General features: G+C 59.2%; 116 protein-coding genes, 1 tRNA gene and 7 pseudogenes (2 of these 124 running past the window's edge). 51 read left to right on the forward strand and 73 right to left on the reverse strand.

Annotation, left to right across the window (positions count from 1 at the left end; genetic code table 11):
• From IPI80_RS02805 to IPI80_RS02830, 6 genes are all read left to right on the forward strand, one after another.
• Positions 1–277 carry the 3' portion of a cyclophilin-like fold protein gene (locus IPI80_RS02805; RefSeq protein ID WP_413856931.1) on the forward strand. The gene continues 200 nt to the left of window position 1, outside the view, so 277 of the gene's 477 nt are visible here — the last part of the coding sequence; its start codon lies off the left edge, out of view; it ends in the stop codon at positions 275–277.
• 29 nt (positions 278–306) lie between these two features.
• Positions 307–1,359 carry an NAD(P)-dependent alcohol dehydrogenase gene (locus IPI80_RS02810; RefSeq protein ID WP_413856933.1) on the forward strand — a complete coding sequence of 351 codons (1,053 nt, stop codon included), beginning with the start codon at positions 307–309 and terminating at the stop codon, positions 1,357–1,359.
• Positions 1,360–1,530: 171 nt separating this feature from the next.
• Positions 1,531–2,136, forward strand: coding sequence for a TetR/AcrR family transcriptional regulator (locus IPI80_RS02815; protein ID WP_413856935.1), 606 nt, complete (start codon positions 1,531–1,533; stop codon positions 2,134–2,136).
• Between the two features lie 118 nt (positions 2,137–2,254).
• Positions 2,255–3,256 (forward strand): NADP-dependent oxidoreductase, encoded by a 1,002-nt coding sequence (locus tag IPI80_RS02820; RefSeq protein WP_413856937.1) that lies wholly within the window; start codon positions 2,255–2,257, stop codon positions 3,254–3,256.
• Positions 3,257–3,345: 89 nt separating this feature from the next.
• A complete protein-coding gene (locus IPI80_RS02825) occupies positions 3,346–4,047 on the forward strand; it encodes an SDR family oxidoreductase (protein WP_413856939.1) in 702 nt (233 codons plus the stop codon).
• Between the two features lie 31 nt (positions 4,048–4,078).
• Positions 4,079–4,891: an oxidoreductase gene (locus IPI80_RS02830; protein WP_413856941.1), complete on the forward strand. Its 813-nt coding sequence runs from the start codon at positions 4,079–4,081 to the stop codon at positions 4,889–4,891.
• 68 nt (positions 4,892–4,959) lie between these two features.
• On the opposite strand, the gene IPI80_RS02835 is transcribed toward IPI80_RS02830, so the two are convergent.
• Both IPI80_RS02835 and IPI80_RS02840 read right to left on the reverse strand, forming a co-directional pair.
• Complete coding sequence (locus tag IPI80_RS02835) at positions 4,960–6,159, reverse strand: MFS transporter (protein WP_413856943.1); 1,200 nt, start codon at positions 6,157–6,159, stop codon at positions 4,960–4,962.
• A 355-nt stretch (positions 6,160–6,514) separates the two neighbouring features.
• A pseudogene (locus tag IPI80_RS02840) lies at positions 6,515–6,671 on the reverse strand (NIPSNAP family protein); the annotation flags it as partial.
• A 968-nt stretch (positions 6,672–7,639) separates the two neighbouring features.
• Here IPI80_RS02840 and IPI80_RS02845 point away from each other — a divergent pair.
• Complete coding sequence (locus IPI80_RS02845; protein WP_413856945.1) at positions 7,640–7,969, forward strand: reverse transcriptase domain-containing protein; 330 nt, start codon at positions 7,640–7,642, stop codon at positions 7,967–7,969.
• 122 nt (positions 7,970–8,091) lie between these two features.
• Positions 8,092–8,568 carry a hypothetical protein gene (locus tag IPI80_RS02850; RefSeq protein WP_413856947.1) on the forward strand — a complete coding sequence of 159 codons (477 nt, stop codon included), beginning with the start codon at positions 8,092–8,094 and terminating at the stop codon, positions 8,566–8,568.
• Positions 8,569–8,614: 46 nt separating this feature from the next.
• Here the strand turns inward: IPI80_RS02850 and IPI80_RS02855 are convergent, their stop codons facing one another.
• Positions 8,615–9,052, reverse strand: coding sequence for an FAD-dependent oxidoreductase (locus tag IPI80_RS02855; protein ID WP_413856949.1), 438 nt, complete (start codon positions 9,050–9,052; stop codon positions 8,615–8,617).
• 90 nt (positions 9,053–9,142) lie between these two features.
• Between IPI80_RS02855 and IPI80_RS02860 the strand changes: the two genes are divergently transcribed.
• Positions 9,143–9,433, forward strand: a complete 291-nt coding sequence (locus tag IPI80_RS02860; RefSeq protein ID WP_413856951.1) for a hypothetical protein — start codon at positions 9,143–9,145, stop codon at positions 9,431–9,433.
• Positions 9,430–10,245 carry a phytanoyl-CoA dioxygenase family protein gene (locus IPI80_RS02865; protein ID WP_413856953.1) on the forward strand — a complete coding sequence of 272 codons (816 nt, stop codon included), beginning with the start codon at positions 9,430–9,432 and terminating at the stop codon, positions 10,243–10,245. Before IPI80_RS02860 ends, IPI80_RS02865 begins: the two co-directional genes overlap by 4 nt.
• A gap of 81 nt (positions 10,246–10,326) precedes the next feature.
• Here IPI80_RS02865 and IPI80_RS02870 read toward each other — a convergent pair whose 3' ends face one another.
• Positions 10,327–10,551 (reverse strand): hypothetical protein, encoded by a 225-nt coding sequence (locus IPI80_RS02870; RefSeq protein WP_413856955.1) that lies wholly within the window; start codon positions 10,549–10,551, stop codon positions 10,327–10,329.
• A gap of 241 nt (positions 10,552–10,792) precedes the next feature.
• Here IPI80_RS02870 and IPI80_RS02875 point away from each other — a divergent pair, with 241 nt between their 5' ends.
• On the forward strand, positions 10,793–12,067 hold the full coding sequence (locus IPI80_RS02875; protein WP_413856957.1) for an OmpA family protein: 1,275 nt from the start codon (positions 10,793–10,795) through the stop codon (positions 12,065–12,067).
• Between the two features lie 254 nt (positions 12,068–12,321).
• Here IPI80_RS02875 and IPI80_RS02880 read toward each other — a convergent pair.
• From IPI80_RS02880 to rplN, 18 genes are all read right to left on the reverse strand, one after another.
• A tRNA-Met gene (locus IPI80_RS02880) sits at positions 12,322–12,398 on the reverse strand.
• A gap of 18 nt (positions 12,399–12,416) precedes the next feature.
• Positions 12,417–12,815, reverse strand: coding sequence for a 50S ribosomal protein L17 (gene rplQ, locus IPI80_RS02885; protein ID WP_413856959.1), 399 nt, complete (start codon positions 12,813–12,815; stop codon positions 12,417–12,419).
• 78 nt (positions 12,816–12,893) lie between these two features.
• The gene (locus IPI80_RS02890; RefSeq protein WP_413856961.1) at positions 12,894–13,883 is read right to left on the reverse strand and encodes a DNA-directed RNA polymerase subunit alpha; all 990 of its coding nucleotides are present in this window, start codon (positions 13,881–13,883) and stop codon (positions 12,894–12,896) included.
• A 106-nt stretch (positions 13,884–13,989) separates the two neighbouring features.
• Entirely contained in the window at positions 13,990–14,613 is a 624-nt protein-coding gene (gene rpsD, locus IPI80_RS02895; RefSeq protein WP_413856963.1) for a 30S ribosomal protein S4, read from the reverse strand.
• A 112-nt stretch (positions 14,614–14,725) separates the two neighbouring features.
• Positions 14,726–15,130: a 30S ribosomal protein S11 gene (gene rpsK, locus IPI80_RS02900; RefSeq protein ID WP_413856965.1), complete on the reverse strand. Its 405-nt coding sequence runs from the start codon at positions 15,128–15,130 to the stop codon at positions 14,726–14,728.
• Positions 15,131–15,145: 15 nt separating this feature from the next.
• On the reverse strand, positions 15,146–15,511 hold the full coding sequence (gene rpsM, locus IPI80_RS02905) for a 30S ribosomal protein S13 (protein WP_413856967.1): 366 nt from the start codon (positions 15,509–15,511) through the stop codon (positions 15,146–15,148).
• Between the two features lie 24 nt (positions 15,512–15,535).
• Positions 15,536–15,649, reverse strand: coding sequence for a 50S ribosomal protein L36 (rpmJ, locus tag IPI80_RS02910; RefSeq protein ID WP_012348927.1), 114 nt, complete (start codon positions 15,647–15,649; stop codon positions 15,536–15,538).
• Between the two features lie 161 nt (positions 15,650–15,810).
• Entirely contained in the window at positions 15,811–17,121 is a 1,311-nt protein-coding gene (secY, locus tag IPI80_RS02915; RefSeq protein ID WP_413856970.1) for a preprotein translocase subunit SecY, read from the reverse strand.
• 24 nt (positions 17,122–17,145) lie between these two features.
• Positions 17,146–17,577: a 50S ribosomal protein L15 gene (gene rplO / locus IPI80_RS02920; protein ID WP_413856972.1), complete on the reverse strand. Its 432-nt coding sequence runs from the start codon at positions 17,575–17,577 to the stop codon at positions 17,146–17,148.
• A gap of 10 nt (positions 17,578–17,587) precedes the next feature.
• Entirely contained in the window at positions 17,588–17,770 is a 183-nt protein-coding gene (gene rpmD / locus IPI80_RS02925; RefSeq protein ID WP_413856974.1) for a 50S ribosomal protein L30, read from the reverse strand.
• Positions 17,771–17,784: 14 nt separating this feature from the next.
• Positions 17,785–18,309 carry a 30S ribosomal protein S5 gene (rpsE, locus tag IPI80_RS02930; protein WP_413856976.1) on the reverse strand — a complete coding sequence of 175 codons (525 nt, stop codon included), beginning with the start codon at positions 18,307–18,309 and terminating at the stop codon, positions 17,785–17,787.
• A gap of 17 nt (positions 18,310–18,326) precedes the next feature.
• On the reverse strand, positions 18,327–18,692 hold the full coding sequence (gene rplR / locus IPI80_RS02935) for a 50S ribosomal protein L18 (protein ID WP_413856978.1): 366 nt from the start codon (positions 18,690–18,692) through the stop codon (positions 18,327–18,329).
• An 11-nt stretch (positions 18,693–18,703) separates the two neighbouring features.
• Positions 18,704–19,237: a 50S ribosomal protein L6 gene (rplF, locus tag IPI80_RS02940; protein ID WP_413856980.1), complete on the reverse strand. Its 534-nt coding sequence runs from the start codon at positions 19,235–19,237 to the stop codon at positions 18,704–18,706.
• 24 nt (positions 19,238–19,261) lie between these two features.
• A complete protein-coding gene (rpsH, locus tag IPI80_RS02945; RefSeq protein WP_413856982.1) occupies positions 19,262–19,657 on the reverse strand; it encodes a 30S ribosomal protein S8 in 396 nt (131 codons plus the stop codon).
• 18 nt (positions 19,658–19,675) lie between these two features.
• On the reverse strand, positions 19,676–19,981 hold the full coding sequence (rpsN, locus tag IPI80_RS02950; protein WP_413856984.1) for a 30S ribosomal protein S14: 306 nt from the start codon (positions 19,979–19,981) through the stop codon (positions 19,676–19,678).
• 8 nt (positions 19,982–19,989) lie between these two features.
• Positions 19,990–20,529: a 50S ribosomal protein L5 gene (gene rplE, locus IPI80_RS02955; protein ID WP_413856986.1), complete on the reverse strand. Its 540-nt coding sequence runs from the start codon at positions 20,527–20,529 to the stop codon at positions 19,990–19,992.
• 2 nt (positions 20,530–20,531) lie between these two features.
• Positions 20,532–20,852, reverse strand: a complete 321-nt coding sequence (rplX, locus tag IPI80_RS02960; protein ID WP_413856988.1) for a 50S ribosomal protein L24 — start codon at positions 20,850–20,852, stop codon at positions 20,532–20,534.
• A 9-nt stretch (positions 20,853–20,861) separates the two neighbouring features.
• Entirely contained in the window at positions 20,862–21,230 is a 369-nt protein-coding gene (gene rplN, locus IPI80_RS02965; protein WP_413856990.1) for a 50S ribosomal protein L14, read from the reverse strand.
• Positions 21,231–21,481: 251 nt separating this feature from the next.
• Between rplN and proC the strand changes: the two genes are divergently transcribed.
• Positions 21,482–22,297: a pyrroline-5-carboxylate reductase gene (gene proC, locus IPI80_RS02970; RefSeq protein WP_413856992.1), complete on the forward strand. Its 816-nt coding sequence runs from the start codon at positions 21,482–21,484 to the stop codon at positions 22,295–22,297.
• 52 nt (positions 22,298–22,349) lie between these two features.
• Here the strand turns inward: proC and IPI80_RS02975 are convergent, their stop codons facing one another.
• The gene (locus IPI80_RS02975; protein ID WP_413856994.1) at positions 22,350–23,279 is read right to left on the reverse strand and encodes a LysR family transcriptional regulator; all 930 of its coding nucleotides are present in this window, start codon (positions 23,277–23,279) and stop codon (positions 22,350–22,352) included.
• A 141-nt stretch (positions 23,280–23,420) separates the two neighbouring features.
• Positions 23,421–24,634: pseudogene (locus IPI80_RS02980) on the reverse strand (CaiB/BaiF CoA transferase family protein).
• Between the two features lie 79 nt (positions 24,635–24,713).
• Between IPI80_RS02980 and IPI80_RS02985 the strand changes: the two are divergent.
• The 7 genes and pseudogenes from IPI80_RS02985 to IPI80_RS03015 form a co-directional block, all read left to right on the forward strand.
• Positions 24,714–25,456: pseudogene (locus IPI80_RS02985) on the forward strand (haloacid dehalogenase type II); the annotation flags it as partial.
• A 128-nt stretch (positions 25,457–25,584) separates the two neighbouring features.
• Positions 25,585–25,803: pseudogene (locus tag IPI80_RS02990) on the forward strand (sulfite exporter TauE/SafE family protein); the annotation flags it as partial.
• A 43-nt stretch (positions 25,804–25,846) separates the two neighbouring features.
• On the forward strand, positions 25,847–26,257 hold the full coding sequence (locus IPI80_RS02995) for a sulfite exporter TauE/SafE family protein (protein ID WP_413856996.1): 411 nt from the start codon (positions 25,847–25,849) through the stop codon (positions 26,255–26,257).
• Positions 26,258–26,309: 52 nt separating this feature from the next.
• A pseudogene (locus tag IPI80_RS03000) lies at positions 26,310–28,578 on the forward strand (malate synthase G).
• Between the two features lie 333 nt (positions 28,579–28,911).
• A complete protein-coding gene (gene nadC, locus IPI80_RS03005) occupies positions 28,912–29,799 on the forward strand; it encodes a carboxylating nicotinate-nucleotide diphosphorylase (protein WP_413856998.1) in 888 nt (295 codons plus the stop codon).
• On the forward strand, positions 29,796–30,929 hold the full coding sequence (gene nadA / locus IPI80_RS03010) for a quinolinate synthase NadA (RefSeq protein WP_413857000.1): 1,134 nt from the start codon (positions 29,796–29,798) through the stop codon (positions 30,927–30,929). Before nadC ends, nadA begins: the two co-directional genes overlap by 4 nt.
• 17 nt (positions 30,930–30,946) lie before the next feature.
• Positions 30,947–31,423: a DUF3124 domain-containing protein gene (locus tag IPI80_RS03015; RefSeq protein ID WP_413857001.1), complete on the forward strand. Its 477-nt coding sequence runs from the start codon at positions 30,947–30,949 to the stop codon at positions 31,421–31,423.
• Between the two features lie 31 nt (positions 31,424–31,454).
• Here IPI80_RS03015 and nadB read toward each other — a convergent pair whose 3' ends face one another.
• The 3 genes from nadB to IPI80_RS03030 all read right to left on the reverse strand — a co-directional run bounded on the left by nadB (position 31,455) and on the right by IPI80_RS03030 (position 34,650).
• Entirely contained in the window at positions 31,455–33,062 is a 1,608-nt protein-coding gene (gene nadB / locus IPI80_RS03020) for an L-aspartate oxidase (RefSeq protein WP_413857003.1), read from the reverse strand.
• A gap of 84 nt (positions 33,063–33,146) precedes the next feature.
• Complete coding sequence (locus IPI80_RS03025; RefSeq protein WP_413857005.1) at positions 33,147–34,310, reverse strand: dipeptidase; 1,164 nt, start codon at positions 34,308–34,310, stop codon at positions 33,147–33,149.
• A gap of 16 nt (positions 34,311–34,326) precedes the next feature.
• Complete coding sequence (locus IPI80_RS03030; protein ID WP_413857007.1) at positions 34,327–34,650, reverse strand: hypothetical protein; 324 nt, start codon at positions 34,648–34,650, stop codon at positions 34,327–34,329.
• An 88-nt stretch (positions 34,651–34,738) separates the two neighbouring features.
• Here IPI80_RS03030 and IPI80_RS03035 point away from each other — a divergent pair, with 88 nt between their 5' ends.
• From IPI80_RS03035 to IPI80_RS03045, 3 genes are all read left to right on the forward strand, one after another.
• Positions 34,739–36,232: an AMP nucleosidase gene (locus IPI80_RS03035; RefSeq protein WP_413857009.1), complete on the forward strand. Its 1,494-nt coding sequence runs from the start codon at positions 34,739–34,741 to the stop codon at positions 36,230–36,232.
• Between the two features lie 361 nt (positions 36,233–36,593).
• The gene (locus IPI80_RS03040) at positions 36,594–37,727 is read left to right on the forward strand and encodes a PilT/PilU family type 4a pilus ATPase (protein WP_413857011.1); all 1,134 of its coding nucleotides are present in this window, start codon (positions 36,594–36,596) and stop codon (positions 37,725–37,727) included.
• Positions 37,728–37,738: 11 nt separating this feature from the next.
• Positions 37,739–40,135, forward strand: coding sequence for a GspE/PulE family protein (locus IPI80_RS03045; RefSeq protein WP_413857013.1), 2,397 nt, complete (start codon positions 37,739–37,741; stop codon positions 40,133–40,135).
• 65 nt (positions 40,136–40,200) lie between these two features.
• Here IPI80_RS03045 and IPI80_RS03050 read toward each other — a convergent pair whose 3' ends face one another.
• From IPI80_RS03050 to IPI80_RS03080, 7 genes and pseudogenes are all read right to left on the reverse strand, one after another.
• Positions 40,201–40,542, reverse strand: a complete 342-nt coding sequence (locus tag IPI80_RS03050; protein WP_413857015.1) for an HD-GYP domain-containing protein — start codon at positions 40,540–40,542, stop codon at positions 40,201–40,203.
• A gap of 4 nt (positions 40,543–40,546) precedes the next feature.
• Positions 40,547–41,080 (reverse strand): HD-GYP domain-containing protein, encoded by a 534-nt coding sequence (locus tag IPI80_RS03055; RefSeq protein ID WP_413857017.1) that lies wholly within the window; start codon positions 41,078–41,080, stop codon positions 40,547–40,549.
• Complete coding sequence (locus IPI80_RS03060; RefSeq protein ID WP_413857019.1) at positions 41,062–41,823, reverse strand: PAS domain-containing protein; 762 nt, start codon at positions 41,821–41,823, stop codon at positions 41,062–41,064. The genes IPI80_RS03055 and IPI80_RS03060 overlap by 19 nt, the downstream gene beginning before the upstream one ends.
• Positions 41,804–42,124 (reverse strand): hypothetical protein, encoded by a 321-nt coding sequence (locus tag IPI80_RS03065; protein WP_413857021.1) that lies wholly within the window; start codon positions 42,122–42,124, stop codon positions 41,804–41,806. Before IPI80_RS03065 ends, IPI80_RS03060 begins: the two co-directional genes overlap by 20 nt.
• A 1-nt stretch (position 42,125) precedes the next feature.
• Positions 42,126–42,557, reverse strand: coding sequence for a response regulator (locus IPI80_RS03070; protein ID WP_413857023.1), 432 nt, complete (start codon positions 42,555–42,557; stop codon positions 42,126–42,128).
• Entirely contained in the window at positions 42,554–43,711 is a 1,158-nt protein-coding gene (locus IPI80_RS03075; RefSeq protein WP_413857025.1) for a sensor histidine kinase, read from the reverse strand. The genes IPI80_RS03070 and IPI80_RS03075 overlap by 4 nt, the downstream gene beginning before the upstream one ends.
• Before the next feature lie 937 nt (positions 43,712–44,648).
• Positions 44,649–44,960, reverse strand: a pseudogene (locus tag IPI80_RS03080) (GMC family oxidoreductase N-terminal domain-containing protein); the annotation flags it as partial.
• Positions 44,961–45,091: 131 nt separating this feature from the next.
• On the opposite strand from IPI80_RS03080, the gene IPI80_RS03085 reads away from it, so the two are divergent.
• The 9 genes and pseudogenes from IPI80_RS03085 to IPI80_RS03125 all read left to right on the forward strand — a co-directional run bounded on the left by IPI80_RS03085 (position 45,092) and on the right by IPI80_RS03125 (position 52,570).
• Complete coding sequence (locus IPI80_RS03085; RefSeq protein ID WP_413857027.1) at positions 45,092–45,556, forward strand: MarR family winged helix-turn-helix transcriptional regulator; 465 nt, start codon at positions 45,092–45,094, stop codon at positions 45,554–45,556.
• 42 nt (positions 45,557–45,598) lie between these two features.
• The gene (locus IPI80_RS03090; protein WP_413857029.1) at positions 45,599–46,231 is read left to right on the forward strand and encodes a hypothetical protein; all 633 of its coding nucleotides are present in this window, start codon (positions 45,599–45,601) and stop codon (positions 46,229–46,231) included.
• Positions 46,232–46,292: 61 nt separating this feature from the next.
• Positions 46,293–46,722: pseudogene (locus IPI80_RS03095) on the forward strand (organic hydroperoxide resistance protein).
• Positions 46,723–46,904: 182 nt separating this feature from the next.
• Positions 46,905–48,029, forward strand: coding sequence for a DUF2855 family protein (locus tag IPI80_RS03100; RefSeq protein WP_413857031.1), 1,125 nt, complete (start codon positions 46,905–46,907; stop codon positions 48,027–48,029).
• 39 nt (positions 48,030–48,068) lie between these two features.
• Complete coding sequence (locus tag IPI80_RS03105; protein WP_413857033.1) at positions 48,069–48,821, forward strand: metallophosphoesterase family protein; 753 nt, start codon at positions 48,069–48,071, stop codon at positions 48,819–48,821.
• Positions 48,818–50,347: a protein kinase domain-containing protein gene (locus IPI80_RS03110; RefSeq protein WP_413857035.1), complete on the forward strand. Its 1,530-nt coding sequence runs from the start codon at positions 48,818–48,820 to the stop codon at positions 50,345–50,347. The genes IPI80_RS03105 and IPI80_RS03110 overlap by 4 nt, the downstream gene beginning before the upstream one ends.
• 92 nt (positions 50,348–50,439) lie before the next feature.
• The gene (locus IPI80_RS03115; protein WP_413857037.1) at positions 50,440–50,631 is read left to right on the forward strand and encodes a LiaI-LiaF-like domain-containing protein; all 192 of its coding nucleotides are present in this window, start codon (positions 50,440–50,442) and stop codon (positions 50,629–50,631) included.
• Positions 50,631–51,677: a serine/threonine protein kinase gene (locus tag IPI80_RS03120; protein WP_413857039.1), complete on the forward strand. Its 1,047-nt coding sequence runs from the start codon at positions 50,631–50,633 to the stop codon at positions 51,675–51,677. Before IPI80_RS03115 ends, IPI80_RS03120 begins: the two co-directional genes overlap by 1 nt.
• Before the next feature lie 14 nt (positions 51,678–51,691).
• A complete protein-coding gene (locus IPI80_RS03125) occupies positions 51,692–52,570 on the forward strand; it encodes a Rossmann-like and DUF2520 domain-containing protein (protein ID WP_413857041.1) in 879 nt (292 codons plus the stop codon).
• A gap of 40 nt (positions 52,571–52,610) precedes the next feature.
• Here IPI80_RS03125 and IPI80_RS03130 read toward each other — a convergent pair whose 3' ends face one another.
• From IPI80_RS03130 to IPI80_RS03165, 8 genes are all read right to left on the reverse strand, one after another.
• Positions 52,611–53,408, reverse strand: coding sequence for a phosphatase PAP2 family protein (locus IPI80_RS03130; protein ID WP_413857043.1), 798 nt, complete (start codon positions 53,406–53,408; stop codon positions 52,611–52,613).
• 17 nt (positions 53,409–53,425) lie between these two features.
• Positions 53,426–54,937 (reverse strand): ArnT family glycosyltransferase, encoded by a 1,512-nt coding sequence (locus tag IPI80_RS03135; RefSeq protein WP_413857045.1) that lies wholly within the window; start codon positions 54,935–54,937, stop codon positions 53,426–53,428.
• A gap of 99 nt (positions 54,938–55,036) precedes the next feature.
• Entirely contained in the window at positions 55,037–55,981 is a 945-nt protein-coding gene (locus tag IPI80_RS03140) for a branched-chain amino acid ABC transporter permease (RefSeq protein WP_413857047.1), read from the reverse strand.
• Positions 55,981–56,865 carry a branched-chain amino acid ABC transporter permease gene (locus IPI80_RS03145; RefSeq protein ID WP_413857049.1) on the reverse strand — a complete coding sequence of 295 codons (885 nt, stop codon included), beginning with the start codon at positions 56,863–56,865 and terminating at the stop codon, positions 55,981–55,983. Before IPI80_RS03145 ends, IPI80_RS03140 begins: the two co-directional genes overlap by 1 nt.
• A gap of 15 nt (positions 56,866–56,880) precedes the next feature.
• Positions 56,881–58,095 (reverse strand): ABC transporter substrate-binding protein, encoded by a 1,215-nt coding sequence (locus tag IPI80_RS03150; protein ID WP_413857051.1) that lies wholly within the window; start codon positions 58,093–58,095, stop codon positions 56,881–56,883.
• 37 nt (positions 58,096–58,132) lie between these two features.
• Complete coding sequence (locus IPI80_RS03155) at positions 58,133–58,837, reverse strand: ABC transporter ATP-binding protein (protein WP_413857053.1); 705 nt, start codon at positions 58,835–58,837, stop codon at positions 58,133–58,135.
• Between the two features lie 2 nt (positions 58,838–58,839).
• Positions 58,840–59,613, reverse strand: a complete 774-nt coding sequence (locus tag IPI80_RS03160) for an ABC transporter ATP-binding protein (RefSeq protein ID WP_413857584.1) — start codon at positions 59,611–59,613, stop codon at positions 58,840–58,842.
• 103 nt (positions 59,614–59,716) lie between these two features.
• On the reverse strand, positions 59,717–61,180 hold the full coding sequence (locus tag IPI80_RS03165) for a diguanylate cyclase domain-containing protein (RefSeq protein ID WP_413857055.1): 1,464 nt from the start codon (positions 61,178–61,180) through the stop codon (positions 59,717–59,719).
• A gap of 87 nt (positions 61,181–61,267) precedes the next feature.
• Between IPI80_RS03165 and IPI80_RS03170 the strand changes: the two genes are divergently transcribed.
• Together IPI80_RS03170 and IPI80_RS03175 are read left to right on the forward strand one after the other, a co-directional pair.
• On the forward strand, positions 61,268–61,696 hold the full coding sequence (locus IPI80_RS03170; protein WP_413857057.1) for a YbaN family protein: 429 nt from the start codon (positions 61,268–61,270) through the stop codon (positions 61,694–61,696).
• 21 nt (positions 61,697–61,717) lie between these two features.
• Positions 61,718–62,500: a class II glutamine amidotransferase gene (locus IPI80_RS03175; RefSeq protein WP_413857059.1), complete on the forward strand. Its 783-nt coding sequence runs from the start codon at positions 61,718–61,720 to the stop codon at positions 62,498–62,500.
• Here IPI80_RS03175 and IPI80_RS03180 read toward each other — a convergent pair.
• The 9 genes from IPI80_RS03180 to IPI80_RS03220 all read right to left on the reverse strand — a co-directional run bounded on the left by IPI80_RS03180 (position 62,497) and on the right by IPI80_RS03220 (position 73,101).
• Positions 62,497–63,285, reverse strand: coding sequence for a metal ABC transporter permease (locus IPI80_RS03180; protein ID WP_413857061.1), 789 nt, complete (start codon positions 63,283–63,285; stop codon positions 62,497–62,499). The genes IPI80_RS03175 and IPI80_RS03180 overlap by 4 nt on opposite strands.
• Positions 63,282–64,190, reverse strand: coding sequence for a metal ABC transporter substrate-binding protein (locus IPI80_RS03185; protein WP_413857063.1), 909 nt, complete (start codon positions 64,188–64,190; stop codon positions 63,282–63,284). Before IPI80_RS03185 ends, IPI80_RS03180 begins: the two co-directional genes overlap by 4 nt.
• Positions 64,191–64,217: 27 nt before the next feature.
• Positions 64,218–65,612, reverse strand: coding sequence for a hypothetical protein (locus IPI80_RS03190; RefSeq protein ID WP_413857065.1), 1,395 nt, complete (start codon positions 65,610–65,612; stop codon positions 64,218–64,220).
• A 74-nt stretch (positions 65,613–65,686) separates the two neighbouring features.
• Positions 65,687–66,031, reverse strand: a complete 345-nt coding sequence (locus IPI80_RS03195) for a hypothetical protein (RefSeq protein WP_413857067.1) — start codon at positions 66,029–66,031, stop codon at positions 65,687–65,689.
• 61 nt (positions 66,032–66,092) lie between these two features.
• Positions 66,093–67,046, reverse strand: a complete 954-nt coding sequence (gshB, locus tag IPI80_RS03200) for a glutathione synthase (protein ID WP_413857069.1) — start codon at positions 67,044–67,046, stop codon at positions 66,093–66,095.
• A 69-nt stretch (positions 67,047–67,115) separates the two neighbouring features.
• Positions 67,116–68,339, reverse strand: a complete 1,224-nt coding sequence (locus IPI80_RS03205) for a benzoate/H(+) symporter BenE family transporter (protein WP_413857071.1) — start codon at positions 68,337–68,339, stop codon at positions 67,116–67,118.
• 22 nt (positions 68,340–68,361) lie between these two features.
• Complete coding sequence (locus IPI80_RS03210) at positions 68,362–70,230, reverse strand: potassium transporter Kup (RefSeq protein WP_413857073.1); 1,869 nt, start codon at positions 70,228–70,230, stop codon at positions 68,362–68,364.
• A gap of 166 nt (positions 70,231–70,396) precedes the next feature.
• Entirely contained in the window at positions 70,397–71,692 is a 1,296-nt protein-coding gene (gene gshA / locus IPI80_RS03215; protein WP_413857075.1) for a glutamate--cysteine ligase, read from the reverse strand.
• A 68-nt stretch (positions 71,693–71,760) separates the two neighbouring features.
• On the reverse strand, positions 71,761–73,101 hold the full coding sequence (locus tag IPI80_RS03220; RefSeq protein ID WP_413857077.1) for a glutamate-5-semialdehyde dehydrogenase: 1,341 nt from the start codon (positions 73,099–73,101) through the stop codon (positions 71,761–71,763).
• Positions 73,102–73,229: 128 nt separating this feature from the next.
• Between IPI80_RS03220 and IPI80_RS03225 the strand changes: the two genes are divergently transcribed.
• Together IPI80_RS03225 and IPI80_RS03230 are read left to right on the forward strand one after the other, a co-directional pair.
• The gene (locus IPI80_RS03225) at positions 73,230–74,012 is read left to right on the forward strand and encodes a substrate-binding periplasmic protein (protein WP_413857079.1); all 783 of its coding nucleotides are present in this window, start codon (positions 73,230–73,232) and stop codon (positions 74,010–74,012) included.
• 9 nt (positions 74,013–74,021) lie between these two features.
• A complete protein-coding gene (locus tag IPI80_RS03230; RefSeq protein ID WP_413857081.1) occupies positions 74,022–75,476 on the forward strand; it encodes a diguanylate cyclase domain-containing protein in 1,455 nt (484 codons plus the stop codon).
• A gap of 58 nt (positions 75,477–75,534) precedes the next feature.
• Here the strand turns inward: IPI80_RS03230 and IPI80_RS03235 are convergent, their stop codons facing one another.
• From IPI80_RS03235 to IPI80_RS03270, 8 genes are all read right to left on the reverse strand, one after another.
• Positions 75,535–77,193 carry a CorA family divalent cation transporter gene (locus IPI80_RS03235; RefSeq protein ID WP_413857083.1) on the reverse strand — a complete coding sequence of 553 codons (1,659 nt, stop codon included), beginning with the start codon at positions 77,191–77,193 and terminating at the stop codon, positions 75,535–75,537.
• Positions 77,190–78,266 (reverse strand): DNA polymerase III subunit delta, encoded by a 1,077-nt coding sequence (holA, locus tag IPI80_RS03240; RefSeq protein ID WP_413857085.1) that lies wholly within the window; start codon positions 78,264–78,266, stop codon positions 77,190–77,192. Before holA ends, IPI80_RS03235 begins: the two co-directional genes overlap by 4 nt.
• A 1-nt stretch (position 78,267) precedes the next feature.
• On the reverse strand, positions 78,268–78,771 hold the full coding sequence (gene lptE / locus IPI80_RS03245) for an LPS assembly lipoprotein LptE (protein ID WP_413857087.1): 504 nt from the start codon (positions 78,769–78,771) through the stop codon (positions 78,268–78,270).
• A gap of 4 nt (positions 78,772–78,775) precedes the next feature.
• Positions 78,776–81,487 (reverse strand): leucine--tRNA ligase, encoded by a 2,712-nt coding sequence (leuS, locus tag IPI80_RS03250; RefSeq protein ID WP_413857089.1) that lies wholly within the window; start codon positions 81,485–81,487, stop codon positions 78,776–78,778.
• A 65-nt stretch (positions 81,488–81,552) separates the two neighbouring features.
• Positions 81,553–81,978 (reverse strand): ExbD/TolR family protein, encoded by a 426-nt coding sequence (locus IPI80_RS03255; protein ID WP_413857091.1) that lies wholly within the window; start codon positions 81,976–81,978, stop codon positions 81,553–81,555.
• A 2-nt stretch (positions 81,979–81,980) separates the two neighbouring features.
• The gene (locus IPI80_RS03260) at positions 81,981–82,622 is read right to left on the reverse strand and encodes a MotA/TolQ/ExbB proton channel family protein (RefSeq protein ID WP_413857093.1); all 642 of its coding nucleotides are present in this window, start codon (positions 82,620–82,622) and stop codon (positions 81,981–81,983) included.
• Complete coding sequence (dapB, locus tag IPI80_RS03265; RefSeq protein ID WP_413857095.1) at positions 82,619–83,422, reverse strand: 4-hydroxy-tetrahydrodipicolinate reductase; 804 nt, start codon at positions 83,420–83,422, stop codon at positions 82,619–82,621. Before dapB ends, IPI80_RS03260 begins: the two co-directional genes overlap by 4 nt.
• Positions 83,423–83,449: 27 nt before the next feature.
• Positions 83,450–83,992 carry an outer membrane protein assembly factor BamE gene (locus IPI80_RS03270; RefSeq protein WP_413857097.1) on the reverse strand — a complete coding sequence of 181 codons (543 nt, stop codon included), beginning with the start codon at positions 83,990–83,992 and terminating at the stop codon, positions 83,450–83,452.
• Positions 83,993–84,076: 84 nt separating this feature from the next.
• Between IPI80_RS03270 and fur the strand changes: the two genes are divergently transcribed.
• Positions 84,077–84,544, forward strand: a complete 468-nt coding sequence (gene fur / locus IPI80_RS03275) for a ferric iron uptake transcriptional regulator (RefSeq protein ID WP_413857586.1) — start codon at positions 84,077–84,079, stop codon at positions 84,542–84,544.
• On the opposite strand, the gene hprK is transcribed toward fur, so the two are convergent.
• From hprK to hpf, 3 genes are all read right to left on the reverse strand, one after another.
• Positions 84,541–85,491, reverse strand: coding sequence for an HPr(Ser) kinase/phosphatase (gene hprK / locus IPI80_RS03280; protein WP_413857099.1), 951 nt, complete (start codon positions 85,489–85,491; stop codon positions 84,541–84,543). The genes fur and hprK overlap by 4 nt on opposite strands.
• Positions 85,492–85,517: 26 nt before the next feature.
• Positions 85,518–85,985 (reverse strand): PTS sugar transporter subunit IIA, encoded by a 468-nt coding sequence (locus IPI80_RS03285; RefSeq protein WP_413857101.1) that lies wholly within the window; start codon positions 85,983–85,985, stop codon positions 85,518–85,520.
• Between the two features lie 75 nt (positions 85,986–86,060).
• Positions 86,061–86,390 (reverse strand): ribosome hibernation-promoting factor, HPF/YfiA family, encoded by a 330-nt coding sequence (gene hpf / locus IPI80_RS03290; RefSeq protein ID WP_413857103.1) that lies wholly within the window; start codon positions 86,388–86,390, stop codon positions 86,061–86,063.
• Between the two features lie 274 nt (positions 86,391–86,664).
• On the opposite strand from hpf, the gene corA reads away from it, so the two are divergent.
• From corA to mtnP, 4 genes are read left to right on the forward strand one after another with little or no spacing between them, the layout of a single operon-like run.
• Entirely contained in the window at positions 86,665–87,651 is a 987-nt protein-coding gene (gene corA / locus IPI80_RS03295) for a magnesium/cobalt transporter CorA (protein ID WP_413857105.1), read from the forward strand.
• A 17-nt stretch (positions 87,652–87,668) separates the two neighbouring features.
• On the forward strand, positions 87,669–88,775 hold the full coding sequence (gene mtnA, locus IPI80_RS03300) for an S-methyl-5-thioribose-1-phosphate isomerase (protein ID WP_413857107.1): 1,107 nt from the start codon (positions 87,669–87,671) through the stop codon (positions 88,773–88,775).
• Positions 88,776–89,381, forward strand: a complete 606-nt coding sequence (locus IPI80_RS03305) for a class II aldolase/adducin family protein (RefSeq protein WP_413857109.1) — start codon at positions 88,776–88,778, stop codon at positions 89,379–89,381.
• Positions 89,378–90,139, forward strand: coding sequence for an S-methyl-5'-thioadenosine phosphorylase (mtnP, locus tag IPI80_RS03310; RefSeq protein WP_413857111.1), 762 nt, complete (start codon positions 89,378–89,380; stop codon positions 90,137–90,139). The genes IPI80_RS03305 and mtnP overlap by 4 nt, the downstream gene beginning before the upstream one ends.
• Positions 90,140–90,154: 15 nt before the next feature.
• Here mtnP and IPI80_RS03315 read toward each other — a convergent pair whose 3' ends face one another.
• The 3 genes from IPI80_RS03315 to IPI80_RS03325 all read right to left on the reverse strand — a co-directional run bounded on the left by IPI80_RS03315 (position 90,155) and on the right by IPI80_RS03325 (position 94,973).
• Positions 90,155–91,828 carry a long-chain-fatty-acid--CoA ligase gene (locus IPI80_RS03315; RefSeq protein WP_413857113.1) on the reverse strand — a complete coding sequence of 558 codons (1,674 nt, stop codon included), beginning with the start codon at positions 91,826–91,828 and terminating at the stop codon, positions 90,155–90,157.
• A gap of 100 nt (positions 91,829–91,928) precedes the next feature.
• Complete coding sequence (gene pntB / locus IPI80_RS03320) at positions 91,929–93,347, reverse strand: Re/Si-specific NAD(P)(+) transhydrogenase subunit beta (protein WP_413857115.1); 1,419 nt, start codon at positions 93,345–93,347, stop codon at positions 91,929–91,931.
• A gap of 15 nt (positions 93,348–93,362) precedes the next feature.
• A complete protein-coding gene (locus IPI80_RS03325; RefSeq protein WP_413857117.1) occupies positions 93,363–94,973 on the reverse strand; it encodes a Re/Si-specific NAD(P)(+) transhydrogenase subunit alpha in 1,611 nt (536 codons plus the stop codon).
• A 174-nt stretch (positions 94,974–95,147) separates the two neighbouring features.
• On the opposite strand from IPI80_RS03325, the gene IPI80_RS03330 reads away from it, so the two are divergent.
• On the forward strand, positions 95,148–95,621 hold the full coding sequence (locus IPI80_RS03330) for an NUDIX hydrolase (protein ID WP_413857119.1): 474 nt from the start codon (positions 95,148–95,150) through the stop codon (positions 95,619–95,621).
• 105 nt (positions 95,622–95,726) lie between these two features.
• Entirely contained in the window at positions 95,727–96,845 is a 1,119-nt protein-coding gene (mnmA, locus tag IPI80_RS03335) for a tRNA 2-thiouridine(34) synthase MnmA (protein WP_413857121.1), read from the forward strand.
• Here the strand turns inward: mnmA and IPI80_RS03340 are convergent.
• The 8 genes from IPI80_RS03340 to IPI80_RS03375 form a co-directional block, all read right to left on the reverse strand.
• Positions 96,825–97,115, reverse strand: a complete 291-nt coding sequence (locus IPI80_RS03340) for a metal-sensing transcriptional repressor (RefSeq protein WP_413857123.1) — start codon at positions 97,113–97,115, stop codon at positions 96,825–96,827. The two genes, mnmA and IPI80_RS03340, sit on opposite strands and share 21 nt — an antisense overlap.
• A gap of 81 nt (positions 97,116–97,196) precedes the next feature.
• Entirely contained in the window at positions 97,197–97,643 is a 447-nt protein-coding gene (locus IPI80_RS03345) for an OsmC family protein (RefSeq protein ID WP_413857125.1), read from the reverse strand.
• A 13-nt stretch (positions 97,644–97,656) separates the two neighbouring features.
• A complete protein-coding gene (locus IPI80_RS03350; RefSeq protein WP_413857127.1) occupies positions 97,657–97,881 on the reverse strand; it encodes a DUF2892 domain-containing protein in 225 nt (74 codons plus the stop codon).
• Positions 97,882–97,945: 64 nt separating this feature from the next.
• A complete protein-coding gene (locus IPI80_RS03355; protein WP_413857129.1) occupies positions 97,946–99,238 on the reverse strand; it encodes an NAD(P)/FAD-dependent oxidoreductase in 1,293 nt (430 codons plus the stop codon).
• 19 nt (positions 99,239–99,257) lie between these two features.
• Positions 99,258–102,566: an efflux RND transporter permease subunit gene (locus IPI80_RS03360; RefSeq protein ID WP_413857131.1), complete on the reverse strand. Its 3,309-nt coding sequence runs from the start codon at positions 102,564–102,566 to the stop codon at positions 99,258–99,260.
• Between the two features lie 7 nt (positions 102,567–102,573).
• A complete protein-coding gene (locus IPI80_RS03365) occupies positions 102,574–103,686 on the reverse strand; it encodes an efflux RND transporter periplasmic adaptor subunit (RefSeq protein WP_413857133.1) in 1,113 nt (370 codons plus the stop codon).
• Between the two features lie 74 nt (positions 103,687–103,760).
• Entirely contained in the window at positions 103,761–104,495 is a 735-nt protein-coding gene (locus IPI80_RS03370) for a heparan-alpha-glucosaminide N-acetyltransferase (RefSeq protein ID WP_413857135.1), read from the reverse strand.
• 20 nt (positions 104,496–104,515) lie between these two features.
• Positions 104,516–104,971, reverse strand: coding sequence for a type II secretion system protein N (locus IPI80_RS03375; protein ID WP_413857137.1), 456 nt, complete (start codon positions 104,969–104,971; stop codon positions 104,516–104,518).
• A gap of 23 nt (positions 104,972–104,994) precedes the next feature.
• On the opposite strand from IPI80_RS03375, the gene gspG reads away from it, so the two are divergent.
• The 9 genes in view from gspG to gspD are tightly spaced (at most 18 nt apart) and all read left to right on the forward strand, a layout consistent with a single transcriptional unit that may run on beyond the window.
• On the forward strand, positions 104,995–105,456 hold the full coding sequence (gene gspG / locus IPI80_RS03380) for a type II secretion system major pseudopilin GspG (RefSeq protein WP_413857139.1): 462 nt from the start codon (positions 104,995–104,997) through the stop codon (positions 105,454–105,456).
• Entirely contained in the window at positions 105,383–105,886 is a 504-nt protein-coding gene (locus IPI80_RS03385) for a prepilin-type N-terminal cleavage/methylation domain-containing protein (protein WP_413857141.1), read from the forward strand. The genes gspG and IPI80_RS03385 overlap by 74 nt, the downstream gene beginning before the upstream one ends.
• Complete coding sequence (gene gspI, locus IPI80_RS03390) at positions 105,883–106,260, forward strand: type II secretion system minor pseudopilin GspI (protein WP_413857143.1); 378 nt, start codon at positions 105,883–105,885, stop codon at positions 106,258–106,260. The genes IPI80_RS03385 and gspI overlap by 4 nt, the downstream gene beginning before the upstream one ends.
• A complete protein-coding gene (locus IPI80_RS03395; protein ID WP_413857145.1) occupies positions 106,260–106,940 on the forward strand; it encodes a type II secretion system protein J in 681 nt (226 codons plus the stop codon). Before gspI ends, IPI80_RS03395 begins: the two co-directional genes overlap by 1 nt.
• Positions 106,937–107,911, forward strand: a complete 975-nt coding sequence (gspK, locus tag IPI80_RS03400) for a type II secretion system minor pseudopilin GspK (protein ID WP_413857147.1) — start codon at positions 106,937–106,939, stop codon at positions 107,909–107,911. The genes IPI80_RS03395 and gspK overlap by 4 nt, the downstream gene beginning before the upstream one ends.
• A gap of 18 nt (positions 107,912–107,929) precedes the next feature.
• The gene (gspL, locus tag IPI80_RS03405) at positions 107,930–109,192 is read left to right on the forward strand and encodes a type II secretion system protein GspL (RefSeq protein ID WP_413857149.1); all 1,263 of its coding nucleotides are present in this window, start codon (positions 107,930–107,932) and stop codon (positions 109,190–109,192) included.
• The gene (gspM, locus tag IPI80_RS03410; protein WP_413857151.1) at positions 109,189–109,701 is read left to right on the forward strand and encodes a type II secretion system protein GspM; all 513 of its coding nucleotides are present in this window, start codon (positions 109,189–109,191) and stop codon (positions 109,699–109,701) included. The genes gspL and gspM overlap by 4 nt, the downstream gene beginning before the upstream one ends.
• On the forward strand, positions 109,701–110,504 hold the full coding sequence (gspN, locus tag IPI80_RS03415; RefSeq protein ID WP_413857153.1) for a type II secretion system protein N: 804 nt from the start codon (positions 109,701–109,703) through the stop codon (positions 110,502–110,504). The genes gspM and gspN overlap by 1 nt, the downstream gene beginning before the upstream one ends.
• A 17-nt stretch (positions 110,505–110,521) precedes the next feature.
• Positions 110,522–112,489: the 5' portion of a type II secretion system secretin GspD gene (gene gspD, locus IPI80_RS03420; RefSeq protein ID WP_413857155.1), read on the forward strand. Its footprint extends 129 nt past the window's final position; 1,968 of the gene's 2,097 nt are visible here — the first part of the coding sequence; it begins with the start codon at positions 110,522–110,524; its stop codon lies off the right edge, out of view.

Consider the following 112,489-nt stretch of genomic DNA (forward strand, 5'->3'; position numbering starts at 1 on the left):
GTTCGCTGCGCAGTTGCCGATGACGCTGGACATGGAGGAACTCAACGGCAACGAAAAGATGTTCGACCTACCGACCGCGCTGCCTCAGAACCCCAGCCGTCCGGGTACGATCCGCAATGGAGACCTCATGCTGTACGGTGCCAGAACCTTGGTGCTTTTTTATATGACGTTTGACTCGTCCTATTCGTACACCCGTCTTGGCCGCGTGGACGACCCCACAGGTTTGGAGCAGGCTTTGGGTCAGCGCGGCGTGCGCGTCATTTTTTCCAAAGATTAGTTTTCTCAATTGATACAGGAGTACACCCCATGAACATCAAAGCCTTCGGCGCCCACGCAAGTGACAGCCCCCTCGAATCCATGGACATCACCCGGCGTGCGCCGGGCGCGCATGACGTGCAAATCGACATTGCCTACTGCGGTGTCTGCCATTCCGACCTCCACCAAGTACGCGCAGAGTGGGCGGGCACGCGCTACCCCTGCGTTCCAGGGCATGAAATTGTGGGGCGCGTGTCGGCCCTGGGTGCCCACGTGTCGGGTGTCAAAGTCGGCGATCTGGTGGGCGTTGGCTGCATCGTTGACAGCTGCAAGCACTGCGCCGATTGCGACGATGGTTTGGAAAACTACTGCGACCATATGGTCGGCACCTACAACGGCCCCACACCTGACGCGCCCGGCCACACGCTGGGCGGCTACTCGCAACAAATCGTGGTGCACGAGCGCTATGTGCTGCACATTCGCCATCCAGAAGCCCAGCTGGCTGCCGTCGCGCCCTTGCTGTGCGCGGGCATCACCACGTACTCGCCACTGCGGCATTGGAAGGTGGGGCCCGGCCATAAAGTAGGCGTGGTTGGCATCGGTGGCCTGGGCCACATGGGCATCAAGCTGGCGCACGCAATGGGCGCCCACGTGGTGGCGTTCACCACGTCGGAATCCAAGCGCGCAGCCGCCATCGCCCTGGGTGCGGATGAGGTCGTTGTCTCGCGCAATGCCGATGAAATGTCCGCGCACACCAAGAGCTTTGACTTCATTCTCAACACGGTCGCGGCACCGCATGATCTGGATGCGTTTCTGGCCTTGCTCAAGCGCGACGGCACGATGACGCTGGTCGGTGCACCGGCCACGCCGCACCCATCGCCCAACGTGTTCAACCTGATCATGAAACGCCGCAGCCTGGCGGGTTCGATGATTGGCGGTATTCCTGAAACGCAGGAGATGCTGGATTTTTGTGCCGAGCACGGCATCGTGTCCGATATTGAGATGATCCGGGCCGACGAGGTCAATGAAGCGTACGAGCGCATGCTCAAGGGTGATGTGAAGTACCGATTCGTCATCGACTGCGCCACATTGGCGGCACCCTGACGCGTGTTGTAGATAGGGCAGGCTGCTATCAAAAGAGAAGCTTCTCACGCATATTCCACGAGGGCTACTGGTGCTTTTTCTTTCGTAAGTTGTTAACCAACGCCAGCAAGCCCCAGGTACCGCGCTTGGAGCTTCTTTCATGGGCATTTGCGCGATCGGATTTAATTTAGTATGATACACGTCATGCGAAAAACATCCGCCAATATCCGTACCGCCACCAAAGAAGCCTCGCACGAGCGCATCGTGGATGCTGCTGCGCGCGCGATCCGGCGCAGTGGGTACAACGGAACCGGTGTTGCCGACATCATGAAAGAGGCCGGCCTGACGCATGGTGCTTTTTATGCTCACTTTGAATCCCGCGAAGCCATGCTGGCCGAGGCCGCTGACCGCGCGGGTGCGGACGCGAATGCATTGGCCGCCAACATCACCGCCACCGTGCCGCCGGAGCAAGCTTTGCAGGCGTTGGTGCAGGTTTATCTCTCCAAAGAGCATCTAGCGGCCATCGAAACAGGCTGCCCCATCTCGGCCCTAGGTTCTGAAATGCCCCGCCAATCGCCCGAAGTGCGCAGTGCGGCCACGCGGCGCATCAAAGAGATGATCGACCTCATCGCCCGCCAAATGCCGGACTGGGGCCAACCCAGCGCGCACGAACGCGCGCTGGTAACCGTGGCGACGATGGTGGGCACGTTGACGCTGGCACGTGCGGTGAACGACGCCGCGTTGTCCGATGCACTGTGTGCGGCCACGCTAAACCAACTGACTTCCCCAAAAGTTTGATCGCCATGCATGGTGCATTTTTTGGCTCATAAATATGACGATCATCATGCCAAATACAGACCCGATCAACACCTCAACTTCGACTACGCCACGGACCACATTTGAATCGAGAACCACCATGAAAGCCCTGACCTTTAAACGCTATGGCAAGTCACCCGACATCGACTTTGCCGACCTGCCCCGCCCCACGTTGCAGCCCGACGAAATGCTGGTTGAAGTGCATGCGGTGGGCCTCAACCCCATCGACAACATGATCACCACCGGTGTGTTCAAACCGGTGCTGAAACTGCAACTGCCCGCCACCATGGGCAGTGACCTGGCGGGCGTGGTCAAAGAGGTCGGCAACCGCGTCACGCGTTTCAAGCCCGGTGATGCTGTCTTTGCCAGCCTGTTTGATCTGGGTACCGGCTCACTGGCCGAATTTGCGGTGGTACCTGAACATGCTGCCGCGCCCAAGCCGGCCAATCTGGATTTTGTGCAAGCTGCCTCGGTGCCCATGGTTGGGTTGACCGCGTGGCAGGCGCTCAAAGAGCGTGCCCAGGTCAAGCGTGGGCAGAAGGTGTTTATCCCGGCGGGCTCCGGCGGCATCGGCACGTTTGCCATCCAGTTGGCCAAGCACTTCGGTGCCAAAGTGGGCACCACCACCAGCACGGGCAATGTTGCGCTGGTGAGTCGCCTGGGCGCAGACGAGGTGGTGGACTACAAGAAGCAAGCTTTTGAGAAAGTGCTGCGCGGCTACGACATGGTGCTGGGCACGCTCAAGGGAGATGAGTTGGAGAAAAGCTTAGCCATCCTCAAGCCGGGCGGCAAAATTGTTTCGCTCATCGGACCGCTGGATGCCGCGTTTGCCCGCGCGCGCAAACTCAACTTTGTGCTCCAGTTCGTCTTCAGCTTGATGAGCCGCAAGATCATGCGCATGGCCAAGCGCCGCGATGCCTCCTATTCCTTTCTGTTTGTACGGTCTGATGGGGCGCAACTCCAGCAAATCGGAGACCTGCTCAAGGCAGAGCAGCTTAAGCCCGTGATCGACAAAGTGTTTCCTTTTGAGCAGGCCAAAGAAGCGCTGGAATACCTGGCCCAAGGACGCGCCAAAGGCAAAGTCGTCGTGCAAATTCGCTAAACACTGGGCCCTACCAAGGCCCAGGGTTTTGCCACGTCCATTCATATGACAACCATCATCCCAACCTATTTTTACCCTAGGAGCTACCCATGAAAATCGAAAATTCTGTCGTCCTCGTGACCGGTGCCAATCGCGGCATCGGCTTGGCGTTTGCCCGCGCATTGCTCGCCCGTGGCGCCCGCAAGGTCTACGCCGCTACGCGCAATACAGCATCGGTGACGCTACCCGGCGTGCAGGCCTTGCAGTTGGACGTGACCAAGCCCGACGAGATCGCTGCTGCGGTCCAGCAAGCCGGCGACGTGACACTGGTCATCAACAACGCCGGCATTGCCCAGCCCGGCGGCTTTCTCGCGCCCGATAGCGACGCCGTGTCGCGCCGCATCTTTGAGACCAACTTCTTCGGCGTGCTGAACATGAGCAAAGCCTTTGCGCCGGTGCTCAAAGCCAACGGTGGTGGAGCGCTGCTCAATGTGTTGTCTGTTGCGTCGTGGGTCAACGGTGGCGAGCTGGCGGCCTATTCGGCCAGCAAGTCGGCCGCGTGGTCGCTCACCAATGCACTGCGCCACGAGCTGGTCGCGCAAAAAACCCAGGTGCTGGGCTTGCACATGGCCTATGTGGACACCGACCTGACCCGTGGCTTTGAAGTCCCCAAGACCAGCGCGGAAGATATCGTGCAGCGCGCGCTGGACGCTCTGGAGGCGGGTGCGGATGAAGTGCTGGCCGATACGCTGACCGAGCAGGTCCGGCAAGGGCTGACGGCCCCGCGCCCGTCCTACCTGCCGCAAGCCTAACGAAATCAAAGCCAACACTTTAGGAAATGACATGAACGCCGCACGTAAAGGTATCGCACTCGTAACAGGTGCATCGTCGGGCATTGGTCTCGTGACCGCGCAGGCATTGGCCCAGGCGGGCTACCGCGTCTTTGGCACCAGCCGCAAGGTGGTTCCTAGCCCTGCCGGCATCACCATGCTGGTCTGCGACGTGACGGACGAGGCGTCGGTGAAAAGCCTGGTGGATGAAGTCGTCAGGCAGGCGGGCCGCATCGACCTGGTTGTCAACAATGCAGGCGTCGGCCTGCTTGGCGGTGCCGAGGAGTCGTCCATCAGCCAGGTGCAGCGCCTGTTTGACGTGAACGTGTTTGGCGTGGCGCGTGTCGTCAACGCGGTGCTGCCCATCATGCGTGCCCAGAAGGGCGGCCGCATCATCAATATGAGCTCCATCCTGGGCCTGATCCCTTCGCCGTTCAACGCCTTTTATGCGTCCACCAAACACGCGATCGAGGGCTACACCGAATCGCTCGACCATGAAGTGCGCGGTTCTGGCATTCGCGTGGTGTTGGTGCAACCCGGCGTGACACGCACCGCCTTTGAAGAAAACCTGACGCGCGCTGATAGCCCCATGGCGACCTATGCAGACGGCCGCGCGCGCAGCGAAGGCCTGATGCGCAAGTGGGTAGAAGCCGGGGATGACCCGCAAGTCGTCGCCGACACCGTGGTCCGAGCCGCAACGGCCACTAAGCCGAACTTGCGCTACCCAGCGGGCAAGCAGTCCAGCCAAGTCAGCATGTTGCGCCGTTACTTGCCCAGAGGCGTTTTCGACAAGATCATGCGCAAGTTCAACGAATTCCCGGCGTGAAGCTATGAACGGGTGCCATCCACAGTGCCCCGTATTTGCTATCAAAACAGAAGCTGCCTGCGCATACTTCATGGGGGCTTGCGGTGTGGGGGAATCCAATACGCCAGCGCCCCCGCCGCCGCGAAGGCAATGAGCCCGGTGGCAGCGATGCCTGCGCCCAGCGACAGGCTGGCCGCCAGCAACGACAGCAGCGCAGGCCCGCACGACCCACCGATGTCCGACATCAAGCGCCACACGCCGAGGAAGTGCGCACGCCCATGCCGGGGCGAATGGTCGGCGCCCAGTGTCATGATCAGCCCCGATCCAATACCGTTGCCAAAGCCAATGGCCAGAGAGGCCAGCAGCAATGTGGTAAAGCCCGTGGTGAGCGGCATCAACAACATCGCCAGACCCATGATGAGCATCGATGGCACGGCCACCCATTGCCGGCCCTTGTGGTCCATCACCTTGCCAGCCGGGTAGAACACCAGCATGTCGATCCCACCCGCCAGACCATACAGCAGCGATGCCACAGCCGGTGCCAGCCCAATGTGGTCCGCCCACAGCGGGATCACAACCTGACGCGACGCCCGCACGGCACTGACCAGCAACACACCCACACCGAGCGTCAGAAACACGCGCTTGTGGTGGCGCAAGGTCGAGGCGATGGTGGCGGCCGCAGGCGGCTGCTGCCCAGGCACGATGGGGGGTAACTCCAGATCCGGCAAACGCGCGCCGACGGCCGCAGCGGCAAGTACCCCGGCGATGCCAACCCCGAAGGCCGCCGACAGCCCGAACCAATGAACTGCTGCCGCCCCGAGGAAGGGGCCGATAAACATGCCGATACGCATCACCCCACCCAGCGTCGACAGCGCTCGCGCGCGGTGCAAGAACGGCACTGCCTCGGTCATGTAGCTTTGGCGCGCCAGGTTGTAAACCGCCTGCGACATGCCCACCATCAGGCAGCCCGTGGCGAACAGGCCCAAATGCGAGGTCAGCACACACAGTGCCATGCCGATGGCACTCCACAGCCCCGCAGCCACGATGGCCTGGCGCTCCCCCCAGCGCGCCGTTATCACCGAAGCGGGAATGTTGTTGAGCAACGAGCCGATGCCGATCAGTGCGATGACCAGCGCGGCCACCGGAACGGACGCGCCCAGGTCACGCGCCATCAGGGGAATGATCGGCAGGATGGCACCTTCACCCACCCCGAACAGCAAGGACGGGCCGAACGCGGGAACGGCGATACGCTTGAGGGAAAACTCGGCCGAAGAGGAAGGCGCAGGCATGGGTGGTGAAGAGAAGGCAGGCAGTGCGCCATTGTGTCATCGGCTTTGCGCTGGCGCTGGTGTGCTATCAAATAAGAAGCTGCTTGCGCATATTCTACGAGGGCTGGAGGCTTATTTGACTCATAGCCCGTTGACTGAATGCAGTATTTCCGCCATGTGCTTTCGCCCCAGCGGAGTTATCTCCAGCGCGCGCTCGTCCGCGTGGCGTCCGCAATCACGGCGGCCACGCTGGCCAGCCTGGGCTCATACGTGGGGTGGGTAGGGGCGGAGGTCATGCCGCAGCAATATAGCCGTGGGCGCCTGCAGGTAGCTGGCGGGAACCGGCTGGGGGAAGCTGCGCTCCTCTTTCCCCTCCTCCCCAGGCCTCGTAGCTGCTGCCCTCGTGCGGCACAAAGTAGCCAGCAAATGCCCGCCCAGGCGGAGGATGATGCGGCCCAGTTCTCTGCGTAGGTGGTGAACTGGGATTTTTGGAACGGGTCGATTTCGTAGCGGATGAAGCAGGTGATGGACATGGGATGCTGGTGGGTTTTGACAGGAAATGATGAGTAGCGAATAGGTATGAGCCTAGCCGGGCCTTCAGTTGTCGGAGGACTGCTACCCAGTGATACTTGTATCGTAACGCGGTTGCTGTTGGCGATGACGGTGGCACAGCTACTCGGGGCCTCCCCCGGCAGGTTGTATACGGTTGGCGTGAAAGCTACAAAATTTTACTAAGTTGGAAGAGCTTGATTTTTCTGCGCTATGCTCAAGCCACTGCCTTAGAGGCAGAACGGAACGCCTCTCTTTGCAGCTTTGACTGCGACATCGGGGGCGTGGTGTCACAGCCGCGCCAACCAAATGGCAACTTACTTTTACTAGGTTCGTTCCGTGGTCAGCCCGAGACTTGTCTCGGGCTTTCTGTTTTCTAAGGGCTACTAATGAGTCTCGAGCTAGAACTGAAAGACCGAATCTTGAGTGGGTGTTACAAGTTGATCGGACGTCACCACTCGTATCACAATCACCTGCATCTTGATTGGTTGCGGAGTTGCGAACGTATCGCGGGTGCGCCAGCAAAGGTTGTCAAAGTCCCCGAGTATTGGGAGCTCGATCAGAAGTTCAATCCGTTTTATGTTCGCAGGAACGCGGCAGCAATTGCAAAGTCGATCTCGCGAAAGATCAATTCGCACTCATATGCCCAATGATCCTCACCGGAAAAAATACCAAAGCCTGGTGGCGGCGAGCGCGAACTTACTGTGTTTCAGATACCCGACGCAGCGGTTTCTACATACTTCTATTCCCGACTACTGGCGAAGAACCGGCATAGGTTCAGTTCCTTTTCATATGCATATCGAAATGATCGCACTGAGCACTTTGCAATACAAGATATTGCAGTAGACCTCGCGCAGAACGCACGAATCTTCATAGCGGAATTTGACTTCTCGATTTCTTTGGTTCTATTGATCATGCATTCCTATTTGCGCAGTTTCACGAGAATGGATTTTTGGTAAGCGTTGAAGACGAGGAAGTTATCAAGGCGTTCTTGAAAGGTCGCGATCGAGGAATTCCGCAAGGCACCTCACTATCGTTGTTTCTTGCGAACATGGTGTGCTGGAAACTGGACAAATCGCTTGAGAAGGTGGGTTTGAAGTTTGCGAGATATGCCGATGACACAGTTATCTGGAGCCCAGACTATTCCGCTATCTGTGAGTCATTCAATATTGTTGACGCTTTTTCTCGAGAGGCAAAAGTGCCGATCAATCTCAAGAAATCAGATGGAATTAGCCTTTGGCTAAAGATGGTCTGGCTGGAAATCGTCAAAGCCTTCATTTAACTTTTTGGGATACGCAATTGGGTTGATCCAGTGTCAGTTCGAGATCGGACTGTTGAACGTATCAAGCAAGTTTCCCTATTTGCTGTATCCCCAATCTAGTGCGGCCGCTAAAGAGTAAACCCTTGAAGGGTCTAATTATTCCCGCCAATGATCGAGACAAGGCGCTTTTGACTGCAATGCTGCAGATTCGCCGTTACCTCTATGGAGGGCTCTTACATCGGGATTTGGTTGCATACATTAAGGGAGAGCGAAAGTCACTTCACTTCAAAGGCGTCATGAGTTTCTATCCTCTTCTAAATGACGTCCCTCAACTACGTGCTTTGGATGGCTGGTTGGTTTCAGCAATTGATCGCTGCGTCCAGGCACGCTCTAAGTATTTGCTCTCACATGGTTTTGATCGGCGGCATTCTTTTCCATTCACAGTGGAGCGAGACTTGCTAGTCGGGAAGTACCGTAGAAAACGTATCTATGGAAAACGCTTGTTGGAGGTCCCAAGCTTTCAACTAATCTTCAAGGCTCTACAACGCGGTGTGATTGAGTCTGGGATTGAGCGGGTCATGCATCCAGAGTCATCGAAATATGGCTACGGAGACTCGTGACACATTCTCGAATTTCATATCCGTTTTAGCTGTAGGGAGCCTCCCCTCAAAAGATAGAGCCCCGATGCGCCCCAAACCCCGCCATCGCCCCATCCGCCACGGCTAGCGTCACATTCCCCGCCGCCCGCGCCGCATCCCCACACGCAAACACATTCGGCACGCTGGTCGCCTTGCCTTCGTCTACTTGGATGAACCGGCCCATGGGGCCGTCTTCCAGCGCGCAGCCCAGTTGCTCGGCAATGGGGCTGGCTAGCAAAGTGTTGGGCTGGGTAAACAGGCCGTTCATGCGGAGGGTGCGGCCGTCTTGCAGCACCACATCGGCCACGCCGCCTATGCGTGCAATCAACGCCGCATCTATCTGCGTGCCGCTGCGGGCGATGCTGGCCAGCTCTTCCTCTGTCGGCGAGTAGGCAGCGTTCAAGTAGTGGGTGGGACTGCCCCAGCGCTCGGCCAGGCCGGGCACGGGCGGCAGCTCGTCGCGCACGCTGGTGGCTAGTATCAGGCGGCCTGCGTCAGGTGTACATTGCCCAGCCGCAGTAGACTTCTTCTCATAGCAGTTACACCCAATCCCACTATGCCCTCTACGCCTTATCTCTCCAACAGCACCACCTCCGAAATCCAAGCCTGGGAAGCGCTCAAGACCCTGGGCGATGCCGCCATGGCGCAGGGCGGCTTGCAGGCCGTGTTCCAGATGTTTGTAGGCACCCTGACCGGGGCAGAAGAAGTAGCCCGCGCCAGCGAGGAGGCGGGCCACCCCCAGAGCATGACGCCCGAGGTGATAGCGCAGTGGCTCACCACCGACTATGTCCCCGGCATGCAGCAGGCGCTGGCGCAGGGTGCGGCAGCGGAGGGCACACAGCCATGACCACCCCCTACACCTTGCCCCCCGCCACCGTGCAAGACTATGCGCGCCAGGGCGCCGTGGTGCTGCGCGGCGTGCTCACTCCCAATGAGGTGGCCACACTGGCGCGCGGCATAGAGCACAACCTGGCCCACCTGAGCCCGCTGGCGCTGGTGGCCAGCCAGCCGGATGACCCGGGCAAGTTTGTAGAAGACTTTTGCATCTGGCAGCACAACCCTGATTACGCCACCGTGATGCAGCACAGCGCCTTGCCCCGCGTGGCCGCAGCGCTGATGCAAAGCGACACCGTGCGCATCTACCACGACCATTTATTGGTCAAAGAGCCCGGCACCAAGCAAGGGACGCCCTGGCACCAGGACCAGCCCTACTACAACGTGGCGGGCCGGCAGAACGTGAGCTTCTGGATTCCGGTAGACCCGGTGCCGCTGGAGAGCACGCTGCGCTTTGTGGCCGGATCGCACGCGGGCACCTGGTACATGCCGCGCACCTTTCGCGACCAGCAAGCCAAGTGGTTCCCCGAAGGCACGCTGGCCGACTTGCCGCAGATTGACGCGCACCCCGAGCAGTTTGAACAACTGGCTTGGGCGATGCAACCGGGCGATGCCGTGGCGTTTCACATGCTCACCCTGCACGCCAGCAGCGGCGTGGGGCCAGCCAGCCGCAGACGGGTCTTCTCGGCCCGCTACCTGGGCGACGACACGCGCCACGCGGTGCGAAGCTGGCGCACCTCGCCGCCGTTCGCCGGCTTGGCCGATCATTTGCCTGATGGGGCGGTGATGGAGGATGCGCTGTTTTCGCTGTTAACTATTAAATAGATAGCGGTATGATCAATATCGACGAGGGCTAGAGCCTGTTTTTTCTTGCACCGGCTGGGTGCACAGCTTAGGGCTGTGCCGTCAAGGTTGCTGGTCTGCCTTGTGCACGTCCACGCCCAGGGCCTTTAGCTTTTTTGCAAATGAGTCCCTGCGCTTAGCGGCCTTTGCCGCGGTTTCTTGGGCCGTCTGAATGGCCTTGGGCCCTTTTTTGGCAGCCACCGTGATCAGTCCCAACTTGTGAGCGGCATCGGCCTCTGCCCTACTGAATGCGGCAATAAGTTCGGCATGGGGTGCGGATTGATTCACAAGGGCCCCTGTGTTTAAAGTGCCATTTTCTGCGTTTTTTTGTGGAGACCATTGGGGAGACCTCTAAGGGCCAGTGTTCTGAGACGGCAGTCAAACAAGTTTCATAGGCTTGCTCCTTCAACGTTGTTGCGCCACTAGGCGTCACAAGTTATGCTCAACTGCTGCTGCAGCAAGGCAATCAGTCGCTGAGTCTGACTGCGAATTGATTTTGGCGTTTTAGAAACTATCCTGGAGTACCCAAGTGTTTTTTCTATCGATTCGTCAAGTCTTGCCTGTCGCCTTGATGCTGTTCACGGGTCAGTTTGTAGCCGACGTTCAGGCAGCCGCACCACCGGCACCGGCACCGGCAGTAGCTTCGCTCACGGAAATCAATGTGACCTCCTACGCCAATGGCGCATGGATACTCAAAAAACCTGCTGAGTACAACGAAGCCTGGTCGGCATTCTGGCTGCTGGATGAACGTGCTCTAACGGGCTGGGCGACCCCGAATGGCTCGGTCGGGCCGCAGGAAGTGTTGATTGCACTGGCCGAAGAATCGGTGATCAAGACCGTTGAATTCGACAATGCCAGCGCGGACGGAGACAGTGAGGGCAGCCGCAGCGCAAAAGACATCGTGGTTCAGGTATCAAACCAGGGCCCCACTACTGGCTTCGAGACCATCGCCACCGTCTCGCTCAAGGCGCGCCAGGATAAGCAGAGATTTTCCGTTATCAAACTCACGCCAGCGCGCTGGGTGAAGTTGACTATCAAGAACAACCATGGTTCTGCTGAATACATCGAGCTTTTCGACTTCCGTGCGTTTGGCGAGCAAAAAACCAAAACGGTGGCGGCAAGTGTGTCGGGCACTTATGCGACCAATTACGGCAATTTTCATCTTCAACAGGAAGGCGCGTCAGTGTTCGGTTGCTATGAACACGGCGGCGGTTTGGTGACAAACGGCGGCGTGGAAGGCCGCGTCACCCGCTTTACCTGGACACAGACCACCGGACGCGGACCCGCCATCTTCGCCTTTTCGCCCGATGGCAAGGAGGTGCTGGGCATCTGGTGGTACGACGGTCAGACCGATGGGCCCGGTGAACTCTGGTACGGAACAAAAACCAGCGACAGCGTCGGTAGTTGTCCGCACTGGAAAGGGGTTCAGACCGCCTCTTCGCAAATGGCGAAAGACATTGGCGAGACCGGTCGGGTGCGAATCTACGGTATTAGCTTTGACATTGACTCGGATGTGATCAAACCCGAATCTAAAACTGCTCTGGATAGCATCGTCAAACTGACGAAGGAAAAGCCCGACTGGAAATTCACCATTGAGGGTCACACCGATTCCACTGCGACGGCCGCACACAATCAGACGCTATCGGAAAAGCGTGCTGCCTCAGTCAAGTCGTATCTGGTCACGGCTGGCGTGGCGGCTACACGTTTGAATACGCTTGGCTTCGGCGCGACTAAACAAGTGGGCGACAACAATACGTCAATTGGCCGCGCACAGAATCGGCGGGTGGAGTTGGTGAAGAACTGAGCCGGACTACCCCACTCGTGCAATACGCGACCCAAGCCATTTCCGCCATCGGCTGCAATGGCTGATACAGCAGTCACTGAGTCCATATTCCCTGCTGCTTTGAACATTGCTACGTTGAAGCCATCTATTGTTGAAATGGTCGCAACGCGTTGACAGAACTTTTGTAACGGCACAGACCTCGTCAAAAATCCCGTCAAAAATGCAAAACGCCCTCTTGAAGAGGGCGTTTGTTCAACGTAAGTCGTTGATTTGATTGGTTGCGCGAGAAGGATTTGAACCTCCGACCTTTGGGTTATGAGCCCAACGAGCTACCAGACTGCTCCATCGCGCGGTAATCCAAGATTATACTCTATTCTGCGGCTGCTGCGTCAGTGGTTTCATCCGTTGCAGCTGGGCGATCGACCAATTCGACCAATGCCATGGGTGCATTGTCACCAACACGGAAGCCCATCTTCAGGATACGGGTGTAACCTCCTGGACGCGCTTTGAAACGCGGGCCCAGGTCATTGAACAGTTTGGTAACGCTGTCGCGGTCACGCAGACGATCAAACGCCAAACGGCGATTGGCAACGGTTGCTTCTTTTGCCAGAGTGATCATGGGCTCCACCACACGGCGCAATTCCTTGGCCTTGGGTACGGTGGTCTTGATGACTTCATGTTCGATGAGAGAGTTCATCATGTTGCGCAGCATCGCCAGTCGGTGCGAAGTGGTGCGATTAAGTTTACGTAGTCCGTGTCCGTGGCGCATGGTGATTTCCTTTGAGTTTTAAACAGGCAGCCGTATCAGGTACTGCCGTTGGCGCGGAACCCCTGAGGGTTCAAAAAATTAACGCTTTTCAAGTGCTGCTGGTGGCCAGCTTTCAAGCTTCATGCCCAAAGTCAGGCCACGTGAGGCGAGCACTTCTTTGATTTCGTTGAGCGACTTTCGACCCAGGTTAGGGGTTTTGAGCAGCTCATTTTCGGTACGCTGAATCAGGTCACCGATGTAGTAGATATTTTCAGCTTTCAGACAATTGGCGGAGCGAACGGTCAATTCCAACTCATCCACGGGACGCAACAGGATCGGGTCGAATTGCGTATTGCCGCGTGGTGCAGGCGCATTGAAAGCAGCCAGCTCGCTACCTTCCAGTTGGGCAAACACCGCTAGTTGTTCCACCAAAATCTTGGCGGAGGCCCGCACGGCATCTTCGGCGGTGATGGCTCCGTTGGTTTCGATTTCGACCACCAACTTGTCCAAGTCTGTACGCTGCTCAACACGGGCGCTCTCAACCGTGTAGCTCACGCGCTTCACCGGAGAGAACGACGCATCCAAAACGATACGACCAATAGACTTATTGGGCTCATCAGCATGACGGCGCATGGTGCCGGGTACATAGCCGCGGCCTTTTTCAACCTTGATCTGCATATCCAGCTTGCCGCCATGCGACAGATTGGCAATGACATGCTCCGGGTTGATGACTTCCACATCGTGTGGCGTCTGAATATCGGCAGCGGTGACGACGCCGTCCGCGTCCTTACGCAGGCTCAGCGTGACTTCATCGCGGTTGTGCAGCTTGAATACCACACCCTTCAGATTCAACAAAATGTTGACAACATCTTCCTGAACGCCATCAATGGAAGAGTACTCGTGCAAAACACCAGCGATCGTCACTTCAGTTGCCGCAAAACCAGGCATTGAAGACAACAATACGCGGCGCAGGGCGTTTCCAAGAGTGTGGCCATAGCCACGCTCAAAGGGTTCCAGCGCCACTTTGGCGCGATTGAGCCCGAGTTGTTCGACACTAATGGATTTGGGCTTAAGCAAACTGTTTTGCATGCAACTTCCTCTCAATACCCCCGACTCGTTACATCGGTAAGGCTGGTGAAGCACCTTGGCCGTAGTGCCCCACAGCCAAGGAACGATTTCAAAAATTCAAACGCGATTAGCGTGAATACAACTCGACGATCAACGACTCATTGATGTCGGCGCCAAATTGATCACGGTCAGGCACGGTCTTGAACGTACCTTCGGCCTTTTCCAGGTTCACTTCAACCCAGGCAGGCATGCCGACTTGCTGAGCCAGTTGCAGCGCTTCGACCACGCGATTTTGCTTCTTGGACTTTTCCCGCACGGCAACCACATCACCGGTTTTGACCATGTAGGATGGGATATTGACCGAGCTGCCGTTGACAATAATGGCCTTGTGGGAAACCATTTGACGGGCTTCCGCGCGTGTCGAGCCAAACCCCATGCGGTAGACAACGTTGTCCAGGCGGGATTCCAACAGGAACAACAAGTTGGCACCAGTATTGCCTTTGCGGCGATCGGCTTCTTCAAAGTAGCGCCGGAACTGACGCTCCAGCACGCCGTACATGCGCTTGACCTTCTGCTTCTCACGCAGTTGGAGACCGTAGTCAGACGTACGGGCACCGGAAGTGCGACCATGTTGACCGGGTTTGGAGTCGAATTTGGCCTTATCCCCAATGGCGCGGCGAGCGCTCTTGAGAAACAGGTCAGTGCCTTCACGGCGGGATAGTTTGGCCTTGGGGCCTAGATAGCGTGCCACTTGAACTTCCTTTTATGTCATCTACCGCATCAGAAACGCGGGAGCCACCAGCGGCTGCTGGTGGCGGTGGGCTTGTTAAAAATTAATACGACGGTATCTGATTGCAAAGCAATCAAATACGGCGGCGTTTCTGGGGGCGGCAACCGTTATGAGGAACCGGAGTCACGTCCGCAATCAGGTTGATGCGAATGCCCAGTGCGGCCAAAGCACGCACGGAAGATTCACGGCCTGGACCAGGGCCCTTGATTTCAACATCAAGGTTCTTGATGCCTTGGTCAAGCGCAGCACGACCAGCAACTTCAGATGCTACCTGGGCTGCAAAAGGGGTCGATTTACGCGAACCCTTGAAGCCCTGGCCACCCGAAGACGCCCACGACAGAGCGTTACCCTGGCGATCGGTGATCGTGATGATGGTGTTGTTGAAGGAAGCATGCACGTGTGCGATTCCATCAGCAACGTTCTTGCGAACTTTTTTACGAACGCGTTGTGCCGCATTATTGGCGGGAGCTTTTGCCATGATGGTTTATCCCTGTTATTTCTTCAAAGACTGTGCGGCCTTACGGGGGCCTTTGCGTGTACGTGCGTTCGTGCGAGTCCGCTGACCACGCATAGGCAACCCACGGCGATGGCGGAAACCGCGATAGCAGCCGATGTCCATCAAACGCTTGATGTTCATGGTTGTCTCGCGACGCAAATCGCCTTCGATGGTGAATTGAGCGATTTGATCCCGGATTTTCTCCAGATCACCATCGTTCAAGTCTTTGACTTTTTTGGAATATGCAATGCCACAAGCCTCGCAAATTTTGCGTGCGCGGGTGCGACCGATACCAAAGATGGCGGTCAGGCCAATTTCGGAATGCTGATGCGGCGGAATATTGATGCCAGCGATACGTGCCATTTTCGTCCTCTAAAACTCTTGCAATTAACCCTGGCGCTGCTTGTGACGTGGATCTGTACAGATCACGCGCACAACGCCCTTGCGTCGGATGATTTTGCAGTTACGGCAAATTTTCTTGACCGAAGCCGAAACTTTCATATTTCTCTCCTAAAACACTTAGCTCCGTTCCGACTTTGAATCGCGCGGAACATGCGCTATTTACTTTGCTCTGAACACAATTCGCGCACGACTCAGGTCGTACCGCGCGTTAACTCGACAGTTACTAACGTCATCTTTTGACATCTCAACTCCGCAACACCTCAAGAAGATTTGAAATTAGCCTTCTTCAACAGTGATTCGTATTGCTGAGACATCAAATAATTCTGAACCTGGGCCATGAAATCCATGGTTACCACCACGATAATCAGCAACGAGGTGCCACCAAAATAGAACGGTACGTTGTATTTGAGAATTAGAAATTCTGGCAACAAACAGACAAAGGTGATGTATATCGCGCCAGCCAACGTAAGGCGGAGCAGGATTTTATCAATATATTTTGCGGTCTGTTCGCCAGGACGAATTCCTGGAATAAACGCACCACTCTTCTTCAGGTTATCTGCTGTTTCGCGGCTGTTAAACACCAACGCCGTGTAAAAGAAACAGAAGAACACAATCGCACTCGCATACAACAACACATAGATCGGCTGACCCGGGCTCAACGTGCTGGAGATGTCTTTCAACCAACGCATCGAATCACCAGAGCTAAACCAGTTCGCAATCGTTGCTGGCAGCAAGATAATGCTGGAGGCGAAGATGGGAGGAATCACACCTGCCATGTTCAGCTTTAAAGGCAGGTGGGATGATTGCCCACCATAAACTTTATTCCCGACCTGGCGCCTGGCGTAATTCACCAAAATCTTGCGCTGGCCACGCTCAACAAACACCACAAAATAAGTTACCAGCGCGACCAGAACAATCACCAGCATCGCAACGATGATATTCATGGCTCCGGTTCGCACCAGTTCAAGCAAGCCACCAATCGCGCTTGGCAATCCGGCTGCAATACCACCAAAAATCAGAATCGAGATGCCGTTACCCAAACCGCGCTCGGTGATCTGTTCACCCAGCCACATCAAAAACATCGTACCTGCAGTCAACGTTACAACCGAAGTCATACGAAAACCGAACCCTGGAGAAATTACCAAACCAGCCGACGACTCCAACGCCAAGGCAATACCCAATGACTGAAACAATGCCAACCCTACGGTGCCGTAACGGGTGTACTGTGTGATCTTGCGACGTCCCGCTTCGCCTTCCTTCTTCATTTGCTCGAAGGTAGGCAGCACATACCCCATCAGCTGCATAATGATCGACGCCGAGATGTACGGCATGATCCCTAGTGCGAATACGGTAAACCGTGACAACGCACCACCGGAGAACATGTTGAACAAGCTCAGGATGCCACCCTGCTGGCCTTTGAACAACTGCTGCAGTTGGTTGGGGTCAATGCCGGGTACCGGGATGTGTGCGCCCACGCGGTACACTACCAGCGCGAGCAACAAAAACGTCAACCGACGACGCAAGTCACCGAACTTGTCCGTCTTTGCCATTTGACCTGCAGAAGTTGCCACTTATTTCTCTTTCAGCTCGTTGACTCAGGCAACGCTACCGCCAACTGCTTCAATAGCAGTCTTGGCACCAGCGGTTGCACCGATACCGGTCAGCTTGACTGCCTTGGTCAAGGCACCAGTGTTGATCACCTTCACCACCTTGATCATTTGACCTACCAGCTTTTCCTGCTTCAATGTCAGCAGATCCACATCGGCCAGACCCAGTGCTTCCAGGGTGGTCAAAGTGATTTCTGCATTGAACTGCAACAGATGCGATTTGAAACCACGCTTAGGCAAGCGACGATGCATGGGCATCTGACCACCTTCGAAGCCCACTGCTGGACCACCACCGGAACGCGACTTTTGACCCTTGTGACCACGGCCGGCGGTCTTACCCAGACCGGATCCGATGCCACGACCAACCCGACGCTTGGCGTGTTTGGCGCCATCCGCAGGCTTAATGCTATTGAGTTCCATCATCAACCTCTTAAAGCACCTTGACCAGATAACTGATCTTGTTAATCATGCCGCGCACTTCGGGTGTATCCACCAGTTCACTGGTGCTACGAATCTTGCGCAAGCCCAAGCCACGCACGGTAGCGCGGTGCGACTCTTTCGTCCCAATCGGGCTACGCACCAATTGGATCTTTACGGTTTGTTGTGTAGTCATTTTGAAGTTCGCTTTCAGACGAAGATCTCTTCGACGGTCTTGCCGCGCTTGGCAGCAACTTCCGAAGGTGTGGTCGAAACTGTCAGCGCATCCAAAGTGGCACGAACCATGTTGTAAGGGTTGGAGGAACCATGGCTCTTTGCCACGATGTCCGTAATGCCAACCACTTCAAAAACAGCGCGCATGGGGCCGCCAGCAATAATGCCGGTACCTTTGGGTGCTGGTGCCATCATGACATTAGCAGCACCATGGTGACCCTTCACCTGGTGGTGAATGGAACCGTTTTTGAGCGACACTTTGATCATGTTGCGACGGGCTTCCTCCATCGCCTTCTGGACGGCAGCAGGCACTTCCTTGGACTTACCCTTACCCATGCCAACCCGGCCTTCGCCGTCACCCACCACGGTCAATGCAGCAAAACCGAGAATACGGCCGCCTTTAACCACTTTGGTGACGCGATTGATCGCAATCATTTTTTCGCGCAGGCCGTCTTCAGGCCCTTCAGCCTTACCCTGCATCTTCGCTTGAACTTTAGCCATTGTGTATTCCGATCTGCTTAGAACTGCAAGCCAGCTTCACGTGCCGCATCAGCCAGCGCTTTGACGCGGCCGTGGTACGCAAAACCTGCACGGTCAAATGCGACTTTTTCGACACCGGCAGCCTTGGCTTTTTCAGCCACACGCTTGCCAATGACCTGGGCCGCGGCAACATTGCCACCCTTGCCCGCCGCACCCAGGGCCTTGCGAACTTCGAGTTCGACCGTGGAGGCTGTAGCCAGCACCTTGCCGCCGTCGCCAGAAATCACGCTGGCGTAGATATGCAAATTGGTGCGATTCACCGTCAGACGCGCAACGCCCTGATTGGCAATGCGGATACGGGTTTGACGGGCCCTGCGAAGACGCTGCTCTTTCTTGGTCAACATGTTGCAGTTCCTTATTTCTTCTTGGTTTCTTTGATCGTGATCTTCTCATCCGCATAACGGATGCCCTTGCCCTTATAAGGCTCGGGAGGACGAACAGCACGGATCTCAGCGGCGATTTGACCAACACGTTGGCGGTCAGCACCCTTGATCAAAATTTCGGTGGGCGTCGGCGTAGCCACGCTGATGCCGGCTGGCATGTCAAAGTTGACAGGGTGGGAGTAACCCACAGCCAGATTCAGCTTGGCGCCAGTCGCCTGGGCCTTGAAACCCACACCAACCAAACTCAGCTTCTTCTCAAAGCCCTTGGTCACACCAAGCACCATGTTGTTCACCAATTGGCGCATAGTGCCGGACATGGCATTGGCTTCGCGGGATTCATTGGCAGGCTGAAAATTCAGCTTGCCGGCGTCGTTGGCCACGGTCACCAAGTCGTTCAGGGACAGTTGCAGCGTACCGCCTGCACCTTTGACGCTGATCTGGCTACCCTGGATGGACACGTCCACACCAGCGGGCACAGTGACGGGAAGTTTACCTACACGGGACATTTCTAATTTCTCCTCGATGTAGCGTTAAGCGACGTAGCACAGGACTTCGCCACCGACACCGGTAGCGCGAGCCTTGCGGTCGGTCATGACGCCCTGGGGGGTCGTTACGATGGCAACACCGAGGCCGTTCTGGACCTGGGGTATGGCATCGCTGCCGCGATAAACGCGCAGACCAGGGCGGCTCACACGCTCAATGCGTTCGATAACAGGACGACCTGCGTAATACTTCAGTGCAATTTCCAATTCAGACTTGCCGTCTGTTGTGGAAACCTTGAAGTTGTCGATATAGCCTTCGTCTTTCAACACTTGGGCAATCGCAACCTTCACTTTGGAAGATGGCACGGAAACGGTAGTTTTGGCCACCATTTGCGCATTGCGAATGCGTGTCAACAAGTCGGCGATGGGATCACTCATGCTCATGTTTGGTTCTCCTGTCGCTTACCAGCTGGCCTTGACGATGCCGGGGATTTCTCCGGCAAAGGCCATTTCACGGATCTTGGCACGCGCCAAGCCAAAGTGCTGGAACGTGCCACGAGGACGACCAGTGATGGCACAGCGGTTGCGTTGACGGGTTGGATTGGCATTGCGTGGGAGCTTCTGCAGACCCAGACGGGCAGCAGCACGCTCTTCATCGGTGCGCTTGGCGTCACCGGCAATTGCCTTGAATTCCGCGTATTTCTTGGCGTACTTAGCAGCCAACTGATCGCGCTTCAGCTCACGCTGGATTAAAGCCATTTTAGCCACAGGTCGCCTCAGTTCTTGAACGGGAAACGGAAGCCGGTGAGGAGCGCTTTGCACTCTTCGTCGGTCTTGGCCGTCGTGGTGATACTGATATTGAGGCCGCGCAAGGCGTCAACCTTGTCATATTCAATCTCAGGGAAAATGATCTGCTCTTTGACGCCGATGTTGTAGTTACCACGACCATCAAATGCGCGACCGGAAATACCGCGGAAGTCACGTACACGGGGCAGAGCCACGGTAACGAAACGATCCAGGAATTCATACATCTGCACGCCGCGCAGGGTCACCATGCAGCCGATAGCCTGGTTCTCACGAATCTTGAAGCCAGCGATGGCCTTCTTCGACATGGTGACAACGGGCTTTTGGCCGCCAATCTTGGTCAGGTCGCTTACAGCGTGATCCATGACCTTCTTGTCGGCAACGGCTTCGCTCACACCCATGTTCAGGGTGATTTTGCTCAGACGCGGCACTTGCATGGGCGAGGTGTAGCCAAATTTGGCCATCAGCTCGGGCGCCAGTTTTTCGCGGAAATGTTGTTGCAAACGAGCCATGGTTATGCCACCTTGATTTCTTCGCCGCTGGACTTGTAGACGCGAGCGCGCTTACCGTCAGCCAGCACCTTGATACCAACACGGTCCGCCTTACCCGTTGCAGCATTGAAAATTGCCACATTGGATTGGTGGATGGGCATTGTCTTTTCAACAATACCGCCTACCGCGCCCTTCATGGGGTTGGGCTTGGTGTGCTTCTTCACCAAGTTAACACCATCGACTACCAAATGGGAGTCATCCTTGCGCAGAGACACCGTCCCGCGCTTGCCTTTGTCACGTCCGGCGATGACGATGACTTCGTCGCCCTTGCGAATCTTGTTCATGTCGTGTCCTTACAAAACTTCGGGAGCCAGGGACACGATCTTCATGAACTTCTCGGTACGCAGTTCACGCGTAACGGGTCCGAAAATGCGGGTGCCGATAGGCTCCAACTTGGCGTTGAGCAGCACTGCTGCGTTGCCGTCAAATTTCACCAAAGAACCGTCGCCACGGCGAATGCCCTTGGCCGTACGAACCACAACCGCGCTATAGACCTCGCCTTTTTTGACGCGGCCACGGGGTGCAGCTTCTTTGATGCTAACTTTAATGATGTCGCCAACAGTAGCGTAACGGCGCTTGGAACCACCCAGCACCTTAATGCACAGGACGGACTTCGCGCCGGTGTTGTCAGCGACTTCTAATCGGGATTCAGTCTGGATCATTTCAATATTCCCAACTTGCACCAGGAGCAGCGACCACCGATTTATTGGCAACCACCGACACCGAGTCAGTCTTGGGCCCGCTGTCCACACCGTAAACCACTCACGATGCATCCATTTGGGCAGAAACTCCGCCCTATTCGAGCGAAGCCTGCAATTATGCCACAGCTATTTGTCTTGCGCAATTATTTTTTGCGACAATGTCCATCTGCACGGCGTTTGCACCCTGAACGCCCCAGCCACCGGAGAACACCATGCACGAACATCTGGCATTTATTGGCGGCGGCAATATGGCCTGCGCCATGATCAGCGGCCTGCAGGCCCAGGGCCTTTCCATCAACAAGATCGACGTGGTGGAGCCCTTTGCCGAGGCCCGCGAGCGGCTCAAGACTGATTTTGGCATTGCCGCCAATACAGTAGCCGGGGATTTTCTGGAACGTGCCACCATTGTCATATGGGCGGTCAAGCCCCAGTCGTTCAAAGAGGCTACCCAGCCCGTGCAGGCCTTTACCGCAAATGCTCTGCATCTGAGCGTGGCCGCTGGCATCCCCAGCGACAGCATTGCTGCTTGGCTGGGTAATGAACGCATCATCCGCACCATGCCCAACACCCCGGCGCTGATTGGCAAGGGCATCACCGGCCTGTTTGCCCGACCTGCCGTCACGCCCGCAGACCGTCAGCACGCCGAACGCATCGTCAAGGGTATGGGACAGTATCTATGGCTGGAGCAGGAAGGCCTGCTCGACGCAGTTACCGCCCTATCTGGCTCCGGGCCGGCCTATATGTTCTATTTCATGGAGGCCATGACCGCCGCTGGCGCCGAGATGGGCCTGACGCGTGAACAGGCCTACCAGTTGGCCGTGGCGACCTTTATCGGCGCTGGTGAGCTAGCCCGCGCTAGCCATGAGCCACCCGAGATCCTTCGCCAGCGCGTCACATCCAAGGGCGGCACCACCTATGCGGCCATCACCTCCATGGACAACAGTCACATCAAGGATTTGTTTGCCCAGGCCCTGCACGCAGCCCACCAGCGCGCCCGCGAGATGGGTGTGGAATTCGGCAACGCTTGATAGTCATTTAGGGCTCTAGCCCTCGTGGAATATACGTAGCGCGCTTCTGGTTTCATAGCGTCTTCCAAAAACCCGGGGTGCCGTAATGGTGCTTCAAGTAGTCGATCCAAAGCCGCACGCGCAACGCCAGGTGCTTGCGTTGTGGAAAAACAGCGTAGATGCCGTTGGGCGGAGCGGCGTAATCCTCCAGCACCGCCACCAGGTGGCCAGCGGCGATCTCAGCCTCCACCTCCCACGTGCTGCGCCAGGCGATACCCCAGCCAGCCAGGCACCAGTCGTGCAGGACCTGCCCGTCCGAGCAGTCCAATGGGCCACCGGGTTTGAGGTAGCTCACCGCATCATTCTTGGCGCCGCTGCCCGGCGCGGATCGGAAGGCCCAGCCCCGGGTCTGGGATGCATCGCTGGACAAGGTCAGGCAGTCAAACCGCACCAAATCAGTCGGGGTTTGCGGCGTGCCACAGCGTGTCAGGTAGGCCGGTGTCGCCACACACAGACGCCGGTTGTCCGCCAGGCGCACGCTGACCAGGGACGAGTCCGGCATGTCGCCCACCCGCACGGCACAGTCATAGCCCTCGCCTGCAATGTCCACGATGCGGTCCGACAGGTTGAGCGATATCGTCACCTCGGGGTGCAGATCGTGGAACTTGGGCACCAGCGGCGCCACATGGCGGCGGCCGAACCCGGCCGGCGCGGTGATGCGCAAATGGCCGCTGGCCTTGACGCCGCCGGCGCTGACGCTGGCCTCGGCATTGGCCAGGTCGGCCAGGATGCGCTGGCAGTCCTCCAGGAAAGCGCTGCCCTCGTGGGTGAGTGTGATGCGGCGCGTGGTGCGCAGCAGCAGCTTCACGCCCAGGCGCTCTTCCAATGCGTCGATGCGCCGCCCCATGATGGCCGGCGCCACGCCCTCGGCAATGGCGGCGGCGGTCAGGCTGCCACGGGTGGCAACGGAGACGAAGCTTTCTAACTGTTTGAGCTTGTCCATGTCAGTCCGTCCGGGTCTGGATGGCAGTGCGTTTTACTCCGTGTCCCCCGCCCGCTGCGCGGGCTCCTCCTTTACCTACGTAAAACGCACTACCATCCAGCCTCTTAGCCCTCGTGGAATATGCATGGCAAGCTACGCTTTTCATAGCACCACACCATCTGCATGCAACCGATTCACTTGGTCTACGCTATAGCCCAAGCTTTGCAACAAGCCGTCGGTGTGCTCGCCCAGCTTGGGCGGGTCAGGCGTAGGCCCAGGCGCTCGCCGCCCAGCATCAGGGGTAGAAGCGGCACCTTGGTTTGGCGGCCATCGGGCAGTTCCATGGGCGCCAGGCCGCCGGTGGCGTTGAGGTGCGGATCATCGAACAGATATTGCGGATCGGTGATGGGGGCGAACGGCAGGCCGTGCTGCTCAAACAACGCCGAGAGCTCGACGGCGCTGTGGACCACCAAGCGCTCGCGTAGCAGCGGGATCAGCCAATCACGGGCCAGCACCCGGCCGTTGTTGCTGGCAATCCGTTCGTCCGCCAGCAGGTCGGCAAAGCCAAAGGCGTCGCAAAACACCTTCCACTGGCCGTCGCCCACCACCGCCAGAAAGATCTGCTGCCCATCTTTAACCTTGAACACGTCGTAAATGCCCCAGGGTGAGATCTTCTCTGGCATCGGTGCGGCGGCCTTGCCGGTCACCGCGAACTGCAGCATGTGCTGGGCCACCAGGAAGATGTTGTTCTCAAACAAGGCGCTTTGCACCTCCTGGCCCTGTCCGGTCTGGCTGCGCTGCATCAAGGCGGCCATGGCGCCCACCGCGCCAAAGACGCCGCCCATGATGTCGTTCACGCTGGAGCCCGCACGCAGCGGATCGCCGGGGCGCCCGGTCATGTAGGCCAGGCCGCCCATCATCTGCACTACCTCATCCAGCGCGGTGCGGTGGTCGTAGGGGCCGGGCAGAAAGCCCTTGTGGCTCACGTAGATCAGGCGCGGGTCCAGCTTGCGCAGGGTTGCGTAGTCCAGCCCCAGCTTTTGCATGGTCTCCGTCTTGAAGTTCTCGCTGACGATGTCGGCGGTGGCGATCAGCTTGAGCACCATTTCCCGGCCCTGGGCACTCTTCATGTCCACCGCAATGCTCTTTTTGTTGCGGTTGAACAGCGGGTAGAAACCGGCGCCGCTGCCCAGCAGCTTGCGCGTGTTGTCGCCGGTCAAGGGCTCGACCTTGATGACGTCCGCGCCCAGGTCACCCAGCACCATGCCGCAGGTCGGGCCCATGACCATGTGGGTGAACTCGACGACGCGGATGTTGGCCAGCGGTAGGGGGCGGCTGGCGTCGGAGGCGGTTACCTGGGGTTCAGTTGGCTGCATGGATTACCCACATAAAAGTCACAAATAAACTCAATAATAGCCAATTAATCCGCCGCCAAGGTTGCAATACAGTAGAGGCATGTCCAAAACCCCTGCCACTGCTGCGTCCGCCCCCGCCAAAGGCCACAAGCCTTCAGGCCACTGCGCGCCACAGGCTGTGTTGTTTGACGCCTATGGCACGCTGTTTGACGTGTACAGCGTGGCGCTGCTGGCCGAGCAGCTGTTTCCCGGCCACGGCCAGGCTTTGAGCGTGCTGTGGCGCGACAAACAAATCGAATACACCCGTTTGGTGACCACCAGCAACCACGGCGCGCACTACCAGCCGTTTTGGGAGCTGACCCGCGCGGCGCTGGTTTTTGCTATTAAAAAGCTAGTGCACCCATAGATTCGACGAGGGCTAGCGCTGAATTTGATGAGCAAGTTTCTCAGCTCATGAACCAGTACCGGTCCCTGAGCGCCTTCCCCGAAAACCGCGCCGTGCTGCAAGCGCTTAAAAGTCAGGGCATTCCCACCGGCATTCTGAGCAATGGCGATACCGCCATGCTGACACTGGCACTCAAGTCCAGCGGCCTGCACGATCTGGTGGACCACATCATCAGCGTGGACCCGGTGCGCAAGTACAAGACCGCCCCAGAGGCCTATGCCCTGGGCGAACAAACCCTGGGGCTGGCAGCAGCCAAGGTGCTGTTTGTCAGCAGCAATGCCTGGGACGCACTGGGCGCCACCTGGTTTGGCTACCAGACGCTGTGGGTCAACCGCAGCCAGCAACCGTGGGAAGAAATTGGCCCGCAGCCCACCCACATCGGCACCTCGCTGCGCGATGGCTGTGGGTGCCTGGGTCTGATGCACGGGGAGCCCGCCCGCATGACAGCCGATCGTGCGATTGTGGGGGCTTTGCCGCCGGGCGCAACTCGGTCGCCGGTGGCGGCTCGTTCTTCTCGTTCCCTGCCATGTTGGCAGCGGGCGTGCCGCCGGTCGTGGCCAACGCCAGCAATTCGGTGGCGCTGTGGCCCGGCAGCCTGGCTGCGGCCTGGGGCTACCGTGCGGAGTTGGTCCGCATGCGCCCCCATTTGCTGGGCCTCAGTGTGGCGGCACTGGTCGGCGGCATGGCCGGTGGCCTGCTGCTGCTGGCTGCGGGCGACGCGCAGTTTGCCCAGTTGATTCCCTGGTTGCTGGCGTTTGCCACCGGCTTGTTTGCTGCCAGCCCGCAGATTGCCGCCTGGCTCAAGCGGCGGCGGCGCGCCACAGCCCCCCACGGCATTCAACTCGGTGGTGGGTTGGCTGGCGCAGTGTCTGGTATCGGTGTACGGCGGATTCTTTGGCGCGGGCATGGGCATTTTGATGATGGCCAGCCTGTCTATTGCCGGGCACGAAGACCTGCACGAAGTCAACGCCCTGAAGAACCTGTTGTCCTCGGTGGTGTACAGCATCACGGTGGCGACCTTCATCACCGCAGGCGCCATCAGTTGGCCGCACACCTTGATCATGCTGGTGGCAGCCAGCGCGGGCGGCTACCTGGGTGTGCGCCTGGCGCGCCGCTTGCAAGGCCCCTGGCTGCGTCGCGTCGTCATCGCCGTGGGCGCGGCGCTGACCGCCTACTATTTTTTCAAGACACCCGGCTAGCACCGGCCCGATTATTTTTGTTTCCTGTTCACTTTACGGAAGAACCCCCACCATGAGCACCACCGAACGCACTATCGAACGCACCGCCGCCCACCGCTTGCAAGTTGCCAGCAATTTGCACCGCTTCATCGAAACGCAGGTTCTGCCCGGTACCGGTGTAGCGCCTGCGGCGTTTTGGAAGGGCTTTGACGCCATCGTGGCCGATCTGGCACCCAAAAACATCGCCCTCTTGGCCGAACGCGACCGCCTGCAAACCGAGCTGGACGCCTGGCACAAGGCCAACCCCGGTCCCATCACCGATCCTTCCAAGCCCACCGATATGACGCCTACCGCGCGTTTCTGGAAAAAATTGGCTACCTGGTGCCAAGCCCCAAAAAGCTGAAAATCACCACCAAAAATGTGGACGCCGAACTGGCCAAGCAAGCCGGCCCGCAGCTGGTGGTGCCCATCATGAACGCCCGCTACGCCCTGAACGCCGCCAACGCCCGCTGGGGCAGCCTGTACGACGCGCTGTACGGCACCGACGTGATCAGCGAAGACAAAGGCTGCGAAAAGACCCTGCAACGCAACGGCAAGACCGTGGGCTACAACCCCAAGCGCGGCAAAAAGGTCATCGAATACGCCCGCAACGTGCTGGACCGCACCGCTCCGCTCAAAAAAGGCTCGCATGTGGGCTCCACCGGCTACCGCGTCAACAAAGACGGCCAGTTGGTCGTGGCGCTGAAAGACGGCGGCACCTCCAAGCTGCAAGACAACAGCCAGTTCATCGGCTTCCAGGGCGAAGCGAAAGCACCATCGTCCGTGCTGTTGGAGCACAACGGCCTGCATCTGGACATCATCATCAACCGCGCCACGCCCATCGGCAAAACGGACGCCGCTGGCGTTGCCGACCTGGTGGTGGAAGCAGCCCTGTCCACCATCCTGGACCTGGAAGACTCCGTGGCCGTGGTGGATGCCGACGACAAGGTGCTGGCCTACAGCAACTGGCTGGGCATTTTGAATGGCACGCTGACTGAGAGCTTTGAGAAGGGTGGCAAGACGATGACGCGCGGGCTCAACGGCGACCGCGTTTACTCGGCTGCCAATGGAAAAGGCAAAGTCACCCTGCACGGCCGTTCGCTGATGTTTGTGCGCAACGTCGGCCACCTGATGACCAACCCGGCCATCACCTACACCGCCGCCGACGGCAGCACCAAAGAAATCCCCGAAGGCATCATGGACGCCGTGGTCACCACCACCATCGCCCTGCATGACTTGAAGCCAAGTCCAAGAAAGACGCCATCCGCAACTCGCGCAAAGGCTCGGTCTACATCGTCAAACCCAAGATGCACGGCCCGGCAGAAGTGGCCTTTGCCGCCGAGCTGTTCAGCCGCGTCGAGAAGATGCTGGGCCTGCCCGACAGCACCGTCAAGCTGGGCATCATGGACGAAGAGCGCCGCACATCGGTCAACCTGAAGGCCTGTATTGCCGCCGCCAGCAGCCGCGTCGCCTTCATCAACACCGGCTTCCTGGACCGCACCGGCGACGAAATGCACACCGCCATGCAAGCCGGCCCCATGATCCGCAAGGGCGACATGAAGACCAGCGCCTGGATTGCCGCGTATGAGAAGAACAACGTGCTGGTGGGCCTCTCCAGCGGCCTGCGCGGCAAGGCGCAAATCGGCAAGGGCATGTGGGCCATGCCCGACCTGATGGCCGAGATGATGAAGCAAAAGATCGGCCACCCCAAGGCCGGCGCCAACACCGCCTGGGTGCCCAGCCCCACCGGCGCCACCCTGCACGCCCTGCACTACCACCAGGTGCTGGTCAGCGACGTGCAAAAGGAGATGGAAAAAACCAACTACGAAAAAGCGCGTGACGGCATCCTGGCCAACCTGCTGCAAATTCCGGTCACCGCCACCCCCAACTGGAGCGATGCCGAGATTCAACAGGAGCTGGACAACAACGCCCAGGGCATTCTGGGCTACGTGGTGCGCTGGGTGGACCAGGGCGTGGGCTGCTCCAAGGTGCCCGACATCCACAACGTCGGCCTGATGGAAGACCGTGCCACGCTGCGCATCAGCAGCCAGCACATGGCCAACTGGCTTTTGCATGGCGTGGTGAGCGAAGGGCGCATTCAGGCGACCTTCCAGCGCATGGCGGCGGTGGTGGACCAGCAAAACAGCGGCGACCCGCTGTACCAGCGCATGGCTGGCAACTTTGACACCAGCATGGCCTACCAGGCCGCCTGTGATCTGGTCTTCAAGGGCCTGGTGCAGCCCAGTGGCTACACCGAGCCGCTGCTGCATGCCTGGCGTTTGAAAGTGAAGGCGGCTGCCTAAAAAAGCCCGCCAAACCCAGCCCGCGTGCGCATTCTGGTAAATCGCTCTAGAATCAAGCGCGACTTACACAGCACCCACGAGGGCTGGCTATTATTTTGGCTATTGCCCGGAATTGCAAAACGATTCCGGGCTTTTTTATGGGTGCGACGCGAGTGCCAGGCCGTCTGCACCAGTTCATTTTCCGCACTGTTGGCCGCGCCCAGCAGGTCTTCGTCATGGTTTTATGGCTTGAAAACGGAAACACGGCGGCCAGATGTGTACCATCGATAACCACCCCCAACTGCGCCGCGTCCTGCACGACACCCGGCGGCACCTGTTTTGAGCCTTTTCTCCATGACCAAGTCGTTTGATTTTTCACCCGCTGCAATAGCCCAACTGGCCCACGCGGACGTGGCCCGAGCCCTGGCTGAGGACGTGGGCACCGGTGACCTGACCGCCGGCCTTATTGCCCCCGACCAGGGTGCCAGCGCCCATGTTCTGGCACGCGAAAACGCCGTAGTGTGCGGCCAGGCCTGGGTGCAGGCCGCCATTCTGGCGCTGGACCCCCAAGCCCACATCCGTTGGCATGTGCAAGATGGTGGCCGCTGCGAGGCCAACCAGGTGGTGTTTGAAGTGCAGGGTCGCGCCCAGGCCCTGTTGACTGCCGAGCGCACGGCGCTGAACTTTCTGCAACTGCTCAGCGCCGTGGCCACCAAAACCGCCACCTACGTAGCCGTTGTGGCCGGCACGCGCGCGGCCATTGTGGACACCCGCAAAACCCTGCCGGGCCTGCGCTTGGCACAAAAGTACGCCGTGCGCTGTGGCGGCGGCACCAACCACCGAATAGGCCTGTATGATGCCGTGCTGATCAAAGAAAACCACATCGCCGCCGCCGGTGGCATTGCACAGGTGCTGCAACAGGCCGCAAAGATGGCGAAAGAGGCCGACTTTGTGGAGATTGAAGTAGAGACGCTGGAACAATTGGCGCAAGCCCTGGATGCCGGTGCCCGCATGGTGCTGCTGGACAACATGAGCGTGCCCCACTTGCACGAGGCCGTGCGCATGAACGCCGCCAAAGCGAATCCGGCCATTCTGGAAATATCGGGCGGCGTCACCCTCAACGGTTTGCGCGCATTGGCCGAAACCGGAGTAGACCGCATCTCGATTGGCACCCTGACCAAGGACGTGCAGGCCACCGACTACTCCATGCGCTTTGAAACATTGGCAGGAACCCCGGCATGACGAACACAGCCGCCACCATTGACGTGGATTACGAGCAGCCCGACACCACGCTCGCGGGCGTAGCCAGTGCATGCAGCACCCGCCATGCCTGGGCCCGCGTGCCGGTGGAGCCCAGCCCCACCGAACGTGCGGCGCTCAAAGACAAAATTCGCCGCCTGCTGAACGAGAAGAACGCGGTCATGGTGTCGCACTACTACGTCCACCCCGATCTGCAAGACCTGGCCGAAGAAACCGGCGGCATCGTCAGCGACTCATTAGAGATGGCGCGCTTTGGTCGCGACCACGCTGCGCAAACCTTGGTGGTATCGGGTGTGAAGTTCATGGGCGAAACCGCCAAAATTTTGTCGCCTGAAAAAACGGTGCTGATGCCCGATCTGGACGCCACCTGTTCTTTGGACCTGGGCTGCCCGATTGACGAATTTAGCGCCTTTTGCGACGCCCACCCGGACCGCACCGTGGTGGTCTACGCCAACACCAGCGCGGCCGTGAAGGCACGCTCCGATTGGCTGGTCACCAGCAGTTGCGCGCTGGACATTGTTCGCGCGCTCAAAGACGCCGGACAAAAAATTCTGTGGGCCCCAGACCGGCACCTGGGCGGCTACATCCAGCGCGAAACCGGGGCCGACATGGTGATGTGGAACGGCGCCTGCATCGTGCACGACGAATTCAAGGCCTTTGAGCTGGAAGCGTTAAAAAAAGAACACCCACTCGCCAAAGTGCTGGTGCATCCGGAATCTCCCGCCGATGTCATAGCCCTGGCCGACGCCGTGGGCTCCACCAGTGCGATATTGAACGCGGCGCACACCATGGACGCGCCCGAATTCATTGTGGCCACCGACAACGGCATGATGCACAAGCTGCGCACGCTGAACCCGGGCAAGGTGTTTTATGAAGCCCCCACCGCCGGCAACAGCGCTACCTGCAAGAGCTGCGCGCATTGCCCCTGGATGGCCATGAACGGGCTGGCCGGGCTGGCCCATGTGCTGGAGACGGGCACCAACGCAGTCCACGTGGACCCGGCCCTGGGTCTGCTGGCACGCCGCCCGATTGACCGTATGCTGGCCTTTACCGCGGCTTTGAAGTCGGGCAAGCCAGTGGCGGGTTTGGTGCCCAACATCGGCGCGGCCTGAACACATTGGAGGATGGTATGCGGCTATTTCTAACCTGCCTGCTGGTGGCTTTCTCCATCGGATCTGCGCATGCCCAAGCGGCGGCGGGCCGCTCCACGGGGCAGACCCTGTACCTGCCCATCTATTCCCACATCTGGCATGGCGATACGGCCAATGCAGGTGAGAGGGCCAAAACGCTGCTATCGGTTTCGGTGAACATTCGCAATACCGACCCGGCCCGCGCCATCCGCGTTCTGTCGGCGCAGTACTACGACACCGATGGCAAAAAGCTGCGCAACTACGTCACCACACCCCAGGTCATTGGCCCCTTGGGCACACTGGAATTGTTCGTTCCCCGTGGCGATGACTCGGGCGGCTCGGGCGCCAATTTCATCATCACCTGGAAGTCGGATGCTGCCGTCAACCCGCCCATGGCGGAAGGCGTGCATGCCAACCTGCCAGTCGGCAGAACTATCGCCTTCATCAGCTCGGCGCGGGTCTTGCCTGACGATTGACGCACCGGCGCTATCCGGCGATAGCCAAAACTCAGTCCGGCACCAAGATCGTGGGCACGGCTATGGCCATCGTATTGGGGTAATCGCGGCTGAAGTGCAGACCACGGCTCTCGTGGCGCGAGTGTGCGCTACGCACGATCAGCTCCGCCACCTGAACCAAATTACGCAGCTCCAGCAGGTCGCGTGTGACATGAAAGTGCGCGTAAAACTCCTGAATTTCACCCTGTAACAAAGCAATACGGTGGCTGGCGCGCTCCAGGCGTTTGTTGGTGCGCACAATGCCCACGTAGTCCCACATGAAGCGGCGCAGCTCGTCCCAGTTGTGCGAGATAACCACGGCTTCGTCGGCATCAGTCACCCGGCTGTCATCCCAGGCGGGCAGGGCCGGTGGTTGGGGCAGGGGCGTGGCCACGATGTCGGTTGCCGCCGAGCGGGCAAACACCATGCATTCCACCAGTGAGTTGCTGGCCAAGCGGTTGGCGCCGTGCAGGCCGGTGTAGGTGGCCTCGCCAATGGCGTGCAGGCCGGCAATGTCGGTGCGGCCGCTCAAATCCACATGGATGCCGCCGCAGGTGTAGTGTGCCGCCGGCACAACGGGAATGGGCTGCTTGGAAATGTCAATGCCTAGTTGCATGCAGCGTGCGTAAATGTTGGGAAAGTGCTCCAGCAAAAAGGCCAACGGCTGGTGCGAAATGTCCAGGTACACGCAGTCAAAACCGCCCTTTTTCATCTCGAAGTCAATCGCGCGGGCCACCACGTCGCGCGGCGCCAGCTCGGCGCGCTCGTCATGCTGGGGCATGAAGCGGGTTCCATCGGGCAGCAGCAGCCGCCCGCCCTCGCCGCGCACCGCTTCCGAAATCAGGTAGGACTTGGCATGCGGGTGGTACAGGCAGGTGGGATGGAACTGGATGAATTCCATGTTCGTCACCCGGCATCCGGCGCGCCAAGCGGCGGCTATGCCGTCGCCGGTGGCGGTATCAGGGTTGGTGGTGTAGAGGTACACCTTGCCCGCCCCGCCGGTGGCCAGAATGGTGTGTGGTGCGCTAAAGGTGAGCACCGTGTCAGTGGCCTCGTCCAGCGCGTACAGGCCCAGGCAGCGGTTGTCCGTGGCGTCACCCGCAGAAGCCAAACCCAGCTTGCGTTCGGTAATCAGGTCCACGAGCGTGTGGTTCTCGAACAGCGTGATGTTGGGTGTGCGGCGCACGGTCGCTATCAACGTCTTTTGCACGGCCGCACCCGTCGCATCGGTCACGTGCACGATGCGCCGTGCGCTGTGGCCGCCTTCACGCGTCAGGTGCAAATGGCCGTCTTCTTCGGAAAAGGGCACACCCAATTCGCGCAGCCAGGCAATGCTTTCGGGCGAATGCTCCACCACAAAACGCGTGGCCGCCGGGTCAGACAAACCGGCACCAGCCACCAGGGTGTCCTGCACATGGGCGTCGAAGCTGTCGCCCTCGGCCAGCACGGCCGCAATGCCACCCTGCGCCCAGTTGCTGGAGCCATCGCTCATGCCGCGCTTGGTCAGCACCGCCACGCGGTGGGTGGGTGCCAAATGCAAGGCCGCCGACAAGCCGGCCAAGCCGCTGCCGACAATCAGGACGTCAAAGTGGTAATGCGCAGCAGAGAGAGAAATGGTCATGTAAATACTACTTTTTTGATAGCTACCTATGCAGTATTGACGAGGGCTAGAGGCCTATTGGATAAAAATTTTTATGAAACCGGTTCAGATCGTGGGCAAAGTCTGCAGCAAAAGACGCTGCACATTGCCACCCATGATGGCGCGGATGTCACCAGCGTTGAAGCCAGCCGCCATCAGGCCTTCGGTCAACTGCGGCAGGCCCGTTGCGTCAAACGGCATGCGGGTGGCACCGTCAAAGTCGGAGCCCAACCCTACATGGGCTACGCCTACCTGGTCCACCGCATATCGGATGGCTTTGACGATGGCGGGAACATCGGGCTGGCACACCGCGCCGTCCCAGTAGCCAATGCCCACCACGCCGCCGGTGGCAGCAATGCGCCGCAGGTGGTCGTCCGTCAGGTTGCGCGGGCCTGGGCAGGTTCCGGCTACGCCCGTGTGCGAGACCAGCAGGGGACGTTTGGCCATGGCCAGCACGTCGTCAATCAGGGGTTTGGAGGCGTGGGCCAGGTCAATCAGCATGCCCTTTTCCTCCAACTTGGCAACCACTTGGCGGCCAAAGGGCGTCAGCCCTCCCTTTTCCAGCCCATGGGCGGAGCCGCCAACTTCGTTGTCAAAAAAGTGCGTCAGGCCCGTGATGCGAAAACCGGCGTCATACAACCGGTCCACGTTTTCCAGCTTGCCTTCCAATGGGTGCAGGCCCTCAGTGGCCAGGATGGCGGCAACACGGTGGCTGTCCTGGCTCCAGGCGGTTATGAAGGCCTGCAGGTCTTGACGGCTCTTGACCACCACCAGGCGGCCCTGGCTATCTTGCGCGGCACGGTGCAATTTTTCGCCCATGTACAGGGCGCGTGCCAGCAAGCTGTTCCAGGTGGCCGTGGGCCAGCGCTGGGCCATGGCCAGCAGCGTAATGCTGTCGGTATCAGAACCATTGCGTTCGTAGTTCAAACCCTTGGGCGTTTTGGTGACGGTGGCAAACACCTGCAGGGCCACATGGCCGTCCAGCAGACGCGGCAAGTCGACGTGGCCACGCTCGTAGCGTTGCAGCAGGTCGCGGTTCCACAAGAGGGCATCGTCATGCAAATCGGCCACAAACAGCGCCTGGTGCGCAGCGGTGGCTGGGGCACTGGCCGCATAGGGCGCAGGGTGTGTGACGGTGTTCATATGCCCATCAACGATAGTGGGCACATTGAAAAAAACCACCAAGCCAACGACCAGCAGCACCAGCGTGCCTATTACAGTTTTGCGCATCAATGGGCCTATTCGGTCATTCGGCCTGGTGCAGAGCAGCCAGGTTGATCAGCGCCGACACCACTTCCGACTTGAAACCCACCCGACTCTGGCCATCCTGGTGGCCGCCGCTCATGATGAGCTTTTGCAGGTATTCCACGCAGTCGCGGTGGCCCCAGAACTTCTCGATGGCCAGGGCGATGCGGACATGGTGCTCGGCAATGACAGCCATTTCGTGGTCGATGCGGGCCTGTAGCGGACGCTCATGCAGAGGCATGGGGCGCGTGGGCAAATCCTCTTCCTCCCATTGCAATGAGGGAAAGCCGGTTTCGACATAGCGTGAATCGTTGAAATCTGGCACGAAAGTAATGTTCTTCTACAGGGATAGCCACCAGTGCGTATTATTCCGCAAAGCGGCGGGTGTCACAGCCCCACGGCACAATAGATGCATGCCCAATCTACCACCCTTTGTCCCACCCCAACGCTTTACCGACGCCGCTTCAGCCCTGGCCCAGGTCACCCGCATCTACGACGGCAGCATTCACCACCTGCGCCAGGCCATGCAGGACTTCGTGGGCGGCGCCGATGCCATGGGCCATGTGCGGGCCTGCTACCCCATGGTGCGCATCCATACCGACACGGTTTCGCGCACCATCTCCCCCGAGAGTGCGCGCCTGAGCTACGGCTTTGTGGCCGGACCCGGCCGATTTGAGACCACGCTGACTCGGCCTGACTTGTATTCGCACTACTACCTGAACCAGTTCAACCTGCTGCTGCAAAACCACGGCGTGGAGCTGGAGGTGGGCACCAGCTCGCAGCCCATACCGGTGCACTTCTCGTTTGCCGAAAACGACCATGTAGAAGGTAACCTGACGGCACAGCGGAGAACCCGGATGCGCGACGTTTTCGACCTGCCCGACCTGGCCGCCATGGACGACGGCATTGCCAACGGCACCTACCAGCCACGCGCCGGCGAGCCCGAACCCCTGTCGTTGTTTACCGCGCCCCGGGTGGATTACTCGCTGCACCGGCTGCGGCATTACACCGGAACCAGTCCTGAGCATTTTCAGAACTTTGTGTTGTTCACCAACTACCAGTTCTACATTGACGAATTCATCGCCCTGGGGCACGCCGCCATGGCCGACCCCACCAGCGAATACATTGCTTTTATCCAGCCGGGCAATGTGGTGACGCGACGTGTGGGGTTGGAGGCCGAGCCGGCCGACGCCCTGGGCAAGGAGCCACCACGCCTGCCGCAGATGCCGGGCTATCACCTGGTGCGTGCCGACAACGCAGGTATCACCATGGTCAACATTGGCGTGGGGCCTGCCAATGCCAAGAACATTACCGACCACATTGCCGTACTGCGGCCACACGCCTGGATCATGTTGGGTCATTGCGCAGGCCTGCGCACCACGCAGCAACTGGGCGACTATGTGCTGGCCCACGGCTATGTGCGCGAAGACCATGTGCTGGACGAGGAGTTGCCCCTGTGGGTACCGGTCCCCGCTCTGGCCGAAATCCAGGTGGCACTGGAGCAGGCTGTGGCTGACGTTACGCAGATTAAGGGCGCCGCACTGAAAAGCATCATGCGCACCGGCACCGTGGCATCCACCGACAACCGCAACTGGGAGCTACTGCCCGACAACCAGCCCCAGCGCCGTTTTAGCCAAAGCCGCGCCATCGCCCTGGACATGGAAAGTGCCACCATTGCCGCCAACGGGTTCCGCTTTAGGGTGCCTTACGGCACCTTGCTGTGTGTGAGTGACAAGCCACTGCATGGCGAGATCAAGCTGCCCGGCATGGCCAACCACTTCTACCGTGAGCGGGTAGACCAGCACTTGCGCATCGGCATGCGGGCCATTGAACTGCTGCGCGCCCAGGGCACCGAGCAATTGCACAGCCGCAAGCTGCGCAGCTTTTCCGAAGTGGCCTTTCAGTAGGGGTTGAATAGCTGGCCACCCATTCCTGCCCAACGTTGGCCTGGGTTTCCGTGTCACGTATCACAGATTTTGGCTGCAGATCACACCCTGATGGCGAAAATGCAAGTCGGCAGGTTCACGCTCGCAGCGTGTCGCCCATTGCTCAAAGTGGGTGAAGGCAGGCTGCGACAACCTACTGGCCGTAAGGCCCACCGCCACTCTACTCTCTTCTTCCAGCGGAGGCGCCTTTGTTCGTAAAACCCGTGCTCCATTCAATTGATCGACTTGGCAGCTCAGGATGACAAATCGTCAAGGATGTGTGCGGTATCACACCCACGCCAAGGCCGCAGTCATAATCGGTCCATAACCTGGGACTGCACATATGGAAGTCTTTACGTTTCTGAACTTGATGGTTGAAAAGACCGCGTCCGACCTGTTCTTTAGCGTCGGTGCACCTGTCAACGTCAAGATCGAAGGCATCACTCACCCGCTAAAAATGCCGGCACTGGCGCCCGGTGAAGTCAAGCGATTGGCCTACTCGGTGATGAACGAGAAGCAGATTGCCGAGTTCGAAGCGCGCATGGAGCTCAACATGGCGATTTCGGCTTCAGGCATAGGCCGTTTTCGAGTCAACGTCTTTATGCAGCGCGGTGAAACCGGCATGGTGATTCGCTACATAAAGTCCAAGATACCGCCGCTGGCCGCACTGGGTCTGCCGCCCGTTTTGGAGACGCTGGTCATGCTCAAGCGCGGCTTGATTTTGGTGACTGGATCCACCGGTTCTGGCAAGTCCACCACGCTGGCGGCCATGCTGAACTTTCGCAACGAACAGACCACGGGCCACATCCTGACCATCGAAGACCCGATCGAATTCATCCATGAACACAAACGATCGGTGGTAGACCAGCGTGAGGTCGGCATCGACACCGTGTCCTACGATGCGGCACTGAAGAACGCTATGCGGGAAGCGCCCGATGTGATCATGATCGGGGAGATACGCGACCGTGGCACCATGCAGCAGGCAATGGCCTATGCTGACACCGGCCACCTGTGCCTGTCGACCCTGCATGCCAGCAATGCCAACCAGGCCATGGAACGGGTCATCAATTTCTTTCCCGAGGACGCGCACCACCAACTCTTGCTGGACCTAAGCATCAATTTGGCGGGCGTAGTGTCACAGCGCCTGATTCCCGGTCTCAAGGAAAAGCTGGTTCCGGCAGTCGAAGTGATGGTGCAGTCACCATTCATCAGCGACCTGATCGCGAAAGGCGATATTACAGGCATCAAGGATGCCATGGGCCACAGCTCGGGCGTCGGCATGTGCACTTTTGACCAGGCGCTATACCAGTTGTACGTTGAGGGTCGCATCTCCCAGGAAGAAGCGTTGCACAACGCAGACTCACGCACCGACCTTTCCCTGCGCATCCGCCTGGCCGCCGGCGTTTCACCAAACGAGACCGACGGCCTGGCCATCGACAATACCCAGGCGAACGCACTGCCACACCGCCCGCATTGACAGACTTCCCAATGGAAAACTGGCCACTCCCTCCCTTCTTCAAGCGTGCCCACACCGAGACGAAAGCGAGCTTTGCCGAGGCCCTGGTGTTCAACCTAGACGGTTCCAGCCAACTGGGTCAATTGCAGGATTTTGATCCGCAGACACGGTCCATGCGCTTCAAGGCAAAGGGAGAGTTCTTTCCGGGAAGCCGCCGGTTTGCCAACATCAAAAGTGTACAACTCGTGCAGCCCGTGGCGCTGGTGCCCGATGCGGAACTGATCCGGCTGTACCAGCAGTCCGGCGGTCACACCGTCAACCCCACAGCACGCCAATTTGTCGTCTGCTTAACAGGTGGGGAGTTATTGCAAGGACGCACCCGTGGTTTTGTCAAGACACGCTATGGCCTTTTCGTCAATCTTTGCACAGATGCAGACAACGTCATTCCCATTTTCGTGCCGGACAGCGCACTCAAGACCTACCAGGTTGGTGCACTCCTCGGACAACAACTGGTCGATACGGCGGCCGTACAGCCCGACCTGCTCAAACAGGCGCTGGCAGAACAGGACCGAAGGCGACAATCCCGGCTTGATGGCCATCTGGGAGATATACCGGCCACTGGGCCTGTGGAGCTTGCTTCCCAAACGGATACATTGAGCCCCTACAGTCCGGTGCGCCTGGGCGACATTCTCATGGACCAGGGACTTGTTTCGCGGGAACAGTTGTTGCAAGCCCTGGATCATGCCAAGAGCAAGAAGAGCAATATGCTCGGCCACATCCTGGTGGAGATGGGCGCATTGACCTGGTCACGACTGACCCAGGCAGTTGCCGAGCAATTGGCACTGCCGGCTGTGTCGTTGCGCGACTTCACCATCGCTCTCGAAGTGCTGGCCTTGGTGCCCAAGGCCTTTGCGTTTTCGCACCATGTATTGCCCTTGCTGCTCACCCCCAAGACCCTGGTAGTCGCGGTAGAAAGTCCGGTGGATGCTGACTATCTGGAAGAGTTGCATCTGTCCACCCGGCTCCAAATTACTCCGGTGATGGCAAATCCGGAGGAGTTGTCCGCGCGCATTGCGGTCGAGTACGCCAACATTGTGGCGCAGCACTCTCCTGTTTCCATCGAACACGAGATCGCTCAACTCACACAGCAGACAGCACCAATGCCTCTCACGGGTGTCAGTGACCAGCAGGTGTCAGAGACCGACACCGTCCTGGTGCGCCTGGTCAACAAGATGGTGGAAGACGCCCACAAGGCTGGCGCTTCCGACATCCATGTAGAAGCGTACCCAGGTGAACAATCGACTCGCATCCGGTTTCGCATCGACGGTGTACTGTCCGAGTACATGAAGTTGCCCTACACCCTGCGCTCCGCCATGATCTCGCCTCAAGATCATGGCCAGCATGGACATCTCGAGCATCGCAAACCGCAAGACGGCAAAATTGACTTTTCCCGATTTGCGCCCATCCAGCTGGAGCTGCGTGTGGCTAGTCTGCCAACCGCCAATGGGCTGGAAGACATCGTGATGCGCCTGCTGGCTTCCAGTAATCCCACGCCGGTGGATGAACTCGGCTTCAGCCCGGAGCTGTCTGTGCAACTCAAGAAAATGGTGCACCGCAGCTACGGCCTGATCCTGGTTTGCGGCCCAACAGGCTCAGGCAAGACCACCACGCTGCACTCGCTGCTGGAAGAAGTGAACACCCCGGAAACCAAGATATGGACCGCCGAAGACCCAATCGAGATCACCCACCCCGGGCTGCGCCAGATCCAGATGCTGCCGCGTGCGGGCTTGACTTTTGCCACGGCCATGCGCGCTTTTTTGCGCGCCGACCCCGACATCATCATGGTCGGTGAAATGCGGGACGAGGAGACCTGCCGTATTGCCATCGAAGCATCGCTGACGGGTCACCTGGTGCTGTCCACCCTGCACACCAACAGCGCTCCAGAGAGTGTGGTGCGGTTGCTCGACATGGGGCTGGACCCATTCAGCTTTTCCGATGCACTCATCGGTGTACTTGGCCAACGTCTGGCACGGCGATTGTGCAAACACTGCAAGACGCCATTGACAGAACCATCCGCAGAGCTGGTTACCATGGCCAATGAATACTGCGCTGGCACCACGTTGGACCCCGATGCCGTGCTGCTCGACTGGCGCACCCGGTATGCAGCGCCTGATGGCGGGCTCCCCGTGCTGTACACCGCCCCCGGGTGTGACCATTGCAACCACACGGGGCACAAAGGCCGCGTTGGTATTTACGAATTGATGGTGGCCACGCCAAGCATCAAAAAACTGATCCAGGCCAAGGCGCCAGTGGAGCAAATATTTGAGTGCGCCCTGCACGAAGGCATGCAGACGCTGGTCCAGTACGGCATCATCAAAGTGCTCGAAGGCTTGACCGACACCATGAGCGTGCGCAGCGCCTGTACCTGATTTCTGCCAACGCATCCAGGTCATGGGAGGGACTGAATTTGGCAGAGATAGCCCTGGAGTCCACCCTAAGTCGCAACCGACCTCATTGCAATGGGCGGTGCGGCCCAAGCGGCTGGCAAGCTGTAGCCGCGCTCGCGAAAAAGTGTGATGCAGGCATCCACTACGGTGGCGTCGTACCGCACCCCGCGCATACGGGACACTTCTTCCAGAGCCGCCTCAATGCCTAATCCCGGGCGATAGGGGCGGTGCGACGACATCGCCTCGACGACATCGGCGACTGCAATGATTTTTGCACCAAATAGAATCTCTCCGTCTTTGAGACCATTGGGGTAGCCGGAACCATCCAGACACTCATGGTGCTGATAGACCATTTGCGCGATCGGCCAGGGGAAATCGATGTCTTTCAAAATATCAAACCCCCGCCTGGGCGTGGGCCTGGACCATCTGACGTTGTATGGGACCCAGCTTACCCGGGTTGGACAAGATCTCTGCTGGCACCTGGACCTTGCCCAGATCATGGATTTCTGCGGCGAGGTAGATGCCATGAGCTTCTTCTTCGGGCAACCCAAGCTCATGGGCAATTGCCTTGGACAGTTCAGCCACCCGGTGCTGATGGCCAGCGGTATAAGGGTCGCGCATTTCGACGGTTGTCGCCATGGCGGCAATGCTACCCTCCATGCTCCGCATCAGGCGTTGCGCGGTCAGCACCTGCAAGTGGCGAATGCGCACGCTCTCGATGCCAAACGCCAGGTCGTCGGACAATTCATCAAGTAGCTTGATTTCTTCCGCAGAGAATCCATCAATGTCGGGCGAATAGATGGCTAGCACGCCCAGCACGTTACCTGACGCGACCAGTGGCAGGGCGATTACGGAAAGGTAGCCGAGTCTAATGCCGTGTTGGCGCCAGGGAAGGTAGGTTGGATCGTTTAGCGTGTCTTTAACCAAAGCCGGTTTTGCGTGCGGATCGCCGTCCCAGCGGGACCGAATCCATTGGCGGTTTCAGCCCAAGTGAGCATGAACTGTTCAAGTTCGCCGTCCTCAAATCCAGCATGCGCGATGTGGCGCACCGTTTTTTGTTCATTGTGTTCGACGAAACCAACCCATGTATGCACATAGCCCGCCTGCTTGACGACGACCTGGCACATGTCATTCAGCAATTGGTGTTCATCGTTGGCATGAATCAGGACTTCATTGCAGGAGCTGATGGTGCGCAAGGCACGGTTAAATCGATGCAGTTCCTTTTCCGCATTTTTGCGCTCAGAAATATCACGCGCGACTCCAAGCAAATGCAATGAATCTCCCAACTTGGTTGAGACACTGGACAACTCGGCGTCCAAATAATTCCCTGATTTTTGCAAGATGCGGAGTTCACTAAAATCAGAACCTTCTTTCGCAATCGTGTTTCGAAATGACTCCATTGCCCTAGATAAATCATCCGGATGGATCAAGTGGTGAAATGACCGGCCAATCCACTCGTCCGGTGCAAAGCCAGTAACCGTCTGGAACACCGGGTTGATTGAAACAAAACGGCCTTCCTGGTCCAATACGTAAATAATGTCTCGTACAGATTCAAAGATAGCGCGGTATTTTGTCTCGCTCTCTTGCAACGCCTTCTGCGAAGCCTTCCGTGCCCGGATGCCCTCTTCTTCCGACAACACCCGCAGGACGCTAGGCACCAATCGCGCCAAGGTCTTTCAGCACAGTCCTTGGCCCCCGTCGATCAGTTCCACCCATGGCATCGGACATCGCGGGTTCGGGGTGCGTTTGCCGCACGATTTTGAGCGCGGTGAGTCCATCAAAGTCGGGGAGTTTGTAGTCACACAGAATCACATCTGGTTTGAAAACTTCCAGCGCCTCGGTGAAGGCTGCTCGGGTCTGGACACGGAAAAATTCAACGTCTTCAAAAGCGGCCGCGAACTCCGCCTCAATGAGCTCGCTGTCGTTCGGGCTATCCTCCAGGTTCAAAACGCGGAGCTTCCCTTTTTGCATGTCAGACGCTCCTGCTGGCACTGCCCGGAGGCGATTGGTTGACGACAGCCCAAAATATGCCCAAGGCCTTGACCGCATCGATAAGCTCGTGGAAATCAACCGGCTTGACCACATAGGCGTTTGCGCCAGCAGCCCTGCGCCAACCCGCCGCGGCGGTCAGATCCCACCGGCCCACCTTAACTGCGCATCGGTCTTGATCGACGAGCACTTCGCCATCAATCTTGGGGAGCTTGAGATCGAGCAGGACGACCGCTGGATTCCCAAGCGGGCGGTCCGCGAACTGCCCCTGCCGCAGAAGATAGTCCATCGCCTCTTGCCCATCCCTGGCCACCACGACCTCGTTGGTCAGGTGGTATTCGGAGAGTGCCTCCAGCGTGAGTTCCAAATCGTTTGGGTTGTCCTCGACCAACAAAATGCGTGCCAGTTGGGTCATGTCATACCCCGATTGGTTTCGGTATGGAAAAGTAAAACGTCGCCCCTTCGTCCACCTCGCCCTCTGCCCAGACGGCCACCGTGGCGCTGGATCATGCGTGCATGGCCAACCGACCCCGGTGCCCAAAGTCTCGACGGCAGGCGCTGAAACAGGCCGAAGAGTTTGTCCACATAGCGCATGTCAAAGCCGGCGCCATTGTCCCTGACGTAGCAAATGGTTTCATTCCCTTCGGTGCGCGAACCTACTTCGATCTCCGCAACCGGCCTTGGCCGGGAGAACTTCAGCGCGTTGCCGACAAGGTTGATCAGTACCAGCTTCAGCATGGCCCGTTCTCCATGCACCTCGGGCAGGGGGCTGATCTTCCAGACGATGTCGCGGCCCACCATCTCGGGCTGTAGCGTTGCCAACGCCTCCTGTACCAACTCATCCAGGGGGACTTTGGTCATCATCATCTCAATGCGACCGATCCGGGAAAATGTCAGGATGTCATCGATCAGTTGGCCCATCTGCACGGTGGAAGTTGAAATCACCTCCAGGTAGTGCCGACCTTTTTCATCCACGCTGGCAGATGAATGCTTCTTCAATAGCTCCACAAATCCCGCGATGTGTCGCAGCGGCGCCCGCAAGTCATGGGATACGGAATAGGAAAATGCCTCCAATTCACGGTTGGACGCTTCCACCTCTGCTTTCAGCTTGATCAACTCATCCATGGCCTGTTTGCGCTCGGTGAAGTCGCGTTCGGTCGTCGCGATGGCAGCTGGTTTGCCTTGCGCATCTGTCAGCAGCGTGGCGGTCAGCCAGATATCCAGGATCCGGCCATCCTTGGTGACGCGTCGCAGTTCGACTGACTTAACGTCATCGCCTTGCCGGATTCGTTGTATCAGATTCAGTGCCGCTTCGCGATCCGCCGACGCGACCAGCTCACGAACATTCATTCCCAGCGCCTCGGTTTCGCCATAACCGTAGATTTCTATTGCACCACGGTTCCAGGCCAGAATTTTCCCGTCGAAGTCATGCAGGATGATGGCGTCATTCGAATCAATCACCCCCGTTGCCAGGCGACGCAGGTATTCTGCGTTGTGGATCATCGCCGCACCACTGTTGGCTACGGAACTCGCCAACTCCGGCTGGTTTTGCTGAATAGAGTTAACCATGGTGTGCGTTTTCAGTTGGATAGAGTCACGTTGACGATGATGCGCAACTTGTGGTCAACCTTAACGAGGCAATTCCTGGAAAAGGCGAGATGCTCTTGGTCGAATCAGACGATCCACTGCTTCGACGACATCATGTGCGCTGAAATGGGCAACAGGGGCCGCTTTACTGTCAATCCAGACGATGGCGTGGTTGAATGCCATGGGTCGTCCTTTCTGGTTTGGGCGTGTTGTCAGCGATACCAGTTGTCTCGTACAACATTGAATGCAACGTATCAGCTTATACCGATTCGTTCAATCGGTAAATGAGTAGTCTGACACTATCCGGCGCCACACGCGCATGCCGTGTGCAAGACGGCAGACGGCCCAAGGTGGTTTTCATCAGTTTGGAGCAAACGATACAGGTGATCGCCGATATCCGCAGGACCTGGCCGGAGATTCAGTCCTGCTCGAAACGACGATCGTCTCGGTGGCTGACGTAGTCGAGGCATTGCTTTCGGCGCCCAGGTGGCGGACACCTACGGTCGCCTGTTTACGGAACAAGGCCACGAATTTTCCAAATAGGCGCGCGGCGTGCCCGTGCTGTCCAATTGATTCGCCCGACGTTGACGTATCGTATCTGCCGAGAATCGGCGGCGTTCATTCGCAGCCCTATCGAACTACGGCGTACAACCTCCTCAAGCGATTGACTTCACATAGTCGGATACCACGGCAGTCCTGCAGCTCCATGAACGACTGTATCTACGTCTCCATTTACCGCCAGCTCCCTGCCATGAACGGCCCTTGACTGGTGAAATCGGACGGTCAGCGCCTGGTAGATAGCGGCACAGTTCACCTCCATTAGAAAGCCCCTACCACTTCGGTTCAACAGATCAAAATTGGCCCCGTCCCACTCGAATCATCTGGGCAGCCTTCTCGGCAGGCAGCAAGGTACTGGTCTGGGGTTGATGATGGGTGCGGCAAACGGGTCTTTGTTGCCCAGCGTAAGGCTGCCACGGCTCACCGGGCGCAGAAGACACACGTGCCACGAGTAACCATGCCCCAGGACCGTGGCCCGGCCATGGTCCAGCAGCTTGGCGATGGCAAAGTGAAACTGCAGGTTGGGCGTGAGGTAGGCCTTGGCGGCGCCAAAGCGTTCACCATTTTTGTGGGTCACTTGGTAGGTGCCGACACCTTTCTGGCTTGCGCCATTGAAGTCAGCGTTGACGGCATAGCCAGCCTGTCGGCCTGCTTCCACAAACACGGCGCGCAGCCGGGCAGTGGATCAGTACGCTGCGGTCGGCGGGCCCTGCCAAGTCCCGGTTTACCCGGATGACGTGCGTTTTGATTTACAGATTTGTATTTACATTGCACACAATTTAATTGTGTACTATAATAAAACCCATGCCACGCAAATCATCCACCGTTCAACCCAACCCAGCCCAGCAATTGGACAACCAGTTGTGCTTTTCGCTGTATTCGGCTTCGCTGGCCATGACCAAGCTTTACAAGCCGCTCCTGGACGCGCTGGCGCTGACCTACCCTCAGTACCTGGTGATGCTGGTACTGTGGGAGCTTGATGGCCCCAGCGTCTCCGCCATGGGTGAGCGGCTGTCTCTGGACTCTGGCACCCTGACCCCTTTGCTCAAGCGCATGGAAGCCGCTGGCTGGTTGCAACGCCAGCGCTCCAGCGAAGACGAGCGCCGCGTGCACGTCTGGCTTAGCCCCGCCGGACGCCAGTTGCAGGCCCGCGCTGCCCACATTCCCGGTTGCGTGCTGGCCCAAAGCGGCCTGCAACTGGGCGAGATGGTGGCGCTCAATCAGAAGATCAAACACGTGCGTGGCGCCATGCAAACCCACGCCGCCTGACCTATTTACCTATTCACCCATCCACCCACCGGAACCACCACCATGACAACACCCTCCACCTTCCGCACCCATTGGGTTCGAGCCGCCTTGGCCCTTGCCTTGGGCGTCACCGTAATCGGCCAGATCGCCTATGCTGCCAACACGGTTGATGTGAATGACGCGAGCTTTCGCTGCATGCGCCAGATGGCCCAGGTGCGTCACTTCTATGTGGACAACCTGCTGGGCAATGTCCTGGACACGGTCAAGGTCGCCAATGACCCCAAGGGGGCGGTCTATCCGGCGGGCTCTGTGGTGCAACTGGTGCCCACCGAGGCCATGGTCAAGCGCGAGGCCGGTTTTAGCCCCGCCACGGGCGACTGGGAATTCTTTGAGCTGGAAGTCAACGACAAGGGCACCCACATCGGCAAGCGCGGCTTTGCGGACGTAAACAACCGCTTTGGCAAGAACTGCTTCTCCTGCCACGCCCCAGCGCGCGAGAAATTTGACTTTGTCTGCGAATCCGACCACGGCTGCGAGGCGATTCCGATCGACCACAAGATGACCGGCGCCCTGCAACGCTCTGACCCGCGCTGCGGCCCTGCTGTTCCCGAAGCAGGCGACACCCTGGCACTGTGGAAGCTGCGCTCCCTGGTCGTCATTGGCAGCACGATTGGCTGGTTCAAGAGCCTGATTTGACCTGCATTCACTTTTACCCACCCGCCCACTTCTGGGCATCAACGCAAGAAAGCACCCCACCATGAGCACCCCTCTGCAAAAAGTCATCTACCAGGCCCACGCCAAATCCACCGGTGGCCGCGACGGCACCACCCGCACCTCGGACGGTCTGCTGGACCTCAAACTCGCCGTTCCCAAGGAAATGGGCGGCGCTGGCGGCGGCGTCAATCCCGAGCAACTGTTTGCAGCCGGCTACAGCGCCTGCTTTATCGGTGCCATGAAATTTGTGGCGGGCACGCAGAAGATTGCCCTGCCCGCTGACACCAGCATCGACGCCACCGTGGGCATCGGCGCCATCCCGGCCGGCTTTGGCATCGAAGTGCAACTGGTGGTCAGCATCCCCGGGCATGGAGCGCGCCGCCGCCGAGGCCCTGGTGGCCAAGGCGCACCAGGTGTGCCCCTACTCCAACGCCACCCGTGGCAACATTGAAGTAACCCTTACCGTTGCATAACAGAACGGCCTCTAGCCCTCGTCAGATATACGCAAGTAGCTATTAATTCAATAGTAATTTGGGGATTCAAGGTTTCGAACCAAGCCTGGGCGACAGCGCTGCATAGATTATTGGCAGCCCTGTCGCCCACGTGCGCCTTGTGGGTTGTTGGGCCAACCGCTTTGCATTAAGGTCAGGACATGATGAACACCACCGCCACCACCCTGCTGGTTCGCAAGGACCATTTGCAAACCACCACCCTGCAAAGCACGCCCCTGTCCACTCTGGCCGACGGTCAGGTGCGCGTGGACATTGACCGCTTTGCGCTCACCTCCAACAACATCACCTATGCGGCCATGGGTGACGCCATGCAGTACTGGCACTTCTTTCCAGTCGCACCCGGCGCCGATGGCGTGCAGTGGGGCAGTATTCCGGTGTGGGGCTTTGGCACAGTGACGCAGTCGCACCACCCCGACGTGGCCGTGGGCGAACGCCTGTACGGCTACTTCCCCATGGCCAACACGGTAGACCTGACGCCGGCCAAGGCCTCAGCCTCGGCCTTCTTTGACGGCGCACCGCACCGCGCTGAACTGCACAGCGTCTACAACCAATACCTGCGCTGTGCCCGTGATCCGTTCTACACCGCCGACACCGAAGACGTGCAGGCCCTGTTGCGCCCGCTGTTCATCACCTCGTGGTTAATTGACGATTTTCTGGCCGACAACCAATTCTTTGGCGCCACCGCTGACCCGACGCAACCGGCCCAGCTGCTCCTCTCCAGCGCCTCCAGCAAAACAGCCTACGGCACGGCCTTCCAGTTGGCACAACGCGCGGGTATCGAGGTGGTGGGACTGACCTCGCCCGGCAACGTGGCCTTCTGCGAAAGTCTGGGCTGCTACCACCGCGTGCTGACGTATGACCAGCTCTACGACATCGGGCCGGATGCGCCCAGCATTTACGTGGACTTTGCCGGCAACGCGGCGTTTCGCAAGGCATTGCACACGCACTGCCGGGGCTTGAAGTTCAGCAGTTCCATTGGTGCCACCCATGTGGACGATATGGGCGGCGCCAAAGACCTGCCCGGCCCCAAGGCCACCCTGTTTTTTGCCCCGGCCCAGATCAAGAAGCGCAGCGCCGAATGGGGCGCTCAGGGCCTGGGTCAGCGGCTGGTGCAATCCTGGGGCGCCTTTGTGGCCCGGGCTACCAACCCCGCACAACCCTGGCTGCAAGTGCAATACCATGCGGGAGGTGATGCAGCGTTAGCAGCCTACCAGCAGGTGCTGGGTGGCAAAGGCGATCCGCGCCAGGGGCATATCCTGTCGCTCTAGCCTCCGTGGTGACGCTAGCCCCCTAGTACAGGAGACATTGTGAGAATCGCCCTGCTATCCGATATCCACGCCAACATCCAGGCGCTGGACGCCTGCTTGGCCCATGCCCGCGCTCAGCAGGCAGAGCGCTTTGTTTTTCTGGGTGACATGGTGGGCTACGGCGCCGATCCGGGTGCTGTGGTGGAGCGCATCATGCGTCTCACCGAGGAAGGCGCCATGGCCATCCAGGGCAACCACGATGCCATGGCCATCCAGCCCCCGGCGGAAGTGCGCACCGTGGGCGACAGCACTGCCGCCTGGACGCACCGCCAGTTGACGCCCGCGCAGCGCGAGTGGATGGCCAAGCTGCCGCTAACCCTGCAGCAGAACAACGTGCTGTTTGTGCACGCCAGCGTCAACGACCCCGAACTCTGGCGTTACGTGTACGACCAACGTGCCGCCAAAGCCAGCCTGGACGCCGCAGCCAGCTGGCCCGACGTGCGCTACGTATTTGGCGGCCATGTCCATCTGCAAACCCTGTACTACCGTGGCACGGGCGATGGCCTGATGGCCTTCGCACCCCAGCCCGGCATCGCCGTTCCCGTACCCAAGCACCGCCAATGGCTGGGTACGGTGGGTTCGGTGGGCCAGCCCCGTGACGGCGACACCCGGGCCATGTACAGCCTGTTGGATACCGAGCGCGCGCAGCTCACCTTTCACCGCGTGGCGTATGACCACTTTGCCGCTGCCTCCGCCATTCGCCGCACGGGCCTGCCCGACTTCTTTGCCGACCGCCTGGAGGTTGGCCGATGAAACTGCTGGAAACCGGAGCCGTGGTAGACGGTTTCACCATCGACGACTGCATCCACTCCGGGGGCATGGCCCACATCTACCGCGTGCACTATGCCGACGGCCAGCGCGACCCCGGCTTTGCCATGGCCATGAAGGTGCCGCGCATGACAACGGGCGACGGCGCCGAGAACATCGTCAGCTTTGAGATCGAATGCCAGATCATGCAAGTGCTGCAAGGCCACCATGTGCCGCGCTTTGTGGCTGCGGGTGACTTGTCGCGCCTGCCCTACCTGGTGATGGAATACGTCACCGGCGAGACCCTGGACCACTGGCTGGACGCCGAGACCCCGCCCAGCGTGGAGCAAATCGCCTGGCTGGGCAATGCCATGGCGCGTGCCGTGCATGCCCTGCACCAGCAAAACACGGTGCACCTGGACCTGAAACCCGCCAACGTGCTGTTTCGGGGCGACGGCACGGCGGTACTGCTTGACTTTGGCCTGTCCTACCACGCGCACTACCCAGATCTGCTGGCCGAACAGTTGCGCAAAGCCGTGGGTTCGCCCGCCTGGATCGCGCCCGAACAGGTGGTGGGCGTGCGCGGTGACCCGCGCAGCGACATCTTTGCCGTGGGCGTGATGCTGTACCAGTTGTGCACCGGAAAATTGCCGTTTGGCGCCCCCCAGACCACGGGTGGGCTGCGCCAGCGCCTGTGGGTAGACCCGGTGCCACCCCGCAAACTCAAGCCCGAGCTGCCCGAATGGTTGCAAGAGGTCGTGATGCGTTGTCTGGAACCCGAAGCCGCCCAGCGCTACCCATCGGCCGCCCACTTGGCGTTTGATTTGAGCCACCCGGAACAAATCACCATCACCGAGCGCGGAAGCAACACCACCGGCACCAATTTCCGCACCCACTTCAAACGCTGGATCAAGGCTGCGGGCATGCACTACAAGCCCAGCCCCATGGCATCACGGCAGATCCAGGAAGTACCCATCGTCATGGTGGCCATACCGCACAAGGATGTGAGCGACGTCACGCTGTATTCACTGCGCCAGGCGGTGGCGCGCTCGTTGGGCACGCGACTCGGTGCCCGCCTGGCCTGCGTGACTGTCATCTCGTCGGGTCTGACCAGTTCTTCGGAAGAGGAGAAAAGCGAGACCAACGTGCACCGGCGCTACCTGACCATGTTGCGCCAGTGGGCCCAGCCGCTGGACCATCCGGGCCACCAGACCTCATTCCATGTGCTGGAAACCGGCGATGTGGCGCAGGCCTTGCTGGAGTATGCGCGTGGCAACAACGTCAGCGTCATCGTGATGGGCGCAGCCACGCACGGCCTCAAGACCCAGCGCTTTGTGGCCACCGTGCCCATCAAGGTGGCCATGGATGCACCCTGCACCGTCATTCTGGTGAAGCAGGCGCTGCCATTTGAGGCACTGGCAGACGGTGACTCCCAAGGCAACCCATCCAGTACCAAAGGCAACACGGATTCAGATGGAGACGCCGATTCCGCTGCCGCCCTGTATGGCGACGGCATGTGGCCGCTGGGATAGTTTCACTACCGGGGCTTCAAATCCTCGTCAGGTCGCCCTGCGCGGCCAATCCTTGCGACAATGCCCCTCATCTATACAAAGAGGGGTTGACCATGAAGGGCAATGTTGCAGCCATCGTGCTGATCGTACTGGGCGCTTTTTTTCTGCTGACCAATCTGGGGCTGGTCAATGTCAGCCTGGCGGCACTGCTCAAGACCTGGTGGCCACTGATTCTGATTGCGGTGGGCCTGGCGATGATCGTCAAGCGCACCGATACCAGAAGCACCGATGCCAAAAAGGACTGATGCGCCACGCCTTTGACGCCCTGACTCCCGACGCGGTGCTGGACGCGCTTGACAGCGTGGGCCTGCGTGGCGATGGGCGCCTGACCGCCCTGTCCTCCTACGAAAACCGCGTCTACCAGGTGCAACTGGAAGACGGCAGCGCCGTGGTGGCCAAGTTTTACCGGCCCGAGCGTTGGAGCGACGCGCAGATTCAGGAAGAGCACGACTTTGCCGCCGAGCTGATGGCGGCTGAGATTCCCGCCGTCGGCCCACTCAAACTGCAAGGGCCAGACGCCGCCGGGCCGCAAACCCTGCACCACTTTGGTGGCTTTGCCTTTAGCGTCAGCCCGCGCCGTGGCGGACGCCCGCCTGAACTGGACGATGGCGAGGTGCTGGAGTGGATAGGCCGTTTTCTGGCGCGCATCCACACCGTGGGTGCGACCCGCCCTTTTGTCACACGGCCTCGCTTGGACGTGCACAGTTTTGGCACGGAATCCATGCAGTGGCTGTTGGAGCACGACAAAGTACCGCTGGATGTGCAATCGGCCTGGACCAAGGTTTGCACAAACGCTATTGATTTGGTAGCTGGTTACGCAACGTTGACGAGGGCTAGTGGCCTAAATGATGCCAAAGAATCTGGTATCCGCATCCTGCGCCTGCACGGCGACTGCCACCCCGGCAACATCCTGTGGACGCCCACCAACGCCCTACAGGCCGCTGGCCCCGGCCCGCATTTTGTGGACCTGGACGATGCCCGCATGGGCCCCGCCGTACAAGACCTGTGGATGCTGCTCAGCGGTGACCGCCAACAGCGCACGCGCCAGTTGGGCATGCTGGTGGATGGGTATGAGCAGTTCCGCGACTTCAACCGCGACGAGCTGGTGCTGATTGAGCCGCTGCGCACGTTGCGCCTGATCCACTACAGCGCCTGGCTGGCCCGCCGCTGGCACGACCCCACCTTCCCAGTCAACTTTCCGTGGTTTGGCTCCAGCGACTACTGGCAGGGCCAGGTGCAGATGCTTGAAGAGCAGATCGAGGCGATGCAGGAAGATCCGTTGATCGTGTGACCGCCCAGCCCACCATGAAGGCCCTATCACCAAAAACCCAGCACCAACCGCGCTTGAATATCGTCGGTGCGGGGCGCGTGGCGCAAACGCTGTCGCACCGCTGGCACCAGCAGCGCAGCTTTGTTATTCAGGATGTGCTGACCACGTCGCTGGCCAGTGCGCAAACGGCGTGCGGCGTGATTGGCGCGGGGAATGCGGTCGCTCAGATGGATGCCCTGCGCGATGCCGAGGTTTGGATGCTGGCCGTGCCCGATGCCCAGCTGGCGGCCTGCGCGCAGGCACTGGCAACTGCCCGCTCGGTAGTCGGCTCGCCTGCCGCACACCCAGCTCCCATCGCTTTCCACTGCAGTGGCGCACAAGGCGCTGTCACGCTGGCACCTCTGTCGGCGCTGGGCTGGCGGGTGGCCAGTGCCCATTGCATTTTGAGCTTTGCATCGGTGAGCGCAGCGCTGGAGCAATTTCCCGGAACGCCCTGCGCGCTGGAGGGCGACGCGTCGGCCTGCGACACACTGCGAACAGCATTCACCGCCATTGGCGCGCATTGCTTTGATGTGGCCAGCAGCGACAAGCTGCTCTACCACGCAGCAGCTGTGTTTGCCACCAACTTTCTGCCAGTGTTGCAGGCCACGGCCGAAGACCTGTGGCAGTCCACCGGCATGCCAACAGAGCTGATTCCCCATCTGCGCGCCACGCTCTTGCGCAACGCCGTGGCCAACATCACCGCGTTGGGGCCGCAAGCTGCGTTAACCGGCCCGGCTGCGCGGGGCGACACCGCCGCCATTGCGCGCCAGGGGGCGGCGGTTACCGCGTGGGATGCACCAACCGGTGCGGCCTATGCAGCGCTCAGCGCGCTGGCGCTGCGGCTGGCGGCCAAGATTCCGGGGAATCCCTAGGGAAATTGGTCTCTAGCCCTCGTCGGCTATATATAAACAGCTATCGATTTGATAGTGAACTGGTTTGTGCCGCACGATTCTGCTGCACAAAGCGCCACAGCGATGCCAGCACCACCAGCACCAGCGCATATTGCAGAGGTTGGTTTTCGTCGAAGTCCTGTGCCTCAGTCGCCAAAAAGTAGGCGCTAACAGCCACCAGCAACGCCACCAAACGCAGGCTCCAGGCTGTGGGTTGCAGGTGCTTGGTGTCCATACGCGCCAGCAGGCGCGTGCCCAGCATGCCCGCCAGCAGGCCCAGACTAAGGCCGACCACCACATCACCCGGCCAGTGCGCACCCACCGCAATGCGCGACAAGCCAGTACCCGCCGCCAAAACAAACAGCCACAGGTAGCGCTTGCGCCCTTGCTGCGGCAGGGAGAAGTAGATAGCCGATGCCACCGCAAAGGCGGTCAACGTGTGGCCCGATGGCATGGAAACGTTATGCAGTGTTTCACCAACGATACGAATCTGGTCGTTGTCTACCAGAGCGGCTGGGCGTGGACTTTCGATCAGGCCCTTGCCAACGCGCGCAAACACCACTGCAAAGGGTGCGGCGCACAACCAGGCCCACATCAGGCGCGGCGCCAGTACCAAGAGTGGTGCGGTCACCCCCAAAACAGCCCAGGCGTTGCCCAGCAGGGACAAACCGGTCCACACCGTTGCCGCCACGGGTGCGCACAGGTGGTTGATGGCCACAAACATGGCTGGCTCAAAGCGGTGCAGCCACAGTGGCGCGCCCAAGACAAACAGCAGAACAGGCAGTAACCACAGGCGCAGGGGAATGGAGGAAACAGGCATCAGGATTCGCATTGCAATCAGGGACTGTGCAATTGGGGTTGTGGCTGGCCGGACCAGCCATGGCAGGCGTAGAAGCGGTAGGTGGCAATGGTGGCACCCAATCGCTGTGCGTCTTGCGTGGCCAGCAGGGTGCAGTCGGTAAACCCATGCGCCGCACCCAGCGGTACGGTGTAGGCCAATTGCGACCAGTCCACCAGCAGCGTATCGGCCCCGGCGGGCAAGTCGCCAGCCCACAGGTCGAACTGATCAAACCGGTCCTCCAGCACATGCACTGGCAAGGGGCGCGCATACCAGCCCAGGCGGCTGGCCAGGGTCCAGTTCTGTACGCTCACACTGTGCAGGCCTTGCTGTGCAGCCAGTGTGCGGGCCTGTGCACCCGCTTGTTCCCATCCATACAGATCGGCAAACGGGTTGGACGGTTGGGCGCTGTTGCCCTGGCCGTTGACGTTGGTGATAAAGGGTTGGCCAGCGGTGAACATCAGACCCAGCAAGGCGGCACTAACCGCGCCCTGCATAACCACTAACACTGCAATCAGGCGCCTGCGCCCATCCCGCACACTGCGGGCCAGCCCAATGCCGGCCATTGGCGCCAGCGCCACCCACGCCGGAGCCGTCCAGTGCGGCAGGCTGGTGCCGCCGCCGGCCAACACGGCCAGCACCACAAATGGAACGACAAAGAACCACGCTACAGGCCGCAGCGCAGGTACTACTCCACGGCGCACGCCAGCCCAGCCCCACCACAGCAAGGGGCCATACGCCAGCACTTGCACCAGTAGAAACCGCACAACCTGCACGGCCCGCCAGCCCCCACCGGCCCCATGCTGGGCCTGGTAGGTGAACGATATCCAGTGGTTGGTGTGGTTCCAGTACACCACGGGCAACACCAGTACCACGGCAATGACGACGGCCAGCCACGGCCAGAGGTTGCGAAGGAGACGGGCACCATGGGCCTGCAAGAGGCACAGCGCCACCGCCAGCGCGACAAATATGGCGGTGTACTTGCTCAGGCCCGCCAGCCCCAGCAGCAAGCCCAGCAGCAGCCAAGGCATGGGGCGGCGAACGGCGGCGACATCCATCAGGTCCAGGGTCAACCACATCACCGCCACAGTCCAAAATACCAGCAAGGTGTCGGGCAGGAGTCCAATGCCCAGCACATGCAGCAAGGGCGCAAAGGCCAGCACCAACACCGCCCAAAAGCCTGCACGCCCAAAGGCCAGCGGTTGCGCGCCAGCCTGCAAACGTTCGGCCAGGCCATGCACCAGCAGTGCCGTGCCCAGCCACAACAGTTCGGGTAGCAACCGCAGTACCCAAGTGGGCGCGTGCACAGCCACCAGCGGCCACTGTGCCCAGCCTACCAGGGGGGGATGGTCGAAGTAACTCCAGTCAGGGTGCGCTGCGTACAGGGCGTAGTGCGCCTCGTCCACTGACAGCCCCAGAGACGCACCCAACACACCATGCAGGGCACAGGCCAAGGCCAGCAGCAGCCAGCTAGCGCGGGGCAGGTTCAGCAAGGGAGGGGTTGAGCGCAAGGGTGGCAATTGGCAAATTGAAACCCCCGCAGTCTAAAGGAACCGGTGGGACCGGTTCAGCGCCATGAAACGCGGCGCAGTGGGGAAACTACAAACCGCCTACGGCTTGCGGGTACGCTGCTGGTAGGCCAGCAATTCGCCCACAAAGCCGCGGCGGAAGGCCACCACGCAGACAACAAAAATGACGCCGATGATCACCGTGACCCAGGAACCCACGCGATCGGCCAGGTAATTTTGCAGCCCGATGATGGTGAAGGCCCCGAGAACCGGGCCAGCAAAAGTGCCCATGCCACCCAACAGCGTCATCAGTATCACTTCACCCGACAGGGACCAGTGTGCGTCGGACAGCGTCGCGAACCCCAGCACCAACGTCTTCATGGAACCCGCCAGACCGGCCAGCCCTGTGCTGAGCACATAGGCCAGCAGTTTGTACTTATCCACGTCATAACCCAGCGAAATGGCACGGGGCTCGTTCTCGCGGATGGCTTTGAGCACCTGCCCATAGGGCGAATGGACCACGCGGATGATGAATGCAAACACAGCCACAAAAACCGCCAACACCACGTAGTACATCACCTTGTCATTGAGCAGGGGAATCAGGCCAAACAGGGTTCCACGGGGCACACCCTGCAGGCCGTCTTCGCCTCCGGTGAAGGGTGCTTGCAGAAACAGGAAGTACAGCATCTGCGCCATGGCCAGTGTGACCATGGCAAAGTAAATACCCTGGCGCCGGATGGCAATCAGCCCCACCAACAACCCGGTGCTTGCGGCGATGAGGGTGCCCCCCAGCACACCAGCCTCTGGGCTCCAACCGGCGGTGCGCACCAGCCAGCCCGTGCAATATGCAGCGGCGGCGAAGTAAGCCGCGTGGCCGAACGACAGCAAGCCGGTAAACCCCAATAGCAGGTTAAACGCGCAGGCAAAGATGGCAAAGCACAGGGCCGTCATTATGAAGATCGGGTACAGGCCAATAAATGGCGCGGCCACCAGAATCGCCAGACCGGCAAACCAGGCCAGACGGCCAAGACGGGGGTCGAGCGTCATTACATTTCCTTCCCAAACAGACCAGCGGGCCGGATCATCAGAACGATGGCCATGATCACAAACACCACAATGCTCGACGCTTCGGGATAAAACACCTTGGTCAGACCTTCAATAATGCCCAGCATCAGACCAGTCAGAATGGAACCCATGATGGAGCCCATGCCACCAATCACCACCACGGCAAACACCACAATGATCAGATTACTGCCCATGAGCGGGTTGATCTGGATCACCGGCGCAGCCAGCACACCGGCAATCGCGGCCAGGCCGGAACCCGCTGCGTAGGTGAGCATCACCATCAGCGGGACATTGATGCCAAAGGCCTGCACCAGTGCGGGGTTTTCGGTGCCGGCACGCAAGTAAGAGCCCAGGCGGGTGCGCTCGATGGTGTACCAGGTGGTCAGGCACACGACCAGCGACGCCACAATCACAAATGCGCGGTAGTTGGGCAGCACCATGAAGCCCAGGTTGGTCGCGCCCTGCAACAGATCGGGCACGGGGTACTGCTGCCCCGAGACACCGAACTGGTCGCGAAAAACACCCTCGGCAATCAGCGCCAGACCGAAGGTCATCAACAGGCCGTAGATCGGATCGATCTTGTACAGCCGCTTGAGCAGCGTGCGCTCAATCAACACACCCAAGGCGCCCACCACCAAGGGGGCAATGATGAGTGCCATCCAGAAGTTGAGGCCGGCGTATTCCATGCAGCCCCAAGCCACGTACGCGCCAATCATGTACAGCGCGCCGTGGGCAAAGTTGACGATCCCCAGCAGACCGAAGATCACCGCCAGCCCCAGGCTGAGCATGGCGTAAAAGGAGCCGTTCACCAGGCCCAGCATCAGCTGGCCCAGGAACGCTTGCAACGGTATGCCGAAGATTTCCACCGATTCAGTCCTTGCTTATTTCCAGAGTGCGCACTTCGACTCGGCCTTGGTCGTGAAGGCCACGTCACCCTTGATGGTTTCCACCACGTTGTAGTAATCCCATGGCTCGGTGCTCTTGTCAGGCGACTTCACTTGCATCAGGTACATGTCGTGGACCATGCGGCCGTCGTCACGGATGTAACCACCCTTGGCATACATGTCGTTGATCTTGCTCTTGCGCAACTGGGCCAGCGATTTGGTTCCATCATCAGTACCAGCAGCCTTGACGGCAGCAAGGTAGTTGGCAGTGGCGGAGTAGTCGGCAGCCTGGATGGAGGAAGGCATGCGCTTCATCTTCTCGAAGAAACGACGGCTCCAGGTACGAGCTTCGGCATCCTTGTTCCAGTACCAGCTGTCGGTCAGGTACATTCCCTGCGTAGTTTTAAGGCCCAAGGAGTGAATGTCGTTGATGAAGACCAGCAGGCCCGCCAGCTTCATGGTCTTGGTCACGCCAAATTCATTGGCGGCCTTGATGGCGTTGATGGTGTCGCCACCGGCATTGGCCAGACCCAGAACCTGCGCCTTGCTGCTTTGTGCCTGCAGCAGGAAAGAAGAGAAGTCACTGGCATTGAGCGGTGCGCGCACGGAGCCAACTACCGTTCCACCCGCAGCCTTCACCACGGCGGTGGTGTCGTTTTGCAGCGCAGTGCCAAAGGCGTAATCTGCCGTCAGGAAGAACCAGCTCTTGCCACCAGCCTTGACCACGGCACCGCCGGTTCCCTTGGCCAGCGCCACGGTGTCATAGGCGTAGTGCACGGTGTAGGGAGAGCATTGCTCATTGGTCAGCGCCGAGGAGCCTGGGCCAATGGCAATAAAGGGTTTCTTCTTCTCGGCAGCCACCTTGGCCATAGCCAAGGCAGTACCGGAATTGGTACCACCCAGCAACATGTCCAGTCCCTGGGTGTCAAACCACTCGCGGGCCTTGGCTGCAGCGACGTCGGCCTTGTTCTGGTGGTCGGCATAGACCACTTCGATCTTCTTGCCATTGATGGCGCCACCCGCATCGGCCACAGCCATCTTGATGGCTTCCACGCCACCCATGCCGTCGATGTCGGCATACACGCTGGACATGTCCGTAATGATGCCAATGCGAATCACATTGTCTGAAATCTGGGCTTGTGCCGTACCAACGGTGCCTAGAGCGAGCGTGGATACCAGCCCGCAGGCTAAAGCGATTTTGGTGAGTTTCATAGCGTATCTCCTAAGTAGTTATCAAGGGCCAAAAAAATCAAACACCCAGGTACTCGTGCAGTTTTTCCATCTTTTCTGGAAGCTGCGCCTGGGTGAATTCCTGCAAAATATTTCCATGCTCCATGACCAGAAACCGGTCGGCCAAGGGCGCCGCAAACCGGAAGTTCTGCTCGACCATGACGATGGTGTAGCCCTGCTTGCGCAGCGCCAGAACCATCTCGGCCAGCTTTTGCACAATGACAGGGGCCAAGCCTTCGGAAATCTCGTCGAGCAACAACAACTTGGCGCCCGTGCGCAAAATGCGCGCCACGGCCAGCATCTGCTGCTCACCGCCCGACAGGCGCGTGCCCTGGCTTTGGGAACGCTCTTTCAGGTTGGGGAACATGGCGTAAATCTGGTCCAGACCCATGCCGCCGGGTGCCAGCACGGGGGGCAACAACAGGTTCTCTTCGGTGGACAGACTGGAAAAGATACCCCGTTCCTCCGGGCAATAACCCAAACCCAGGCGTGCAATGCGGTGGGTGGCCATGTCAATGGTTTCGACACCCTTGACGCGGATGGAACCCTTGCGGCTACCGGTCAGGCCCATGATGGCGCGCATGGTGCTGGTGCGGCCCGCACCATTGCGGCCCAGCAGCGTCAACACTTCGCCTTCGTTCACGTGGAAACTGGCTCCGTGCAGGACATGCGATTCGCCATACCAGGCGTGCAGATCGCGGACTTCAAGAAAAGGTTGCGCCATAGTCAATGCGCCCCTTTGAGTTCGACGTTGGCACTGCCCATGTAGGCCTCAATGACCGCCGGGTTACGGGACACCTCGGCATAGGGCCCTTCGGCCAGCGTGGCGCCCCGCTGCAGCACCGTGATGGTGTCGGCAATGGTGGAGACCACACTCATGTTGTGCTCGACCATCAAAATGGTGCGGTTGACTGACACTTTTTTGATCAGGTTGCGGATGCGATCTACGTCCTCCAGGCCCATGCCCTGCGTGGGCTCGTCCAGCAGCATCAGCTTGGGGTCCATGGCCAGTGTGGTCGCAATTTCCAGGGCGCGCTTACGCCCATAGCTCAGTTCCACGGCGGTCAGCTTGGCAAATTCCTGCAGGTCCACGGCTTCGAGCAGCTCCATGGCCTTGCGATCGAGATGATGCAGGCTATTCTCCGATTTCCAGAAATGGAACGAGCTGCCCAGGGTTCGTTGCAACGCCACACGCACGTTCTCCAGCACGGTGAGGTGGGGGAACACCGCCGAAATCTGGAACGAACGAATCACGCCACGCCGCGCAATACGTGCGGACGACTCCCCCGTGATGTCCGTACCGTCAAACAGGATCTGGCCCGAGGTGGGGATCAAGAATTTGGTAAGCAGGTTGAAGCAGGTGGTCTTGCCAGCTCCATTGGGACCAATCAGCGCATGAATGCTGCCACGGCGCACCCTCAGGTCCACCTTGTCGACGGCCACAAAGCCCTTGAATTCCTTGGTCAGCTGTTTCGTCTCCAGGATGCAGTCCACCGTGATGTGTCTCCGTTGAATAGCGCGAGGTTAGTTTCAGTTCCCACTTGCCGCAATACGGGCAACTACTTTGGGGTAAACCCCTGACTTTTGCGTCACGTTGGAGACATCAACCGCGACGCCGCTCCAGCTTGCTTTCATCGTAGTAACGCGTCTTCTCGCGAAACATGGCCTGATCCGCCTCGTGCAGGGCCGCCTCAACCTCACCAGCCGCTTTGCAACTGGCAATGCCGATGGCCATACTCAGGCGCTGGCCCGTGTAGAACTGGTTGTTCATCTCGATCATGGATTCGATGCGTTCCTGCAGGCCAGCGGCCACGCGGTCATCACAACCAGGCATCAGGGCAATGAACTCGTCGCCACCAATCCGCGCTACGCAGTAGGGATAGCCTGCCGTGGCACTGGTCAGCACCTCGCCAGCGCGCCGCAACACGGCGTCCCCGGCAGCATGGCCCTCTGCGTCGTTGATGCGCTTGAGGCCGTTGAGGTCCATGGCCATGATGGTCAGGGGCCACGGGCCTTTGCGGGAAATACGGTTGAGCTCGTCGACGTAGAACGCGCGGTTGCGCAGCCGTGTAAGGGCATCGTGCTTGCCAAGGTACTCCAAATACGCCTCGGCCTTCTTGCGTGCGGTAATGTCCACCAGCGACACCAGAACCAAACCCCAGGTGTCCAGGTAACCGGGCAGCACGGCGAACTGCATGTGGATGTTGATCAGCTCGCCGCTGAGCGAATAGTTCACCACCTCGCGCAGCTGCACCGTCTTGCCATCCCACAGGTCCAGCAGTTGTTCGGCAAATGACTCATGCATTTCATCGCGAAATACCACCCCAAGACGGCTCAACAGCTCACTTTGACTGGCCGCCGAGAACATGGTCAGCGTCTGGCGGTTTACTTCCAGGACCCGTATTTCCTCCATGCAGCGGCTGACAAATTCCTGATGCACGCTGATGAACACACGAAAGTCCTGTATGCCCTGTGACCGTGCCTCATCCAGCAGGCGCTTGACGCCGCTGAAGTCTTCCACCCACAGTGACACGGGCGAGTAGTCAAACAGATCACGAGCATACTGTTCACTCACTGTCAGTTTGTGCTGTGCCTGGCGGGCCTGGGTGATGTCCTGTAGCGACACCATGACCCGCTCCCACGTGTCTTCATAACCCTGCAACACCCGCACATGAATTTGCACGTCGATGCGGCGTCCATCCAGTGCGTAGTTGACAGTCTGGTTGGAAAACTCCAGCTGCCCCTGCCAGAGGTAGTTCAGCTCCTGGGATATCTGTGCCATGGTGTCGTCGCGAAACACTTCTGACAGACGATCAATTAATGCCTGCTGGCTCTCGGCTGCAAATACTTTCAACGTCTGCCGGTTGACCTTGATGACGGTAAGGCTCGCTGCGCACAGCTGAACCCGCGCGGGGTCCTGCGCCAGGTGCGCTGCCAGATCAACGACACCCTGCGCGCGCCACGTGTCAAACAGGCGTTTCAGGGCGCTGTAATGCTCCAGCCAAAGGGAGATGGGAGCAGACTCGAACATCAGTTCAAAATCGGTCTCAGGGTTCGTCTTCGCCATACTTTGCCTCCTGCGACCATTGTCCTCCAGCTTTGCAAGAAATGCCCATGGATAAAATGAGCGAACCGCCTCCGAGCGGTATCGACCATGCCAACCAACAAACCCAACGAGCTACAAACACACACCAAACGTGTGGAATTGCACCGCTCTGCGCTGGTGCGTGGTCTCTACTTGGTGGCGGGAATACTGGCTCTGGTGGCGGGCGTTGCGGGCGCCTTACTGCCGGTCCTGCCCACCACCCCTTTTGTGCTGCTGGCGGCGGCCTGTTTTGCCCGCAGTTCCGACCGGTTCTACAACGCCATGCTCAACCACCGCATAGCCGGCCCCATCATTGCCGACTGGCGGGAACACCACGCCATGCGGCGCAAAACCAAACAGTGGGCAGCGCTGATGATGGTGTTGTCCTTTGGCACCTCTATTCTGGTTGTGCCGACCCTTCAGCTCCAGCTCTTTTTGCTGGGCATGGCATTGGTGCTGGGGTTGTTTATCTGGCGAGTTCCAGTCCGCCCGGAATAGCGCACAGTTACACTAAACAGTATGTGCCAACTCCTGGGAATGAACAGCCACCTGCCGGCCAGCCTGACGCTGAGCTTCTCCGGGTTTTCGCAGCGTGGCGGCAGCACCGACCACCACGCCGATGGCTGGGGCATCGCCTTCTTTGAAAGCGAAGGCAGCGTGCCCGGCAAGGCGGCACGGCACTTTGTGGACAAGGAAAGTGCCGCCACGTCCCCCATTGCGAAGATGCTGCGCAGCTACCCCATCAAAAGCCACAACGTGGTAGCGCACGTGCGCAAAGCCACAATAGGTGAAGTGCGGTTGGAGAACTGCCACCCCTTTGTGCGCGAACTATGGGGGCGCTATTGGTTTTTTGCCCACAATGGCGACCTGAAAGACTTCACCCCGCACCTGCACGGTGCCTTCAAACCCGTAGGCGACACCGACAGTGAGCTGGCCTTTTGCTGGCTGCTGCAAGAGTTGAACAAATCCCACGCCGGTGTGCCCAGCGTACAGGAACTGACCCATACGTTGCGCGAACTCGTGCCCCGCATCGCCAAACATGGCACCTTCAACTTCCTGATGAGCAATGGCCAGGCCCTGTGGGCCCATGCGAGCACCAAGCTGTGCTACGTGCTGCGCCAACACCCCTTCACCCAAGTACAACTCAAGGACGAGGATCTGCGGGTGGACCTGGCCGAATTCAACGGCCCCGACGACCGCCTGGCCATAGTGGTGACCGAGCCGTTAACCACCAACGAAAACTGGGTGGTTATGGCACCGGGAGAGATGAAAGTATTTATGGATGGCTGCCCTCTCCTTTAGGGCGTCGACTTGCCCATATCTTCGTTCACCAGTGACTTGGTTTTCACCGCCCACACCAAAGCACAACACGCAAGCGTCCAGACGATGACAGCGCCGGACGGTAAATCGAGCAGTGCCGAAAGTGCCAGCCCAATTGCATAGCCAACAACGCCAATGGCGTAGGCGCCTGTCAATTGCCGTCCACCTTTTGATGACCGCGTCGCCAATGCGGGAATGATGAGGCTGGAAAACACCAGATACACACCCACCAACTGAACTGAAGCAGTCACTGCCAAGGCAAATACTGCATAGAAACCGAAACGACCAAGTTTGGTGACCCACCCCAATACCATGGCCAACAGGATGATGGCAGAGACGCCGGCCAACCAGATCAATTGTGTCGTATTGACCCATAAAATCTGGCCGACGAGCAGATCCTTCAGGTGTTCGCCACCATGGGGATTCCCGGACAACATGAGGATTCCGGCACAAGCGGCCAGAATAAACACCACTCCAATGAGCGCTTCCTGCTGACGGGGCGCCTTGCGTTCCGTCCAGGTGAGGAGCAACGCGCCGAGCAAAGCGGATACAACGGCCGCAATCTGCACTGCCACCCCACCTTCGGGCAATCCCACTGCGTCGGCAGCAATGACACCAAGTCCCGCAATCTGCGCAATCGCAAGATCAATGAACACGATGCCGCGGTCCAGAACCTGTGCCCCCAGCGGCACGTGGGTCAAAAGAACCAACAGCCCAGCGATGAATGCTGGCCCCAGAATTCCCCAGTCCAATGCACTCCAGTTCATCGTTTTGCTCCAGCTGCAAGCAACCGACTAACCGTGTCGTCAAAAAGACCGAACAGGTCTTTGGCACCATCGGTTCCTCCCACCGTAAAGGCAATCTTGACTGCGGGAACCCCTGCATTGCGGTTCAACCACTCAGAGGCCTTGGAATCCTGATAGGCAGAGTAAATGACCATTCTGGCCGGTGTGCTTTTAAGGGTCAGCAACACTTCCTGTAAATGGGATGCAGTCGGTTCCACTCCGGGTTTGGGCTCCAGCACCGCAACCTCCTTTAGACCCAGCCAGTTATAAAGGTACACATATCCCTTGTGTTGGGACACCACCGAAACACCGCGAATAGGTGCCGCCTGTGCGGTCCATTTATCAATGGCTTGCTGCCATCGCTGGGTAAAGTCTGCCAATCGCTGCGCGTATTGCGCTGCGTTGGCAGGGTCCACCTTTTGCAATCGATCCGCCAACGCAATGGCCACCTCGGTAATGTTTCGGGGGTCAGTCTGGATATGGGGATTACCGGCAGCATGCACATCCCCTTGGCCACGGTCTAGCTGGGTTGGAACATCCAACTTGTGTACAAAGTCTGCGGCGGCAAAGTTGCCGGGCTGTCCTGGTTGAACTTTCCTATTTCCTGACTGCTGCAACAGCAATGGGAGCCATCCAACCTCCAGTTCAGCACCCGTGCAGACCACCATGTCTGCGCTGCGTGCCTTGGCAATCAAACTGGGCTTGGCTTGAATTTGATGGGGGTCCTGTAACGCACTGGTAGCGACAGACACGTCCAACAGATTACCGCCCAACTCCTGCACCAAGGCACCCCATTCAGGCTCACAGGCAAGAACCCGAACGGTTGCAAAAGAGGGCAAGGAAGCAAGTGCGGCCACAGTTGCAAATACCCATTTGATGTGTTTCATATTTTGTAATCCTTGTGTTTGACTGGGTCAATAGCCGTGTGCGCCATGTGCGCCAAGGCTCATCTGGTACTGGAGGAACAGTTGGTTGTCAGTTTGGTTCTCACGGGCCCGGTCCTGCGATAGCTGTAACCTCACGCGCGAAAACTCACTGGGGTTGTAGTCCAGCATCACCGAATCCTTTGAGGGTCGATAACCCGTTCCCAAAAGCGCGGTGGAGTTGATACCGGAATTGGGAGAGCCCGCATCCAATTGTTCGGTGCGCAATCCCACGCGCCACTCGGGCATGAATTGGTAGACTCCTTGCAGATACCAACCTGATTGGTTGGCCACATAGCCATCACCGGTATTCGCCCCAGTCACGTCATAGCTCAGTTGGCCGCTGCGTGCACTGGAGATGTACTCGCCCTGGAGCTTGAAGTTGGTCTGTTTGACATTGCCGTTGGGTGCCCATTTCCAGACACCATCCACAATCCAGACCTTGGTGTTGCCGGTAAATGCGCTGGTGACCAAGGTACCGCTGCCATTCAGATTGTCGAGCAGCAAGTCATTGGCCTGTGCCCCAAGCAACGACACGCCGGCGCGCCAGCTATGGCTTTCACCAACATCGCCGCCCGTGTGTAATGTCAGGGCCGACATGCCGGCACCGTTTCGCCCAGTGTTGCTGCCGGGAAAACTCTTGCCGCGCCCCAACTCGAATCCCAGTTCGATGTATTGGTCGGTTGGTGGCAACCAGCTGATTTGAATGCCATCGTCTCCATACTGTGTGCCCAGCAGCGCCTGGTATGCCAAGGGGCTGTCCACGAAGTCCCACGTGTGCGAATGATGCGAATTGAGGTATCCAATCCCCGACAGGAATCGCCCAGCCTTGGCGGTTACACCGTTTCCAAGTGACGTGCTCTGGATATAGGCCTCTTCAACGGAAACCGAATCGTCAGAATGCAGGGAGATGTTGGCCGCCCCCCGCAGCCAGGGGTCAATATTGGCGGAGAATCCCAGCTCAGATTCCGTGAGATTGAAGCCACGCGAGCCCGGCCCCGCGCCTGACACCTTGGACAACTGGAACCCCGCAATGTTGTAATTTGCCGGATCTACCGAGGTGCTTGCATACAACCCTGAAAGAACCAGTGACATCGCCGGGTTGAAAGCATTCGCGTTGGACATGGGGGTTTCTGCGGTCGCAGATGGCTGCGAGGGATTGCTGGTTGCAGCAACCTGCGGCGCTGATGCATTCACCGCGGCGGCATGTTCTGCAACTTCCAGGCGAATCTCCATTGCTTTAATGCGCGTTTCGTAGTCTTGGCGCATGGCGTCAATTTCCTGACGCAGGTTTTGTATTGAAATGGAGTTGGGCTGGGATTGGGCTGTGGCGCACAGGGGTACCGCCATGGCAAGCGCAAAGCTTGCCGACAAAAGTTTCTGCATGGTTTATCCTGAAAATGAAATCCAACGGAACCACCCATACCACGTAGCACGGACGGCACACCGAAAAAATCAAATCAGGAAGGCGGCGCGCGGCTTTCGTAAGACGGCCAAAAATTGACGGTGGGGGGTACCCACGAGTCGGCAACGTAATTCTCCCGGGGAATGGCACCAGCCGGAAAACTCAAGATATTTTTATTTGTCGCGCCACCGAGTGCCGCCAGCGCTGTCAGGCATTGGCCGCAATGGTCTTCGTGAAGGCCGGGAGTGCTGTCATTGCCGCCAACTTGAGCAATCTGCCCTGCATGGATGTGCGAGATCAAATGCGAGGTAGCCGTCATCTGCGCCAAAGGCAACAGAAGCACCATCGCAATCACAAAAGCCAAGCGATTGGTCAACAAAAATCTACGGACGGCGCTCATGATTTAAGAATGATAACTGAGCCGGCTTTTGGGCGAGTTGCCAGCACCGGAATCTGCAAAGCTACACCGCTGCCTCCAGCGCATCCACAAACATTGCTGCCACGTCAAAGCCGGTCTGGTCGGTGATTTCCTGGAAGCAGGTTGGGCTGGTCACGTTGATTTCGGTCAGGCTGTCACCAATCACGTCCAGCCCCACCAGCAACAGGCCACGGGCCGCCAGGATAGGCCCGAGGTTTTCAGCAATGCGGCGGTCCGACTCGCTCAGTGCCATTGCCACGCCCTTGCCGCCCACCGCCAGGTTGCCCCGCACTTCACTGCCCTGCGGGATGCGCGCCAGGCAAAACGGCACTGGCTTGCCGCCAATCACCAATATGCGTTTGTCGCCTTCGGTGATGGCGGGCAGGAATTTCTGCACCATCACGGTTTCAGCGCCATCCTTGTTCAGGGTTTCGATGATGCCGCCCAGGTTCAGACCATCGGCCTTGACGCGAAAGATGCCCATGCCACCCATGCCGTCCAGGGGTTTGAGGATGATGTCTTGGTGCTCAGAGTGGAAACGGCGAATGGCCTGCGCATCGCGCGTGACGATGGTCGGGCCAATGAACTGGGGAAACTCGAGAATCGCCAGCTTCTCGGGGTGGTCGCGCAGAGCGCGCGGCTTGTTGAACACCTTGGCGCCTTCGCGCTCGGCCTGCTCCAGCAAGTGGGTGGCGTAAAAGTATTCGCTGTCAAACGGCGGGTCCTTGCGCATGATAATGGCGCCAAAGTCTTTCAAGTCACGCAGGCGCTGCCCGGGCGTCGGGGGCGCCTCGTGGAACCAGCGATCTTCGTGGCCCGTGAGCACGATGTGGCGCATGTGCGCCTGCACGACACCGCCACGCTCCCACAGCAATTCACGCGGCTCGCAGGCCACAATGCTGTGCCCGCGCCGTTGCGCCTCGCGCATCATCGCAAAGGTGGTGTCCTTATAAATCTTGAACGATTCAAGGGGGTCGCAAACAAAGAGTAATTCCATAGCTTTGAACAGCAGGTTTGGTAATGGGTACGACTCTACCGCGACTGGAGCAGCAGGCAGGGCTTGGGGCTAATCGGTTTTGCGCAGCAGGGTGCTACGCCCCAGGTTTTGCACCAACAAGGCCAGCGCACCTGCCACCACACCCCAGAAGGCCGAGCCCACGCCCGCCACCACCACGCCGCTGAGCGTGACCAGAAAGGTAATGACCGCCGCCTCGCGGTGGGGTTCATGCTGCAAGGCGGATGTCAGCGCGCCACCAATGGTGCCCAGCAGTGCCAGGCCCGCAATGGCGGCCACCAGTTCCGTGGGGAAGGCAGTCAGCACGCCGGTGATGGCCGCACCAAAGATTCCAATCACCACATACAGCGCGCCACAAGACACCGCTGCTGTGTAGCGCTTCTTGGGGTCGGCGTGCGCTTCCGGCCCCATGCAGATGGCAGCGGTGATGGCGCTCAGATTCAGGGCGAATGCACCAAAGGGTGCTAACAGCAGGGTGGCTACGCCGGTGAGCGTGATGATGGGCGAGATGGGAATGCCGGCATCGCCACCCTGGGCACGACGATCGCCATAGCCGCAGGCCTGGATGGCGGCCACACCCGGCAGGTTCTGCGAGGCCATGGTCACAATGAATAGCGGTAGCGCCAGGCTGACCAGGGCCGAGAACGTGAACTCCGGACGCACCAGCACCGGTGTTGTAATGCCTAATGCGATGTCAGCCCTCGTGAAACCTGTTGTTGCAGCTACGAAAACAATAGCAATTACCAGAGTCAGGGGCACCGCGTAACGCGGCCATTGGCGCTTGCCCACCAAATACGCCAGCAGCATGACCAACACCAGTGGCAGGGCCGTTTGCGCCGCGCCAAAACCGGACAGGCCAAAACGCGCCAGTACGCCTGCGAGCAGGGCAGCGGCGAGAGCCACCGGAATGCGGTTCATGACCCGCTCAAACCAGCCAGTTGCTCCGGCCACGGTAATAAGACCAGCGCACGCCATGAAGGCACCCACTGCCTCAGCCATGGAAAAGCCGCCCGTGGCACCGGCCGTGGCCAATACCGCAGCACCCGGTGTGCTCCAGGCCACCATGACCGGCTTTTTCAACCACAGCGAAGGCAACACCGTGCACAAGCCCATGCCGATGCCCAGCGCCCACATCCACGAGGCAATCATCTCCGGTGTGGCATGAAAAGCCTGGGCCGCCTGGAACACGATGGCGACCGAACTGGTGAAACCCACCAGCACGGCAACAAAGCCGGCAGTGAAGGCGGGAGGGCTGAGGTCTTTAAAAAACTGCATGCAGCTGATTGTGACCCAGTGCTCAGATCTCGATCTTGGAGCCCAATTCCACCACGGAGTTGTTGGGCAGGTTCAGGAAGTCTGCGGCACCACTGGCATTGCGATGCATCTGGGCAAAAAGCTTCTCGCGCCAGGGTGCCATGCCCTTGCCCAGGGTAGGCACCACGGTGTCGCGCGAAAGAAAATAGCTGGTAGTCATGGGGTTTATATCGCAGCCTCGGCCTTTGATCTGCTCCAGCGCCTTGGGCACATCAGGATCGTTCTTGAAGCCGTAATTAATCACCACCTGCCAGCAATCGTGGCCCAGGGAATCAAACTCCAGACGCTTGGTCATGCCGATCCAGGGCACCTCGTGGTTGCGCACCGTGACGAACAGGTTGTTGGCGTGCAGCACTTTGTTGTGTTTGAGGTTATGCAGCAGGGCGTTGGGCACGGTGCCGACATCAGAGGTCAGGAACACAGCCGTACCTTCCACCCGCGCCGGCGGGCTGATAAACACGGACTCCAGAAAGCTGGGGAGGTCGATGGCATCGGCGCGCAGCTTCTCATTCATCAGCCGCCGGCCATCCTTCCAGGTCAGCATCAGGGCGAATACGGCACCGCCAATCATCAGCGGGAACCAGCCACCATCAATCAGCTTGAGCAGGTTCGACGCCCAAAAGGCAAAGTCCACCACGAAGAAAAACCCGGTGGCGCCGATGCACAGTGCCAACGGGTAGTTCCAGGTGTAGCGAACGACATAAAAGGTCAGCACCGTAGTGATCAGCATGTCGGTGCACACGGCAATGCCGTAGGCTGCTGCCAGGTTGCTCGATGAGCGGAACATGACCACCGCCAGCACAATGGTCACGAACAAACCCCAGTTCACAAACGGCAGGTAAATTTGACCGGTGTCTTTTACGCTGGTGTGCAAAATCTGCAAGCGCGGCAGGTAACCCAGCTGGATCACCTGCTTGGTGACGGAAAACGCCCCGGAAATCAGCGCCTGCGAGGCGATCACGGTGGCCATGGTGGCCAGTGCCACCAGCGGCATCAAAGCCCAGTCCGGGGCCATCAGGAAGAACGGATTTTTGACGGCTTCAGGATTGCCCAGCAACAAGGCTCCCTGGCCAAAATAGTTGAGTGTGAGCGCCGGCATGACGATGGCAAACCAAGCCAGACGGATCGGCTTCCTGCCGAAGTGACCCATGTCTGCATACAGCGCCTCAGCACCGGTGACGCAGAGCACCACGGCGCCCAAAATGATGAAGGTAACGCCCGGCTGCTCCCAAATAAAAGACAATGCGTAATAGGGGTTGATGGCCAGCAAGATGCTGGGTCGGTCGGCAATGTGGACCACGCCCAAAATGGCAATTGTGGCAAACCAGACCAGGGTGATGGGGCCAAAAAACTTGCCGATACCGCTGGTACCGTGCTTTTGCACCATGAACAGGCCCAAGAGAATGATCAACGTAAGCGGGATCACAAAGCGATGCAAGTCGTGCGAAATGACTTCCATACCCTCCACCGCCGACAGGACCGAGATGGCTGGCGTGATGACGCCGTCGCCATAAAACAGACAGGTGCCAAAAATGCCAACCAGCAGCAACACGCGCCGTTGCTTGGGTTTGTCTTTGATCGATTGGGACGCCAGGGCCAGCATGGCCACCAGCCCGCCTTCGCCATTGTTGTCGGCACGCAGCACCAGGGTCACGTACTTGAGGGACACGATGACCGTCAAGGTCCAGAAGAAGATGGACAGAATGCCGTAGACATTGCCTGCAGTGAAGGGCACATGGCCGGAGCCAAAGACCTCCTTGACTGCGTACAGAACGCTGGTTCCGATGTCGCCATACACAACGCCAATGGCGCCCAGGGTAAGCGCCGGTAAAGACGATTTGGATGCTGACACACGTTCACCCAGCCAAGCTTGCGGCCGGGTCCATTCCATTTGGGATCGCTATTTTGCGCCAGCCGCCCTTTTGCACAAGACTCTGCGCTTGCATTTCACCGAAAATCGCAGATATGTTGCAATGCAACAACTGGCCGTCAATCAGGGGCTTGGCGCAAGCCCTGTGTCAGGCGTAGTGTTCAGCTTGTGGGTCGGTCGCTTCAAGCTCGTAGCTGGCGGCCAGCATGGCCAAACGGCCGATCACCCCATACATGTAGAAACGGTTGGGCGCACTGGCGCCGGGTTTTACACCAGGTTGAGGTAAGTGCGTACTCTCGGCAAAAGCCAGTGGAACAAAGCTGGAACCCGGAGCATTCAGATTTTCGTCGGTCTTGCGTCCAGCGTGCACACGGTAGAAGCCGCCCACGACATAGCGGTCCATCATGTAGACCACAGGTTCGGCCACTGCGTCGTTCAGACGTTCGCTGGTGAGCACCCCCTCTTGCAGCAGCACGTCATAAACCGCAGCCGCGGGCTTGCCGGCAGCAACCGTGGGGCCTATGTGCTGGCGCAGGGACTCCAGTTCCTTGGCGTCACGCACGGTCAGGATATCCATATGCGGGTCACCGTTGTCGGCCTTGACCACGATAAAGGGCTTTTCCTTGATGCCATATTCCTTGTGCTTCTTGCGGATCTTGCCCAGCAGCGCATCCACCCGCGTGGCAAGCTCTTGCACACCGGCATCGGTAGAGAAATCCACCTGGGCGCACTTGTCAAACAACGGGTTGATCAGCCAGTGGTCCACCCCGATCAGTTTGCCAAACCGTTTGGAAACTTCTTCAAAACACTTGGAGTGCACGCTCTTGCGCCGCGTGTTCCAGCCGGCATGCAAGGGCGGCAATAGGTATTGCTGTTGCAGGTCTTCCAGGATGCCGGGGGCGCCGGCATGCAAGTCGTTGTTCAGCAAAATAGTGCAAGGGTCGAAATCCTTGACGCCAATGCGCCCCCTGCTGCGCACCACGGGCTCCAGCGTAATGCTTTCGCCATTGGGTAGGGCCATGGTGACGGGCTTCTTGACATCGGGGCTGATGGAGCCCAGGCGCACGTTGAGGCCTGCCATGTGGAAGATGCGGCGCAACTGGGCCAGGTTATTCAGGTAGAAAGTGTTCTGGGCCTGGTTTTCCGGGACGATGAGCAGGTTTCGCGCTTCGGGACAGATTTTTTCGATCGCTGCCATGGCCGCCTGTACCGCCAGCGGCAACATGGACGACGACAGGATATTCCAGCCGTCGGGAAACAGATTGGTATCCACAGGCGCCAGTTTGAAGCCGGCATTGCGCACATCCACCGAGCAGTAAAAGGGCGGGGTGTGCTCCATCCACTCCAGGCGAAACCAGCGCTCAATGGCCGGCATGGAGTCCAGGATGCGCTGCTCCAGTTCGTTGATGGGGCCAGTCAACGCAGTAACGAAATGGGGAACCATGCGGTCCTCTTGAAAAAATTGAATCGGAAGCTGATTCTAGGACCTGACGCTGCCGTGCAGCGGAAAACTCAGATGCGTACCTCGCCATCGCCCAGCACCACGTATTTGAGCGAGGTCAGTCCCTCAATGCCCACGGGCCCACGGGCGTGAAACTTGTCGGTGCTGATACCAATTTCGGCGCCCAAGCCATATTCAAAGCCATCAGCAAAGCGGGTACTGGTGTTGACCATGACGCTGGCCGAATCCACCTCGCGCAAGAAACGCTGGGCGTGCATGTGGTCGCGGGTCAGGATAGCGTCGGTGTGGTGGGAGGAATAGCGGTTGATGTGGGCAATGGCCTCGTCCAGCCCCGGCACCACCTTGATGCTGATGACGGGGGCCAGGTATTCGGCGTACCAGTCGCTTTCCTGGGCCAGACTTAGCTGCGCAGAGGTTGCTGCAATTACTCCTATTTTTGTAGCATCTTGTGTAGTATTGACGAGGGCTGGAGGCATATTTGATTGCAATATTTGTAGCGCAACCGGATCGCAGCGCATTTCCACCCCCTTGGCAGCGAACACCAGCCCGATCTGGGGCAGGAAGGCCTGGGCTACCCCGCGGGCCACCAACAGGCTCTCGGCCGCGTTGCAGGGGCTGTACTTGTTGGTCTTGGCGTTGTCCACCACTTTCAAGGCCATGGCCAAGTCGCAGGGGTCATCCACATAGACGTGACAGTTGCCGTCCAGGTGTTTGATAACGGGCACCTTGGCGCCGGCGCTGATGCGTTCGATCAAACCCTTGCCACCGCGCGGGATGATCACATCCACGTATTGGGGCATGGCGATGAGCTGGTCCACCAGGGCACGGTCGGTGGTTTGCACCAGTTGCACGGCATCCACTGGCAGGCCGGCTTCAAGCAATGCCTGCTGTACCAAACGGGCCAGGGCCTTGTTGGAATCAATGGCCTCGGAGCCACCACGCAGAATGCAGGCGTTGCCGCTCTTGATGGACAGGCTGGCAGCCTCGATCGTGACGTTGGGGCGGCTTTCAAAAATCATGCCAAACACGCCAATGGGCACGCGCATCTGGCCCACACGAATGCCGCTGGGCTGCTGTTTCATGCCAATGACCTCGCCAATCACATCGGGCATGGCGGCCAGCTGTTCGCACCCTTGGGCACAGGTCTCGATCACCTTGGGCGTTAAACGCAGTCGGTCCACCAGGGGCGCGGCCAAGCCAGCCGTGGTGGCACGTTCGATGTCCAGTGCGTTGTCCACCTGCAACGCATCCACATTGGCCCGCAGAAGGCTGGCCAGGGCGAGCAATGCTCTGTTTTTGATAGCCGTTGATGCAGCGGCCATGAGGGTTGATGCCACTTTTGCCTGAGAACCCAGGGCGTGGGCGTATTCGGTGATGTTGAGCGCATTCATACCTCGGATTTTCGCAGATATGGCGCCTGAACCCACAGAATGATCTGACAAACCAAAAATCTGTAACTTGTGTAACATGATCCTTACGCCAACAAAAAGAAACTGGGCTCTCCCAAGGAGCGTTGACCATGCTGACCCGTTGTGCGCTGACCTGGCTGATTACCATTTGCGCCTGCTGCCAAGCCCACGCAGTAGGCCCGGACTGCTCGCGTCCTATGACACTGGCCCTGCACGACCACGGCCTTTTGTACTCGGCCGCCACCGACTCCGGCATCGACAAGGATGTTGCCGAGGAGCTGATCCGCCGTTCCGGCTGCAAGGTAACCGTGACCCTGATGGCCCGCGCCCGCATCTGGCAACTGATCGAATCCGGCGCGCTGGATTTCAGCCTCTCGGGTATTCGCAATGCCGACCGTGACAAATTTGCCGCCTTTGCCTGGTACTTCAGCAACAAGTACTACCTGCTGGCGCGCAAGGACGCCGGGGTGCACAGTCTGGCTGATTTTGCGGGTAACGACAAACTTCAGCTGGGTGTGATTCGTAGTTTTCGCTACAGTGAAAGTGGCAATACGTTGGTTGACACCCTGCAAGCGTCCAGCCGCTTGAGTCAGGCTGGCGGGCTGGAGCCGCTGTACCAGGCGCTGATGCTCAACCACATCCAGGGCATGCTGATTGAGCCATTTGACTACCCCACGCTGGGCGAGAAGAAGATCCGTGACATCACCACCATCATCGCCTTCAACGACCCGCCGGTACCCCACGGCCTGATCATGTCGAAAAAGGCCGTTTCACCAGCCGAACAAGAAAAATGGCGCGCTTTGGTGAATGCCATGCGTGCTGATGGCACCACCCGGCGCATTTTTGAGAAATATTTCGATCCTGACCTGGCTGCAACCCTGGTCAATTTTTGACACAGCCCCGTGACGACCAACCACGCCGCACCCCATACCGCGTTGCGTCTGTCCCTGCTGTTGCCATGGCTGATCCTGATCACCACGCTGGGTGTAACGTGGTTGGTCCGTGACCATGAACAGGCTCTGACCCGAAATGAACTGCGCACCCAGCTGGATTTTTCCCTGCGCGAGACTGTCAGCCGCATCGAACAGCGTGTGGCCGCCTACGAACAGCTATTGCGCGGCGTGCAAGGCTTGTTTACCACCACGGCACTGGGCAACCGCCGCGCGTTGAATGACTATGTGGCAGCCCTGCAAATCGACGCCAATTTGTCGGGTATCCAGGTTCTGGATGCCGCCCCACAAGCAAACGCCCAGAGCGCCTGGGCCGATCCAATACGCCGTCAGGCCATGGAGCAGGCCCGCGACTCCGGAATGGCCTCCATCACCGGCAAGCTCGCCGTGGGCACAGGAGCTGAAAAGCACCCAGGTTTTGCCATGTATTTGCCTGTATTCACCCCTGGGCAGCCCCACGACAACGTGGCCCAACGGCGCGCGCAGCTGATCGGCTGGATTTACGCGGTCGTCAACATGGAAGACTTCATGGCCAGCCTGTATGGCAAGCAGGCGCCCGGCATCACCTTGGCCATTTACGATGGGGCCGATCCCACCAATCCATCTGCGCGCCTGTACCAGACCAGCAACTTGAACGGCACACCCAGAGTTGCCGCATCCGACGGCCTTCAGGCACTGGAGTACATGGTGGTCGCTGGCCACAACTGGACGCTGGACCTGGGCACGCGCAGTAATTTTGACAACCATCCAGGACGTGATGTGGCCACCGTGATTGCCGTCACCGGCGTGGGACTAAGCCTGACCCTGGCTTTGCTGAGCTGGTTCATGGTCACCGGACGTGCCCGCGCCCTGCGCTTGGCCGCCGAGATGACCGATGAACTGCGCCACATGGCCCAGCACGACCCGCTGACGGATTTGCCCAACCGAGCCATGTTCAGCCACCGCCTGCAGGATGAGCTGGAACGGGCCAAGCGCCACAACGGTCGCTTCGCAGTGATCTTTCTGGACCTGGACTACTTCAAGCCCGTCAACGACCACCACGGACACGCCATGGGCGATCGCCTGTTGCGGCAAGTAGCTCGCCGCCTGCGGGAAGCCGTGCGTGCGTCCGATACGGTGGGCCGCATTGGAGGCGACGAATTCGTGGTGCTGCTGCCCGAGCTGGGTGGCGTCGACCTGGCGTTTACCCTGGCTGAGAAAATCCGGCAGTCGGTACGCCAACCCTATACGGTAGACGGGCTGGAGCTGTGCATCTCTTGCAGCCTGGGCGTGGCGGTTTACCCGGACGACGGCCACGATGAATTAACCTTGACCCAAAGCGCCGATGAAGCGATGTACCGCGCCAAAGAAGACGGCCGAGACGGCGTGGCTCGCGCAAGCGACAACCGCTCTTCAATTCCATCGTGAATCGGTACGAACAAAAGCAATTGGCCTTGCGAAGGGGTCGATGAGCCGCAGATGGACCTCAGTTCGGGCGGTTCGTTACAACCAGCCAAAATGCATGCAACTTGCCGCCCAAGGACGTGCGCTCGTCCGACAGGACTTCCAGAAAGTCGGACAGCCGCTTGGAGCGCGCAATCGCAAACATTACTAGGACCACAAAGAAGGCGGTGGCAATGATGCCATGCACCAGTCGTTCCAGCGGCGGTCCCTCGCCAAAGGCGATGATGTTCATGCCAAAGTAGCCCGTGGTCACAGTGGCGATCAGGCCCAAAATGGTAATCACTGTAAGCCGCACCACCGTGTTGGACTGACGGCGCTGCGAGTCACTGTCCAGATAGTGGCTCATCTCACGAATTTCGTCCCGTAATTCGTCATACAGCGCGTCGTTGCGCAAGTGGTTGGAGCAGATGCGAAACGTCGCCTGCAAATGCGGCCGTTCGGACAGTTCATGAAACCAGTAGCGGTGGGTAAACCGCAAGAAGGTCTCGAAATTGGAGCGGATGCGCCGCTTGAATGTCCGCACCGAATCGTCGTTGCGGATATCGAGTGCATTCACTGCGCCGACCAGCACGTCCGAAAACACCAGCAGGGCAGCACGGTGCAGATGCGCCAACAGGAACACCAGGAAATACTGGTGCCGGAACTGGGCCAGCACACCGCGCTCGGGGTTGGTAAAAAACATGGAGGCACTGTCGCCGACCACGGTCAATGCATTGCCGGTGCAGATGAAGCGGGTGTTGGGACCGGCATCCGAATCCGTCCAAAAACGATCCTGGCAGTACAGCGACTCGAAGTCGATAACCGTGGGATCATTCACCGGCAACTGCTCGTCCGGGTGCAGCGTGGATGCCAGGCCCAGGCGAACCCATTCATGAGCACTCAAGCGCCGGGGCTGGTCCAGTGCCACATAGGCCATGACTGGCATGCGATGGTATTCAATCAACCGGTAGCGCAGATCACCGACTTCGTCCGAGTGGTCCAACACCAGGGGCCGCAACAGGCAAGCCCAGTGTTCCGAGATGCAGGGACTGCGATGCTGACAGACAAACTGCAAGTATTTGTCGCGATGGGCGGAGTCCGAGCGGGCGATCACCTGCCCGTCCACCCCCAGCCACTCTGCAGCATGGGAATTGTGCACGCCATCCCCATCTTCGTCCCAGCCGGACGGGTAGGCCCGGCCAAAGCGAAACAGGAAGTCGCGCACCACGGCCAAAGGCAGGTCCGTAGTCCGCACCTCGATATTGAACTGCACGAGGTCCAGGTCGTCGAAAAAGTAGAGGTCGATATGCACAATATCAAGCTCTATCGGCGCGCTATCCGGGCGCAGGGTTACTCGCAGCCTGGCAATGTCATTGCGGCGAAACACATGCATGGGCGAGCTGTCCGTGTCATCCTGGTCTCCGGCATGCCGGAAACGGCCCTCGCCGTACAGAAAGCGTTGCACGTAGGGCAAAAACGAGACGAACTCTCGGTAGTGCCGCTCGCGAAACTGACCAGGATCGTCAGTGAACTCGTCGTCGATCCGGGTCCAGCAGTGGTTGTGTTTCGCGGCCTCAAGCACCTGCCAATGGCGCGCCTTGGCGTCCTTGCCAGGGCGCGGCTCAATCTGCAGGGGCCACACCAGACTGGCGTGGAACAGGCTGACCGGGTGGTCGTTGTGATCGCCTGTTGAGTCGGTCATACTGTCCTGGGTCCCGCGCACAGGGCGCATAGTTGCAGGGCCAGGCGCTGCAAAGCCTGCCAGCCCGAGACCGGCCAGTCCGGCTGCTTGAGACCTTTCACGATTCCATCCACCACGTGGGCTGACTGCAGCAACTCGGCCAGTGCGGACTCGCTCAGGCGGGGCAGCACGCGCTCAAACAAACGCTCCTTGGCGCCCCAGACACGCTGCTCGCGCAGAGCCACGGGCAGCGGACGGCCCTGCGCCATGGCGTCTTTGACGCGTTTGAGGGCACGTATGTCCTCACTCAAGGTGTAGTGCACCAGCACCTCGGCCTCGCCTTCGGCCTGCAGGCCATCGAGCATGCGTTGCACCCGCAGCGGCTGGCCGGCGAGCACCGCCTCGCTGAGCTTGAATACGTCGTAGCGGGCCACGTTCAGCACCGCGCCTTCTACCTGCTCAAAACCCAAAACGCCACCGCCAGCCGCATCAGCCGGGTACAGCAGGGCCAGTTTCTGGATTTCCTGGTGGGCGGCGAGCAGGTTGCCTTCTACCCGATCGGCAAAAAACTGCAGGGTGCGCTGGCCCTCTTCACCGGCGGCCACGCGCTGGCCTTGGGTTGCGAGGCGCTGGGCAATCCACTGCGGCAAGGCGGCGCGCTCCACCGGGTCCACCTGCAGGGTCATGCCAAAACTCTCCAGCGCGGCAAACCAGGCGCTGGATTTGGTCATCTTGTCCAGGCGCGGCAGCATCACGATGGTGAGGGTGGCGTCATTGTCCTGGGACATTTGCGCCAGTTGCTGCAACGCGGCGCTGCCGTCTTTGCCCGGTTTGCCCGAGGGGATGCGAATTTCCACGATCTGCTTGTCGGCAAACAGGCTTAAAGACCCACCGGCAGCTAGCACTTCGCTCCAGTCAAAGTGGGCGCCGGCTACCGTGTGAGCGGTGCGTTCGGTATAGCCCAGCGGCCGAGCTACGGCGCGAATGGCGTCGAGTGCTTCTTGCTGCAGCAGCGGTTCGTCGCCGTGCAGGGTGTACAGGCTTTTGAGCCCACGCGTCAGATGGGCTGCCAACTGGCCAGTGCTCACTTGCATGTTAGGGTGGGTCCAACGACTTGACCGCTGCCAGCCGGCGCACCAGCTGTTGCAGCAGGTCGGCCTGCATGTCGCGAAACAGCAGCACTTCTTCGGCTTCTTTGGCCAACACGGCTGATTCGTTGAAGCTGATATCGCGCTGCTGGGAAATGGTGGTGGGGACAATCAACTCCCGTCCATCAGGCGTGCGCATGCGGAATTGGATGCGGATGCGCAACTGGAATTCACGCACCTGGCCCGAAGCGTTGACACCCACCACACTCTTCTCACGCGCTTCTTGCAGGATGTCAACAATCACTTGCGGCGGTGTGCCACCAGCACCCGGAGCCACAGGTGCGACGGCATTGCCGAAATAGCGGATCAGGTCGGCGGCCAATAGGCCATTTTTCTCTGGGGTCACCGCCACGGTCTGAAAGGCAAAGGTGGGCGCACTGCGCAATTTGAAGCCACACGCCGCCAGGCCCCAGGCAGCGGGGACAGCAGTGAGCAGGGTTCTGCGTTGCATGGCGTTAGAGAACGACGTTCACCAGTCGCCCTGGCACGACGATCACGCGCTTGACGGGGGCACCATTTGCAAACTGCACAAAGGCCGGGCTGGCCAGGGCCAGGGCCTCAATCTCGTCCTTGGACGCACTGGCCGGAACCATCACCGAGCCACGCAGCTTGCCATTGACTTGCAGCATGAGTTCCAGCTCGTCTTGCACCAGAGCCAGTGGGTCCACCACGGGCCAGGCCGCATCCAGCAAATCGCCCAGGGCCTGGGCATAGCCCAGCTCGCTCCACAGCGCGTGGGCGATGTGCGGTGTGGCTGGGTAGAGGATGCGCAACAGAATGGAGAAGCCTTCAATCAGTGCCCCCTGGGCGCCGGCACTGTCGTGCGCCTTGAAGTCTTCCAGGGCATTGATCATCTTCATGGCGCCCGAGACCACGGTGTTGTATTGCATGCGCTGGTAGTCATAGTCCACCTGCTTGAGCACCGTGTGCATCTCGCGCCGCAAGACCTTGGCTTCCTTGCCAAACGTTACGTCTTTCAGGCTTCCAGCCCTCGCAAAACTTACGTGAGCAGCTATCGAATTCATAGTAGCCAGTTTGACGCCAAAGTTCCAGACGCGGCGCAGGAAGCGGTAGCTGCCCTCCACGGCGGCATCGTTCCACTCCAGCGTGGCCTCGGGCGGGGCGGTGAACATGGTGTACAGGCGGGCGGTGTCAGCGCCGTATTTCTCGATCAGGTCTTGCGGGTCCACGCCATTGTTCTTGGACTTGGACATGGTGCCCACGCCCTCGTAGTCGATGGGGGTGCCCACCGGCAAGTCGCCCACCGCCTTGATCAATTTGGCGCCAATGATTTTTCCGCCATCGTCGAGCACATGCTCCACGTCGGCCGGCCAGAAATATTCCTTGCCACCCTTGGCACCCTTGCGTGAATAGATGTGGTTGAGCACCATGCCCTGGGTCAGCAATTTGGTGAAGGGCTCGTCCACTGTTACCAGGCCCAGATCACGCATGACCTTGGTCCAGAAGCGCGCATACAGCAAGTGCAGGATGGCATGCTCAATGCCACCGATGTACTGGTCCATCGGCATCCAGTATTTGGCGCCCTCGGCCACCATGGCTTCGGTGTTTTTCGGGTCGCAGTAGCGCATGAAATACCACGAACTGTCGACAAAGGTGTCCATGGTGTCGGTCTCGCGCCGCGCGGCCTTGCCGCACACCGGGCAGGTCACACCAGCGTGGAAGCCTTCGTGTTTGACGAGCGGGTTGCCAGAACCATCGGGCACGCAGTCCTGTGGCAACACCACCGGCAAATCCTTCTCTGGCACAGGCACCGCACCATGCTCGGCGCAGTGGATGATGGGAATGGGCGTGCCCCAGTAGCGCTGGCGGCTCACGCCCCAGTCGCGCAGGCGCCAGGTGGTCTTTTTCTCGCCCAGACCTATGGCCTTGAGCGCCTCAGCGACAGCGTCCACCGCATCGGCACAGGACAGGCCGCTGAAAATATCGGAATTGACGGTCACACCCCGCTGTTTGTCGCCGTACCAATCCTGCCAATGGTCATGGTCGTAGGTCAAACCATCGATGTGCACCACGTCGTCTATGTGCAGGCCATATTTCTTGGCAAAAGCGAAGTCGCGCTCGTCGTGCGCGGGCACGCCCATGACGGCGCCATCGCCATAGCCCATGAGCACGTAGTTGCCCACCCACACGTCCACCGGCTCACCCGTGAGGGGGTGGGTAACCTGCAACCCGGTGGGCATGCCCAGCTTGTCTTTGACTGCCAATTCAGCCTCGGTGGTGCCACCGGCCTTGCACTCCTCGATGAAGGTCGCCAACGCAGGGTTGTTGCGCCCCGCATGCACAGCCAGCGGGTGCTCAGGCGCCACGGCGCAAAAGGTGACCCCCATGATGGTGTCGGCACGGGTGGTGAACACGTACATGCGGCCATCGCCAATCAGTACTCCATCAGCACCCTTGATACTGTGGGTGAAGGCAAAACGCACGCCGCTGGACTTGCCAATCCAGTTCTCTTGCATCAGCTTGACGCGATCGGGCCAGCCCGGCAGGCCGGTTTGCACGTGGTCCAGCAGTTCTTCGGCGTAGTCGGTGATTTTCAGGTAATAGCCGGGGATCTCGCGCTTTTCGACCGTGGCGCCGGTGCGCCAACCCTTGCCGTCAATGACTTGCTCGTTGGCCAGCACAGTCTGGTCCACCGGGTCCCAGTTGACGACCTGGGTCTTGCGGTAGGCAATGCCCTTTTCCAGCATCTTCAAAAATAACCACTGGTTCCACTTGTAGTACGTGGGGTCGCAGGTGGCGACCTCGCGGCTCCAGTCGATGGCCAAGCCCATGGCCTGCATTTGGCCCTTCATATAGGCAATGTTGTCGTAGGTCCATTTCGCGGGTGGCACCTTGTTCTTCAACGCGGCATTTTCGGCGGGCAGGCCAAAGGCGTCCCAGCCCATGGGCATCAAGACGTTATTGCCGTTCATGCGCAGGTAGCGCGCCAGCATATCGTTGATGGTGTAGTTGCGCACATGGCCCATGTGCAGCTTGCCGCTAGGGTAGGGCAGCATGGAGCAGGCGTAAAACTTCTTCTTCAGATTGCCCTGTGCATCGCGTGCGTCTTCGGTCACCCGGTAGGCGTTCTGCCCGTTCCAAAGGGGCTGTGCCCAATGCGCGTGCGCCGCTTTTTCGATGTCCAGATGTTGGTATTTGTCTTGCATGGGTCAAAGGGCGGCAGAATGCCGCCTGGTGGAGTGCCAGAGTGGGATTTTAGGCGCTGCGCGCGTCAATGCGTAGCAGCGGCAGTCTGGGCCACAAAGCCGATACGGTGCAATCCGGCCTGGTGGGCCAATCCCATCACTTCCACGACCCGTCCATAGGGTACTTGGGCATCCGCACGCAGTCGAACTTCGGTGTCTGGGTACCGTTGTGCGGCTTGGCGCAGGGTCGCAGACAGGGCGGCCTGGTCCATGGGCAGATCGTCCACATAGGCGCGCCCGCTACGGTCCAGGGTGAGCAACAGAAATTGGGGTGCATCAACCGCCGCTATGCCGGCCGCGCGGGGTAAATCCACCTTCACGGCACTGACCAGCAGGGGCGCGGTGATGATGAAGATCACCACCAGCACCAGCATCACATCCACCAGCGGTGTCATGTTGATCTCGCTCATGGGTTGCGGACTGGGCCTGCGCTCCAGGCGACCAAATGTCATAGTTACTCAGCCGTCAACAACAATTCGCGCAGGTCGCGGGCGAAGCCTTCCAGATCAGCCTCGATGCGGCCAATGTAACGTCCCAGTACGTTGTAGCCCAGCACCGCTGGAATGGCAACCATCAGGCCGGCGGCCGTCATGATCAGCGCCTCGCCCACCGGGCCGGCAATCTTGTCAATGCTGACTTGGCCGGCACCCGAAATGCCGATGAGTGCGTGGTAGATACCCCAGACCGTGCCTAACAACCCAACAAAAGGCGCAGTAGCGCCCACAGTTGCCAGCAGCACCTGTCCGGCCTGCAACTTGAGCAGAACCGCATGCAGGGCATCACGCAGCACCCGGGTGAGTTGTTGGGAACGGTCCCCCGCCCCGGCCAAGGTCCCTGCCATGGTTACCTGAGTGGCCTCGACCAACGGACACACCAGACCTTCACGGTCAAACGCCCGCAAGGACTGCAGGCCATCATCCAGGGAAGCAGACTGCCAAAAAACTCCGGTACTGCGGGCTACATCCCTGTGTGCACGGTGCAATAGCCATGCTTTCCACAGAATCACGACCCAACTACCTACCGACATAAGCAGCAGCGCCAGCGCTACGCCGGCGGTTGCCGCATCACCCTGGCGCAGCAACTCGCTGGCGTTCACCGCAGACCCAGAACATCAAACATGTCATACAACCCCGACTTTTTGTCGGCCAGAAAGCGGACGGCGCGCAAACTGCCCTGGGCATAGGTGGCCCGACTGGAGGACTTGTGGCTGATTTCGATGCGCTCGCCAATACCGGCAAACAACACGGTGTGGTCGCCCACGATGTCGCCACCGCGGATGGTGGCAAAGCCGATGCTGGACGGGTCACGTTCGCCAGTCACGCCTTCGCGGGCATAGACCGCGCAGTCTTTCAGGTCGCGACCCAGGGCGCCAGCAATCACTTCGCCCATCTTGAGGGCAGTACCGGAGGGTGCATCCACCTTGTGGCGGTGGTGGGCTTCAACAATTTCAATGTCGTAACCGGTTGACAACGCCTTAGCTGCCATTTCCAACAATTTGAGTGTGACATTGACGCCCACGCTCATATTGGGGGCCATGACAATGGGAATCTGTTGGGCAATGGTGGCGATTTCGGCCTTCTGGGCCTCGGTAAAGCCGGTCGTGCCGATGACGGCAGCGACACCCAGCGCACGGCAGACCTGCAAATGGGCGAGGGTTCCTTCGGGGCGGGTGAAGTCGATCAGGGCTGAGCCAGCCTGCAGACCCGCACGCAGGTCCGCAGTGATCACAACGCCCACGGGTTTGCCAGCCAAAGCGCCGGCGTCTTGGCCAATGGCAGCACAACCGGCCATATCCAGAGCACCGGTCAGGGTGCAATCGTCTGCCTCCCGGATCGCATCCACCAGCATTTGTCCCATGCGGCCAGATGCACCGGCCACAGCAATTCTGTACGTCATGTCACGGTCCTCAAAGGGGAAACTGGCCTACGGGCGCGCGGATTCCAGAGGCGGATAGTCCGTCGTGGCAGCGGCCGGTCCGATTATGGGAGTCGGCCGGGAGGGTGGTGGATACTTACTCAAGGCTTCCTCGGATGCTTCCAGTGCAGGCCCCGCATTGGAGGGCACCGACGACTTCAAAGTCGCCACAAACTCCGCTTCACTGGGCAGCTCGTCGGCATCGACGTGATCCATCACGCCATCCTTGAAAAACACCGTAACCTTGCGCGACTGGCGCAACCCACCTTGCTGCTTGAGGGTGAACACATAGTCCCAACGATCGGCATGAAACACGCTAACCAACAGTGCCGTCCCCAGGATTTCGCGCACCTGGGCGCGCTGCATGCCGGGTTTGAGCATGCCAACCTGCTCACGGGTCAGCACATTACCTTGGACGATGTCAATGCGGTAGGGCGAAACAATTCCGGCGATCCGGCTGGACGCGCCATTGAAGCTGCTACAACCCGCAAGCCCTGCAAGCGCCAGGACAACCAGGTTCAAGCGAAGGGCACGGCAGTTAATGTCGGACATGGAAGGTTACGCAAGCTATGATCGTCGGATTGTAGCGGTTGAGCACCGCGCGCCACCCCGAGCTGTCCAGGCGGAAAGATGCCAATGACCAATATCGACGAACTCAAGAACACCGGACTGAAGGCCACCATTCCCCGCCTGAAAATCCTTGAGGTGTTCCAACGCAGCGCGCAGCGCCACTTGACGGCGGAAGACGTTTTTCGCGTCCTGCTAAAGGACCGCTCCGACGTCGGACTTGCCACTGTGTACCGGGTTCTGACCCAGTTTGAGCAAGCCAGTATCCTGAGCCGCAGCCACTTTGAGAGCGGAAAAGCCGTGTACGAGTTGAACGAGGGCAAGCACCATGACCATCTGGTGTGTCTGGACTGTGGCCGGGTCGAGGAGTTTTACGACGCGGAAATCGAAAACCGCCAGCAAGCGGTGGCAAAGGCCAAGGGTTTTACCATTTCGGACCATGCACTCAGTCTTTACGCTAACTGCGTCAAGGACAATTGCCCTCACCGCGCCGAGATGGAAAGTGAGCGTGGCAGCGTTTCTGCCGAACGATCCTAGTCGCCTTTTTCCATGGCCTTGCGATGGCGTTCGACAAATTCCTGGTACGTATCAATGCCACGCAATTGCAAAATGGTGTTGCGCACGGCTGCTTCCACCAACACGGCAATATTGCGCCCTGCCACCACCTGAATGACTACCTTGCGCACCGGCACGCCCAGGATGTCCTGGGTTAGCGGCTCGTAGGGAATACGTTCGTATTCACGCTCCAGCGTTTCGCGGCGCACCAAGTGCACAATGATTTTGAGCCGCATTTTGCGGCGCACTGCGGTCTCTCCAAAAATGCCGCGAATGTCGAGCAGGCCAATGCCCCGAACTTCCAACAGGTTCTGAAGTAACTCCGGGCAGCGCCCTTCGATGGTGGTCTGGTTGATACGGAAAAGGTCCACAGCATCGTCAGCCACCAGGCCATTGCCACGGGAAATCAATTCCAGGCCTAATTCACTTTTCCCCAAGCCGGACTCGCCGGTGATCAACACCCCCAGGCCAAGAATGTCCATGAACACGCCATGCATGGAGGAGCGGTCGGCGAAGTGTTTGGACAGATATGCCCGCAGAACGTCAATCACAAACGCCGACGACTCGTGGGTGGCAAACATGGGAATCTGCGCCCGCTCGCACATGGCCAGCAATGCCTGCGGAGCCGTTTGCCCATCGGCCAGCACCAGCACCGGCGGCTCCAGAGTCACGATGCGTGCAACGCGGCGCGCACAATCGTCCGCAGTGGCGCTGGTGATGTAGGCTATCTCTCGCTCACCGAGAATTTGTACGCGGTAGGGGTGGATGTAGTTGAGATAACCCACCAGATCAGCGCCTGAGCGGGCGGCCCGCACCGCAACCTCGTCGAAGCGACGCTCGGATGCGCCCAAGCCGGCGAGCCACTCCCAATGTAGACGGGTGCGAAACTCTTCAAAGAGAACATCGGCGCTGACTGCGGTGGGTTTCACGGAAAACGCCGAAAATCAGGCTCGAATCAGGCCACCTGCGCTGACTTCCAGCAGGAAATCAGCGCATGCATTTGTGCGGCATCGGTGCTCGCCTTGAGTTTTTCGCGCAAATCTGCGTCACTGAGCAGCTCGGCGATCTCAGACAGTATTTCCAGGTGCTTTTGCGTAGCAGCCTCAGGCACCAGCAGAAAAATCAACAACTCAACCACCTGGTCATCAGGGGCATCAAAACCAATGGGGTGGGCCAGCTGGAACACGGCAGCCATGGGTGCTTTGAGGCCTTTGATACGCCCATGAGGGATGGCCACACCATGGCCCAAACCAGTAGAGCCTAAACGTTCACGCGAGAACAGGCTGTCGGTGACCAGTGCACGGCTCAATCCGTGCAGATTCTCGAACAACAAACCCGCCTCTTCAAAAGCCCGCTTCTTGCTGGTGACTTCTACTTGCGCCAGCACTTGCGCCGGGGACAGGATACTTGCTAAACGGTTCATGGTGTGGTCGGACTATACACAAAAAAACCGCCCGGGGTCCGAGCGGCTATTTGGCCAAAAAAGGCAGCAGACGGATCACATCAGGCGCTTGGGCGCTTCATGGTGATGGTCTTTCACTCGGTCCTTGTGGCGAACTACCTGACGGTCCAGTTTGTCAACCAGTTCGTCGACAGCGGCGTACAGGTCTTCATGGGAACTTTCAGCAAACATGTCGCTGCCTTTGACGTGGATATTGCATTCGGCACGTTGCCGCCGCTCCTTTTCCTTTTGCTTCTCAACGGTAAGTAGCACCTTGACATCAACCACCTGGTCAAAATGCCGCATGATTCGATCAAGCTTGGTCGTGACATAACTACGCAGGGCCGGGGTAACTTCAAGATGGTGACCGCTGATCGTCAAGTTCATAAATAGCCTCCAGTTGCTCTCGGGTTAAGAATCTTGCACCGAATGGGTGACAAGAACAGCATGCAAATCTTTCAAAATTTGACCGCCGCGAAATGACTATGCGCCCGAAAATGGCGAATTGCAACGCCTATTTACCTGCCGCAGCGCAGCATATTTACGTCTCACAAAATGCTATGTCCTAGCAAGCACGCGCCACCTTTGGCAATGCGATAATTTGAGAGGTACCACTTCTGACGAGCACTTCTTGGAATCTGACCCCCCCGATTGAACCACCATGCTCAATATTTTCACGCTCGCCAACGGGCGCCTCTTTCAGGAAGAGATCGAATCACTGGAAGAACTGTCGCAGTTTCAACCCATTTGGGTCGATCTGGAGTCACCTACGGTTGAGGAAAAGCGCTGGGTCAAACAGTACTATGGCCTCTCCATTCCCGAAGACGCTATGGATGAGGACATCGAAGAGTCCGCGCGCTTCTACGAAGAAGACAACGGTGAACTACACATCCGCAGTGACTTCCTGATCGCCGACGACAACGACCCGCGCACAGTTCGGGTTGCATTCATCCTGAACCAGGTCAACAGTGAACTCAAGAGCAAGGGTGTGCTGTTTTCCATCCACGATGAAGACGTCCCCGTGTTTCGACTGTTGCGTATGCGCGCACGCAGGGCACCAGGCCTCATCGAAGATGCCAAGGAAGTGTTGCTCAAGCTGTTCGATGCCGATGCCGAATACTCTGCCGACACGCTGGAAGGTATTTATGACAATCTCGAAAAGGTAAGTACCCAGGTGCTTTCCGGCGACGTCACGGATGCGCTTGCAAGCGTGGTGCTGGGGTCCATTGCCCGCCACGAGGACATGAACGGGCGCATTCGTCGCAACGTGATGGACACGCGTCGTGCCGTGAGCTTCATGATGCGCAGCAAGATGCTCAATGGCGAGCAATTTGAGGAAGCGCGCCAGATTCTGCGAGACATCGACTCACTCGATTCGCACACTGCCTTCCTGTTCGACAAGATCAACTTCTTGATGGATGCCACCGTCGGTTTCATCAACATCAACCAAAACAAGATCATCAAAATTTTCTCGGTGGCTAGCGTGGCCTTGCTGCCACCAACCCTGATCGCCAGCATCTACGGCATGAACTTCAAGGCCATGCCGGAGCTGGACTGGAGCCTGGGCTACCCCTATGCACTGGCAGTGATGATCGCCAGCGCCTTGGTACCTATGTGGTACTTCCGCAAACGCGGTTGGTTGAAATAGGTGCGTGTCTCACGTCCATGAAAGTAGACGGCATTCCATACCGCACCATTTGGCTTAAGCCAGGGGACGCGCGTGTGGTGCAAATCATCGACCAGACCCGGTTACCCCATGCCTTCGAGGTGGTCGATCTGCATACCGTTCAGGATATATGCAGCGCCATCCGGGACATGACCGTGCGCGGGGCTGGACTAATCGGCGCCTGCGCAGCCTATGGCATGTACCTGGCCACTTTGGAGGCACCTGAATCAGGTTTTACCGATTTCATGGCACGCGCAGGCGCCGCACTGAAGGCAACACGGCCCACTGCGGCCAATCTGGCATGGGCCGTAGACCGCATGGCACAGGCCATTAACTCAGGCACCGCACCTGATCAGCAACGCACGATAGCCCGAGAGGCAGCACAAGCCATCGCCGATGAGGATGCCGAATACTGTCGGCGCATTGGCGTGCATGGACTACCCCTGATCGCCGCACTGTCGCGGCGCAAACTGGGCCAGACGGTCAATATCCTGACGCACTGCAATGCGGGCTGGCTGGCATTTGTTGACGGCGGCTCGGCCACGGCACCCATCTATGCTGCCCACGATGCCGATATACCGGTACACGTTTGGGTGGACGAAACCCGCCCCCGCAACCAGGGCGCCAGCCTGACCGCCTGGGAGTTGGGACAACATGGTGTGCCGCACACCCTGATTGCCGACAATGCCGGCGGGCACCTGATGCAGCACGGATTGGTGGACATGGTCATCACCGGTGCCGACCGGGTCACCCGCAACGGCGATGTAGCCAACAAGATCGGCACCTATCTCAAGGCCCTGGCTGCACGTGACAATGAAATTCCCTTTTACGTTGCCTTGCCTTCATCTACGTTAGATTTCTCCCTGCACGATGGCATTGCCAACATCCCAATCGAGGAACGTGACGCCGATGAAGTGCGCTTCATGACAGGCCTGACTGCGGCGGGTACGGTGGAATGTGTGCGCATTTGCCCAGCGACAACACCAGCCCGCAACTGGGGCTTTGATGTCACACCAGCCCGGTTGGTGACGCAATTGATCTGTGAACGTGGCCTTTGTGCTGCCACTGAAGACGCCATCCTTTCGCTGTTCCCGGAGCACCGCTAGATGGACGAAGGATACGTCAAATATGTGGCGGAGCGTCGTGACGGGATAGTGCCGCACTCCGCCCAACTGGACGAACTCAACCAGGCACGGACTGCGCTGTTTGACCTGGGATTGATTGGCGTCTATCCCGACGGAGTCGGCTACGGCAACCTGAGCTTTCGCAATAGTGGCAACCAGTTTGTGATCACCGCCAGCGCCACGGGCGCCCTGCGTACATTGCAATCGGAACAGTTTTGTTTGGTGGAGTCATTCGCGGTAGAGAACAACTGCGTACAGTCCATGGGATCGCTACCCGCCTCGTCCGAGTCCATGACGCATGGCGCTATCTATGCCGCCCAGCCCTTGGTGCATTGGGTGATGCACGTGCACAGCCGGGTATTGTTTGACGACCTGCTGCGCCGGCTTGCGCCATCAACTTCTGCAGACATTCCTTATGGAACTCCCGCCATGGCGCGCAGCGTCGGAGCATTGGTGGCTACGCAGCAGCAACTGCCGTTCGTATTTGTCATGGCCGGCCACGACGAAGGTGTGGTTGCCTGCGGAGCGAACATGCCATCCACCTTGCAGGCCCTGCTTGCATCGCTTCAAAGGACATCAGAAACATGATCCGAATCGGCATTATTGGTGGCAGCGGCCTGGACAATCCGGACATCCTGGTGGGCGCTTACGACACGCTGGTTAATACCCGTTGGGGGGACCCCTCTGCCCCCCTGAAGCGGGGAACAATTGCAGGAGTCGAGGTGGCAATACTGGGTCGTCATGGCCGCGAGCACACCATCCCACCCAGCCAGGTCAACTACCGCGCCAATATTCAGGCACTAGAGGCTGCGGGTTGCACCCACATTCTTGCAACAACGGCAGTGGGGTCGCTACGCGAAGAGATTGGCCGGGGTGACTTGGTCATCCTGGACCAATTCATCGACTTCACCAAGCAGCGTGCCATGACGTTCCACGAACAATTTGCGTCCCATCAACCAGTGCACACACCCATGGCCGACCCGTTCAACCCAGACCTGCGGGCCACCTTGATTGATGTTTGCAAACGCAATGGTTTTGCCTTTCATCCCACCGGAACCGTGGTGACGATAGAGGGTCCTCGTTTCTCGACGCGGGCAGAGTCCAGGATGTTTCGCGCCTGGGGTGCTGACGTCATCAACATGTCCATCGCCACCGAAGCGGCCCTGGCTAACGAGGCCAAAATCCCTTACGCTGCGGTAGCCATGAGTACCGACTATGACTGCTGGAAGACCGATGAAGAACCCGTGAGCTGGGATGCGATTCTGGCGGTCTTCAACAGCAACGCGAAAAAGGTCACGACCTTACTGATGGAGGCCATTCCACAAATTGCAGCCCACAGTGGTTAGAAAAACAAAACCACCCTATTTGTCGCGCAACTCCCTGCGCAGAATCTTGCCCACTGGTGTCTTGGGCAACTCGGAGCGGAACTCAATTACCTTGGGTTGTTTGTAACCAGTCAGATTTTCCTTACAAAAGGCGCGTACAGCCTCTTCGGTGAGATTGGGGTCCTTCTTGACGATAACCAGTTTGACTGCCTCGCCGGACTTGGCATCGCTCACGCCCACGCAGGCGCACTCCAACACGCCCGGCATCTGCGCCACCACGTCCTCCAACTCGGTCGGGAAGACGTTGAAGCCGCTAACCAGAATCATGTCTTTCTTGCGGTCCACGATTTTGAAGAACCCGCGTTCGTCCACCACACCCACGTCACCGGTCTTGAAGAAACCGTCGGCAGTCATGGCCTTGGCCGTCTCATCCGGGCGTTGCCAGTAGCCAGCCATCACCTGCGGACCCTTGATAGCAATCTCACCAGCCTGACCGGGAGGCGATTCATTGCCATCATCATCCAGCAGCTTCATGAACGTATTGGGCAGGGGCACGCCAATGGTTCCGGTGTACTCAGTGGCGGTGACCACATTACAACTGGCAGATGGCGAGGTTTCGCTCAAGCCGTAGCCTTCACAAATGGGGCAACCCGTCTTCTCGAACCACAACTTGGCCACACTGCTCTGTACCGCCGTGCCACCTCCAACTGAGACCTTCAAATGGCTCCAGTCGACGGTATTGAAATCGGGGTGATTGGCCAATCCATTGAACAGGGTATTGACGGCTGGGAACGAATGGATGGTGTGATTGCGGAGTTCCTTGAGCACACCAGCAATATCACGCGGATTTGGAATCAGAATCAGCTTGCCGCCCATGCGCATCGATAACATCATGCCCACTGTGAACGCGAAGATGTGGTACAGCGGCAGCGCGCAAACCCCGGTGGTCTGTTCGTTGGCCGGTATTTGGTACATCACCGGGTTGTTCCACGCTTCCGATTGCAGCACATTGGCAATCAGGTTGCGGTGCAGCAGCACCGCCCCTTTGGATACGCCCGTGGTACCACCGGTGTACTGCAGCACGGCCACGTCGTCGGCCTTGATGTCCGGCTTTTTGAACGGCGCCTTGGTCCCGACGGCAATGGCGGCATTGAATCGAACCGCTTCGGGCAAGCTGTACGCGGGCACCATTTTCTTGACGCTGCGTACAACGTAGTTGACCAAAGCGCCTTTGAGCAATCCCAACTGATCGCCCATCGCGCACAAGACCACATGCTTAATGGGCGTTGCGGAAATGCACTTTTCCAGCGTGTTTGCAAAGTTCTCAATGATGACGATGGCTTTGGAACCCGAATCCTTGAGTTGGTGTTGCAACTCGCGCGGCGTGTACAAAGGATTGACATTCACCACAACAAAGCCGGCACGCAAGATGCCAGCTACAACCACAGGATACTGCGGCACATTGGGCATCATGATCGCCACGCGATCACCCTTGGTCAAACCCAGGCTCTGCAAATACGCCCCAAACGCCTGGCTCAAACTATCAGTCTGGGCATAGGTAACATCCTTCCCCATGAAGTTGTAGGCCACACGGTTAGCGTATTTCTGAAAACTTTCTTCCATCAACGCCACCAAAGAGGTGTAGGCAGAAACATTGATGTCGGCTGGCACCCCTTCGGGGTAACTACTGAGCCAAATGCGGTCTGTCATGCTTGCCTGTCCCATCTGTGATGTAACCAGATATTCTGCCTTTGAATGGCTAGGGTCACCACTTGGATAACCCTTGGTGTTTTCCCTAGCCAAACCGAAGTCAAGCCTTCAACGCGGTCAGGACTTCGTCCAGCATCTTCTTGGCGTCGCCAAACAGCATGCGGTTGTTTTCCTTGTAGAAGAGCGGGTTGTCGACGCCCGCGTAACCGGACGCCATGCTTCGCTTCATCACGATGGACGTCTTGGCCTTCCAGACCTCCAGCACCGGCATACCCGCGATGGGGCTGCTCGGGTCATCCTGCGCTGAAGGATTGACGATGTCGTTGGCGCCAATCACCATGCTCACATCAGTATCGGGAAAGTCGTCATTCAACTCATCCATTTCGAACACAATGTCGTAGGGCACCTTGGCCTCGGCCAGCAACACGTTCATGTGGCCTGGCATCCGTCCGGCCACCGGATGGATACCGAAACGCACGTTCACGCCCTTCTCACGCAGAAATTTGGTGATTTCGAACACGGTGTGCTGGGCCTGCGCGACCGCCATGCCATAGCCCGGAACGATGATCACATTTTTTGCTTCGCGCAGCAGTTCTGCCGTTTCGAGGGCGTTGATTGGAACTGCCTCACCCACCGGTTGGGCTGCGTCACCTGAAGATTTGGGAGCCGCACTGGCAGTGCCGAAACCACCTGCAATCACGCTGATGAAACTGCGATTCATGGCATTGCACATGATGTAAGACAGAATGGCACCGCTGGAGCCCACCAGGGCACCCACCACAATCAGCAAATCGTTGGACAACATGAAACCGGTGGCCGCTGCAGCCCAGCCGGAATAGCTGTTGAGCATGGAAACCACCACCGGCATGTCTGCGCCGCCAATGGCCATCACCATGTGCACGCCAAACAGCAATGCAACCACGGTCATCACGATCAACGGCATCGTGCCAGTGGCCACATCATGGGCGTTCATGAACTCGCGCCCAAAATAGATCACGATCAACAAGCCCGCCAGGTTGAGCCAATGGCGCCCCGGCAGCAGCACCGGGCTGCCACCGATGCGGCCCGACAACTTGCCAAACGCAATCACAGAGCCCGCAAAGGTGACGGCACCAATGAAAATACCGACATAGATTTCAATTTCGTGGATCGACTTGGCCGCGCCTTCAAAACCTTTGGAAGCCTCGGGGTCAATGAACGTCGCAAAACCCACCAACATGGCTGCCAGACCCACCATGCTGTGCATCAGTGCGACCAGTTCGGGCATTTGGGTCATTTGGACCGTGCGAGCGGCATAAATGCCGATGCCCGCACCGATCAGCATGGCGACGACGATCCAGGGGATGCCGGCAATCGTGACCTTTGGACCGAAGACGGTGGCCAATACCGCCAACGTCATACCGATCATGCCGTAGAGGTTGCCGCGCAAGGCGGTCGTTTGGTTGGACAGGCCACCCAGACTGAGGATAAAAAGTATGGTCGCACCAATGTAGGAGACCGTTGCCAATTCTGCAGACATCTGTCGTTTCCTTACTTATTTACGGAACATGGCCAGCATGCGCTGGGTAACGGCAAAGCCGCCGAACATATTGATGGCCGTCAGCACTATGCCTGCTGCAGCCACCCAGCTGATGACACTATTGGGCCTATCTACCGCATTGGCCAATGGCGACACCTGAATCAGGGCGCCAATGGCAATGATGCTGCTGATGGCATTGGTCACACTCATCAGCGGTGTATGCAGCGCCGGCTTCACATTCCAGACCACCATGTAGCCCACAAAGCAGGCCAGCACAAACACCGTGAAGTGCGACAAGAACTCTTTGGGTGCCGACGTTCCGACGACCCAGAACAACAGGGCCATCACACCGAACAGAATGGCGAGCTTGTTCCCGGCCATGGGTTCACTGACCGCCCCATGCCCCTTCTTGGCGGCCGCTGCGAGAACAGGTTTGGCAGCCGCAGACGCAGCGGGTGCCGCTGGCAACGTAGGCGCAGGTGCTGGCCAAGTGATCTTGCCTTCCTTGATGACGGTCAGACCGCGGATGGCATCGTCTTCCATATTGACGTTGATGATCCCGTCCTTGGTCTTGCACAGCTCTTCGGCAAGGCGGAACAGGTTGTTTCCATACAGCGTTGACGATTGCTTGGCCAGGCGCGAGGCCAGGTCGGTGTAACCGACGATGGTCACACCGTACTTGACCACCGCTTGACCTGGCTCGGTCAGCTCGCAGTTGCCACCCTGCTCGGCCGCCATGTCGACGATCACACTGCCGGGCTTCATGCTTTTCACCATCTCGGCGGTAATGAGCTTGGGTGCAGGCTTTCCGGGGATGAGGGCGGTGGTGATGATGATGTCCGCCTCGCGAGCCTGTTGGGCGTACATATCGCGTTGGGCTTGCTGGAAACCTTCGCTCATCACCTTGGCATAACCGCCACCGCCGGAACCTTCCTCCTCGTATTCAACCTTCACAAATTCACCACCCAGCGACTTGACCTGGTCGGCCACTTCGGCACGGGTATCGTTGGCGCGCACAATGGCGCCGAGGTTGGCGGCCGTTCCGATCGCCGCCAAACCGGCCACACCGGCACCGGCGATAAAAACCTTGGCCGGCGGCACCTTGCCTGCCGCCGTGATCTGGCCATTGAAGAAGCGTCCAAAGGCGTTGGCCGCCTCAATGACGGCGCGGTAGCCAGTGACACCGGCCATGGATGTCAACGCATCCATCTTCTGCGCGCGACTCAGCATGCGCGGCAGCGCGTCGATCGACAATACGTTCACGTTCCTGGCGGCAAGCTGCTGCATCAGTTCCGGGTTCTGGGCTGGCCAGATGAACCCGATCAGCGTTGCGCCCTCGCGCAGCAGGCCTACCTCTTCTGATGTCGGCCCCCGGACCTTGAATACGATATCCGACGCGGCCCACAAATTGGCGGCACCGTCAATCACTTCGGCACCCGCTGCACGGTAGGCGTCGTCACTGAAATTGGCCAAGTCCCCTGCGCCAGACTCCACAGCCACCTTGAAGCCCAGTTTGATGAGCTTTTCGACGACCTCGGGGACCGTTGCCACACGTTTTTCACCCGGGAAAATCTCGCGCGGGACGCCAATGCGTTGCGCCGTTTCTGTGGATACACCAGTTTGCATGAAGCGACTCCTCGACAAGTTATTCCAACTATCCCGACGTCTGCGACAACAGGGTTACTGTGCGGGACGTAAGGAACCTGAAAGCTTAACTGAATTTAGGGCGCTTCTCGGCAGGGGTACTAGTGACATGTGTCAAACTAGCGTTAGTTAGGCAACTCCCCCCGAGAATTAGGCATGGACACCCGCTGGAAACCCAATGTGACTGTCGCGGCTGTGATAGAGCGGGCAGGCCAATTTCTGCTGGTTGAAGAGCAGACCGAACAAGGCCTGCGCCTGAACAACCCGGCCGGTCATCTCGATTGCGGCGAGTCTCCTGCCCAGGCCTGCGTGCGCGAAACACTGGAAGAGACCGCCTACGGATTCACCCCACGCGCGCTGGTCGGCATCTACCTATCCCGCCAACAATCCTGCGGCGGACACGACACCACTTACCTGCGTTTCGCCTTTTGCGGGGAGCTAGGTGCCCACGAACCCGATCGCGTACTGGACACTGGCATTGTCCGCGCCCTGTGGCTCACCGCTGACGAGATACGCGCCAGCAGCGCACGCCACCGCAGCCCGCTGGTGCTGCAGTGCTTGGAAGACTATTTGACTGGGCAACGCTATCCCCTGGATTTGGTGCATACCGAGTCCAGCGTATACGTTTGACACAATTACTATTATTTTGATAGTGACTTATGTAATATCGACGAGGGCTAGATGTCTATTTTCATCACAACCATTCCACAGAAGCCATCCCCTTAAAATCCAGGGATGACAAAGCAACGTGTGGTGGTGGGGTTGAGCGGCGGCGTGGATTCTGCGGTTACCGCCTATTTGCTCAAACAACAGGGCCACGAGGTGATCGGCATCTTCATGAAGAACTGGGAAGATGACGACGACAGCGAATACTGCTCCTCCAACATCGACTTTGTGGACGCCGCCGCCGTGGCCGACGTGATTGGCATCGAGATCGAGCACGTCAACTTTGCCACCGAATACCGAGACCGCGTCTTTGCCGAGTTTCTGCGCGAATACCAGGCCGGGCGCACGCCCAACCCCGATATCCTGTGCAACGCCGAAATCAAATTCAAGGCCTTTTTGGACCATGCCATGCGCCTGGGAGCCGAAAAAATTGCCACCGGCCACTATGCGCGCGTCCGGCTGAACCCGCAAACCGGGCTACATGAGCTGCTCAAAGGGTTAGACCCCGGCAAGGATCAAAGCTACTTTCTGCACCGCCTGAACCAGACCCAGCTGTCCAAGACGCTTTTTCCAGTGGGTGAGCTGCACAAGACTGAAGTGCGCCGCATTGCCGAGAACATGCACCTGCCCAATGCCAAAAAGAAGGATTCCACCGGCATTTGCTTTATTGGCGAGCGCCCATTCCGGGAGTTTTTGAACCGCTACATTGCCAAGGAGCCGGGCCCCATCAAGGATCCGCGCGGGCGCACTATCGGGCAGCATGTGGGCTTGTCGTTCTACACCTTGGGCCAGCGCCAGGGCTTGGGTATTGGCGGCATCAAGGCCAAAGGTGTTCAAAGAGGCGGGGGCGAGCATGCACCCTGGTTCGTGGCACGCAAAGACATGGCCAGCAATACTTTGTGGGTGGTACAGGGGCATGAGCACCCTTGGCTGCAGTCCCTGTCGCTACAGGCGCAAGATGCCAGTTGGGTTGCTGATACACCCCCTGCGGCCACCGGGCTGGCAGCCAAGACGCGCTACCGGCAGGCCGACGCACCCTGCACGCTGCACAATTCCAGCCCTCAGAGTTTTGGTCTGGAATTCACCCAGGCACAGTGGGCTGTTACCCCGGGGCAATCCGCCGTGCTGTACGACGGCGAGGTGTGCCTGGGCGGTGGTGTCATTACCTCAGCCCATACGGGCGAGTAGCGTTTCCATATCCTTGAGCATGTGGTCCAGGTCGGCCTTTTGCGCCGCATCAGGTTGCATGCGGGCTTGCAACTCCTGCTCCATGAAACAAACGGTCATGCGCAGGTAAGTACTGTCCAGCGCCTTGCGAACCGCAGCAAATTGCTGGCCGATCTTGAGGCAATCCTCGCCTTCTTCCACCATGCGCTGAATGCCACGGATCTGTCCTTCGGCACGGCGCAAGCGATTCAAGACATCGGTGCGGGCCTGGCTGTCAGTCAAAACGGTCACTTTGCAACTTTCATCAGTTCTGGAATTAGATCTGGTCATTTTCGTTGATGTTTCCCTATTTGGCTGACGCCGGAAAAAGCCTTACTTCAACCGAGCTTGCAGACTGTCGTACACCTCAATGGCAATGGGTATGCCCTGCCCTACGCTCTGGGTCACCGTGCAATAGGTCTCAAACGTGCTTAGCACGCGCTCCAGGTGTTCCAGTTCAACCGCAGGCACGCCCATCGTCAGTACCGCACGCATCTGCAACACCCGAACGCGACCCTGCTCGTTACGGCCCACTTCGGCGTACACATCACATTGAATGGGTTCGGGCGATTGTTTGAACTTGCGCAGGGCAAACAACAAAGAGTCCGACAGGCAATTGCCCACCGCAGCAGCCAACAGCTGCACCGGCGAAGGCCCGACGCCATTCCCTAGGGGTGCGGGCTCGTCCGCCAACAAAGATGGCACCTGGGCACCAAATTGCACATCAAACTGGTAGTCCTGCTTCTGGCGAAGCTGGATGTGTACATTGGATTCGCTCATTGCGCTTGCGGTTTCAGTTGGCGCAGCCGATTTTCGACTCGGGCACACCCAGCTTCTTCAGGATGATGCCCAGCGGGCAAAAGTTGGTAAAGCCCGACTGGAACAGATTGACTCCCACAAAAGCGGTAAAAGCCAGCGCCCACTTGCTAAGAAAAAACGGGCTGCCTTCCACACCCAGCGCCAAAGAAATCATGATGAACAAGCCTGCAAACACAACGATATAACGTTGAACGGTCATGGTGGTTACTCCTATAAAAATCCAAACAAAGGCCGCAACACGCACGCGGCGTGCTGTGTGCGTATTACTTATCGCCAGACAAGCGAACGATCCCCAAGAGTTTGAGAACGTATTTCTCATAGATCGGCTCCGAGGTGCCCTTTTTGATCTTACGGATGAAGTACTTCTCAAACGCAATCTTGGCGAGATGGACCCACTTGCCTTTCTTGAACCAGTTCACATTGCGTGGTGGGATTTGCGGCAGCGCCACGAAGGCTGCGCCGGTGTCACCCATGTCAGCCAGGCAGATCGCATTCCAGGTGCCCTTGGCTACCGCGGGCTGGCCCTTGAGTTCGTCTGCAATGTTGTGAACGATGGCACCCACCATGCTCTCGATCATGTAACCGGTTTTGGGGGTTCCGGTGGGCACCGGCGTTACCTCGACCGGTGGAATGGCCACGCACACGCCCGCCGAGAAGATGTTGCGGTAAGCTTTGCTGCGCTGGAATTCATCAATGATCACGAAGCCACGTGGGTTGCACAGATTGGGCACGGCCGCCACCGGATCGACGCCCTTGAACGCCGGCAACATCATGGACAACTTGAAGCCCACTTCATGTTCCTTGTACACGGCACCGAGTTCGTCAAGCTGGGTAACGAACATCTTGCCGTCTTCCACCCGGGTCGTCTTGGCATTGGTGATCCACTTCATGTCGCGGCCCCGCATTTCAGATTCCAGCATCGATTTGCTGTCGCCCACGCCACCCAGTCCCAAGTGGCCAATGTAGGGCTCACTGGTGATGTAGGTGATTGGCACTTTGTTGCGCAATTTGCGCTTGCGCAAATCCGTATCCAGGATAAAAGCAAACTCGTAGGCCGGACCAAAACAACTGGCGCCAGGCATTGCGCCAATCACCACCGGGCCCGGGTTTTCCAGAAATTTTTTGTAATCAGCAAAAAATTCCTGCGCATGATCCACCGTGCAGATCGAGTGGGTGAAGCCGCCGCCCCCGGAATTGACAGGACCCGCGCCGGGCACTTCATTAAACGAAAGCTTGGGGCCAGTGGTGATCACCAAGTAGTCGTAATCCAGTGTGTCACCACCATCCAATGTCAGGCGGTTGGCCGTCGCGTCAATGGCTGTCACTGCTTTGGGAACGAACTGAATGCCCTTGCGCTCCAGATAAGGGGCAATCGGAACGGTAATCTGCTCACGCTCGCGCCAGCCAACCGCAATCCACGGATTGCTGGGGACAAACTGAAAATAATCCGTTGAATTGACAACGGTGATGCGGTGCTCTTTGTCCAGCATCGCGCGCATTTCGTAAGCGGCGGGCATGCCACCGATGCCTGCGCCCATGATGACGATATGTGCCATGGTGTGTCTCCTTCTGTTATCAAGTTGTTGAAGTGGAATGGACTAACGGGTTCGCGTCTTCGCGCGATTCCATACGGCGCCGGTACAAGGCGTAGTAAAGGACGGGTATGACCACTAACGTCAATAGGGTCGACACCAAAATTCCAAAAATCAGCGAAATGGCCAGTCCATTGAAAATGGGGTCATCCAGAATGAAGAAGGCTCCGATCATGGCGGCGACCCCCGTCAGCACAATGGGCTGCGCGCGCACCACGGCTGACTGCAAGACCGCTTCTTTGAACGGCATGCCCTCACGGACTTGCAGTTCAATGAAGTCCACCAGCAAAATGGAATTGCGCACAATGATGCCGGCCAACGCAATCATGCCAATCATGCTGGTGGCGGTGAACTGCGAACCCAGCAAGGCGTGGCCTGGCAGTACTCCAATGATGGTCAGCGGAATGGGCGCCATGATGACCAGCGGCGTGAGGTAGTTGCGGAACTGGGCCACCACCAACAGGTAGATCAGGATCAGGCCCACGCCATAGGCGGTACCCATGTCGCGAAAGGTCTCGTAGGTGATTTGCCACTCACCATCCCACTTGATCGCATACTCTTGGTAGGGATTATTGGGCTGGCGTATCCAGTATTCACCCACTGGGTCACTACCTGCAGGTGTTGCATCCTTGAGCGTTGTTCTAACAGCAAACAGACCATACAGGGGTGAATCCAGCTTGCCGGCCATATCACCCATGACATAACTCACGCCGAGTAGATCCTTGGTATAAAGCGGCTTGTCGATCACTCCGCGCTCCACCTGTACCAGTTCAGACAAGGGAACCAATTGGCCAGTAGCTGCACGCATCGGCAGGGCAAGCAGCGCCTCCAGGCCCACCTGGCTTTCCGGCGGCAACTGGATGCGCACCGGTACCGGGTACTTGGACTGCCCATCATGCAGATAGGCAGCATCAGTGCCAGACAATGCGGATGCCACCGTTTGTGCGATGGCGGCCACGGGAATTCCCAGGGACTCGGCACGTTGGCGGCGCACGCGCAGGACAGCGCGGGGCGCATCGGCGAGCAGGCTGGTGTCCGTTCCTACGATGTCCGCTGTAGCGCCAAAAGCAGCCGCAACTTGGGTGGCCAGCTTTTGTCGACCCGCTTCGTCGGGACCATAGACTTCAGCCACCAGCGGCGACATCACTGGTGGGCCGGGCGGCACCTCTACGACCTTGACTTTGGCGTGGTGCTTGGCACCAATCGCCTCAATGGCAGGACGCAGACGTTGTGCGATGGCATGGCTTTTCTCGCTGCGGTGGTGCTTGTCCACCAGGGCCACCTGCAAATCACCTTGCTCGGCATCGGCCCGCAGGTAGTACTGGCGAACCAGACCATTGAAGGTGATGGGCGAGGCGGTTCCGGCATAGGCCTGCAGATCACGCACCTCTGGCTGCTGGGCCAGGAAGACGCTGAGGTCTTGCAAGGTGGCAGCCGTTTCTTCCAGCGGTGTGCCGGCTGGCATATCCACCACCACTTGAAACTCGCTCTTGTTGTCAAAGGGCAGCATCTTCAGAACCACCCACTGCACCAGCACCAGCCCGACGGACAACAGCAAGGCCACCAAAATTCCCATCAACAACAACCAGCGTTTACGCGCACTGTTCAAAAACGGGGTCAGGATACGATCAAAAATTGCCTGTACCCGGGACGGCTTTGCTGCCGGACTGGCGTGCGAATCCGCCGCGGTAAGAGCCGTTGCATGGTGATGCATGAACTTCAAGGCCAACCAGGGTGTGACCGTGAAGGCAATCGCCAAGGACAGCGCCATACCGAGGCTGGAATTGATGGGGATGGGGCTCATATATGGGCCCATCAAACCCGACACGAAAGCCATGGGCAGTAGGGCCGCAATCACCGTCAGAGTCGCCAGGATGGTGGGGCCACCCACCTCGTCCACCGCGCGCGGAATCAGATCGCGCAGGGCCGCCCGCGGCTCCAATTGCTGGTGGCGGTGGATATTCTCTACCACCACAATGGCGTCATCCACCAAAATACCGATAGAAAATATCAGGGCAAACAGCGATACGCGGTTCAACGTAAATCCCCAGGCCCAGGATGCAAACAGGGTCGCAGTCAAAGTCAGTATGACAGCCGACCCAACAATAATCGCCTCGCGGCGCCCTAGCGCAAAACCCACCAGCAAGATCACCGAACCGGTGGCAAATGCCAGTTTCTGAATCAGCTTATTGGCCTTTTCAGCCGCTGTCTCACCATAGTCCCGGGTGACGGTCGCTTCGACGTTGGCAGGGATGACGGCGTTGCGCAGCGATTGCAAACGCTCAATCACGGCACGGGAGACGTCAACTGCATTGACACCCGGTTTCTTGGTCACACTGATAGTTACAGCAGGAAACGACTGTCCGCCAATGGATGAATCGACAGCCAGCTCGGCGCCCGCCGTAGCGGCTCCGGGCGTGAAACGGACATAACGCTGAGCCTGCTGCGCACCTGGTTCGACACGGGCCACATCGCGCAAGAAAACGGGTGCACCTTGACTGCTACCCACAACCAAGTCACCCACGTCATCGGCTGTACGCAGAAATTCACCAGCATCCACCGTTAGGGTATGGGCAGCTGCTCCGGTACTGGAAGCCTCCAGCACGGTACCGGCAGGTTGGCCGAAATTAGCAGCTGCAATGGTCTTTTTGAGAGCAATAAGGTCAACTCCGCGTGCGCGCAATCGGCCCGGGTCCAGCACTACTCGAATCTCCCGCCCAGAACCACCCAGGGTCTGCACTTCACGCACACCGGCAACCGCCTTGAATTCGGCTTCCACGGTGTGGGCAACGCGTTCCAGTTCAGAGGCGGGCAAAGCTTCCTTGCTCCACAATGTCACGGCCACAACCGGCACATCGTCGATACCTTTGGGCTTGACGATTGGGGTCAAAGTGCCCAGGTCGCGGGGCAGCCAGTCTTGGTTGGCGTTCAGCACGTCATACAGACGCACCAAGGCCTCGGTGCGCGGGACGCCCACCTTGAACTGCACCGTCAAAATGGCCATGCCAGGGCGCGCCACAGAATAGGTATGTTCAATGCCTGCAATTTGACCCAACACCTGCTCAGCAGGGCGCGCCACCATGTTTTGCACATCCGCGCTGCTGGCACCCGGGAAGGGTATCAGCACGTTGGCCATAGTGACATTGATCTGGGGCTCTTCCTCACGTGGCGTCACCAGCACGGCAAACAGTCCGAGCAACAACGCCACCAGTGCCAGCAGCGGTGTTAACGCGTTCGATTGAAAGGCCGCCGCGATACGACCGGAGATGCCCATTGTGTCTTGTGCCTTCATGGGTTACTCACTTGACCGAGTTACCAGCAGGTGCCGCTTTGGCAAAACCGGCCCGGATTGCATCCACGGCAATGCTTTCTCCGGGCTGAATACCGGTAAGCACTTCAACCCCTTGTGCACCCATGTCCGCCCCCAGGCGCACTGCACGCAACGAGAAAGCCCCGTTGACTACGCTGTAAACGGCAGTCAGCTCACCACGGCGCAACACAGCCGTTTGTGGCACCAGCATCTTTGCGGCCACGGCACCAGCAGACGCCTGTGCAAATCGAACCCGCACCTGCTGCCCGGGCAGTAGCCCACCACTGTCTTGGGGCGCCAATTCAAAACGCCATTCGGCGGTCTGGGAAACAGGGTCTGCCGAGGGCATAGCGCTGCGCGTCAGCGGCACCACCCAAGTTGGGTTGCCTTGCTCTGGCGTCACCAGTACCTGGGTTTGCACCGCGCTACGTACCGCTGTAATTCGTGAGGCAGGAACCTGCACCACCGCCCGCAGCGGCAGCGGCGCATAAACCGTAAGCAAAGGCTTGCCGGGAACGGCCAAGTCGCCTGCTTCAGCCTGCGTTTGCAAAACCCAACCATCGTACGGTGCCGTAACTCGCGTAAATCCCTGGGCAAGGCTGGACTGCAGGGCTGCAGCACTGGCTACATCACGCGCAGCAGCAGCGCCCTTGTACTGGGCTTGCGCCGTATCCAAGGCCGCCTGACTGACAAACCCCTTGCGTTGAAGATCTTGTGTGCGTTCCATCTGCGCCTTGGCGTTGCGCATTTCCGCATCCGCCTGGCTGATCTGGGCCTGACTTCTTTGCACGCCAGCCACGGCCTCCCGGTCATCAATGGTGGCCAACACCTGACCCGCACGAACCTTGTCACCAGGTTTCACCGCCAAGCTCACCACACGGCCAGCAACCTGTGCGGAGATGGTGCTTTGTTTGACCGGCTGAATGACGCCATCCAACTCATACACCGTCCCGATACTTTGGACCTGCACCACCATCGTTGGAACGGGCGCTGTTTGGGACTGTACCGAAGCACCCCATACCGAGGCTGCCACCAGCAAAAGCGCGTGTGCGCGCCACCGAGTTCCGTGGCCGCTTTGATATCGTGAATCTGTCCTGTTCATCTTGGCTCCTGTATACCTGCCATAGTATATACATACTATCGGGGGTATGCAAGCCGTCGGATTTCAAGCAAGCACTAGCGCAGCGCAACCACCAGCATCAAGCTGCCAATCAGCAGCGGTTGGTGGAGCATGTACCAGCTCAGACTCCAGCGGCCCATCCAGCTAAGTGCTTGAATAGCGGCGTTAGTGCCGGGTGCTGGCAATTGATCCATCCAACCCCGGTTCAACACAAGCTGGCCAAACGCCATACCCCACCACATCATGCCCAGCCACGGCAGCAATGGCACGTAGTCTTCGGTGATGGGCTTGTGGCTGATCAACCCAATCCAGTTGAGGGCATTGGCATTCCAGGTCTCGGAATACGGTAGTAGGGCATGCAATTCCGCAGAGAACAGGCCTGCTGCGTTGGCAAGTAGTCCCGCTAGCCACAACCACGCGCCCCAAGATGCAGTCATACGGCACACAATGAGCATGACTGCCATGCCGTGCAACACACCAAAATAGATCCAGCTATTGGGGAACATCAACGCAGACCCCACGCTGACCGCTACGGCACAGCCTGCAATCTGTAGCCAGCGGCGCCAGAACCGGCTCCAACTTTGGCCGGCATGCACAGCAATGGCCTGACCAAAGCCTGCACACAACAGGAATAGACTAAGGATGCAGGTGCGCTGCCCAGTCCACACGGGTGCGTGGTAGAAATTCTGGTGGATAAAACCAAAATGATTCAAATCAAACGCAAAGTGAAAGAGCGTCATCCACAACACAGCGACACCCCGAACGATGTCCAGCGCAGGCAATCGTCCCATTGAAGGCCGACTGTGCGCCATCACTGACTCAAGGGTGGCAGCTCCAGTGTGAGCCGGGCCGCACCCTGTGGGCCGTCGGCCAGAACGGCCTTGCGGGCAGTAACCGACTGCAACACCAGGCTGCCATCCACCACCGCACCCACGCGGTAGGGCTTGGCCGGCTTGCCATCCACTGAAATAAGCGCCGCCCCACTGTGTGCGGGGTCTGCCACTACCCCCACCAGCACATAGGGGGTCCGCGAAGACGCAACCTGTCCATCAGCTTGCGAAACCGGCGTGTTTCCGCCGCCCAGTGCGCGCGCCACCGCCTGTGGGTCCACCCCGGTAACGCCCGCACCCGCCATTGCAGCCGACACCGATACACTGTGGCCTTGCATGCTCTTAAGCACCCAGTAGGTGCCGGTGAGCGCCGCCAGCGCGGCCACTGCGAAAGTAACCATACGGACCCGCCAGATGGGAATAGCGTTTGTTTGCATTGCACGATTATGATGGAACGACCATGACCGCACGACCCACTTACCCCCTGACCGCCCGCTCCAAGCGACGCAGCCACCGCCCAACCGGCTTTACCCTCATTGAACTGATGGTGGTGCTGGTCATCATTGGTGTGCTTGCCGCGCTGATCGTGCCCAATGTGTTGGACCGCGCTGACGATGCACGTGCGACTGCCGCCAAGACCGACGTCAATAACCTGATGCAGGCGCTCAAGCTCTACAAACTCGACAACCAGCGCTACCCCACCGCCGCCCAAGGTCTGCAGGCCTTGCTTACCAAACCCACCGAAAGCCCCGTTCCGCCCAACTGGAAGCATTACCTGGACAAGTTACCCAACGACCCTTGGGGCCGCCCCTACCAGTACCTCAACCCCGGTGTGCGTGGCGAGGTGGATGTTCTCTCGTTCGGAGCAGATGGCCAGCCCGGTGGCGAGGGCAAAGATGCGGACGTCGGCAGCTGGGAATAGCGGGTTCACCCTGCTGGAACTACTGGTCGTGGTCGCCATCATGGCACTGGCCACAGCCGGTGTGGGGCTGTCGCTGCGCGACTCCTCGCAAACTCAACTGGAACGTGAGGCCCAGCGCCTGAGCGCCCTGCTCGAATCTGCACGTGCCCAATCCCGAATGACCGCCAACCCGGTTCGCTGGACCACCACGCCCACCGGTTTTCGTTTCGATGGCATCACCGACTCAGAACTTCCCACCCGGTGGCTGGGCGACGATGTCACCACCGCCCAGACCAGCACCCTGATTCTAGGTCCCGAACCTATCATCGGCCCCCAGCGCGTGCGCCTGGTTTCACGCAGCCAGCCCAGCCGCAGCCTCACACTGGCTACCGACGGCGTGGGGCCCTTCGCCATCCTGCCCGACACCGAGGCGGCCACCGCAACACCATGAAGGCGCACCGCCGACGCCCCGCGCTCATCAAGGGATTCACGCTGATCGAAGTCCTAGTGGCTCTGGGCATTGTGGCGGTGGCATTGGCAGCAGGTGTGCGATCCACCGCTTCCCTGTCCCGCAATGCCGAGCGCCAGTCCGACCTGCTACTCGCACAACTGTGTGCCGAAAACTCACTAACCGCCGTGCGCCTGTCGCGGCAAATGCCCGCCGTTGGCGATAACACCAGTGTCTGCGAACAGGCGGGGCGCAGTCTGGACGTGACCCTCTCCGCGCGCCCCACCCCCAATCCCAACTTTTTGCGGGTTGAAGCCCAGATAGCCGACCGGGCGCAGCCCCTGTTGACCCTGTCCACCGTGGTGGGACGGTACTGATGCCCCCCACGCGTAACAAGGGCTTCACCCTGATCGAATTGCTGGTCGCCATCGCAGTCATGGCGTTGATGGCGGGTTTGAGCTGGCGCGGGATTGACGGCATGGTTCGCACCCAGCACCTGTTACAGCAACGCGCGGACCAGTTGATGCGGCTGCAAGCCGGTCTGGCGCAATGGACTACCGATCTGGATGCCATGGTGCAGTTGCCCAATACCCAGGCGCTGGATTGGGATGGCCGGGCACTGCGAATTACGCGGCGCAGCAGCACTGCACCGGGTGATGGCCTGCAAGTAGTGGCCTGGACGCGGCGCACTGAGGGCGCATCTGGTCAGTGGCTACGCTGGCAATCGGCACCGGTTGCCACCCGGGCTGACCTGCAAGTCGCCTGGACCACCGCAGCCCGTTGGGCGCAGAACCCGGGCGATGCCGAAAAAGCCGCTGAAGTCCGCATCTACGCACTAGACCAGTGGCGGGTGTTCTATTACCGATCCGATGCCTGGACCAACCCGCTGTCCAGCGACGTTGCCATCCCTCCCCCCAATGGCGAGAAGGTACCTGGCCCGAACCTGACCCTGCCCGATGGCGTGCGCCTGGTGCTAACCCTGCCAGCCGACAGTGCTGTGTCCGGCACCCTGACCCGCGATTGGGTGCGCCTGACACAGAGTGGTGGCAAATCATGAGTGCAGCGCCGGTCCGCCCCCAAGCACGCGATCGCGGCGCGGCCCTGCTCACCGCCATGTTGACGGTGGCGCTGGTGGCCAGTTTGGCATCAGCCGCCCTGTGGCAGCAGTGGCGCAGCATAGAGGTGGAAGCCGCCGAGCGTGCGCGAAGCCAGTCGCTGTGGGTGCTCACTGGTGCGTTGGACTGGGCTCGACTGATCTTGCGCGAAGATGCCCGTTCCGGCGGTGCCGACCACCTGGGCGAACCTTGGGCCGTGCCACTGGAAGAGGCCCGTCTGTCCACCTTTCTGGCTGCCGACAAGGGAGCATTGGCAGACACCACCGATGCCGCCACACAGGTCTTTCTGTCCGGGCGCATCACCGACCTGCAGGGTCGCATGAACGTGATGGACCTGGTGGAAAACGGCAAGGTATCTGAACCAGCCCTGCGCGCGTTCGCCAAGCTTTTTGAACAACTCGGCCTGCCACGCTCCGAATTGGCCGGCCTGGCCGAGAATTTGCGCCTGGCCCAAAGCAATCCCGGCGAGAACAACTTTGCCGCCTTGATGCCGCAACGCCTGGAACAATTGCGCTGGTTGGGCCTGTCGGCACGCAGCCTCGCGCTGCTGGGCAACACCATCACCTTGTTGCCGGCGCGCACGCCGGTCAACCTCAATACCGCCAGTGCGGTCGTGCTGTATGCCTGCATTGCCGGGTTGGACATGGCACAGGCACAGCAACTGGCCAGCAGCCGCCAGACGACGCCCTTTCGAGCGCTGGCCGATGCCGGCAAGGTCGTGACGGCGGTGGCGGCTGAGCTCAACGACCAGCAACACAGCGTGACCTCGCAGTACTTTGAAGTCCAGGGCCGCCTGCGTATCGATCAGACCGTGGTGGAAGAGCGTTCGGTCGTGCAGCGCGAAGGCCTGACCGTCAAGACCCTTTGGCGCGACCGCGGCACCCAAGCAGCACCGACTGCCCCCCTACAATGAGCCTGCTCAAAAAAAAGCATGTCCAACCTGATCATCACCCTCCCCAACGGCCTGCCAACCACGACCGCGTCTTGCGCGGCCGTGTTGGGCGACGACATGGGTGCGGTGATTCGGCATGTGGAAGCGCCATTGGCCCTGCTGCCCGAGGCGGGCGAGAGCGAAGTTGTGGTCGTGGTGCCCGCAGAGCAGTTGTCCTGGCACCGCGTAGAACTCCCCAAGGGAACGCTGGACCGCGGCCTATTCCAGGACGGCAGTACCGCACGCCTGCGCACCGTGCTGGACGGCCTGCTGGAGGACCGTCTGCTGGACGAGCCCGAAAACCTGCACCTGGCCATCCAGCCGCAGCCCCGTGCCGGTGAACCGGTCTGGGTGGCTGCCTGCGACCGCGCTTGGTTGCGAGCCTGGCTGCAGGCGCTGGAGCAATCCGCACGCCCGGTGGCGCGCATCGTGCCCGCTCTGGAACCCGTTGCCAGTGGCACAACCGACGCCCATACCCTACACGCTGTGGGCACGCCCGAGCAGGCGCACCTAATTTGGGCCAGCCCACAGGGCGTGAGCGTGCTACCGCTCAACGCCGCCAGTGCCGCACTGCTGGCAAACGCCCGTGGTGATGTAGCCCAAAGCGATGTTGTTCCTGGCGAAATCGTCGCCGAACCCGGCGTAGCGGCGCTGACCGAACACCTGCTCCCGGGCCGCATAAGCTTGCAAACCGCTGCGCAGCGCGCCATGGCCGCCGCCCGGTCTGGCTGGGATTTGGCCCAGTTTGACTTGCTAAGCACCCGCCAAGCGCGTACCCGCAAGCAGTTGTCGTCCCTGGGAATCAGTCTCTGGCGCGCCCCACACTGGCGACCGGCCCGGTGGGCTGCGCTGGCTCTGGTAGTGGTCAATTTGGTCGGCCTGCAAGCCTGGGCCTGGAAAGAACAGTCTGCACTGCAGGCCAAGCGTGACGCCATCCGAGCCGTGCTGCTCAGCACCTTCCCCGATGTGCGCGTGGTGGTCGATGCGCCACAACAAATGGCGCGTGCGCTGGCCGACTTGCAGCGCCAAAGTGGGGCTGCCTCTAGCCTGGACCTGGAAACTATGCTGGGACTGTTTCAGACGCTAGCCCTCGAAGAATCTACACCTTCAGCTATTGAATTCATAGCGGGTGAGTTGCGACTTAAAACCCAGCCGATCTCTGACGCCCAGCTAGCGAGCCTGTCCACCCGGCTTCAGGCGCAGGGCTACGCGGCCCAAATGCGCGGCGACAGCCTGGTCATCAGCGTGGAGCGCCGTCCATGAACTCCACTCAACCCAGCCAAAACCCGCTGGCCGCTTGGCAGGCTCGCTGGACACAACTGGCACCGCGCGAAAGGCGCCTGCTAACCCTGACCGTGGTCGTGGTGCTGGCTGCGGTGCTGTGGCTGGCCGTACTGGGCCCCGCACTGCGCGTGTTGCGCACCTCCACGGCCCAGGCTGCGGCACTGGACGCCCAGCTGCAACGCATGCAGACACTCCAGGCACAAGCCAAGGCCTTGCAGCAGCAAGCACCATTGGGCTATGACGACGCTGTGCGGGCACTGAAGCAATCCACGCAGCAGACCCTGGGCACCACGGCCCAGATCAACATCAACGCCGACCGTGCCACCGTGACCTTGCAGGCCGCAGGCGCTGATGCCCTGGCCCAATGGCTGGCACAGGCCCGCCTGAACGCACGCTCTGTGCCGCTGGAAGTACGAATCAACCGCATCAGCACCCCGGCGGGCACCACCTGGTCGGGCGTGATGGTCATGGGTCTGCCCCCTCGGTGATGGCGATGGCACTCTCCCATACCCATCATTCAACAGCCGCGCCTTGGCGCTGGGCCTTTTCGGGTGCGGTTCTGGGTCTGCTGGTGGCCATCGTGGTATTTGCGCCAGCGCGCTGGCTGGCGGGAGCGGTAGAGCAGGCCAGCGGTCAGCGCGTGAGCCTGGCGGGAGCGCGTGGCAGTGTCTGGCAAGGCTCCTCACAACTGGTGCTCTCCGGTGGCATTGGAAGCGGCGCAGGGGCAGCGCTACCGGGTCAGGTCCACTGGCAGATACGCCCCAGCTGGAGCGGCCTGCGTATTGCCCTGCAGGCCGATTGTTGCGCCCAGCAGCCACTGGAGCTGAAAGCCACCGTCACGGGCTTAAGCAACCTGCGCGTGACGTTCATGGACGGTGCATCCCAATGGCCCGCCGGTCTGCTGATCGGACTGGGCACACCGTGGAACACGATCCAGTTGCAGGGCCAGCTAGAGGCCAGCACACAGGGCGTGTCCCTGGAGTTGGCCCCAGGGCGTCTGAACCTGAACGGACGCATCCAGGTGGACGCGATGCAAGTAACCTCACGTCTGTCCACCCTGTCTCCTATGGGCAGCTACCGCATCACCGTGCAGGGCGGCACAACGACCGGACTGCAACTGGCTACGCTGGACGGCGCCCTGCAGCTCAGTGGCCAAGGCGAATGGCTGGGCCAGCGCCTGCGATTCAAGGGCGTGGCCAGCGCCGCGCCAGAGCGCGTTGAAGCCTTGTCCAATCTTCTGAACATTGTGGGGCGACGCGATGGCGCCCGCTCCATCATCACCGTGGGCTAAGCCGGAGAGACCACCACATGAACACACCGATTTTTCAACGCCCCCGGTTAGCTATTGTTTCAATAGCTGCTTATGGACTATTGACGGGGGCTAGCGCTCTATTTTGCTCATCAGCACAGGCGCAAACGGCTCCAACTAGCACCGGCGTGACCAAACGCGGTGAGCCCATCACCCTGAACTTCACCAATGCCGAAATCGAAGCCGTAGCCAGAACCATGGCTACGCTAACCGGACGCAACGTGGTGGTGGATCCGCGTGTAAAAGGCACGATCACACTGACCACCGACAAGCCCGTGAGCCCGGCCCAGGCCTACAGCCAGTTCCTGGCCATGCTGCGACTGCAAGGCTACACCGTGGTGGATTCTGCTGGCCTGGACAAGATCGTACCCGAGGCCGACGCCAAGCTGCAGGGCGGTGCGGTATTTGACGGCAGCCTCGTGGCAGGCAACCAGATCGCTACGCAGATCTTCAAACTCAACTTTGAAAATGCCAACAACCTGCTGCCCATCCTGCGCCCACTGATCAGTCCTAACAACACCATCAACGTCAACCCTGGCAACAACTCCCTGGTCATCACCGACTATGGCGACAACCTGCGCCGTATCGCCCAGATCATTGCCGCCATGGACGTGTCCAACGCCACCGATGTAGAGGTGATCAACCTCCAGCACGCCATTGCGGTGGACCTGGCGCCCCTGGTGCTGCGCCTGCTCGAATCCGGCGGTGGTGTGGCCACGGCCCCAGGCACTCAAGCCGATGCTTCCTTCAAGACCACACTGCTGGCCGAGCCACGCAGCAACACCATCATCTTGCGTGCGGCCAATCCGGCACGCATGGGGCTGGCCAAGTCATTGATTGCGAAGCTGGACCAGTCCAGTTCCCAAAACCCCACCGGCAACATCTACGTGGTTTACCTGAAGAATGCCGACGCCACCAAGTTGGCCGCAACATTGCGGGCCGCCGTTTCGGGGGAGGCGCGCAGTCCGGCCACCTCCACGCCCGCCACTGGCACGGCGGCACCGGCGGGCACCACCACCAATACCAGCGCCAGCCAATCCACCACTGGCGGGCAGATCCAGGCCGATGCAGCGACCAACTCCCTCATCATCAGCGCGCCCGAACCCCAATACCGCCAATTGCGCGCAGTCATCGACAAGCTCGACGCCCGCCGTGCCCAGGTGTACGTGGAGAGTCTGATCGCCGAGGTCAATGCCGACAAGGCAGCCGAGTTTGGCATCCAGTGGCAAAGCCCACTGGGTAGCAATGGCGACGGCAGCGTGGGCCTCATGGGTACCAACTTCAGCATAGGCGGCACCAACATCGTGACGTTGGCCACCAAGGCACTTAGCGGTGGCGCTACGCTGGCCACTGGGGGCAATTTCGCAGTGGCCAACCAGGTCAACGGCGTCTACGTGCTGGGTTTTCTGGCGCGCTACCTGCAGGCCAATGGCGACGGCAACGTCCTGTCCACACCCAACCTGCTAACCCTGGACAACGAAGAGGCCAAGATCGTAATCGGCCAAAACGTGCCCTTTGTCACCGGCCAATTCACCAACACCGGTGCAACGGGTACCAGCGGAACGGTCAATCCGTTTCAAACCATCGAGCGCAAGGACGTGGGCCTGACGCTAAGGGTCAAACCACAGATCAGCGAGAACGGTACGGTCAAACTCACCATCTTCCAGGAGGTCTCCAGCATTCAGCTCTCCACCCTCAACGCACCCAACGGTCCGACCACCAACAAGCGCTCCATTGAATCCAATGTGCTGGTCAGCGACGGCTCCATCGTGGTGCTGGGTGGTCTGCTTTCGGACGAATATTCGAATAACGTCGAGAAGGTACCTGGCCTAGGCGATGTACCGCTGTTTGGCAACCTGTTCAAGAGCGAGACCCGCAGCCGCAAGAAAACCAACCTGATGGTGTTCCTGCGTCCGGTGGTGCTGCGCGATGCTAGCGCCACCGACTCTCTGACCATGGACCGCTAT

It is taken from the genome of Candidatus Aalborgicola defluviihabitans (assembly GCF_016705985.1).
GTDB lineage: Bacteria > Pseudomonadota > Gammaproteobacteria > Burkholderiales > Burkholderiaceae_C > Allorhodoferax > Allorhodoferax defluviihabitans.

Excerpts from the sequence above, each read along its gene's own strand:
- IPI80_RS02810 (WP_413856933.1), top strand. The coding sequence starts at position 307 with ATGAACATCAAAGCCTTCGGCGCCCACGCAAGTGACAGCCCCCTCGAA.
- IPI80_RS02815 (WP_413856935.1), top strand. The coding sequence starts at position 1,531 with ATGATACACGTCATGCGAAAAACATCCGCCAATATCCGTACCGCCACC.
- IPI80_RS02820 (WP_413856937.1), top strand. The coding sequence starts at position 2,255 with ATGAAAGCCCTGACCTTTAAACGCTATGGCAAGTCACCCGACATCGAC.
- IPI80_RS02825 (WP_413856939.1), top strand. The coding sequence starts at position 3,346 with ATGAAAATCGAAAATTCTGTCGTCCTCGTGACCGGTGCCAATCGCGGC.
- IPI80_RS02830 (WP_413856941.1), top strand. The coding sequence starts at position 4,079 with ATGAACGCCGCACGTAAAGGTATCGCACTCGTAACAGGTGCATCGTCG.
- IPI80_RS02835 (WP_413856943.1), bottom strand. The coding sequence starts at position 6,159 with ATGCCTGCGCCTTCCTCTTCGGCCGAGTTTTCCCTCAAGCGTATCGCC.
- IPI80_RS02860 (WP_413856951.1), top strand. The coding sequence starts at position 9,143 with ATGCCCTCTACGCCTTATCTCTCCAACAGCACCACCTCCGAAATCCAA.
- IPI80_RS02865 (WP_413856953.1), top strand. The coding sequence starts at position 9,430 with ATGACCACCCCCTACACCTTGCCCCCCGCCACCGTGCAAGACTATGCG.
- rplQ (WP_413856959.1), bottom strand. The coding sequence starts at position 12,815 with ATGCGCCACGGACACGGACTACGTAAACTTAATCGCACCACTTCGCAC.
- IPI80_RS02890 (WP_413856961.1), bottom strand. The coding sequence starts at position 13,883 with ATGCAAAACAGTTTGCTTAAGCCCAAATCCATTAGTGTCGAACAACTC.
- rpsK (WP_413856965.1), bottom strand. The coding sequence starts at position 15,130 with ATGGCAAAAGCTCCCGCCAATAATGCGGCACAACGCGTTCGTAAAAAA.
- rpsM (WP_413856967.1), bottom strand. The coding sequence starts at position 15,511 with ATGGCACGTATCGCTGGCATCAATATTCCGCCGCATCAGCATTCCGAA.
- rpmJ (WP_012348927.1), bottom strand. The coding sequence starts at position 15,649 with ATGAAAGTTTCGGCTTCGGTCAAGAAAATTTGCCGTAACTGCAAAATC.
- rplO (WP_413856972.1), bottom strand. The coding sequence starts at position 17,577 with ATGGAACTCAATAGCATTAAGCCTGCGGATGGCGCCAAACACGCCAAG.
- rpmD (WP_413856974.1), bottom strand. The coding sequence starts at position 17,770 with ATGACTACACAACAAACCGTAAAGATCCAATTGGTGCGTAGCCCGATT.
- rpsE (WP_413856976.1), bottom strand. The coding sequence starts at position 18,309 with ATGGCTAAAGTTCAAGCGAAGATGCAGGGTAAGGCTGAAGGGCCTGAA.
- rplR (WP_413856978.1), bottom strand. The coding sequence starts at position 18,692 with ATGTTGACCAAGAAAGAGCAGCGTCTTCGCAGGGCCCGTCAAACCCGT.
- rplF (WP_413856980.1), bottom strand. The coding sequence starts at position 19,237 with ATGTCCCGTGTAGGTAAACTTCCCGTCACTGTGCCCGCTGGTGTGGAC.
- rpsH (WP_413856982.1), bottom strand. The coding sequence starts at position 19,657 with ATGAGCATGAGTGATCCCATCGCCGACTTGTTGACACGCATTCGCAAT.
- rplE (WP_413856986.1), bottom strand. The coding sequence starts at position 20,529 with ATGGCTCGTTTGCAACAACATTTCCGCGAAAAACTGGCGCCCGAGCTG.
- rplX (WP_413856988.1), bottom strand. The coding sequence starts at position 20,852 with ATGAACAAGATTCGCAAGGGCGACGAAGTCATCGTCATCGCCGGACGT.
- rplN (WP_413856990.1), bottom strand. The coding sequence starts at position 21,230 with ATGATCCAGACTGAATCCCGATTAGAAGTCGCTGACAACACCGGCGCG.
- proC (WP_413856992.1), top strand. The coding sequence starts at position 21,482 with ATGCACGAACATCTGGCATTTATTGGCGGCGGCAATATGGCCTGCGCC.
- IPI80_RS02975 (WP_413856994.1), bottom strand. The coding sequence starts at position 23,279 with ATGGACAAGCTCAAACAGTTAGAAAGCTTCGTCTCCGTTGCCACCCGT.
- nadC (WP_413856998.1), top strand. The coding sequence starts at position 28,912 with ATGACCAAGTCGTTTGATTTTTCACCCGCTGCAATAGCCCAACTGGCC.
- nadA (WP_413857000.1), top strand. The coding sequence starts at position 29,796 with ATGACGAACACAGCCGCCACCATTGACGTGGATTACGAGCAGCCCGAC.
- IPI80_RS03015 (WP_413857001.1), top strand. The coding sequence starts at position 30,947 with ATGCGGCTATTTCTAACCTGCCTGCTGGTGGCTTTCTCCATCGGATCT.
- nadB (WP_413857003.1), bottom strand. The coding sequence starts at position 33,062 with ATGACCATTTCTCTCTCTGCTGCGCATTACCACTTTGACGTCCTGATT.
- IPI80_RS03025 (WP_413857005.1), bottom strand. The coding sequence starts at position 34,310 with ATGCGCAAAACTGTAATAGGCACGCTGGTGCTGCTGGTCGTTGGCTTG.
- IPI80_RS03035 (WP_413857009.1), top strand. The coding sequence starts at position 34,739 with ATGCCCAATCTACCACCCTTTGTCCCACCCCAACGCTTTACCGACGCC.
- IPI80_RS03040 (WP_413857011.1), top strand. The coding sequence starts at position 36,594 with ATGGAAGTCTTTACGTTTCTGAACTTGATGGTTGAAAAGACCGCGTCC.
- IPI80_RS03045 (WP_413857013.1), top strand. The coding sequence starts at position 37,739 with ATGGAAAACTGGCCACTCCCTCCCTTCTTCAAGCGTGCCCACACCGAG.
- IPI80_RS03065 (WP_413857021.1), bottom strand. The coding sequence starts at position 42,124 with ATGCAAAAAGGGAAGCTCCGCGTTTTGAACCTGGAGGATAGCCCGAAC.
- IPI80_RS03070 (WP_413857023.1), bottom strand. The coding sequence starts at position 42,557 with ATGACCCAACTGGCACGCATTTTGTTGGTCGAGGACAACCCAAACGAT.
- IPI80_RS03075 (WP_413857025.1), bottom strand. The coding sequence starts at position 43,711 with ATGGTTAACTCTATTCAGCAAAACCAGCCGGAGTTGGCGAGTTCCGTA.
- IPI80_RS03085 (WP_413857027.1), top strand. The coding sequence starts at position 45,092 with ATGCCACGCAAATCATCCACCGTTCAACCCAACCCAGCCCAGCAATTG.
- IPI80_RS03090 (WP_413857029.1), top strand. The coding sequence starts at position 45,599 with ATGACAACACCCTCCACCTTCCGCACCCATTGGGTTCGAGCCGCCTTG.
- IPI80_RS03100 (WP_413857031.1), top strand. The coding sequence starts at position 46,905 with ATGAACACCACCGCCACCACCCTGCTGGTTCGCAAGGACCATTTGCAA.
- IPI80_RS03110 (WP_413857035.1), top strand. The coding sequence starts at position 48,818 with ATGAAACTGCTGGAAACCGGAGCCGTGGTAGACGGTTTCACCATCGAC.
- IPI80_RS03115 (WP_413857037.1), top strand. The coding sequence starts at position 50,440 with ATGAAGGGCAATGTTGCAGCCATCGTGCTGATCGTACTGGGCGCTTTT.
- IPI80_RS03120 (WP_413857039.1), top strand. The coding sequence starts at position 50,631 with ATGCGCCACGCCTTTGACGCCCTGACTCCCGACGCGGTGCTGGACGCG.
- IPI80_RS03125 (WP_413857041.1), top strand. The coding sequence starts at position 51,692 with ATGAAGGCCCTATCACCAAAAACCCAGCACCAACCGCGCTTGAATATC.
- IPI80_RS03130 (WP_413857043.1), bottom strand. The coding sequence starts at position 53,408 with ATGCCTGTTTCCTCCATTCCCCTGCGCCTGTGGTTACTGCCTGTTCTG.
- IPI80_RS03140 (WP_413857047.1), bottom strand. The coding sequence starts at position 55,981 with ATGACGCTCGACCCCCGTCTTGGCCGTCTGGCCTGGTTTGCCGGTCTG.
- IPI80_RS03150 (WP_413857051.1), bottom strand. The coding sequence starts at position 58,095 with ATGAAACTCACCAAAATCGCTTTAGCCTGCGGGCTGGTATCCACGCTC.
- IPI80_RS03155 (WP_413857053.1), bottom strand. The coding sequence starts at position 58,837 with ATGGCGCAACCTTTTCTTGAAGTCCGCGATCTGCACGCCTGGTATGGC.
- IPI80_RS03165 (WP_413857055.1), bottom strand. The coding sequence starts at position 61,180 with ATGGCGAAGACGAACCCTGAGACCGATTTTGAACTGATGTTCGAGTCT.
- IPI80_RS03170 (WP_413857057.1), top strand. The coding sequence starts at position 61,268 with ATGCCAACCAACAAACCCAACGAGCTACAAACACACACCAAACGTGTG.
- IPI80_RS03175 (WP_413857059.1), top strand. The coding sequence starts at position 61,718 with ATGTGCCAACTCCTGGGAATGAACAGCCACCTGCCGGCCAGCCTGACG.
- IPI80_RS03180 (WP_413857061.1), bottom strand. The coding sequence starts at position 63,285 with ATGAACTGGAGTGCATTGGACTGGGGAATTCTGGGGCCAGCATTCATC.
- IPI80_RS03185 (WP_413857063.1), bottom strand. The coding sequence starts at position 64,190 with ATGAAACACATCAAATGGGTATTTGCAACTGTGGCCGCACTTGCTTCC.
- IPI80_RS03190 (WP_413857065.1), bottom strand. The coding sequence starts at position 65,612 with ATGCAGAAACTTTTGTCGGCAAGCTTTGCGCTTGCCATGGCGGTACCC.
- IPI80_RS03195 (WP_413857067.1), bottom strand. The coding sequence starts at position 66,031 with ATGAGCGCCGTCCGTAGATTTTTGTTGACCAATCGCTTGGCTTTTGTG.
- gshB (WP_413857069.1), bottom strand. The coding sequence starts at position 67,046 with ATGGAATTACTCTTTGTTTGCGACCCCCTTGAATCGTTCAAGATTTAT.
- IPI80_RS03205 (WP_413857071.1), bottom strand. The coding sequence starts at position 68,339 with ATGCAGTTTTTTAAAGACCTCAGCCCTCCCGCCTTCACTGCCGGCTTT.
- gshA (WP_413857075.1), bottom strand. The coding sequence starts at position 71,692 with ATGGTTCCCCATTTCGTTACTGCGTTGACTGGCCCCATCAACGAACTG.
- IPI80_RS03220 (WP_413857077.1), bottom strand. The coding sequence starts at position 73,101 with ATGAATGCGCTCAACATCACCGAATACGCCCACGCCCTGGGTTCTCAG.
- IPI80_RS03225 (WP_413857079.1), top strand. The coding sequence starts at position 73,230 with ATGCTGACCCGTTGTGCGCTGACCTGGCTGATTACCATTTGCGCCTGC.
- IPI80_RS03235 (WP_413857083.1), bottom strand. The coding sequence starts at position 77,193 with ATGACCGACTCAACAGGCGATCACAACGACCACCCGGTCAGCCTGTTC.
- holA (WP_413857085.1), bottom strand. The coding sequence starts at position 78,266 with ATGCAAGTGAGCACTGGCCAGTTGGCAGCCCATCTGACGCGTGGGCTC.
- lptE (WP_413857087.1), bottom strand. The coding sequence starts at position 78,771 with ATGCAACGCAGAACCCTGCTCACTGCTGTCCCCGCTGCCTGGGGCCTG.
- leuS (WP_413857089.1), bottom strand. The coding sequence starts at position 81,487 with ATGCAAGACAAATACCAACATCTGGACATCGAAAAAGCGGCGCACGCG.
- IPI80_RS03255 (WP_413857091.1), bottom strand. The coding sequence starts at position 81,978 with ATGACATTTGGTCGCCTGGAGCGCAGGCCCAGTCCGCAACCCATGAGC.
- dapB (WP_413857095.1), bottom strand. The coding sequence starts at position 83,422 with ATGACGTACAGAATTGCTGTGGCCGGTGCATCTGGCCGCATGGGACAA.
- IPI80_RS03270 (WP_413857097.1), bottom strand. The coding sequence starts at position 83,992 with ATGTCCGACATTAACTGCCGTGCCCTTCGCTTGAACCTGGTTGTCCTG.
- fur (WP_413857586.1), top strand. The coding sequence starts at position 84,077 with ATGACCAATATCGACGAACTCAAGAACACCGGACTGAAGGCCACCATT.
- IPI80_RS03285 (WP_413857101.1), bottom strand. The coding sequence starts at position 85,985 with ATGAACCGTTTAGCAAGTATCCTGTCCCCGGCGCAAGTGCTGGCGCAA.
- hpf (WP_413857103.1), bottom strand. The coding sequence starts at position 86,390 with ATGAACTTGACGATCAGCGGTCACCATCTTGAAGTTACCCCGGCCCTG.
- corA (WP_413857105.1), top strand. The coding sequence starts at position 86,665 with ATGCTCAATATTTTCACGCTCGCCAACGGGCGCCTCTTTCAGGAAGAG.
- mtnA (WP_413857107.1), top strand. The coding sequence starts at position 87,669 with ATGAAAGTAGACGGCATTCCATACCGCACCATTTGGCTTAAGCCAGGG.
- IPI80_RS03305 (WP_413857109.1), top strand. The coding sequence starts at position 88,776 with ATGGACGAAGGATACGTCAAATATGTGGCGGAGCGTCGTGACGGGATA.
- mtnP (WP_413857111.1), top strand. The coding sequence starts at position 89,378 with ATGATCCGAATCGGCATTATTGGTGGCAGCGGCCTGGACAATCCGGAC.
- IPI80_RS03315 (WP_413857113.1), bottom strand. The coding sequence starts at position 91,828 with ATGACAGACCGCATTTGGCTCAGTAGTTACCCCGAAGGGGTGCCAGCC.
- pntB (WP_413857115.1), bottom strand. The coding sequence starts at position 93,347 with ATGTCTGCAGAATTGGCAACGGTCTCCTACATTGGTGCGACCATACTT.
- IPI80_RS03325 (WP_413857117.1), bottom strand. The coding sequence starts at position 94,973 with ATGCAAACTGGTGTATCCACAGAAACGGCGCAACGCATTGGCGTCCCG.
- IPI80_RS03330 (WP_413857119.1), top strand. The coding sequence starts at position 95,148 with ATGGACACCCGCTGGAAACCCAATGTGACTGTCGCGGCTGTGATAGAG.
- mnmA (WP_413857121.1), top strand. The coding sequence starts at position 95,727 with ATGACAAAGCAACGTGTGGTGGTGGGGTTGAGCGGCGGCGTGGATTCT.
- IPI80_RS03345 (WP_413857125.1), bottom strand. The coding sequence starts at position 97,643 with ATGAGCGAATCCAATGTACACATCCAGCTTCGCCAGAAGCAGGACTAC.
- IPI80_RS03350 (WP_413857127.1), bottom strand. The coding sequence starts at position 97,881 with ATGACCGTTCAACGTTATATCGTTGTGTTTGCAGGCTTGTTCATCATG.
- IPI80_RS03355 (WP_413857129.1), bottom strand. The coding sequence starts at position 99,238 with ATGGCACATATCGTCATCATGGGCGCAGGCATCGGTGGCATGCCCGCC.
- IPI80_RS03360 (WP_413857131.1), bottom strand. The coding sequence starts at position 102,566 with ATGAAGGCACAAGACACAATGGGCATCTCCGGTCGTATCGCGGCGGCC.
- IPI80_RS03365 (WP_413857133.1), bottom strand. The coding sequence starts at position 103,686 with ATGAACAGGACAGATTCACGATATCAAAGCGGCCACGGAACTCGGTGG.
- IPI80_RS03370 (WP_413857135.1), bottom strand. The coding sequence starts at position 104,495 with ATGGGACGATTGCCTGCGCTGGACATCGTTCGGGGTGTCGCTGTGTTG.
- IPI80_RS03375 (WP_413857137.1), bottom strand. The coding sequence starts at position 104,971 with ATGCAAACAAACGCTATTCCCATCTGGCGGGTCCGTATGGTTACTTTC.
- gspG (WP_413857139.1), top strand. The coding sequence starts at position 104,995 with ATGACCGCACGACCCACTTACCCCCTGACCGCCCGCTCCAAGCGACGC.
- IPI80_RS03385 (WP_413857141.1), top strand. The coding sequence starts at position 105,383 with ATGTTCTCTCGTTCGGAGCAGATGGCCAGCCCGGTGGCGAGGGCAAAG.
- gspI (WP_413857143.1), top strand. The coding sequence starts at position 105,883 with ATGAAGGCGCACCGCCGACGCCCCGCGCTCATCAAGGGATTCACGCTG.
- IPI80_RS03395 (WP_413857145.1), top strand. The coding sequence starts at position 106,260 with ATGCCCCCCACGCGTAACAAGGGCTTCACCCTGATCGAATTGCTGGTC.
- gspK (WP_413857147.1), top strand. The coding sequence starts at position 106,937 with ATGAGTGCAGCGCCGGTCCGCCCCCAAGCACGCGATCGCGGCGCGGCC.
- gspL (WP_413857149.1), top strand. The coding sequence starts at position 107,930 with ATGTCCAACCTGATCATCACCCTCCCCAACGGCCTGCCAACCACGACC.
- gspM (WP_413857151.1), top strand. The coding sequence starts at position 109,189 with ATGAACTCCACTCAACCCAGCCAAAACCCGCTGGCCGCTTGGCAGGCT.
- gspN (WP_413857153.1), top strand. The coding sequence starts at position 109,701 with ATGGCGATGGCACTCTCCCATACCCATCATTCAACAGCCGCGCCTTGG.